At 40.1% G+C, this 115,343-nt stretch carries 92 protein-coding genes and 5 pseudogenes (2 of these 97 cut by a window edge); 53 read left to right on the top strand and 44 right to left on the bottom strand.

Features of this window, described 5'->3' with window-relative positions; genetic code table 11:
* Positions 1–300, top strand: partial view of a hypothetical protein gene (locus MSHOH_RS07935; RefSeq protein ID WP_048138737.1) — the 3' end only. The gene continues 1,215 nt to the left of window position 1, outside the view; only the last 300 of its 1,515 coding nucleotides appear in the window; its start codon lies off the left edge, out of view; the stop codon is at positions 298–300.
* A gap of 612 nt (positions 301–912) precedes the next feature.
* The gene (locus MSHOH_RS07940) at positions 913–2,439 is read left to right on the top strand and encodes a hypothetical protein (RefSeq protein ID WP_048138739.1); all 1,527 of its coding nucleotides are present in this window, start codon (positions 913–915) and stop codon (positions 2,437–2,439) included.
* Between the two features lie 342 nt (positions 2,440–2,781).
* On the opposite strand, the gene MSHOH_RS07945 is transcribed toward MSHOH_RS07940, so the two are convergent.
* The 5 genes from MSHOH_RS07945 to MSHOH_RS07965 all read right to left on the bottom strand — a co-directional run bounded on the left by MSHOH_RS07945 (position 2,782) and on the right by MSHOH_RS07965 (position 9,145).
* Positions 2,782–4,083: a phenylacetate--CoA ligase family protein gene (locus MSHOH_RS07945; RefSeq protein ID WP_048138741.1), complete on the bottom strand. Its 1,302-nt coding sequence runs from the start codon at positions 4,081–4,083 to the stop codon at positions 2,782–2,784.
* Between the two features lie 450 nt (positions 4,084–4,533).
* The gene (locus MSHOH_RS07950; RefSeq protein WP_158024088.1) at positions 4,534–5,325 is read right to left on the bottom strand and encodes a hypothetical protein; all 792 of its coding nucleotides are present in this window, start codon (positions 5,323–5,325) and stop codon (positions 4,534–4,536) included.
* A 296-nt stretch (positions 5,326–5,621) separates the two neighbouring features.
* Complete coding sequence (locus MSHOH_RS22055) at positions 5,622–6,746, bottom strand: restriction endonuclease (protein WP_052730765.1); 1,125 nt, start codon at positions 6,744–6,746, stop codon at positions 5,622–5,624.
* A 279-nt stretch (positions 6,747–7,025) separates the two neighbouring features.
* Entirely contained in the window at positions 7,026–8,243 is a 1,218-nt protein-coding gene (gene cas1, locus MSHOH_RS07960; protein ID WP_048138743.1) for a CRISPR-associated endonuclease Cas1, read from the bottom strand.
* Positions 8,240–9,145, bottom strand: coding sequence for a hypothetical protein (locus tag MSHOH_RS07965; RefSeq protein WP_048138745.1), 906 nt, complete (start codon positions 9,143–9,145; stop codon positions 8,240–8,242). The genes cas1 (MSHOH_RS07960) and MSHOH_RS07965 overlap by 4 nt, the downstream gene beginning before the upstream one ends.
* A 105-nt stretch (positions 9,146–9,250) precedes the next feature.
* Between MSHOH_RS07965 and MSHOH_RS24610 the strand changes: the two genes are divergently transcribed.
* The 9 genes from MSHOH_RS24610 to MSHOH_RS07990 all read left to right on the top strand — a co-directional run bounded on the left by MSHOH_RS24610 (position 9,251) and on the right by MSHOH_RS07990 (position 18,370).
* A complete protein-coding gene (locus tag MSHOH_RS24610) occupies positions 9,251–9,391 on the top strand; it encodes a hypothetical protein (protein ID WP_204245403.1) in 141 nt (46 codons plus the stop codon).
* Positions 9,388–10,026, top strand: coding sequence for a hypothetical protein (locus MSHOH_RS07970; RefSeq protein WP_048138747.1), 639 nt, complete (start codon positions 9,388–9,390; stop codon positions 10,024–10,026). Before MSHOH_RS24610 ends, MSHOH_RS07970 begins: the two co-directional genes overlap by 4 nt.
* Positions 10,027–10,065: 39 nt before the next feature.
* Entirely contained in the window at positions 10,066–10,371 is a 306-nt protein-coding gene (locus tag MSHOH_RS07975) for an HNH endonuclease signature motif containing protein (RefSeq protein WP_239451268.1), read from the top strand.
* Positions 10,364–13,063 carry a DNA polymerase gene (locus MSHOH_RS07980; protein ID WP_048138750.1) on the top strand — a complete coding sequence of 900 codons (2,700 nt, stop codon included), beginning with the start codon at positions 10,364–10,366 and terminating at the stop codon, positions 13,061–13,063. The genes MSHOH_RS07975 and MSHOH_RS07980 overlap by 8 nt, the downstream gene beginning before the upstream one ends.
* Positions 13,064–13,453: 390 nt before the next feature.
* Positions 13,454–14,089, top strand: coding sequence for a hypothetical protein (locus MSHOH_RS07985; protein WP_162197616.1), 636 nt, complete (start codon positions 13,454–13,456; stop codon positions 14,087–14,089).
* Between the two features lie 35 nt (positions 14,090–14,124).
* The gene (locus MSHOH_RS23600; protein WP_158024089.1) at positions 14,125–14,265 is read left to right on the top strand and encodes a hypothetical protein; all 141 of its coding nucleotides are present in this window, start codon (positions 14,125–14,127) and stop codon (positions 14,263–14,265) included.
* Entirely contained in the window at positions 14,237–14,386 is a 150-nt protein-coding gene (locus tag MSHOH_RS23605) for a hypothetical protein (protein ID WP_158024090.1), read from the top strand. The genes MSHOH_RS23600 and MSHOH_RS23605 overlap by 29 nt, the downstream gene beginning before the upstream one ends.
* 173 nt (positions 14,387–14,559) lie before the next feature.
* Positions 14,560–14,685: a hypothetical protein gene (locus tag MSHOH_RS25590; protein ID WP_275425563.1), complete on the top strand. Its 126-nt coding sequence runs from the start codon at positions 14,560–14,562 to the stop codon at positions 14,683–14,685.
* A gap of 739 nt (positions 14,686–15,424) precedes the next feature.
* Positions 15,425–18,370, top strand: coding sequence for an HD domain-containing protein (locus tag MSHOH_RS07990; protein WP_048138754.1), 2,946 nt, complete (start codon positions 15,425–15,427; stop codon positions 18,368–18,370).
* A gap of 243 nt (positions 18,371–18,613) precedes the next feature.
* Here MSHOH_RS07990 and cas1 (MSHOH_RS07995) read toward each other — a convergent pair whose 3' ends face one another.
* Positions 18,614–19,207 (bottom strand): CRISPR-associated endonuclease Cas1, encoded by a 594-nt coding sequence (gene cas1 / locus MSHOH_RS07995; RefSeq protein WP_158024091.1) that lies wholly within the window; start codon positions 19,205–19,207, stop codon positions 18,614–18,616.
* 545 nt (positions 19,208–19,752) lie between these two features.
* Between cas1 (MSHOH_RS07995) and MSHOH_RS08000 the strand changes: the two genes are divergently transcribed.
* On the top strand, positions 19,753–20,205 hold the full coding sequence (locus MSHOH_RS08000; protein WP_239451269.1) for a PKD domain-containing protein: 453 nt from the start codon (positions 19,753–19,755) through the stop codon (positions 20,203–20,205).
* 1,022 nt (positions 20,206–21,227) lie between these two features.
* Here MSHOH_RS08000 and MSHOH_RS08005 read toward each other — a convergent pair.
* The 5 genes from MSHOH_RS08005 to ilvE all read right to left on the bottom strand — a co-directional run bounded on the left by MSHOH_RS08005 (position 21,228) and on the right by ilvE (position 26,846).
* Complete coding sequence (locus MSHOH_RS08005; protein ID WP_048138755.1) at positions 21,228–21,485, bottom strand: pro-sigmaK processing inhibitor BofA family protein; 258 nt, start codon at positions 21,483–21,485, stop codon at positions 21,228–21,230.
* 162 nt (positions 21,486–21,647) lie between these two features.
* Positions 21,648–22,415, bottom strand: a complete 768-nt coding sequence (locus tag MSHOH_RS08010; RefSeq protein ID WP_048138757.1) for a hypothetical protein — start codon at positions 22,413–22,415, stop codon at positions 21,648–21,650.
* 513 nt (positions 22,416–22,928) lie between these two features.
* Complete coding sequence (locus tag MSHOH_RS08015) at positions 22,929–24,047, bottom strand: hypothetical protein (RefSeq protein WP_158024092.1); 1,119 nt, start codon at positions 24,045–24,047, stop codon at positions 22,929–22,931.
* 496 nt (positions 24,048–24,543) lie between these two features.
* The gene (locus MSHOH_RS08020; RefSeq protein WP_048143283.1) at positions 24,544–25,296 is read right to left on the bottom strand and encodes a C39 family peptidase; all 753 of its coding nucleotides are present in this window, start codon (positions 25,294–25,296) and stop codon (positions 24,544–24,546) included.
* A 698-nt stretch (positions 25,297–25,994) separates the two neighbouring features.
* Positions 25,995–26,846 carry a branched-chain-amino-acid transaminase gene (gene ilvE / locus MSHOH_RS08025; protein ID WP_048138761.1) on the bottom strand — a complete coding sequence of 284 codons (852 nt, stop codon included), beginning with the start codon at positions 26,844–26,846 and terminating at the stop codon, positions 25,995–25,997.
* A 601-nt stretch (positions 26,847–27,447) separates the two neighbouring features.
* Here ilvE and MSHOH_RS08030 point away from each other — a divergent pair.
* Positions 27,448–27,690: a hypothetical protein gene (locus tag MSHOH_RS08030; RefSeq protein WP_048138763.1), complete on the top strand. Its 243-nt coding sequence runs from the start codon at positions 27,448–27,450 to the stop codon at positions 27,688–27,690.
* A 49-nt stretch (positions 27,691–27,739) separates the two neighbouring features.
* Here MSHOH_RS08030 and MSHOH_RS22060 read toward each other — a convergent pair whose 3' ends face one another.
* The 5 genes and pseudogenes from MSHOH_RS22060 to MSHOH_RS25840 form a co-directional block, all read right to left on the bottom strand.
* The gene (locus MSHOH_RS22060) at positions 27,740–30,613 is read right to left on the bottom strand and encodes a PAS domain S-box protein (RefSeq protein ID WP_052730766.1); all 2,874 of its coding nucleotides are present in this window, start codon (positions 30,611–30,613) and stop codon (positions 27,740–27,742) included.
* Between the two features lie 1,180 nt (positions 30,614–31,793).
* Positions 31,794–32,858: an FAD-dependent monooxygenase gene (locus tag MSHOH_RS08040; protein ID WP_052730767.1), complete on the bottom strand. Its 1,065-nt coding sequence runs from the start codon at positions 32,856–32,858 to the stop codon at positions 31,794–31,796.
* 266 nt (positions 32,859–33,124) lie between these two features.
* The gene (locus tag MSHOH_RS08045) at positions 33,125–33,988 is read right to left on the bottom strand and encodes an alpha/beta fold hydrolase (RefSeq protein ID WP_048138765.1); all 864 of its coding nucleotides are present in this window, start codon (positions 33,986–33,988) and stop codon (positions 33,125–33,127) included.
* Between the two features lie 297 nt (positions 33,989–34,285).
* Positions 34,286–35,905 carry a PAS domain-containing sensor histidine kinase gene (locus MSHOH_RS24615; protein WP_338037939.1) on the bottom strand — a complete coding sequence of 540 codons (1,620 nt, stop codon included), beginning with the start codon at positions 35,903–35,905 and terminating at the stop codon, positions 34,286–34,288.
* Positions 35,882–36,592: pseudogene (locus tag MSHOH_RS25840) on the bottom strand (PocR ligand-binding domain-containing protein); the annotation flags it as partial. The gene MSHOH_RS24615 and the pseudogene MSHOH_RS25840, both read right to left, overlap by 24 nt.
* 1,431 nt (positions 36,593–38,023) lie before the next feature.
* On the opposite strand from MSHOH_RS25840, the gene MSHOH_RS22075 reads away from it, so the two are divergent.
* Positions 38,024–38,758, top strand: coding sequence for an Abi-alpha family protein (locus tag MSHOH_RS22075; RefSeq protein WP_052730769.1), 735 nt, complete (start codon positions 38,024–38,026; stop codon positions 38,756–38,758).
* A gap of 119 nt (positions 38,759–38,877) precedes the next feature.
* Here MSHOH_RS22075 and MSHOH_RS24275 read toward each other — a convergent pair whose 3' ends face one another.
* From MSHOH_RS24275 to MSHOH_RS08070, 3 genes are read right to left on the bottom strand one after another with little or no spacing between them, the layout of a single operon-like run.
* Complete coding sequence (locus MSHOH_RS24275; protein WP_162197617.1) at positions 38,878–39,141, bottom strand: hypothetical protein; 264 nt, start codon at positions 39,139–39,141, stop codon at positions 38,878–38,880.
* A gap of 46 nt (positions 39,142–39,187) precedes the next feature.
* Positions 39,188–39,661 (bottom strand): transposase, encoded by a 474-nt coding sequence (locus tag MSHOH_RS08065; RefSeq protein ID WP_082089272.1) that lies wholly within the window; start codon positions 39,659–39,661, stop codon positions 39,188–39,190.
* Positions 39,634–39,993: a transposase gene (locus tag MSHOH_RS08070; RefSeq protein WP_048138771.1), complete on the bottom strand. Its 360-nt coding sequence runs from the start codon at positions 39,991–39,993 to the stop codon at positions 39,634–39,636. The genes MSHOH_RS08065 and MSHOH_RS08070 overlap by 28 nt, the downstream gene beginning before the upstream one ends.
* Before the next feature lie 607 nt (positions 39,994–40,600).
* Between MSHOH_RS08070 and MSHOH_RS08080 the strand changes: the two genes are divergently transcribed.
* On the top strand, positions 40,601–41,284 hold the full coding sequence (locus MSHOH_RS08080) for a hypothetical protein (RefSeq protein ID WP_048138775.1): 684 nt from the start codon (positions 40,601–40,603) through the stop codon (positions 41,282–41,284).
* 162 nt (positions 41,285–41,446) lie between these two features.
* On the opposite strand, the gene MSHOH_RS08085 is transcribed toward MSHOH_RS08080, so the two are convergent.
* The gene (locus MSHOH_RS08085) at positions 41,447–41,995 is read right to left on the bottom strand and encodes a tyrosine-type recombinase/integrase (RefSeq protein WP_048138777.1); all 549 of its coding nucleotides are present in this window, start codon (positions 41,993–41,995) and stop codon (positions 41,447–41,449) included.
* 184 nt (positions 41,996–42,179) lie between these two features.
* Positions 42,180–42,356 (bottom strand): hypothetical protein, encoded by a 177-nt coding sequence (locus MSHOH_RS24280; RefSeq protein WP_162197618.1) that lies wholly within the window; start codon positions 42,354–42,356, stop codon positions 42,180–42,182.
* A gap of 247 nt (positions 42,357–42,603) precedes the next feature.
* Between MSHOH_RS24280 and MSHOH_RS08090 the strand changes: the two genes are divergently transcribed.
* The 3 genes from MSHOH_RS08090 to MSHOH_RS08100 all read left to right on the top strand — a co-directional run bounded on the left by MSHOH_RS08090 (position 42,604) and on the right by MSHOH_RS08100 (position 44,476).
* Positions 42,604–42,894, top strand: coding sequence for a DUF3795 domain-containing protein (locus MSHOH_RS08090; protein WP_239451270.1), 291 nt, complete (start codon positions 42,604–42,606; stop codon positions 42,892–42,894).
* Between the two features lie 368 nt (positions 42,895–43,262).
* Entirely contained in the window at positions 43,263–43,895 is a 633-nt protein-coding gene (locus tag MSHOH_RS08095; RefSeq protein WP_048138782.1) for a methyltransferase family protein, read from the top strand.
* 98 nt (positions 43,896–43,993) lie between these two features.
* Positions 43,994–44,476 (top strand): serine protease family protein, encoded by a 483-nt coding sequence (locus MSHOH_RS08100; protein ID WP_048138784.1) that lies wholly within the window; start codon positions 43,994–43,996, stop codon positions 44,474–44,476.
* Between the two features lie 55 nt (positions 44,477–44,531).
* Here MSHOH_RS08100 and MSHOH_RS08105 read toward each other — a convergent pair whose 3' ends face one another.
* Positions 44,532–45,605, bottom strand: coding sequence for a lysylphosphatidylglycerol synthase transmembrane domain-containing protein (locus tag MSHOH_RS08105; protein WP_048138786.1), 1,074 nt, complete (start codon positions 45,603–45,605; stop codon positions 44,532–44,534).
* A 601-nt stretch (positions 45,606–46,206) separates the two neighbouring features.
* Positions 46,207–48,164: pseudogene (locus tag MSHOH_RS26125) on the bottom strand (PocR ligand-binding domain-containing protein).
* 915 nt (positions 48,165–49,079) lie between these two features.
* Here MSHOH_RS26125 and MSHOH_RS08115 point away from each other — a divergent pair.
* The 3 genes from MSHOH_RS08115 to MSHOH_RS08125 all read left to right on the top strand — a co-directional run bounded on the left by MSHOH_RS08115 (position 49,080) and on the right by MSHOH_RS08125 (position 52,080).
* A complete protein-coding gene (locus MSHOH_RS08115) occupies positions 49,080–50,042 on the top strand; it encodes a putative manganese transporter (protein WP_048138788.1) in 963 nt (320 codons plus the stop codon).
* Positions 50,043–50,327: 285 nt separating this feature from the next.
* Positions 50,328–50,600, top strand: coding sequence for a DUF1294 domain-containing protein (locus MSHOH_RS08120; protein WP_048138790.1), 273 nt, complete (start codon positions 50,328–50,330; stop codon positions 50,598–50,600).
* A 373-nt stretch (positions 50,601–50,973) separates the two neighbouring features.
* On the top strand, positions 50,974–52,080 hold the full coding sequence (locus tag MSHOH_RS08125; protein WP_048138792.1) for an inositol-3-phosphate synthase: 1,107 nt from the start codon (positions 50,974–50,976) through the stop codon (positions 52,078–52,080).
* A gap of 63 nt (positions 52,081–52,143) precedes the next feature.
* Here the strand turns inward: MSHOH_RS08125 and MSHOH_RS08130 are convergent, their stop codons facing one another.
* The 3 genes from MSHOH_RS08130 to MSHOH_RS08140 form a co-directional block, all read right to left on the bottom strand.
* On the bottom strand, positions 52,144–52,425 hold the full coding sequence (locus tag MSHOH_RS08130) for a ferritin family protein (RefSeq protein ID WP_048138795.1): 282 nt from the start codon (positions 52,423–52,425) through the stop codon (positions 52,144–52,146).
* 171 nt (positions 52,426–52,596) lie between these two features.
* A complete protein-coding gene (locus MSHOH_RS08135; protein WP_048143287.1) occupies positions 52,597–53,736 on the bottom strand; it encodes a PQQ-dependent sugar dehydrogenase in 1,140 nt (379 codons plus the stop codon).
* 30 nt (positions 53,737–53,766) lie between these two features.
* The gene (locus MSHOH_RS08140; protein ID WP_338037940.1) at positions 53,767–54,348 is read right to left on the bottom strand and encodes a hypothetical protein; all 582 of its coding nucleotides are present in this window, start codon (positions 54,346–54,348) and stop codon (positions 53,767–53,769) included.
* A 341-nt stretch (positions 54,349–54,689) separates the two neighbouring features.
* On the opposite strand from MSHOH_RS08140, the gene MSHOH_RS22690 reads away from it, so the two are divergent.
* The 3 genes from MSHOH_RS22690 to MSHOH_RS08160 all read left to right on the top strand — a co-directional run bounded on the left by MSHOH_RS22690 (position 54,690) and on the right by MSHOH_RS08160 (position 57,694).
* A complete protein-coding gene (locus tag MSHOH_RS22690; protein ID WP_082089276.1) occupies positions 54,690–55,328 on the top strand; it encodes a hypothetical protein in 639 nt (212 codons plus the stop codon).
* Between the two features lie 159 nt (positions 55,329–55,487).
* Positions 55,488–56,597 (top strand): DNA polymerase IV, encoded by a 1,110-nt coding sequence (gene dinB, locus MSHOH_RS08155; protein ID WP_048138801.1) that lies wholly within the window; start codon positions 55,488–55,490, stop codon positions 56,595–56,597.
* Between the two features lie 53 nt (positions 56,598–56,650).
* Positions 56,651–57,694: an AI-2E family transporter gene (locus MSHOH_RS08160; RefSeq protein WP_048138803.1), complete on the top strand. Its 1,044-nt coding sequence runs from the start codon at positions 56,651–56,653 to the stop codon at positions 57,692–57,694.
* 98 nt (positions 57,695–57,792) lie between these two features.
* Here the strand turns inward: MSHOH_RS08160 and MSHOH_RS08165 are convergent, their stop codons facing one another.
* On the bottom strand, positions 57,793–59,988 hold the full coding sequence (locus tag MSHOH_RS08165) for a sensor histidine kinase (RefSeq protein WP_048138805.1): 2,196 nt from the start codon (positions 59,986–59,988) through the stop codon (positions 57,793–57,795).
* Positions 59,989–60,125: 137 nt separating this feature from the next.
* On the bottom strand, positions 60,126–61,142 hold the full coding sequence (locus tag MSHOH_RS08170; protein ID WP_048138807.1) for a substrate-binding domain-containing protein: 1,017 nt from the start codon (positions 61,140–61,142) through the stop codon (positions 60,126–60,128).
* A 373-nt stretch (positions 61,143–61,515) separates the two neighbouring features.
* On the opposite strand from MSHOH_RS08170, the gene MSHOH_RS08175 reads away from it, so the two are divergent.
* Positions 61,516–62,427 carry an MBL fold metallo-hydrolase gene (locus MSHOH_RS08175; protein WP_048138810.1) on the top strand — a complete coding sequence of 304 codons (912 nt, stop codon included), beginning with the start codon at positions 61,516–61,518 and terminating at the stop codon, positions 62,425–62,427.
* Between the two features lie 107 nt (positions 62,428–62,534).
* Here MSHOH_RS08175 and MSHOH_RS08180 read toward each other — a convergent pair whose 3' ends face one another.
* A complete protein-coding gene (locus tag MSHOH_RS08180) occupies positions 62,535–63,344 on the bottom strand; it encodes a helix-turn-helix transcriptional regulator (RefSeq protein WP_048138812.1) in 810 nt (269 codons plus the stop codon).
* Between the two features lie 660 nt (positions 63,345–64,004).
* A complete protein-coding gene (locus MSHOH_RS08185; RefSeq protein ID WP_048138813.1) occupies positions 64,005–64,877 on the bottom strand; it encodes a PAS domain-containing protein in 873 nt (290 codons plus the stop codon).
* Between the two features lie 285 nt (positions 64,878–65,162).
* Here MSHOH_RS08185 and MSHOH_RS08190 point away from each other — a divergent pair, with 285 nt between their 5' ends.
* From MSHOH_RS08190 to MSHOH_RS08220, 6 genes and pseudogenes are all read left to right on the top strand, one after another.
* Positions 65,163–65,441: a DUF2769 domain-containing protein gene (locus tag MSHOH_RS08190; protein ID WP_275425578.1), complete on the top strand. Its 279-nt coding sequence runs from the start codon at positions 65,163–65,165 to the stop codon at positions 65,439–65,441.
* Positions 65,442–65,905: 464 nt separating this feature from the next.
* The gene (gene mtbC / locus MSHOH_RS08195; RefSeq protein ID WP_048138814.1) at positions 65,906–66,556 is read left to right on the top strand and encodes a dimethylamine corrinoid protein MtbC; all 651 of its coding nucleotides are present in this window, start codon (positions 65,906–65,908) and stop codon (positions 66,554–66,556) included.
* 6 nt (positions 66,557–66,562) lie between these two features.
* A pseudogene (gene mtbB / locus MSHOH_RS08200) lies at positions 66,563–67,966 on the top strand ([dimethylamine--corrinoid protein] Co-methyltransferase).
* 327 nt (positions 67,967–68,293) lie between these two features.
* Positions 68,294–69,739 carry an APC family permease gene (locus MSHOH_RS08210; RefSeq protein ID WP_048138817.1) on the top strand — a complete coding sequence of 482 codons (1,446 nt, stop codon included), beginning with the start codon at positions 68,294–68,296 and terminating at the stop codon, positions 69,737–69,739.
* A 255-nt stretch (positions 69,740–69,994) separates the two neighbouring features.
* The gene (locus tag MSHOH_RS08215; RefSeq protein WP_048138818.1) at positions 69,995–72,502 is read left to right on the top strand and encodes a histidine kinase dimerization/phosphoacceptor domain -containing protein; all 2,508 of its coding nucleotides are present in this window, start codon (positions 69,995–69,997) and stop codon (positions 72,500–72,502) included.
* A gap of 130 nt (positions 72,503–72,632) precedes the next feature.
* Positions 72,633–73,814, top strand: a complete 1,182-nt coding sequence (locus MSHOH_RS08220; RefSeq protein WP_052730773.1) for a PGF-CTERM sorting domain-containing protein — start codon at positions 72,633–72,635, stop codon at positions 73,812–73,814.
* 670 nt (positions 73,815–74,484) lie between these two features.
* Here the strand turns inward: MSHOH_RS08220 and MSHOH_RS25075 are convergent.
* Positions 74,485–75,129 (bottom strand): hypothetical protein, encoded by a 645-nt coding sequence (locus MSHOH_RS25075; RefSeq protein ID WP_239451273.1) that lies wholly within the window; start codon positions 75,127–75,129, stop codon positions 74,485–74,487.
* Positions 75,130–75,537: 408 nt separating this feature from the next.
* Here MSHOH_RS25075 and MSHOH_RS08235 point away from each other — a divergent pair.
* Positions 75,538–76,717, top strand: a pseudogene (locus MSHOH_RS08235) (IS256 family transposase).
* Positions 76,718–76,837: 120 nt separating this feature from the next.
* On the opposite strand, the gene MSHOH_RS08240 reads toward MSHOH_RS08235, so the two are convergent.
* Positions 76,838–77,254, bottom strand: a complete 417-nt coding sequence (locus tag MSHOH_RS08240; protein WP_048138826.1) for a nuclear transport factor 2 family protein — start codon at positions 77,252–77,254, stop codon at positions 76,838–76,840.
* Positions 77,255–78,155: 901 nt separating this feature from the next.
* Between MSHOH_RS08240 and gatE the strand changes: the two genes are divergently transcribed.
* From gatE to MSHOH_RS08260, 4 genes are all read left to right on the top strand, one after another.
* Positions 78,156–80,057: a Glu-tRNA(Gln) amidotransferase subunit GatE gene (gene gatE / locus MSHOH_RS08245; RefSeq protein ID WP_048138828.1), complete on the top strand. Its 1,902-nt coding sequence runs from the start codon at positions 78,156–78,158 to the stop codon at positions 80,055–80,057.
* 672 nt (positions 80,058–80,729) lie between these two features.
* Positions 80,730–81,113, top strand: coding sequence for a response regulator (locus MSHOH_RS08250; protein ID WP_048138830.1), 384 nt, complete (start codon positions 80,730–80,732; stop codon positions 81,111–81,113).
* Positions 81,114–81,352: 239 nt separating this feature from the next.
* Complete coding sequence (locus MSHOH_RS08255; protein WP_048138832.1) at positions 81,353–82,831, top strand: aldehyde dehydrogenase family protein; 1,479 nt, start codon at positions 81,353–81,355, stop codon at positions 82,829–82,831.
* 95 nt (positions 82,832–82,926) lie between these two features.
* Complete coding sequence (locus MSHOH_RS08260; RefSeq protein ID WP_239451274.1) at positions 82,927–84,264, top strand: aminotransferase class III-fold pyridoxal phosphate-dependent enzyme; 1,338 nt, start codon at positions 82,927–82,929, stop codon at positions 84,262–84,264.
* A gap of 119 nt (positions 84,265–84,383) precedes the next feature.
* Here MSHOH_RS08260 and MSHOH_RS25080 read toward each other — a convergent pair whose 3' ends face one another.
* Positions 84,384–84,767, bottom strand: coding sequence for a transcriptional regulator FilR1 domain-containing protein (locus MSHOH_RS25080; protein ID WP_239451275.1), 384 nt, complete (start codon positions 84,765–84,767; stop codon positions 84,384–84,386).
* Between the two features lie 334 nt (positions 84,768–85,101).
* Positions 85,102–85,248, bottom strand: a complete 147-nt coding sequence (locus MSHOH_RS25085; protein ID WP_239451276.1) for a hypothetical protein — start codon at positions 85,246–85,248, stop codon at positions 85,102–85,104.
* A 49-nt stretch (positions 85,249–85,297) separates the two neighbouring features.
* Between MSHOH_RS25085 and MSHOH_RS08270 the strand changes: the two genes are divergently transcribed.
* Positions 85,298–85,657, top strand: a complete 360-nt coding sequence (locus tag MSHOH_RS08270; RefSeq protein ID WP_048136859.1) for a transposase — start codon at positions 85,298–85,300, stop codon at positions 85,655–85,657.
* A gap of 5 nt (positions 85,658–85,662) precedes the next feature.
* Positions 85,663–86,103, top strand: coding sequence for an IS5/IS1182 family transposase (locus MSHOH_RS08275; protein ID WP_052730774.1), 441 nt, complete (start codon positions 85,663–85,665; stop codon positions 86,101–86,103).
* On the opposite strand, the gene MSHOH_RS08280 is transcribed toward MSHOH_RS08275, so the two are convergent.
* From MSHOH_RS08280 to carA, 4 genes are all read right to left on the bottom strand, one after another.
* A complete protein-coding gene (locus MSHOH_RS08280) occupies positions 86,078–86,533 on the bottom strand; it encodes a HEAT repeat domain-containing protein (RefSeq protein WP_048138837.1) in 456 nt (151 codons plus the stop codon). The two genes, MSHOH_RS08275 and MSHOH_RS08280, sit on opposite strands and share 26 nt — an antisense overlap.
* A gap of 340 nt (positions 86,534–86,873) precedes the next feature.
* Positions 86,874–88,058, bottom strand: coding sequence for an argininosuccinate synthase (locus MSHOH_RS08285; protein WP_048138839.1), 1,185 nt, complete (start codon positions 88,056–88,058; stop codon positions 86,874–86,876).
* A 408-nt stretch (positions 88,059–88,466) separates the two neighbouring features.
* A complete protein-coding gene (carB, locus tag MSHOH_RS08290) occupies positions 88,467–91,745 on the bottom strand; it encodes a carbamoyl-phosphate synthase large subunit (protein ID WP_048138841.1) in 3,279 nt (1,092 codons plus the stop codon).
* Positions 91,745–92,851: a glutamine-hydrolyzing carbamoyl-phosphate synthase small subunit gene (carA, locus tag MSHOH_RS08295; protein ID WP_048138843.1), complete on the bottom strand. Its 1,107-nt coding sequence runs from the start codon at positions 92,849–92,851 to the stop codon at positions 91,745–91,747. Before carA ends, carB begins: the two co-directional genes overlap by 1 nt.
* A gap of 223 nt (positions 92,852–93,074) precedes the next feature.
* Here carA and MSHOH_RS24285 point away from each other — a divergent pair, with 223 nt between their 5' ends.
* Both MSHOH_RS24285 and MSHOH_RS25090 read left to right on the top strand, forming a co-directional pair.
* Positions 93,075–93,218 (top strand): hypothetical protein, encoded by a 144-nt coding sequence (locus MSHOH_RS24285; protein ID WP_162197585.1) that lies wholly within the window; start codon positions 93,075–93,077, stop codon positions 93,216–93,218.
* Complete coding sequence (locus MSHOH_RS25090; protein ID WP_239451277.1) at positions 93,187–93,474, top strand: hypothetical protein; 288 nt, start codon at positions 93,187–93,189, stop codon at positions 93,472–93,474. The genes MSHOH_RS24285 and MSHOH_RS25090 overlap by 32 nt, the downstream gene beginning before the upstream one ends.
* A gap of 4 nt (positions 93,475–93,478) precedes the next feature.
* Here the strand turns inward: MSHOH_RS25090 and MSHOH_RS08305 are convergent, their stop codons facing one another.
* On the bottom strand, positions 93,479–93,919 hold the full coding sequence (locus tag MSHOH_RS08305) for a hypothetical protein (protein ID WP_048138847.1): 441 nt from the start codon (positions 93,917–93,919) through the stop codon (positions 93,479–93,481).
* 223 nt (positions 93,920–94,142) lie between these two features.
* Between MSHOH_RS08305 and mtaA the strand changes: the two genes are divergently transcribed.
* From mtaA to MSHOH_RS08325, 4 genes are all read left to right on the top strand, one after another.
* Positions 94,143–95,177: a methylcobamide:CoM methyltransferase MtaA gene (gene mtaA, locus MSHOH_RS08310; RefSeq protein ID WP_048138849.1), complete on the top strand. Its 1,035-nt coding sequence runs from the start codon at positions 94,143–94,145 to the stop codon at positions 95,175–95,177.
* 251 nt (positions 95,178–95,428) lie between these two features.
* A complete protein-coding gene (locus MSHOH_RS08315) occupies positions 95,429–96,274 on the top strand; it encodes a tetratricopeptide repeat protein (RefSeq protein ID WP_048138850.1) in 846 nt (281 codons plus the stop codon).
* Positions 96,275–96,853: 579 nt separating this feature from the next.
* Positions 96,854–97,366, top strand: a complete 513-nt coding sequence (locus tag MSHOH_RS08320; protein WP_239451278.1) for a hypothetical protein — start codon at positions 96,854–96,856, stop codon at positions 97,364–97,366.
* 399 nt (positions 97,367–97,765) lie between these two features.
* Positions 97,766–99,229: a cobyric acid synthase gene (locus MSHOH_RS08325; protein ID WP_048143292.1), complete on the top strand. Its 1,464-nt coding sequence runs from the start codon at positions 97,766–97,768 to the stop codon at positions 99,227–99,229.
* A 92-nt stretch (positions 99,230–99,321) separates the two neighbouring features.
* On the opposite strand, the pseudogene tnpA reads toward MSHOH_RS08325, so the two are convergent.
* Positions 99,322–99,784, bottom strand: a pseudogene (gene tnpA, locus MSHOH_RS08330) (IS200/IS605 family transposase).
* A gap of 1,193 nt (positions 99,785–100,977) precedes the next feature.
* Between tnpA and MSHOH_RS22700 the strand changes: the two are divergent.
* The 6 genes from MSHOH_RS22700 to MSHOH_RS08360 all read left to right on the top strand — a co-directional run bounded on the left by MSHOH_RS22700 (position 100,978) and on the right by MSHOH_RS08360 (position 104,776).
* Positions 100,978–101,133, top strand: a complete 156-nt coding sequence (locus MSHOH_RS22700; RefSeq protein ID WP_239451279.1) for a DUF1328 domain-containing protein — start codon at positions 100,978–100,980, stop codon at positions 101,131–101,133.
* Between the two features lie 482 nt (positions 101,134–101,615).
* Entirely contained in the window at positions 101,616–102,251 is a 636-nt protein-coding gene (locus MSHOH_RS08335; RefSeq protein ID WP_048138852.1) for a hypothetical protein, read from the top strand.
* 349 nt (positions 102,252–102,600) lie between these two features.
* Positions 102,601–102,849 carry a hypothetical protein gene (locus tag MSHOH_RS23620; RefSeq protein WP_158024093.1) on the top strand — a complete coding sequence of 83 codons (249 nt, stop codon included), beginning with the start codon at positions 102,601–102,603 and terminating at the stop codon, positions 102,847–102,849.
* A 356-nt stretch (positions 102,850–103,205) separates the two neighbouring features.
* Positions 103,206–103,496, top strand: a complete 291-nt coding sequence (locus MSHOH_RS08345; protein WP_048138856.1) for a hypothetical protein — start codon at positions 103,206–103,208, stop codon at positions 103,494–103,496.
* 726 nt (positions 103,497–104,222) lie between these two features.
* Positions 104,223–104,444: a hypothetical protein gene (locus MSHOH_RS08355; protein WP_048138860.1), complete on the top strand. Its 222-nt coding sequence runs from the start codon at positions 104,223–104,225 to the stop codon at positions 104,442–104,444.
* 8 nt (positions 104,445–104,452) lie between these two features.
* Positions 104,453–104,776 carry a YbjQ family protein gene (locus tag MSHOH_RS08360; RefSeq protein ID WP_048138861.1) on the top strand — a complete coding sequence of 108 codons (324 nt, stop codon included), beginning with the start codon at positions 104,453–104,455 and terminating at the stop codon, positions 104,774–104,776.
* A 274-nt stretch (positions 104,777–105,050) separates the two neighbouring features.
* On the opposite strand, the gene MSHOH_RS08365 is transcribed toward MSHOH_RS08360, so the two are convergent.
* On the bottom strand, positions 105,051–106,571 hold the full coding sequence (locus tag MSHOH_RS08365; protein ID WP_048138863.1) for a glutamine synthetase family protein: 1,521 nt from the start codon (positions 106,569–106,571) through the stop codon (positions 105,051–105,053).
* Positions 106,572–107,008: 437 nt separating this feature from the next.
* Between MSHOH_RS08365 and MSHOH_RS08370 the strand changes: the two genes are divergently transcribed.
* The gene (locus MSHOH_RS08370) at positions 107,009–108,190 is read left to right on the top strand and encodes an FprA family A-type flavoprotein (protein ID WP_048138865.1); all 1,182 of its coding nucleotides are present in this window, start codon (positions 107,009–107,011) and stop codon (positions 108,188–108,190) included.
* 566 nt (positions 108,191–108,756) lie between these two features.
* Here MSHOH_RS08370 and MSHOH_RS08380 read toward each other — a convergent pair.
* Positions 108,757–109,194, bottom strand: coding sequence for a hypothetical protein (locus tag MSHOH_RS08380; RefSeq protein ID WP_048138870.1), 438 nt, complete (start codon positions 109,192–109,194; stop codon positions 108,757–108,759).
* 297 nt (positions 109,195–109,491) lie between these two features.
* On the opposite strand from MSHOH_RS08380, the gene MSHOH_RS08385 reads away from it, so the two are divergent.
* Together MSHOH_RS08385 and MSHOH_RS08390 are read left to right on the top strand one after the other, a co-directional pair.
* Complete coding sequence (locus MSHOH_RS08385) at positions 109,492–110,778, top strand: APC family permease (protein ID WP_048138872.1); 1,287 nt, start codon at positions 109,492–109,494, stop codon at positions 110,776–110,778.
* A gap of 646 nt (positions 110,779–111,424) precedes the next feature.
* A complete protein-coding gene (locus MSHOH_RS08390; protein ID WP_048143293.1) occupies positions 111,425–112,597 on the top strand; it encodes a type III PLP-dependent enzyme in 1,173 nt (390 codons plus the stop codon).
* A gap of 144 nt (positions 112,598–112,741) precedes the next feature.
* On the opposite strand, the gene MSHOH_RS25595 is transcribed toward MSHOH_RS08390, so the two are convergent.
* The gene (locus MSHOH_RS25595) at positions 112,742–112,864 is read right to left on the bottom strand and encodes a hypothetical protein (RefSeq protein WP_275425564.1); all 123 of its coding nucleotides are present in this window, start codon (positions 112,862–112,864) and stop codon (positions 112,742–112,744) included.
* A 1,506-nt stretch (positions 112,865–114,370) separates the two neighbouring features.
* Positions 114,371–115,343 carry the 3' portion of a cytochrome-c peroxidase gene (locus tag MSHOH_RS08395; RefSeq protein WP_239451280.1) on the bottom strand. 116 nt of this gene lie beyond the right edge of the window, so 973 of the gene's 1,089 nt are visible here — the last part of the coding sequence; its start codon lies beyond the right edge, outside the window — the gene reads right to left on this strand; the stop codon is at positions 114,371–114,373.

Consider the following 115,343-nt stretch of genomic DNA (forward strand, 5'->3'; position numbering starts at 1 on the left):
GTTAGAGCAATCACAGACGCAGATTTCAACGGATCTGCTGAGGAATACCTACCTGACAATCCCAATGCGAAATATCTGTATGTTTATAAGCTCGCCAGGAACTGCAGTGAGGATGATCAATACTGCTACGAAGTTCCTTATGGTCAGGGAGTTCATGGTATAGAACTGGATCAACCGCTTTTCATTGGCTGGAGAGCCTACCTGGAAAATACTACAAAAACCGGGCCATCTTACTCAGAGATCCTGTACGACCGGGCTATAAAGTTTGATCCAATGAATTCTGGTAACATGAGCTCCTAATTTTAAGCAAGTTCAAGCTCTGGTTGAGTGTGTTACTCCAACACATTCCTTATTTTTTGGCTATACACCAGATCGTGTTTTATTATACTTTCCTGCTATTTAGAAAGGTTAAATTGAGTAATTTTCAGGTTTAACTGGTTTTTAGTGCTCTTCTAACAAAATCAGGAAATCAATCTTTTTTGCAGCTTTTACGGAAAGACCGCTCTCCTTCGTCGAGCGTTGAGTTTCCCTGGTTCTTAGAAATCAATATTTACAACTGGCTATGAAATATAATACAGAAAACGGGACTTTAAATTTTTGTTAAATTTTTTATGCACTTCTGTGGCATTATTTTAAAGAATTAGGAATAGGTCAAAACAGGACAGGAGTAAGGAATCGTTTGCACAATCAACAGATCAACTATCCAAATTTAGTTAACGTTCCACCAAGGTTTCTAATACATTTAATTATAATTATAGTATTAATTGCAAAGAATTGCATTTTATTTTTATGAAGTATCAAAAGTATATAATCTTAGAAAGAATTAAAGAGATACTCTTTTTAAGTTCAACCTTTCTTTTTTAAGTGTAATTTTTTGCGAGAATAACTATAGCTGACAGGGAGACATGGTGCATGAAAAATTATCTAGTAGTTATATTACTTGGCGTTTTGTTCTCGATATTTACAGGAACTGCACTTGCACAGGATATGGAAACAAATGACACAGAGGCAAATATCACAGAGGCGAACGATACAGAAGCTTTTCGACAGGCTTTAGAGCAGGACGGATTCACCGTACAGGAAGGTGACTTGGGATTTTTTGATACAATTAGATTATTAGAGGAAGGAGTATTGCCTTCTGCGTATGGAAACAATCCAACCACTAAATATCTGATATATTTTGTTCCGCCAGCACCTGGCTATGAGGTAGATGAACGGATTTCTGGATTAACGAGTATTCTTGGAATAGGTGGGAACACAACCCCCTTCTGGAACCTTGGTCCTGATGAAGCTGTTGTTTTCGTGGGAAGAACACCTCCGGAATGCAGGTACTTCAGTTACGATAATTACTTAATACACAGGACAGTTGGGAACGAGAGGAGATGGCTCTTTGCTAACTTTGCCGATCCGATTAATAACCTGGTTATTAAAACTGAAGGGACTCCAGATGGTCAGCTTGGAAATCCTTTCGATCAAAGAACGGTAATAATCATTACTGCTGACAGAGGCATTGACCAGCGCATTCGGGATGCTGCTCAGTCTGCAGGATATTCGAACAATACAATTAACACGCAGGTGCTGCCCTCGGTCATACTGAACATGGGCCTGGATAATGATTCCGATACATTTGCCTCATTTATCCGCCCGGCTCTGTTCAATGACGCGCAGGCTGGTGAGAATTACATCAATAATACACCTGCAACTGTTTTCAGGATTACTCCCAACAACACTACTGAGCTTGACCCGTATGATTATCCGGAGTTAAGGGTTCGTGGAACCGGACAAACGGAGTTTGACCTGACGGATGATCTCGAAGAGCTGAGGATTGCCATTATCAACAAATATAATGGGTCAAATGCAACGGAGCTTCCAATCAGTATGTGGGCTTCGGTAGGGACTGATGCTATCCAGAGAGGTATAAATGTCCTGGGTCCCAATAACGATGCAGCCTATCTCTGGACAGCAAACCAGACTATCTCTTCGCCAACACCTCCTTTCTTTGACACGTCGCAGTACTATCCTTTCCTGCGAGACCCGGCAATTACTCTGGGCAATGATTCCGACGAATTCATAATTGTCTATGGGGTCAATCATGTAGCTACAGGAAAGGCGACGTACTCGAATTTCGCAATATACGGAGCAGATACATGGAATGGAGTTAGAGCGATCTCTGATGCGGATTTCAGTGGGTCTGCTGAGGAATATCTTCCTGATAATCCAAACGCGAAATACCTGTATGTCTATAAGCTAGCCAGGAACTGCACAGAAGATGATCAATATTGCTATGAAGTTCCTTATGGTCAGGGAGCTCGTGGCATAGAGCTGGATCAGCCGCTTTTTATTGGCTTCAGGATTTACCTGGAGAATACAACAAAAACCGGACCAGCCTACTCGGAGATAGTGTACGACCGGGCTATAAAGTTCGACCCTCAGGATTAAGGCAAAAAAAAGAATCAAGGTAAAAGGAACTGAATATTAAAAATTAAAGCTTAAGGCAAATTAAAGCTCTGGCTGAACGTGTTTGCAGATAACACGTTCATTTTTTTAGTATGCAACGTCAGAGCTGTATCTATCTTCTTTTTTGTCTGCAAAGCCGCTCTCCTTCGTCGAGCGTGACGTTGCTTGGGGTTCTAATAAGCAATATGTTCAGCACGGCTGTCGTTTTGAAAATAAGAAATTGGAATTAGTTTAGGACGCAAAAAAGTAAGAGAAATCAGAGAACAAAAATTCCCTGATCACTTCAGTACTAAACAGTAATTTTTCTAAAAGGCTGAGCAAAGCTCAGATCTCCGGCCGCCTGTCGATAACCCTCTTTGCCTTTCCTGCGGTCCTTTCGATGCTGCCTTTCTCCAGCAGTTCTACGTTTGTGCGGATATTGAGGACGGATTTGAGTTCGTGCTGGACGTGGTTTTGGACGGCTTTGAGGTCTTTGAGGTCGCCGGTAAAGGCGTTTTCTTCGAGTTCGACTTCGATTGTGAGTTCGTCAAGCATGTGTTTGTTGCGGTCAAGGATAAGCTGGAAGTGTTCTCCGACCTGCGGGATTCGGGAGATTACGTCCTGGATCTGGGAAGGGAAGACATTGATGCCTCTTACTATGAGCATATCATCGGCTCTGCCGAGGAGGCGTGAAATCCTTGTGGTTGTCCTGCCGCAGTCGCATTCGGACTCAAGGAGTTTTGTCATGTCGCCTGTGCGATATCTTATATTGCAGAAGCCCTCTTTGCTGAGGGAAGTTAAGACGAGTTCTCCCTTTTCGCCTTCCGAGACCTGTTCTCCGTTTTCGTCAAGGACTTCTACAAGGAAGTTATCACTCCAGATATGGAGACCATTCTGTTCCTGACATTCAAAGCCGACTCCTGGCCCGAACATTTCGGATAAGCCGTAGCAGTCATATGCTTTGAGGTTGAGCCTTTTCTCGAGCTGCTTGCGGGTGTTCTCCGACCAGGGTTCGCCGCCGAAAATGGCTGCTTTTAAGGAGAGCTTGTCTATGAGGTCGAGCTCTTCTGCGGTTTCTGCGAGGTAGAAGGCATATGAAGGGGTGCAGTGAACCGCGGTTACCCCGAAGTCGATCATCATCTCAAGCTGCCTGGCAGTGTTTCCTGTTGCTGCAGGCACAATCATGGCTCCCATCCTTTCAACGCCATAATGGAAGCCGAGCCCGCCTGTAAAGAGGCCGTAGTTCATCGAGTTCTGGATAACATCGCCTTTTGAAAGCCCTATCATTGTAAGGCTGCGGGCAATCAGGTCAGACCATGTCTCTATGTCTTTTGCAGTATAACCGACAACCGTGGGCTTTCCACTGGTCCCGGAGGAGGCGTGGATCCTAACAATATCCTCTTTTTTTGCAGCAAAAAGGCCGAAAGGATAATTGTCCCGAAGGTCTGTTTTGCGTGTGAAAGGCAGTTTCCGGACATCCTCAAGGGTTTTGATGTCATCGGGGGTAACTCCTGCCTCTTTGAATTTCTGCCTGTAGAAAGGAACGTTATCATAGACCAGCTTTGCACTGTTTTGCAGGCGTTTAAGCTGAAGTCTTTTCAGTTCTTCGGGATTCATTGTTTCGTATTTCGGCTGCCAGTATTTCATTAAAAGGACCTTCTTCTAATTTGTAAAACCATTTTTTAGATTCGAATATTGCTATGAACTACCCTGTTCTTGCTATACCTACTCGTGCCATGCATCTGCATGTCATAATATGTTAAGTAATCTTATGAGTAATATAAAATGTTTGAAAAAATCCTTCTGTACTGTGACCCTTCCCACATATAAATATTGTTGAGTGAACCGCTTGGGGTGGGAAGGGGAGTAAATTTAGTGGGTTCGAATTATATTCATCGCACTAAAATAGAGGGTAATAGGTAACTCAAATTTTTTGTACGCCATTGCAAGAAATATGCACAACCGTTTTTTAGGATGTAGCCTTAACTCAAAAATACAAGTAACTTCTTTAATGCAAATTTAAATAAAAACTCAGGTTTTTAATATTTTTAGTCTGAATAATAGGTAATTGCATTTACTTTTTCCAAAAGGTTTCCGTCATTTTTGATCATTACAGTCTTTTTCAACTGAGATTACAGGATTAATTCTATCTGATACGATTATTCTTCTCAGGCTTCCATCTGGGTTCTTTAACCATCTAATAAGTCCCCCATCTAGAGTCCTTTGTACAGGTATATTTAGACAATTCATTTCTTCTGGTGATAACTCTTTAAGTGGTATTTCTGTGACGTTATATTGATTAGTTAATGCAAATTTAAGTGAATCAAACTGATTCTTAAGGGTATTTATGGAGTTTAATAACACGGTCGTATCATTGGATAGAACTTGATCATTTAGAAGTTTAGCAGGTTTGACACTCAATGAATGAATTAAAGAGTTTTCTAGATTATCTCTTAATTCATATGTGTTTTTTAGAGTATCTGCGATTAACTTGATTGATGAATTTATTTGATCAACTCTTAAACTTTCATTGTAATCAAGGCATCTTAACCCATCAATGTCAAAAATACGTGGGGTGATCAAGTCTTTTATAATCGTAACTGGTTTATTAAAAGATTGTCTTATTCCAAGTTCAAAAAGAACATTTGGATTTTGACCACTTAAATCACAGATAGCCATAGGTGAATTTAAGAGTCTTGTCAGTATATCTTTTACAATAAAATTTGTGTTTTTAATTTCGTCAGACCTTATAGGGGCAAAACCGGCTAGCGCGCATGCAGGTTTAATCAGATGATCATAGACTATTTTGAAATGTCCCTCTTCATAGGGTGACCTATCCGTTATCGGCATAATTACAAAACATTCTTTTATACTATCGGTGTCTCCCAAGGTATCGATTTTGGTACTCGCATCATTGCTTTTAGGTATACAAATCGCCTCATGAAATTAGTCAGTTAAAAACACCATTTAAAAAGTGTTATTATATCTTTTATACATTTGGTTAAGAGTCTAATATGCGAACATTGCCTTCTTAACTTTGATTTTAAGTAAACTATCTAGTTAGTTTATATTCTATAAATTTTGTAATTATTTTTGGAATAAGAACCTGAAAAAATTGATACATGGATTTTGTCATAAAAGCTATGATTAAAAAATAAGAAATATAGAAATAGTTAGGTTTGATTTTATTGAGACGCTTTACTGTCTACATTAAACAATTCTTTAAATTTCGTAGGATCAAAATTAATTATTTCTAACATTTCTTCTTCAAATAAAAACGATAATACATATTCACAAAAGAAATTATAAATGGAACGATATTCTTCGTTTTGATCTTGTATATTGTCTAGTTGACGATTAATCTTTTCCAATGTGCTTTCGATTACTTCTACAGAATAATGATTTTCAGATTCCTTTTCTTTCAATAATTCATTTTGGATAGATTCTCTGAGAGACTCAAGGTTTTTGATACTTTGGTCTAAAGTTGTTGTGTCTCCTAATCTGAAACAAGTTTTCAATACAATATCTGTAACATAAGTAGCTACTGATATGTTTTTATTCTTTTTTTCAGTTTCATAGCATTTAGACTTAAAATTTTCATAACTAACTTCATCAAGTAATAAATTTCTAAACGTTTCATTCATCGTGGTTGGCTTTCTAAACTTAGGTCTAATTATTGAGCTGTATGCATAGCCTAAAATTTTGTCCCTCTTCGTTGCCTCAATATTATCCATAATTTTAAAGAAAGAATCCAGCTTAAAAATATGTAAATCTTTAATATATAGTAGATGATTTGGATGCATAATGTTTATAAACGAAAAATCGTACCCAATGTTATATTTTTTTAATAACAGTGAATGTCCTTGCGTAACTTTCTCTAAATCTTTTTTTTCCCAATATTTAATTTTAAATGGAGGTCTGTTCTCACGAACATAATCATCTAGAGAATTCTTACATTGGTTAGATAAGAAATTTGAAGCTATGATTAGTACTCTATCAGGTCTTTTAGAAGTCGCCCAACTCAATACGCCTTGAATTTTTTCAGGTGGAACCCCTGTTTTATAATGTTTACATTCAACAAACCACTTTTCAATTATTAATTCCCCATCTACTACATCTTCAAGTACTCTTTCGCACTCAATATCCCTTCCTTGATCAGAAGGACTAGAAGCGTGCCCTGTTCCTTTTCTCCAATTTACATTTCTAAAGCCTAAGCATTCTAACAATTCAAAACAAAACTCTTCAAACTGAGTTGAATTTAAATGATCAAAAGAAAATTTATTTTCATAATTAATCTCTAATTGTTGCATAATTAGAATTAAGTGTCAAGAGTTAAATAACCTGTTAAAAGTTTTAGAAAGCTTCCTACCGAAATTTGAACTATAAAAAAACTGATTTTACAAAATATGTAAAATTAACCATATTTTACTACTCTTTTATGCCTTTTTTATACCATCTTTTACTATTTTCTGTAAAATTTACATTTTACCTGTAAAATTTACAGTCTTTCCTGATACTGTTTTACAATTTTACTGTAAAATTTACATTTTCTACTTTTTTTACATTTTACAGTAAAAATATACACATTTTTACTTTTGACTTGAAACCAACGCTTCCCACTTATTCACCCTTTCCAGAACATGAGCATTAAGAGTAAATGGCTTATCTGACTTGGCGTTCTGTTTCATATAATGTAAAGTGCCTTTGGAAAACCCTAATTTCTTCCAGTCAACATAAGAAATATTGAGTATCTTTTGTCTTATTTCATAGGAATCAATTCTCTCAATTTCATACTCAGGCTTAACAAAGTCCAGTTTCTCCTTTTTGCTAGTAAGATAATGGGTTAACTCTCTTACCTTCAAAAAGATAACATAACTCCAAGTGCTTTCTTTCCCCTGGTAACTTACCTTTTTGTTCAGCATATTGGAAAACTCATTAACAATTTTCCTTGCTCCTGTAGGTTTCAGCCTCAAATTGTAATTTTCTGTTCTTATGAAATCCTTACTTTCCATAGCTCCGCTTTCAACCAGGCTAATTACTGCCAGATCAACAAGGAACCTGAAAGGCTCCTGAAGGTCATAGGCTAAACTGTTCTTGCTTGGAGTCATTTCATGCAAAAACCCTACATGAGCATCCAGACCTACAGTGTTTATGGCTCTTAAACACTCAGCCTCAAGGAGAGAATAGCCATAATTGAGCATAGTGTTTACTATATCTCCTGAACCCATAGCTCTTCTGAACTGGTCTATCCTGTTACAGAAATCATATTCCTTTGGAACAGCTTTAGAGAACTCAATCCAGTATTTACCGGCTAAGGTTCCCTCTACTCCCAAAATTTCCCTGGTGCTCTTTACTTCTCTTAACTTTGTGAGTCCATCCGAAATATCAAATTTAATTTCAGGATATCTTTGGCTAAGGAAATCAAGCACGGCTTTAGATTTATCGAATTTAGCCTCAATAAACTTCTTTGCTATCTCAAGCCTTGCTTCCTTATCCTCAAAAGCATGATACTGAGAAAACTTTGTTCTTAGATTTGTACTTTCAGGAGGAAGCATTGTGGTTAAAAGTTTGCCGTTCCAGTCTAAGATAGAAACTTGGACATTATGCTTAATAAGCCATCTAATAGCCTCTAAGGTAAGGTTCCCACTCTTACCATAGATGATAATGCCGTCAATATCAATCCTTTTAGGAGAAAATACATATTCTTGAGGCTCTTCAGTAGTTGAAAATCTTCCTTCTTTAACATGGAGCCTGGCTCCATCAACATGCATATTTATGCCGTGTCCATTCAAAAGAAGAAGCTTCATTTGAAATCAACCTCTTTTTCTCCTTTTGTATATGGATTTTCATGTAACCCCAAATTAATTAGAGCATCAGTCCTGATATTGGAAACAAACTGTGAAGCGTTTTCTTTTCCTTCAATTGCTAACTCTTCCTCTAATTTGTATAGTTCCTCTCTGTGTTCCTCAATAAGATTGGCTGTATATTCTGTATTGTAAACATTTTCTATAGAAGAAAGATCTTTTAGGATTCTTGCATCTTCCATAAACCTATCAATTACGGCTTTATGCCCATAATGCCCAAGAAGATAGATAATGTGAGTTCTAAGGTTTACATGGGTTGAAACAGGAACAGGATATTTCTCTAGCAATTTTACTAACAGGTCAATTGTTTTTGTTTTATTGGTTGGCTCAATACCTTTTTTCAAAATATATCTGTCTAATAAAAGTAATAGCTTATCAGCAAGCTCATTATCTATAGTTCCTACATCAATGTTCTTATCAAACTGAGATACCACTAGATCCAATTGTTTTGGGGTTAAAACATAAGTTTGTTCATAACGGGCAATCTCTTTTAAAGCCATTTTTTGCTTTATGGACTCTTCTGAATCAAGCCTTTCTAAAATCTTATCCATATGCTCCGTTATTTTGGATATATTTTTCAAGGTCAGATAACTGGCGTTTTTATCAGTATCCTCTATTCCTAATTTCCCAAAATCAGAATATTCTAGGCGTATAATCATACCTTGTTTCTTTAGGTTGTCTAATTTACGGTTTATACTCTTGAGGCTGTACCCAAGTTCATTTTTATGCTTTTTCATCAGGTCTTCGATGAGTTGTTTCCTTCTTGCATATCCTTTTTGTGTAAGATACTGCTTTACCTCAGTTTCAAAGTCTCTTTGTGTCACAAATAATACTCTCTTTTTCATGTGTTTTACTCAAGTATATACAAAATATATGTCAAACTTATACTTAAAGTTATACTCAATTCTGTACATAAGTGTGATAGGGCGTATTATATGTTGTGATAAAAAGTGACTGAAAAAAATCGTGTTTTAATTACACTGTCTCCTTACCTTAAGGAGAAACTTAAACAGAAAGCAGAAGAATACGGATGCTCTCAGGCTGAAGTTATGAGAACAGCTTTTATCAGAATGATGGAGGCTGAAAGATGAGCCGACCAAGATTTTCCAAAGACTACAGGACTTATGGAGAATGGCTCAAGGCTCAGCCCAGGGATACAAAATATGCTAAGGAAATCATCAGGAAACACAAGTTTTTCCCTGATAAAAGCCTCAGCCAGCTTAGAAACCTAAAGATAGGGGATTTTGACCTTAGCCAGACAGCCTGGAAAACTCTTTCAGCCCAGGATAAGAGAGATAGAAACCTATCTCTCCAAATTTTAAGGGAAATGAGAAAAGGAGAAAATCTTTCTTCTATACTTGAAAAGATAGGCAAAAGGACAGAATTTGCAGTCAAGCATCTTGGAAAGAACCTGCATAAGTCAGAAGGAACCTGGAAGGTTACAAAAACAGACACTATCCAGGCTGAAATGCTGATTTACTCCACAGAAGGACAAAAAACGATTATTACAGCCAGTTCTAAGGATAGGTCTTTAATTGCAGAATATCATGCCAATGTTCAGAAGGCAATAAAAAACAATGATCCTTCAGTTCTTGCCAAATTTAAGGATATTCAAATAGTGGATGCTAAAGGCAAAGTCCACCACTTTGAAACCGACCTTGATAAGCTCTATGAGATCCTGGAAGCCCAGGAAGAGCCAGAGTTTTTGGAAATTTATCAGCACTGAGGAGGTGAAACTATAGACAAAGAAACCTATCAAAAAACTTTGAACAAACAGAAGAGAAAAGGAAAACCTTCTCTTTGCTGTATTGTCTGTGGGGAGGATGACCCAGAAGTTATTGAAATGCATCATGTCTATGGAAGGAGCAATTCAGATCAGGTTAAGCCTCTCTGCAAAAACTGCCATTCCAAGGTAACAAAGGAACAGAATAAATTTAACCCAAAAGCCAGATCTGGAAATGCCTCTTCTGAGCAAAAGAGAGCTTTTCAGATTGTATCTATTGGTGCCTTGCTTACAGAATTAGGAACTCAGCTAATTGATCTTGGAAATGAGATGGTGCAAAATGTCTAAAGTTGCAGTCAGGGGATATACTCAGAGGCTTGAGAAAAAAGGAGAGTATAGGAGCTTTAGGCGTTATGATACTCCTCTCAGGCATAACAGGGTACTGGTCTTTGATACTGAAACCACAACCGACCAGTATCAAAATTTTAAGATAGGATACTTCCAGATCTACCAGGATGGAGTTATTCAGCATGATGGTTTATTCTATGATCCATCTACCCTGAACGAAAGAGAAATAAAGACTCTGGAAGCCTATTCAAGAAAACATGACATAAGCCTGTATTCCCTGGGTAAGTTCATAGACAATGTGTTTTATCCTGAAGTCTTTGAGCTTAAAACCCTCTGCAATGGGTATAACTTGGCTTTTGACATAAGCAGGATAGCCAAAAAATCAGGAGATTCAAGGGTAAAGAATAGAGGGGGCTTTACTCTTACCCTCTCAGATGACCCTTTCAACCCTCCTATAATAGTCAAAAAGCTTGGATACTCTAACAGCTTCAAGTTTACCACTACTAAGCAGAACAAAGGAGAGAGCTACTTCTCAGGCTATTTCCTGGATACTCAAAGATTAGCTGAAGTTCTCCTTCAGTCAAACCATATTTCCCTTGAGAAAGCAGGAGAGAAGCTTAACACACCTGTTCAGAAGATGAAAGGGATTGAACATGGGAAGGTTACTGAAAAGTACATTGATTATCTAGTAAAGGATGTTGAAACTACCCAGGCTGTATATGAGAAGCTTGTTAAGGAGCTTGATGTTTATCAGATTCACATACCCATAACAAAGATCTTTAGTGAGGCTTCTATTGGAAAACATTCTCTTGAGCAAATGGGGATTAAGCCATTCTTGGAAATGAATCCAGATTTTCCAGATTCGATTATTGGAAACATGATGACTTCTTATTTTGGAGGAAGAACAGAATGTAAAATCAGGAAGGAGCCAATAAAGGTAACAGTTCTTGATTTTACAAGCATGTACCCTACAGTTACAATGTTAATGAACCTCTGGAAATACATCATAGCTGAAAGCCTGGAAATTCAGGACATAACCGAGGAGGTTAGGATATTTGTTTCAAAACTGAAGCTTTCAGACCTTCAGAAACCGGATACATGGAAAAAGCTTGTTGTTATGGTTAGGATTCAGCCAGATAATGACATTTTGCCTGTAAGGATGGATTACAAAGGAAATAATACAGGCTTTAACGTAGGAATCAATTATCTGAGTTCTAAGTCTGAGATGTGGTATTCTTTACCGGATGTTATAGGCTCATATCTCCTTACCGGCAAGGTTCCAAAGATTATAGAAGCCGTGAAATTTGTTCCTAAAGGAGTACAGAAGAACTTAAGGAAATCCAGGGTTCTTGGAATTGATATTGATCCATTAAAGGATAATGTTGTTCAGGTTCTTGTAGAAGAGAGGCAGAGGATTAAGCAGGAATTGAAAAACACAGAGAGAAATGATCCTGAATATCAGCATTTATCAAGCAGAGCCCAGGCTATCAAGATTCTTGTAAATGCTCTGAGTTATGGAATCTTTATTGAGCTTAATCCCGAAGATAAGAAAAGCGAGTTTCAGGTTTATGGGCTTGAAAACTTTGTTACTAAGGAAAACAGGTTCGAGAAGTCAGGAAAGTATTTTCATCCTCTCCTAGCTGTTATGATTACGTCAGGAGCCAGGCTTTTCTTAACAATGGCTGAAGCCAGATTAAAAGAGCTTGGGGCAATTCACGCTTATATGGATACTGATTCTGTGTTTGTACCTCCTGATAAGGCTCAGGAGCTTGTAGAGTTCTTTCAGCCTCTTAACCCCTATAACATTGATATTCCATTGCTTAAACCTGAGAAAAAAGATCTCTGGTTTTATGGAATTGCTTCTAAAAGGTATGCTCTGTACTATTATGAAGATAGAAAAATCAGGTTCATGGAAGATGAAAGATCTTATAAGCTTCATGGGCTTGGACATTTAACAAACCCTTTCCCTAACTCAGTTGAAGATTGGCAGGGTGAAATCTGGCAGGATATTCTTAAACTGCATTATGGGCTGATTACTGAAAGGGATATTGGAGAGAAGTATTCAAACCTTTATGCAATTTCCAAGCTTACTGTCAGCACTTCCAATGTATTGAACAGGTTTAAGAAACTGAATGATGGGAAGCCTTGGAAAGAGCAAATTAAGCCTTTTAACTTCTTTCTTGTAGGGTTCCAGGCAATTGAAGAAAATGAGAAGGCTGTTAAGCCTCTGGCTCCATTTACCAAAGATTATCAGAAGATTGTCTATGAGCCATTTATTGATTATGAAAAAGGAGAAGTTAAGGAAGGATCTCAGTATTTCAAACCATTGAGCAGAACAATTTTGCAGTATATTGAGCATCTTGAAAACAAGTTTGATGGAGATATAGGAGTTTTAAAGAGGAAATATATTCAGGCTGATGGTCTTGTTTACATTGGGAAAGAAGCAAATAATATTGAGGATCAGCCTTTAGATGTTACTGGGGCTCAAGGTTTTATTAATGAGGAAGAGACAATAAACTTTATTTTGACTCTGATCCCTGAAAAAGCCCGAAAAATAGGTATTAAGCACCGGAGTGAACTAAAATATCTGAAAGAAAAAGCAAGAGAGAGAAAGCTAAATTTTAATACTACCAATATGCAAAAAATTCTGAAATATTATAGCTCTCAAGGATTGAATACTGAAGCTAAATAGTAACCCCGTCTTCCTAGATAAAATTAGAACCTCCATAGTAGTAAAACTCAGAAACATCAGCGTTTTCCACTAAGATTAAAGACGGTTATTGTGGTTTTCATTAGAATGCCTAAATTTCCCTATCTGACGTATTAAGTAAACTAAGATTGCCTCTTTCCTAACTTATTAGTTCAGTGATCTAAACTCATTATCTTTTTTGGAAATTACTCCTCGTTTAAGTATGTTTTAACATTGAAAATAGGCTTTATACGTCTTTTTGACACACACGAGTTTATCATTAAATTACATAAAAAAAATACAATTTCGTTAATTTATTTAGTAAGTTATATATAGTAGCTATATGAACCTTAGTTTAAAACAAAGAATTAAAGAGATTTAAACATGCAGGATATGCCAAAAAACGAACCTGAGTTTAAAGAAGATATTTTGCAAATAATACTCAATGAGTCAAGAGACCTGAGAAACCAGCAACTTGAACATTTATTTCAAACTTCAGAAAACATATGGGGCAGTTTGAATTTGTTACTGGTTCTCTTGGGAATTTACGCTTCTGTATTTCTTTTTTTATGTGATTTTAATAATGTACATCTTATGTCAAACAAAATAATTACTTGTCCTTTAATTATTAGTGTGTTGTTTATATTATTCGCTATAGTTAGGGCTATAATTGGAATTTTTCCAACTAATAAATTTAGAGTTCCTACTCCAAATGCAATCTATGAATTACTTGCTGAAGAGAAAGAAATAATATTGGAAAAATTTACTCAAACATACTTATTAGGGTATGGAAGTATCATAATTAGTGCTGAAGAGCGTAATTCTCTTAGAAAAGAGATAATTATGGTAGCATTAGCCTCAATCGTTGAGTTTATATTTTTCGTTTCAGCTTTAATTTTGAAAAATCTAACTATAATGTTTGTTACAATATCCATAATTTTTGTTATATTATTTGTGGTGTTTATGATAGGTTTTATAGAAAGTGAGGGCAAAAGAATAGAAATGCTACAGGAAGATATGAATTCATGAATTAATTTGTTTGTTTATAAGAAGGAGGTTTGAACTTGGTTAGAGAAACTAAAAATTTGGATAAGGAAAATAAAAATAGAGAAATACCGAAACTTCCGGAAGAAGAACCTATAAGAAGCATATGGATACAGAAAGGTGGTTCTAATAATGACAGGAAAAATAACAAGGAAAAGTGAAATGTATGAAATAAAAGAAAAGCCAAAACTACCAGAGAAGGAACCTTTAAAAATGAAAGATATTCAATTATCTGAGAACCCAAAAAAAGAACTAAAAAAAAGTCCAAAGAAAAACTCATAAAAAGCACATCAGTTCAAAAAACAAATTATAATAACGCCAAAAGATGAGATAAAAGAAAAGCCAAAAATTACCATAAAAGTCTTTAAAAATAGTAACCCAAATGAGAATAAAGTGTTGACATAGGCACAATCTATCAGATATACAGAAATTGAAAGAGATATAGAGGTAATATCTTGAGTGACACGAAAGCCCCAAAAAAGACTACTCCTAAATTGCCAGACAAAGAGCCTATAAAAACAGTAAATTTACAAGCAAACAGGAAAGTAACAAAAAAATCCACTGGTAACGTTAAAAGATAATTTCCTATCATTCGGATTTCTATAAATTATCAAACAAACTCACCCAAACAATGTAAAAATATTCCTAATTAGTGATTGTCTCTGAAAAAACTCACATGATATTCTTCGAATAACATGCCCAAACAATGAAAATACTTGAAAGCACTTTCATGCTAAATAGATTTTTCAGAAGTCTTGCAGAGATATAGAATAAATTTAATTTTTTATTAATAAAGGTTATAGAAATCTATTTTTTGGTTAAAGCAATTTTATGAAAAAATGGTACTGCAATTATCTTACAGTTGCGTACAAAAAATTCGAGTTACCTATATCCCCGCACTAAAATAGAGGGAATATATACAACGCTAAAAAAGTGTACGCTATTGAAAAATATCTACATCGCCGTTTTCTAAAAAGTTATCCTTAATAAAAATTAATTAATTTCTATAATATTTGTTCAAAAGAGTTGACTCATTTTAATTCATCGTTCAGTTGTCTTTTAAGTTTATTATCAAAGAAAATAGTTCAAAATTTTTATTAGTCAAAGGTTCTGCACATTCCCCTGGGCAAGATAAAAATCCAAAGTTTTATTTGACTATAGTATGCTTTTTTAAAGGTGTTTTAGTTTAAATGCTAAGGTGTTAATTTTCATGAAATCATAAATCTAAAGGAGTTACTAGATTAAACTCTAGTTGAAATTAAAAGCAAAAAATGTTATGAGCTACTTAAAAAAGTTTGCAAGCAGCAAAGGAGCAGATAAATGTCTGAAGATGCGATTCTGAGGTTACACCAAACAGGTCTATTTAATAAGCTTCTTGAGAAAGAGAATGAAGAGAAAAAAAGTACTTCAATAGAAGATCATGAAATCTCACAAAATATAATTTCAGTTGTTCGCAAAGCTGCTCCTTTGTTAGAAAGAATTCCAATAAACATGCCTGAATTCACATTACATAACGCTAATCATAGTATACATGTAATTAAAAATATAGAAGATTTAATACCTCCAGAGACTCTTGAACAATTAAACGCTGTTGAAATTTCCATACTTATTTACGCTGCGTATCTTCACGACATAGGAATGATCTCTTCTTCTGATGAGCGGAAGCAGATTGTTAAAACTAATGAATTTAAGAAGCTTTTAAACTCAAATGAAGAATTATATGAAAAGCTTGAGAAAGCGAAAAACAATGGCGATTATCAAGCAGTACTTGAAATTGAAAACAAAGCATTTACTGATTTTCTTCGAAAAAATCACGTTGAACATGCACACAAAATAATCAAAGAATATGAATTGGACTCTGAAATCTCATGGAAAGGCACTTCATACTATAAATGGGTAAAGGCAGTATGCGACAGTCATGGACTTCCAGTAAAAGAGCTAAAGAAGAATGATAATTGGCCAATTGATGTTTTAGTACGAAATAAGCCAGTGAATGTTCAGTATTTATCTCTTATATTACGACTAGCTGATATATTGGATCTCGATTCCGAAAGAACACCAAAGCGTTTATTCTATCATATAAATCCAAAGGATAAAATCAGCATTCAAGAGTGGGAAAAACATCTTTCCATTACTGGATTTCGGATTGGACCTGAAGAAATCAAAGTTGAAGCTGAATGTAAAAGTCCAAACTGCGAACGTGTACTTAGAAAATTTATAAAAGATATTGATAAAGAACTCGAAGAAAGCAATTATTTGATTTCGAGTTATAGAGCTGATTTCGCTAAATATAGATTAAATCTTTCTGAGTCAGTTAATGTACGAATCCATTCTATTGGTTATGAATACCGTGATTTCCGTTTCGAACTTGATTATCGTCGAGTCCTCGACTTACTGATGGGAGAAGGACTATATGGAAATCCGGTTGTAGCACTTAGAGAGCTTCTACAAAACTCTGTAGATGCTGTACGTTATAGAGAATCTCTAGAGAAAAGAGAAGGAAATGGTTATCGCCCTAGCATAGAAGTCTCTTTGACAAATGACGAATTAATTGTTGAAGATAATGGCATCGGAATGGATGAGGAGATATTTAAAAATTATTTCATGAAAGTTGGTAGAAGTTATTATCAAAGCTCAGATTTTCGTGAAAAAAATGTGGACATAGATCCTGTAAGCGAATTTGGAATCGGTATTTTATCAGTTTTTATGGTTGCCGATAAGTTTACCGTTGAGAGTAGAAGAAAAACTTTTGAAGATGAGCTCAATCCATACATATCAATATATTTTGAAATCCCAACAGCTTATGACTATTTTGTAAAACGGCAATCTAAACGTTCTAAGTATGGAACGAAAATAATTTTGAACTTAAAATCTGATCATCCATTTTCTCCCTCATCACTAATTGAAAAAATATCAGAAATTGCTCCTTTTATTGAATATCAAATAAAGGTTAAAACAAATGATGAAACAAAAATCTATGAACCTCTTTTACCAGGTGAAATATATGGAGATACCTCTAACATAAAAACTTATTATGACATTACTTTTAATGAATTGGATAAATCTGAGGGGATAGAAGGTACAATGAAAGTTGTAAGGACTTCTAGAGAAAGAAAACATCTGATCGCTCAACGGGGTTTCTCAATTCCTCTTGACAAACTATTACCCCCTTGGTTATCCAATAGTCTCCTGATGTCAATAAATATTTCAGGTCAAACAAAATTATCACTATCTCCAAACAGATCAAATATAATTGAAGATGAAAAATACCATGAGTTAATTGAAAAAATACAATTGAGATTATTAGATGAACTCGAAAATAGCTTGAAGACATATAGAGATTCGAATACATTTGAAAAATATATTAAATATGTTGATGAATTAATAGATGACAATTTTTTTAGTACTTATAGACATGATCCGCCTTTTGGATCCGATTATGAGGAAGATAAGAGAATAGAATTAATGACAAAAATCATCCTCAATAACGTTCCTTTTCTAACGATTTCACGTGACGGAACACGTGCTTATAAATTAGTTAAAGACTTTAATAAGTTTTCAACAATAGTAGTAACTTCAGAAATTTGGCCTGAAGAAATCCAAAACGAAAATGTTTTCGAAGAAATAAAACGTCTAATCGACCTAGATGTAATTGTTTTACTAGGTAGAGATCAGAATAGCATGAGGAAATACTACATGTTATGTGAAATTTTAGAGAATCCTTCTGACATCTATATTACATCTATACCTGGAGTCGTCGTCAAAACTTTTGTAAGTAACGATGATTTAAAAATGTATAGTATTAACTATAATATGTTCACATTTAAGATGTATAGTAAAACTGGAACCAAAGAACCGCTATTTGTTCATGATCCAGAAGATAATATTGATTCTGAAACAGTGATTTTTAATGCTAATCATCGATTATTGTATAGATTTTTTGATGGATGGGATCCAAGAGATGAAAATTGTCTTGAAGCGTTAAATTATCTGGGTAAACTCTTTTCCGATTTATTAATTAATATGGAGGCTGTAGCATTTTCAGCTTATAACACACGAGGGATCAGATATAAGGAGGATATAAATTGCTCGTATATTGGAATACTCAAACATTATCCAGAAATATTTGAGTATTTCTGTAATGCAGTAGAGGAGTTTTGGAAAAATGCCCAAGATGTGGGAGCTATTTCTCATGGTGAGGAGTTTCCTGGTTTTAATGTGGATGACCTACCTTGGTTTTGGAACTATTGCAATGAGCAAACATGACATTGTATCCAAGAATTTGACGTTGAATTTATAGAGAAATTGGCATGTCCCATTTTAAATGAGTTAATGTCTTTATTATTAGTTCTTCAACCTTCTCCAATTTTGAACCATTTTACTGAATTTTACTAAGGGATGTAAAATTAATTAGATTTACAACTCTTTTATAGCCTCTCCTTAAGCCGTTTTACTATTTTACTGTAAATTTTACATTTTTTACATTTTACAGTAAAAACATACACATTTTTACTTTTGACCTGAAACCAATGCCTCCCACTTATTTACTCTTTCCAGAACATGTGCATTAAGAGTAAACGGTTTATCTGACTTGGCGTTCTGCTTCATATAATGCAAAGTACCTTTAGAAAACCCTAATTTCTTCCAGTCAACATAAGAAATGTTGAGGATCTTTTGTCTTATGGCATAAGAATCAATTCTCTCTATCTCATATTCAGGCTTAACAAAATCCAGTTTTTCCTTTTTGCTTGTGAGATAATGGGCTAATTCTCTAACCTTAAGGAAGATAACATAACTCCAAGTGCTTTCCTTTCCCTGGTAACTTACTTTTTTATTCAGCATATTGGAAAACTCATTAACAATTTTCCTTGCTCCTGTAGGTTTCAGTCTCAAATTGTAATTTTCTGTTCTTATGAAATCCTTACTTTCCATAGCTCCATTTTCAACCAAGCTGATAACTGCCAGATCCACAAGGAACCTGAAAGGCTCCTGAAGGTCATAGGCTAAGCTGTTCTTGCTTGGTGTCATTTCATGCAAAAACCCTACATGAGCATCCAGACCTATAACTCGAGTTATATGCAAAATCAAATTGTGGGCGGCCACTCACCCTAAAGAATGTGGTATTCTTCAGGTCGCCCGCTCGGTTAGTCTGGTACTTATAATTTGTTAATTCTCCTATGCTTAGATTTCTTTAATTTATATGTTGAACGTCTGTTTTTGGTATTACCCGTGCCTCCTTAATGTAATGCTTGGTTGCGTCAACAGTAACAAAACCATACTTTACAAAGAAGCTATAGTTTAGAGATTTAAATGAAAAAAGAAGCGAAAGTTCACTTCTGCCCCGACTTAAATGACCGGGTATTCGTGACCCTCCGCACTTCCCGTAATAATATAGAAATTTCTTAAGATCCAGTATTATATTCCCATACTCCTTATTTTTTAGGTTGTAACACTGAGAACAGTATTATATGAATTTATAATGTTATCATGTTTTAATCAAAAAAATAAAGCTTTATCAAGCTTTAAACTCAAATTCGGATTTTTATTTAATCTTCTGAAAATAAGTATGTTTATATAGTAATTTATCCTGTAGTTTTTGAGTAAATTTATTCTGTAATTTTTGATTATGGGTGTTCCCGGATCAAAATATGGAAAAAACAGGAGAAAATAACATGAAAAGTAATGGAAAGTTTATATGGAAAATAACACTGTCTGTTTTCACCATATTAATGATGTTGACTTTATTGTCTACAGCAGCCTCTGCATCAGTTACTATATACAAAACTCCCCTTGGTGCAGGAACTCCTCCAGCAACAGAACGCCTATCCGGCGGGGGTAATTCCATTGATTATACGGCTGTAGCCGCTTCGAGTACTGATCCGAGAATAGTACAATTCAAGGATCTATCTAAAGGTACAGAGACATATATCAGATGGGACTTTGGAGATGGAACCTATCTCGAGGGAACAAAAATTACTCCACAACTAAAAAATCCGGTACACAAGTATGCAAAAACTGGTTATTATATTAGTTGTCTGACTATCAAATGCAGTGGTTATAATGGAAAGTTGTGGGTTCATAAGACTCTTGTTATTAAATAAATTTGAGGAAGTTAAAAGTTGACTTGGTTAAAAGTTGACTTATAACTTTTAATTTTTATAACGTCTGTTCTTATACGGTTTCTGTAGTCTCTGTAGTAATTACCACAAAAAATATCCCAATTTTGGTCATTATGCTTGGTTTTTTGTAAATTGAAAATCAAATGACTTAGTTTAAAATTTTTATTATTTAGCTTAAAGCTATCTTAAAAAAACGATATCATTGACTTTTTAGATTAGCTTCAAGATGCATTTTAGGGATAATGTGCTGCATCACACTTCCACAATTATCTCAGAAACCTCTCGATATCCCAGATCTGGAACATTGGGGAAAATCTGTCGAACTATTAGAAAGGGATATATTTGGTACATCTGCTACGAGCGATATTCCTGGACATTGTAAGTGGCTTCCAGGCATATGTGCGTGAAAAGAATCGGACTATAATCGGACTATATAATGTCTTTACTTAGCCACAAAAAAGAAGTAAGTTCAATTAGAGTCTATTTTTCTATGTTTGAACATAACACGAGAGTACACTCTGTACCGGTGTAGAACATAACACAATTTTCCGTCATTTCAAGCAGATTGACACGCTGGTAATACATCTTCTCAGATAATTTATACTTATCTGCCCATAGGGTATTCAATAAGAACGAATATACACTGGCAGGGTCCTTATGGTTGACATAATAGGCTTGTACTGCATCGAAATATTCTTTTGATTGTATTCTTTGCACTGTTAGTCCCTATCTTTCATTAGACTGTTTTAATAAATAACTTTGGGCAAGATAAATATTACGGTGAATATTGCAGCAGTCCTTCGGTAGGTAAAGACCTTCTTGCCTGCTACGACTTATATAGAGCCTCTACACTCAATTAAAAACAGCTTACTTGCTCTTTAGCCGAAAATAATACAGACTTTATAGCTATATATGACGCCAGCCTTGACTCACAGGCACCTTTACAGGCAATTTCACATCCAAAAGTAATTGAACTGAGAAACAAATAGCTTAGAATTTTGTCTTTATACAAAAGCTATTCCAAGATAGTTCAATATGATAATTAAAAGTGCTCCGAAGATGCCTCCAATTGCGCAAATCAAGACAGTCAATAATGTTATTGCGATTTCAAGCCCAAATAAAAACTTTGCTGCAGCTAGGACTAGAATTCCAAGTACAGCATTCATGGCAAGTTGAGTACCGTTCTTAAGTATTACATATAATACAACAGCTATTATAATTGCCAGAACTAGCGTTGAGATCTCTATAACTGCAAATGCCATAATTTCTAGTTAGAAATTCAATTCATTTATATCTATCATTGATTTTTAGCTTTACTTTTTTGGCATATCGAATTATTAAAGCCTCAATTCCATGAGTTCTTTGCGTCTGGTTTAAACAACGCTGGTGTTGCCCCTTAACGATAACCGATGAATTGTTTCAAGTTAAAACTCAAAATTAGGCTCTCTATTAATAGAGTTCAACAATCTCTTTGTAGATTCAATCTGTTCATCGTTTCCATCCACTACAAGCCAGATAGCGCCCTCAGCTCCACTTACTCCACCACCTGCAACAAGTTGTGCACTTGCACCAGTAAGAAGTGAAATTGCTTCGATTTCAGTGACAATTTCACCAGCTACAGGTAGTAAACGGGGCCCATGCGAGCCTGGAGCATTTAATTTCCGTGCTAAATCATTTAAATCATCGTAAACACGTTTTTCAAGTCCTGCAGGAAGTATCAGTCTGACACGTCGGCCTACAACTGCCTGAATCGATGCAACAGTAGTTCCGCCATGCAGATCTCCAATGTAAATGCCTGCCTGTCCTTTTGGAAGGTTCAACGCATTAACACCCTTTAAAATCACGTCTCCTTCCTTCAAATCATCCACAACGTTAAAAATAGTTTCTCCCTGCTTCCAGATACCATCCTTAATTACTATATCTCCTGGAAAACCAGTTTCATCTTTAATACGCCCGGAACTGGTCACAGGACTGCCAGGAGGAAGGACAACACCCCTGAAAAATCTTTTTCTTGAAAAATTTTCTGCTTGACCTATAAAAGACAATATTTCTTCAGCCACGTAACCGTTTGTAGTTCCAGCAATTATAACAGTGGTTCCAGATGCAAGAGATTCATTTACTGCTGGATGCTTCACCAGAGCTTTTGCTATTAATCTTTTCCCTGCAGCTGGGGTTATTAAAAACTGTTCCATTTATTTCCATCTCCAATCATTGACTCAGTTCCAAAATATAGTAGTAAAAATAATGTAATCTAGTGGTAAAAATAAAGTAACATCCTTACGCAAAATTTATAATTTTTACAGTTTTGTAATGATGTTATGGTACAATGGAAACTATAATCTTACTCTTAAATCAAAATTACGCTGGTACACCTCGCTACAAGGAGGCTGTCCTACAATTATTGGCAGTAATAAAGAAGTGCTAAAAAGAAAGCAAATAAGACCCTTTAAATCAAAAAAGAAGGAATTCTTTTATTACTTAAGGTAATTGTCGGACAGCCCGCAAGCAACGGGGCCCACGCCAGATCCTTCTTTTGTTTGTATCATTGAAGCTTGTATAGTATCAACAGAAGAAGCAAAAATAACAGCAAGAAGCCAAAAGTAATTGTTTTGTTGCCCCTAAATATCAAAAATATATTCCAATGCGGTTAAAATTTTATCACTTTGCATGAGAAAAAGGAAAAAGGAAAATACTAAAATACCTCATTAATTTAGTCCTATTTGAGTATTATTAATTACATTGGTAACTACATTGACTACCGTAATTATATATACAGTTGAGTTATTATTTTTCCATTCCAGTCCGGGTACATTGTTCATATTTTCAGCCATTTCTTTTACTTTGTCTATATTCTCAGATATCTCTGTCATATTATCCATTTTTTGATCCAGTTTTTTTATTTCTTCTATGTCTTCAGATATATCTGTAATATTATCCGGAATTTCAGGCATCTCAGTCATATTATCCGTGTTTTTGATTAAAATCATGTTTCCAATCACGTTGCATTTCATTGGTTCGGCCATTGTACTCATGTTTCCGACCATTGTTGTCACATTGATCATGTCTTCAGCCGTTCCAGCCGTATTACCAATGTTCTTGATTTTAATCATTTTTTTAGTCATATTACCTGTTATGATCCCAGTCATATTTCCCTTCATGAGCACAGTCATGTTGCTCGTGTTCTCTGTCATGTTAGCCATATTTTCTGTCATATTGCACGTTATGTTTCCGGTCATATTTCCCTTCATGAGCACAGTCATGTTGCTCGTGTTCTCTGTCATGTTAGCCATATTTTCTGTCATATTGCACGTTATGTTTCCGGTCATATTTCCCTTCATGAGCACAGTCATGTAGTCTATTTTTCCTTCCATTCCCGTCATATTGACAACTTTTCCGTCTATCTCAGCTTTGTCCGTTTTTCCGACTATAACCACTTTTCCAGGCATATCATCTATTTTCCCTATCATTACCATGCTTTCAGTTCTGTTGACCACGTCTTCGATTATAGTTAACTCTCCGGTTACGTTACATGTCATGAGTTTGGTCACATTTTCCGTTTTTCCGGTAGCGTTTGCAGTTTGGGTTTCGATAAGGTTTCTAATTCTATTTTTAGTCCGGTTATCAGTCATGTTTTCAGTCATATTGCCCGATGTACCGACTACAAATGCGTTTCCGGTCACGTTACACATGACTGTTTTATCTATATCTTCAGTCGCGACCATATACATATTATTCGAATTCTCAGTCGTGGTAGTTTGTGCCTGTACGGGTACAGCAGACAAAGCTATGTATATCGCTAGTAGAGAAACCATTACTTTCCTCATTACTTTCCCCCCGGTATTCGAATTTACGCATTGAATGAGTAGATATGCCAAATAAATTAAAATCAGTTTTATAATCTCCATGGAATTATTTTCTTCCTATTTTATAATTAGTTAATCATAATTAACTGAAATCCTACTTCCCGAATTAAAATTCATTTTTTCATAATTTTTTCTGATATCTATCCCTGATTAAACATGAATTTATTGAACTTCTATGAGATAGTTTAAAACGACTAGATGCGACATCTACATCAGGATAAAGAATCTTGTTTCAGCCAGGTACACGGCTCCTTAGAAAAGCCATTATTTTGTTTGTATCATTGAAGCCCATACAGCACCCTTTATCTGCCTGTCATCCTGAATATCTCTCTTAATCCCAACGATATTAAATACAGATATGGCTTTAATTGGAGCCGATGAGCCGGGAAAAAGTCGTCCCTCCTCGGGTTTTAAATTTCTCCCGGCTCAGAAGTGTTCAGCACACTGGCGCCTGAATTTAGCCCACATGTATGAATTCGGGATTTTCTGCAGGCTTGTCTCCATAGATAAAGATTCCCATATGAGTAACTTTTCTCTTTTTGTCTTCTGTAGGAGACTTATAATTGAAATCGTGCCAGCGCTCTATGAACTCGTCATGTGGAACATACCCTCTGCTGCCAAGTATCCAGGGGTCTTCAAGGTATACATTTTTGCTGTCCACGCCTATGACTACCATGTAGTGTCCGTTCTCATTCATTTCCCAGGTTTGGTTCTCCTCCTTCCAGGCCTGACCCTCAACTATTACCGGAACACCCTCCTCGATGGATTTTTTCAAATCATCCAGTGTCAGGTTCTCCCTAACCTCGGCTCTGAACCCCATTTTCTCTGCTCCCTTCACCATATTATCGGGGTAAGTGCCCTTGTGGGGAGTCTCCCCAAGGGTAGTGTTGAGAAGCTCAATAAGCTGGCCCTCTCCCTGATCTTCACCGCCCCAGTAACTCATTACAGCCTGAAAGCATGCAGCTCCGCACGAATAGTTGGTACACTGGCGCACATCAGGTACCTGTAACAATATAGTTGTGCCATTTTCAGGAACTACATCCTGAACTTTTTCCTCACAGACGCCTTTTACCGTTCCTTCAGCCGTTCCTTCAGCCGTTCCTTCAGCCGTTCCTTCAGCCATTCCTGCAGCTGTCAATAATACCAAACCAGCGAGGCTCAGAAAAAATGATGCTCTTCTTATATCCAGACTCTTAATAGCTATTTTCATAGACTGTGCCCCACCATATTCAAATTTAGAGAAAGAAGCCAGGCTTTTACCGAAGAACATAAAGCAGGCCTCTTCCTCTTAATATCTTAGTATTTATATATATTATGTGAAAAACTAAGTATTGAACACATGAGAAAAAAGAGTCAGAAACAGAATAGCTGATTAGATGCCCTGAAAGATGATAATAGGGAGGCTGAGATAACTGTCAAAGAAGCAGAAACTATTTTATTACAGTTTGAGATGATTATATTCCAATTTCTTAGTATCAAGTTTCTCCATTTTAATAACAAGCTTTGGACAGATAGCATCCTATAGGAATGTTAAGCTTATGAGGAGTATTTTGAGAGGTGGCCAGGCCATATTGGTGCAGATACCAATACCTGCAGAGTTGAAACCGAACTCGATGGTACCTCCTGAGGACAAACAAAGTTGTTCTATCCCATCAGCCCGCTTTATCCAAAGAAGGTGTACCGGGGTATTTTCACCCCAATCTAAATTCTGGCCTATTAAAGTGGTTCCGTTTTGATGGCTTTACCGATAGCTGAGAACGCTGTGCATAGACTAGGAGGCCGGTCTGTAGCCCTCTAACTTTACTGATAGCTACTTACGCTATTATCCAGCACACCTTGATTTGTCATACCTTCACTTTTTTAACTGTTTATATAAATATCGAATATTTTTGGGTCCATCTTTCTTTATTACATGTATACTGCCTCATGGAAGAGTTCTGCTAGTTTTTGCGTCCATTTACCAGACCTACCACTGCCGATTACACGACCGTCGATTTTTGTGACCGGAATTAACTCCGCTCCTGTTCCAGTCAGGAAACATTCGTCTGCGTTGTAAAGATCATACTGCGTTAAATGGATTTCTCGGACAGTCATTCCGGCGTTTTCGGCAATTTCCATCACAAAATTACGGGTTATTCCTTCAAGGGCACAGTCTGTCAGGCAGGGTGTATAAAGAACCCCATTCGACACTGTAAAGATGTTGTCTGCAGTGCACTCCGCTACATAGCCTTCTCGAGTCAGCATTATCGCTTCCATGCATCCTACTTGTGCCGCCTCGATCTTCGCAAGGGCATTGTTCAAATAATTGAGAGATTTGATCCGAACATCAAAGCAATCTGGGCTTATCCGCCTGAGACTGGATGTGATAACCGAGATTCCTTCTGTGTAATACTTTTCGGGATAAAGCTGAATATCCCCTACAATGATAATTACTGAAGCCTTTTTGCAGAGGAACGGGTTTACTCCAAGATCCCCTTCACCCCGTGAAATCACCAGTCGAATATAGCCATTCTCTTTCTGGTTACGCTTCACAGCATCCTCAACATCCTTTTTTAATTCATCTGGAGTTAATGGAATTTCGAGCATCAGGGCCTTTGCACTTTTATAAAGTCTGTCCAGGTGTTCTTTTAGCTTGAATATTTTCCCGGAATAAATCCTAATTCCTTCGAAAACTCCATCTCCATAAAGAAAGCCGTGATCAAACACAGATACCTTAGCATCTTCCTTTTCGTAATACTCTCCATTGATGTAGATTTGCATTCACAACATCTCATTTGGATAAACATAGTGTAGTTTTAAATATTTTTCTCTAAGTCTGATCATTTCTTCGATATTCTACGATTCCTGTATCTATTATTCCGAAAAAACAAGCATATTTTCCTTATTTGAGAAAAATATATAGAAATTCTTATGCTTCTGATTTCTCACTAACTCTCGGATACTACCCATGATTTCTCCCACTTTGATATTAATCTGAAGTATATTATCACATATAAAATATGAACATAAGTTATATACACATAAACATTCGTATAACAATAGGGAGTCGGAAGTTACCTCCCTACAAGACTAAGGAAATTTTCAATAGTAAACTCATGGCTTTGCCATGAGTAAGTTGTGACACGTACAATAGTATATGGTTCCTGCTCCTGTGAAACTTACATTACACAATATATTGTAATTGTTCCTTATTATTTAGTTAAATTTTTCATGATTAGTTTCCAGTGTAACGAATGGCTGCGTTTCCGTGAACCAAATCCAGATCTAACCTGGTCTCACAGAAGCACGGAAAAAAACTCAGAAATGACATTAAAGGGTATTCTACAATTAAACATCAACCAAATGATAGAAGGTCTCTTATATGGTTAATTCTCAAACAGCCGGTGAGATACAAAAGGAATTAGCAGACATAACGTCTCTAGCTTCTGAAATCGAGAAGGTTCCAACGTTTGGAGTAGATGTTTGGATCATGAAAGACGTCCACAGAAAATGCCAAAAAATTATAGCAAAATGCGATCGAATATCCATGTTAATCGGAACTGGGTCAGGTGAGATGAGTACAGGCACCGGAACAGGATATGGTGGTACAGGACCAGGATATTAACTTCTGGCTATGTGGGTATATGTGGCCTATCCTATCTCAACTAATATTTTTACAGATTCTCTTTTTCTTCTACGCTGAAGCTTATTGTAAATTCAGTACCTTTATCCCTTTTAAGTTCGATTTCACCGTCTAACTGATCTACTAAAATATTCACAAGCTGCAGACCAAGAGTTTCTGTATTTTCAAAATCAATGTTTTCAGGAATGCCAACTCCATTGTCTGAAATAGTCAGAACGTACTCTGTATTTCCATCTTTTATATCTTCTTTTCTGTGGAGTATTATTTGGATTTCTCCTCCATCTCTGCCTGAAAATGCATACTTGAAGGAATTACTGACAATCTCATTAACAATCATTCCTAATGGGACTGCTGTATCCATGTCAAAGAAAATGCTCTCTTCAAGATCCAAGTTTAAACTGACATTGGTATTCTCAAGCCTGCAAGTATGGAAAAGACTGTCAGCAAGTCTCTGCAGGTATAGCGAAAAGTTCAATTTATCTATTCCTCTACCTTCGTGCAGTTCCTCATGAATCAAGGCAATAGACATTACTCTATCCTGACTTTCCCTAAAAGCTTCCAAAACTTCATGATTCTTGATATCTTTTCTACTTTTGAACTTTTCAGCTTGAAGATCAAGAAGGGAAGAGATTACCTGTAGATTATTTTTGATTCTGTGGTGGACTTCCTGTTTACGGGCAATTTCAATTTTTGCAAGGGCTTCTTCTGCTTTTTTGCGATCGGTGATGTCCAAGGCCGATACAGTGCCTCCAATAACATTGCCAGTGTCGTTATAAAGTGGTTCGATGATAGTATCATACGTGTGTACACCATCGCTGCGGCTGAACGAGATCTCCTCATGGATGCCTTTGCCACTTTTCAACACCTGCCTCTTGAGGGCTGTAAACCGTCGCATTTCATCAGAGTTCTCCAGCTCATCACCGCGTTTACCAATTAGTAAAGAAGCATCAAAGTCTGGATGAGGGTTATATATCCACGTGTATCTCAAATTGGAATTGAATTGGGACAACACGAATTTTGTATTCTTTACAGAAATGCGGAAGCGTTCCTCACTCTCTTTCAACAAGTTGTAAGCTTCTTCAAGTTCTGCTGTGCGTTCTTTAACTTTTATTTCTAAGGAAGAATATGCTTCTTTCAGTGCCTCCTCGGCGCGTTTTCGCTCGGTGATGTCCATAAATATGACTCCGAAGCGTGGAGGTTTTATTGGAAAGGCGTAGACCTCGAAGTATCTGTTGAGTGCTTTTGAATAATTCTCAAAGTGGGCCGGTTCACCGGTGAGCACTACACTATTATATTTTTCAAGCCAGTATGGGTCGGCGACAGCAAACAAATCGTTTCTCAGCTTGCCTATCACATCTGCCCGCTCCAACCCTATAAGCCATTCAAATGCCGGGTTTACGTCTATAAACTTCAAGTCCACTGGTAATTGTTCACCGTCGTAAACGACCTCTTGTACGGCGAACCCTTCAGACATCGAATTAAATAGAGTTCGGAAGCTCTCCTCGCTCTCCCGAAGTGCCTCTTCCATGTGTTTACGTTCTGTGATATCCCTGATAATAGCGACTGCTCGAGGCTCTCCATTTATATCTGTGAAAAGGGCAGTATTTAACTCTCCAATGAATCTAGTTCCATCCTTACGTCTGTAAGTGAGCTGTACTTTTGCTGATCCAGAGCGTGTACGTTTGTCTAACAAGGAGGATAGCGCAGGATCTTCGGGGTCAAACATCGCATCGCGCCCCTTACCTATCAGTTCTTTTTCCGACCATCCAAGCAGTCGACAGGCAGCTGGATTAGCTGACAGAATTTTTCCATTACCTCTAGGATCAGTCAGAATAATCGCATCCAGGCTGTGGTCAAAGAGAAGACGACACCGCTTTTCACTTTCACTCATTGCTTCATAAGCCTCTTTGAGTTCTTCAGTTTGAGCTTGCAACTCTTCAGACTGTAGTTGTAATTCTTCATTAACCGCCTGTAATTTCTCAGATTTAATCTGAAGCTCCTCATGAGCTTCGTGTAATGTATTTTCAGCTTTCTTTCGCTCGGTAATATCTCTTACATAGCCTGCCAACCCGATTATTTTGCCTTCTTTATTACTCCAAGGCTCATAAGTACTTATGAAATGTTGAGATCCAGCAGACCCATTAAGTGTCATTTCCAGAGTGCGCCCGATACCCGACTCAAGAATTTGCTGCTTGATAGCGTGCAGTTCTCGTCCAGATTCAGGTATTTCTCCTATATCACCTAATTCGATATCGGTATGCCCAAGATACTGATCTATGCTTAAACCTTCTATTGGTTTGGGTACCCATACATAGCGTAGGCCTGAGTCTTGCAGGAAAATACTATCAGGAGAATTATCTACGATAAACTGTAGCCGTTCTTTAATTTCATTAAGCGTTTCTTCAGCCTGTTTATACTTTGTCGTCTCACGTAATGATAAGACCAGGCCAGTCACATTTCCGTCTGAATTCTTAACTGGCACTAGGCTCCAATCCCAATAGGTGACTCCACGTTCAGGCTGATCAGGATAAACAAACGGCTTGTCTTTGAAGAATACGCCTTTGCCGGTATCCCTGACTTTCCGGAAAATAGCCTCATTTTCCTCGTGGGGATATAATACAAAATGATTCTTGCCAACCAGTTCTTCCGGTTTCATATGGCACGATTCGGCATAGGCGGGGTTGACCCACACAAAGTTGAATTGGGGATCAAAAAAGGCCAGCATAAAGTCGGTGGTCTGCATTACGCTTTCAAGCAAGTTTCGATCACGGCTAAGCGTCTCATCAGCCTTCTTGCATTCAAGAATCTCAGCACGCAAATCTTTATTGGCCTTTTCCAACTCAGCTATTCTTCTTTGCATCTGGAGATCCGTTTCATCCTTATTCGGAAGGTCAGAAGCAGTCATAATTCCTCAACATGGCTTTAAAACAGGGCATTGATATTTCCCAGTAATTTTTATCTCCCAGTAATTTTTATCTTATCCCGTTGTCTGCTAGAATTGACATAAGTGTGACTCTGGGCAAATCCCTAATACCTATTAATTGATAAATATTTATCTAATGATATTTATGATATCGGCAATATATAGTTTTTAAGAATTGAAGTGAAGAAGTTATTTGGGAAAAGTAATATTTTATCTATTACAGATAAAAAGACCTAAATAGTTCAAATAGAAGCTTTTTTATTTAGGCGAAAAGCGTATTGCATAAAGAAGGAAGTATAGAAGACAATTTTTGCCTCTTTTGCATTTACTTTTACGAACAACCCCACACCAAAAATTCTTTAAAAAGCCAATAGACGACTTTATCAACTATTAATTCACTAGCCAATCTTAAGCCAAATTTTTTCTCATAAACACTCGAATCAGGTTAGTGCATAAGAGCCGGATTTTTAACATAACCTTTGAAGCATACAAGGTTATTACAGGTAATGTTCTAAAGCCCTGAGAAAACTTATTTTATAGAAGATAATCAAAGTTTCCTTAATCAAAGTTTCCTTAATCAAAGTTTCCTTAATCAAAGTTTCCTTAATCAAAGTTTCCTTAATCAAAGTTTCCTGGCAAATCCCTCTGCAAATAAAGAGGTAGTCACTGCCAAATTCTTCTAGTCTCTAACAATTACATAGAAATTCTACATCGGTTAAAATCAGCTTCCTTTTATTTTTCTTCACAGGGCACTCTACAGCATAAGCATTGAATCAGGTGTCTTTATAATCAATCTCACAGTCAAACAATGCTTTTAATGGTTATCCATTAACTTTCTCATGTTCTTATATTGGTAGGCAAATTCCTCATTTATCCCTCAAAAACGCAAACGATCAAAACTAATTAAGATATATAACCTCTTCGTTACTCAGAGGTTATATCATATACTCTACCACAGCAGGAGAAAGCATTACCGACAGCATCAGCGACTTTGATATTGCAGCCTTGGATTGAAGAACAAGGGAAGTGACAAAAGCGATTTACGTTTATTTTGTGGGCGTATTTACAGGTGAATCTAAGAGGCTGTCTTTCAAATAGGCTCGATATTTTTACTGTGTGGGAGTACGAACAAACTTTTACACACCACATTTATATTTGGTTGTCATGCTTCGCCATCAAAATTTTGCGTTACATTATTCCAAAAATAAGGATAAAAACATTCAATAAATTTCCACTGTCTTTTCATGTACTTTATCTCATTTGACAGATTACTATTATAATTCAGTTCGATTTCTGCACAATCGGTTAACTCTAACGACTTTTGTTTTATACACGCATTTGATAAGCAAAGTCCACTTGTCAATGCTATTGAAATACCTTCACCGAATGGATTTAAAAGTCCCGCAACTTCACCTGCAAAAAAAACTCTTCTATTTCTTAAAACTATAGGAAAATCAGGTATAACTAATGGTATATACCAGGCTTCATCTTTGATTTCTTTGATTATTTCAAAATTAATTTCTTTTTTTAGAAAGGAAATAAATTGGTTGTGAAAATATTTTGATTTGGCTAATGTTTTTGCTATCGTACCTACAACAATGTGGTTATTTTTGGTGTTTATCCATGAATCATATTCTGAGAAATCCTTTGAAATATAAGCATAAAACTTTGATCTATCAATAGAAGCCCTTGCATTGTAGTATTTTTGATATGTAACCAACTTATTTTGCTTTGGTGTATTTGTCATTATCCTTGAAGTTCCGCTGGCTCCATCACATGCAATTACAATTTTAGAGTTAATTTTGTAGACACTATCGGCTTTTATTGTTAATGTAACTCCATTTTCATTCTCATCCAATTTTACAACCCTTGAATGATCTATAAGATCTGCTCCTGCCTTAATTGCATGTTGTACTAGCCAATAATCAAATTTATCTCTTAAAATGTTTAAACCTTTATCTGGAAAGTCTTGTGGCACCATATATTCATCAATAATATTAATTCCATTAGTCTCGTAGGGAGTGCATTTGACATCATCAGGAATATTATCAAAATATTTCTCAAGTACATCTACCGACTTTTTTATCAGGATTCCAGAACAGGATTTATTGCGTGGTAAATCCTGTGCTTCTACAATAAGCACCTTAAAGTGATTAGCAAGGTTATATGCACTCATACTGCCAGCAGGACCGGCACCGATGATTGTAATGTCATATTGTTTATCCAAACTCTAATTCTCCTTAAACCAGAACCTGGTGCAAATTCAATGCATGGCTTAGATTTTGGTCGTGCATTAGTAGCTGGTTAATATTTTGTCTTTGAGTATTTTTGCTTAATTGCATCTGTTGTCAGAAATCACTCTGTCAGTAGATTTTTTCTCTGCAAACTTTATATAAGGAAAGTGCAACTTAAAGTAATTCAACCCTCCTGCCGGGGCCCCTATTGATCTCACTTTCTAGTTCAGAAAAGGTGTCCGTGCACCCTCAATTGCCTTCAAGTTATGTTGTTCTCCTCTCCACCTTTATTATTCGGCCTTACGCCTTGAAAAAACGCGAGCAAATCCTCATTGACCCGGTCTTTGAGTGTCGTGCACATGCCATGCGGCGCGCCCTTATAAATCTTCAGCGTGGAGTCCTTAATAAGCTTGGACGAGAGTAGGGCCGAGGCACCAATCGGCACAATCTGATCGTCGTCACCATGCAGGATCAGCGTCGGAACATCGAATTTTTTAAGGTTCTCCGTTAGGTCTGTTTCGGAGAAAGCCTTGATGCAAAAGTATGCGGCCGGAAATCCAGCCATCATTCCTTGGAGCCAGAATGATTCACGCACGCCTTCCGAGATTTTGGCGCCCGGCCTGTTATAACCATAGAAGGGTAGGCTGAGATCCTTCCAGAACTGCGAACGGTCGGCTTGGACAGCCTCACGCAACTTGTCAAACTCCTCGATCGGTGTGCCTGCCGGGTTTGTCTCTGTTTTCAACATCAGTGGTGGGATCGCACCGATCAGTACGGTCTTAGCTACACGTTTCGTGCCGTGACGGCCAATGTAGCGAGCAACTTCACCGCCGCCTGTGGAGTGACCAACGTGAATCACGTTTTTCAGGTCAAGCGCTTCGACAAGCGTCGCGAGGTCGTCCGCGTAGGTGTCCATGTCATTGCCATTCCAGGGCTGGCTCGAGCGCCCGTGACCCCGGCGGTCATGGGCTATGCATCGATATCCCCGGGAAGCTAGAAAGAACATCTGGTCTTCAAAAGCATCCGCGCTCAACGGCCAGCCATGGCTGAAGACCACCGGCTGTCCACTGCCCCAGTCCTTGTAATAGATCTGTGTGCCGTCCTCTGTCGTGATCGTTGTCATAGGACGATGTCCGTTATCAAATCATATATAATTTTAAGAATAACTTCTTCTTAATATTAATAGTCTTTAAAAAAAATTCGCTTTTATACGTAGCTTCTATACATATATGCACGGTTTAGGTATATGCCTTAGGGATATATGTTAAAAACAGCAAATATCTTCGCAAATTATATTTTTTGCTGACGGCGAAGAATAACTGATAACATAATAAATTTAATAAATTTAATCCATTGATATTGATTTTCAACTTATTTACAAAAATGATTCAATCTAAAAATCGAATCTATTAAGAGGTACTTACTGCCTAATGTAAGTTCCGCTTATTGGAATTACGAACGCAAAGGTACTTCCCTTATCGGAATTACTTCTGAACCAGACATACCCACCATGCAAATAGACAATCTGCTTAACCAATGAAAGTCCTAGTCCTGTTCCCTGGAATTTTTTGGAGAAAAAATTGTCTACCTGGCTAAATGGTTTGAAGAGTTTATTCTGATCTTCGAGTTTAATACCTATCCCTGTATCTTCAACTGTTATTTCCACCATATCTCCCTTTTTTCTTGCCCTTATCTTTACAAGACCATTTTCATAGGAGAACTTAATAGCGTTATCCACAAGGTTATACATGATCTGAGCAAACCTGGATTCGTCCGCACGGATCCTTTTAAGTTCTCTCTCGACATCTACTTCAATTTTAATATTTTTTCGATCTGCAATTGGAGACAGCAGATTTTGTATCATCTTAAGCTTAGCAGCAAGTTCAAAGTCTTTATAATCAAGCTCGAGTTTTCCGGCTTCGATTTTAGAAAGATCCAAAAGATCATTGATCAAATTAAGGAGATGCTTTCCGCTTCGAGAAATATTTTCTGTAGCTCTTAATTGTCTTTCCGTAAGTTTTCCATATGCCTGCTCATACAACATATCAGAAAATCCTATTATTGAGTTAAGTGGGGTTCTCAGTTCGTGGCTCATATTTGCAAGGAATTCACTCTTGGCACGGTTTGCAACTTCTGCAATTCGTTTTTCTTGCAAAAGTTTTTCTGCTATCTTCTTTTCCGTAATATCTCTAGCAATAATAGAAATAGCCACAAGTTCTCCATATATGTCAAAAACCGGAGAATAAGTTAATGAAATATTTATGATTGTACCATCCTTTTTTAATCGCAAAGTCTCATAGTGTTGAATTCTTTCTCCCTGTTTAATCTTTTCAACTAACTGCTTTATTTCTCCTTTAATAATATCCGGTTCAAGTATTGATGTATATTTTCCCAGGACTTCTCCAGCCAAATAACCATAAGCCTGCTCCGCCCCCTTATTCCAGCTGGTAATAATACCATCAAGAGACTCAGTTGTAATTATATCGTTCGATGATTCTACAACATTCGCTAATCTCTTAATTTTCTCCTCAGCTTTCTTACGTTCTGTAATATCTATGAATGCAGATACTGATCCTCGTAGATTTCCCTGCTCGTCACGTAAGGGTCTGGCGTTGCCTAATACATGCCGTATACCGCCGTCAGCAGATACAATATCTAGCTCGCAGTCCTTTATCTCTATACCTGCAGCCGCCATCTGCGACGGCATTTTTTCAGGCGGGATTTCCCTTCCGTCCTTGAATAACTTAAACATCTCTGGCCGCTCTCCTTCAGGAGCTGACTTGGAAAAGTTTGTACCCACAGGAACCCCTAGCCATTTATAGGAGAGGCGGTTACCAGTTAGCTGACGAACCTGAGGATCGTGCGCTATACATACGGAAACAGGAACGGAATCCAATACTGCTGCCAGTTCATCCGAACGAGCTCGCTCACGTTTCTCACTCTCAAGCAGCGCATCTACTAGTGTATCGCGTTCAGCCAGCGATTTAGATAGCTTGATATTGCTGTAACTTAGCTGCGAAATCACGTTAGCAAACGTCATGAGAAATGACATGCCTGTGTTCACAGCCTTCCTACTCAACCGTGGAACTTTTTCAAGCGCTGCCATATATTCCTTTTCATCGAAGCCGTATTTTCTGGCCTGGGATCGGAAAAGCTTATAGTCAACAGGCTCATCCTCAAAAAAGAACTGCCCTCCGAAGATATAGCCGACATGCTAGTCACCCACCATGATGGGAGTTACTACGTCCCACATGTTGTTCTTACATTTATACATTTTAAACTCTCCAGGGGTAATTCCCGAGGATAGGTTTATGTTGCTTTCTACGCAGTGCTTGCAGGTTTCGGGATGAACTCTGTGGAATCTGGTGCAGATATCCTGCCACCCTACACCTGCCAGAACACTCCCTTTGAGATCGTTTAAGCCTATGGGAATATGAGTAAGTTTATAAAAATCATCCATTAAGGGCTGGATAGTTTGGACATCAATAATCTCAGCCAGATCCAGAAGGTCTATTTTTTGAGAAGGTGAAAGGTCATTTTCTAACTTCAGCCTGACGCACTGCTCATTCCGGCTAGATGCCTCCTCAGCCCTTTTGGACCTGGTAATATTTCGGTTCGGTACCATATTATCGGCACGCAAGTCTTGATTGATTTCTTCCAGTTCAGCTATCCGTTTTTTCATCTGGATCTTTATTTCATCCCTATCCGGAAGATTAAAATGAGTCATAATTTCCTCAGTCTTGCTTTAAAGCAGGCATCTAATATTCACATTAAATATATTTTTATCTCGCCCTTTATTGATTAAATTATCCTGTAAAATAATCTCAAAACCCGTTTATTGAAGACTATTTTAAGTAAAAAATACAGACAATTATATATAAAAAAGCAAAAAAAATTGATCAAAACTTGTTTGTCTCGGGAAAAGAGAACTTATTTGGTAAATAGTTCTGGTATAAAGTAACACCACTTAAAAGCAAGGTACGTATGATATAATCTTCAGCTCTCCCAGAGCCTCACATTTTGTTAAAAGCAGCTTCCTTACCTCTTTTTATCCTGAAAATTAGCCAAAAAGTAATTTTTTTGTAAAATCCCGCAGGTGTTAGGAAACATCTGTTCTGCTTTGTACATAGTATCTTTTTTCAACCAACCATATCCAAACTTAAAATCTGGCGCTTTGACATACTCATGTTAAATTTTTATACCATGTTGGAATTTTAGAACAAATATTCAATTCCATGACAATATTTACAACCAAATTGTAACTAACTAACAAAGTAAGACTTCAAAGACAATAAAAGTGACTACAAATATAGGAACTAATTCATGGGTAGAAGACGAAGCTGAATTTTCTGTTCAGAACTGAAGAAGAAAACAATGGAGAAATCAATAATTCGAGCAATAGTAATTCTGAATCTGATAACAAGGGTAAACTAGGTAATACTACCTCTACTCCAGGATTCGGATTATTAGGTGGCCTGACATGTCTGTATGGTGGTTGGAAGCTCAGGAAGAGGTAATGTAGAGCTTGGATAACTCGACCTCTGGCGCCTGGTAATCTATTACCTACTGAGTTTAATCCAATTTTATGCAATCAATAGTGAGATTGTATCTTTTTTTCAGTCCAATATAGTTTCAAAAATGAAAGCTGGATGATAGAAAATGTGATTATCTCTGACTATTGGAAATAATAAAAAGCATGGAATTGTTCTAATCTTAGTGTTTTCTTTGTTAATTTTATGCTCTTTAACATTATCCAATTCTTCTCAAGATGATGTTAAACTAGCAATACAGTGTACAGTAAGTAGGCAACCGGACGATTTTGGTATAATATCCTACTGTAAGAATTCGAACATTGTTCACGTAAAGATGTAAATTTTCAGGATCTTTTTGATAATTGATTTTGGATATTTTAGTTCGTTCATTTGTATTTCATCATGAAAATAAATATGCAAAGAAAACATATAAAATTATTCATTTCTTTGCATCTATTTATAGAAAAGTCAGACTTAGGGGGAAAATAGGAAAAAATGCATAGATTTTCTATATAAATCCTGTGCATCTAAACGAGAGAAAAAGAAGGAAAAAATAATCTCTGGAAATATATGGCATATCATAACAAAAAGAAAAGTGCATTAATGGTTAATGCTTTGTGGTCACTATGTATGAATCTGATGAATGGGCGAAAACTGGGTCAGAAGCTGCAAAAGTTGTTACCACTTTAGTAGGAGCGGTAGAAAAGGCAGGAAGTTATTTTGCAAGGTATCTAGACGAACCACTTACACAATTTTCTGGAATAACCACTGACGAACTAAAATCAATTCGTCAGCAGCTCCAATTAAAGCACAAAACAAGAGAATTAGACAAAATTATTGAAATCCTCGATCAAAGAGGAATAAAAGTCACGAGATCTATTTCTAAAAGACTCTTGATACCAATGTTAGAGCAAGCTACTTTGGAGGAAGAAGATGAGCTAAAAGCTATCTGGTGTAAACTAATAGCAAATAGTTTAGATCCAGCTTTTGGTGTGAAAATAAGATATGCTTTTATTGATATTCTTAAGAGCCTAACATCCTTAGATGCTAAAATACTAAAATACATTTATGATACCGTAATGATTACAGTTACGCAAGAACAAACAAACATAGCTGAAGTCAATCTCAATGAGTATACAATAAGTATTGATAAAATCATAAAAGATGTTCCTGCTCCAGATTCAGAAATTAAGTTAAGTCTATATAATTTAAAGAGAGTCCAATGTGTGTGGGATGGGGATTTCATAGATAGAAAATCAGGAATATTACCAGGTAAAGGAATAGTAGTTAGAGAAAATCGAGATAAAAATTACACACTTACACTATTGGGATCTGCTTTAATAGAGGCGTGTATGAAGTGATTCCTTATCGATATAACCTTAATTCTAGAAGTAGCTTGTAAAGAGTCTCTTCTATGGAATGCCCTAAAACCTTAATATCCGAAGCTATACCTTTTAAATGTATTTTTTTTGAGAATATTTTATTTTAATAAATAAGCTATAACTATAGATAAAATTAAAAATATTGTTGAAATTATAATGTCATCTTTCTTTCTTTCCAAAAAGGATGTTTCAAATTTTATATTTTGAAGAGATATTGGGAACTGTTTTTTTAACTTCTTCTTATTTTTTGAAAGTTGAACATAACGTGTTATAGAACGTGTGATATAGTAAAAAGTCATGGAAAGAGACAGGAAAAACACAAATATAGAAATGTCATTGTTTATACCTGATTCTGCACTCATTATAATCAATATAATGGGTAAATAAATAATACTTATAGTAATGAGCCTATCCCAAAACTTCATTTAATCTAATTATTGCTGCTACCATTACAACTCCTAGATATGATTCCTCTTTTATTTCATATCTTGGAAATACTTTCTTACATGACTCTATCCAGCTAAAGAACCTTTCTACTATACTTTTCTTTTTGTATTCTTTCTGATCTACCTTTATTGGTCTTCCTATCTTCTTTTTCTTCCGATTTCTTTTATTTACTGATATATTGGACTTTATTCCTCTTTTCCTGTTATATTTTCTAATTTTAGTTGTATCATACATTCCATCAGCTGTTACTTTTGAAAGCCTGTTAACAGGCCTTCCTACAGGTCTCTTAATTTTGAAATTATTAAGTGTAGGTATATAAAGTGTTGAATCATTCTCATTTGCGGGAACAACAATTATAGAGAGGGGTAGACCCTGTAAATCTACTAAAACGCTTAATTTTATTCCTTTTACTTTTTTATGACCGTCGTAGCCGATATTCCCCCTTTTTTAGCCGGAATATCTTTCGTATCAGTAAAACAATGAGAGAGATCTATTTTCTTCAAATCATAACCTTTGTTTAAAAGTTCATTAAAGATTTCCTGATAAATTCCATGTTCACAGAGGTAGAGGTGGAATCTATGAACGGTTGATTTAGAACCATAGCGGCGAGGAACATCTTTCCATGTACAACCTGTCATAACAACGTACAAAATACCATTCATTAACTTCCTCATATTTGCACGTGGTCTTCCTGTATGTGGTTTCTGAGGAGGAAGATAAGGCTCTATTGATTCCCATAGAACGTCATCGATTTCATGGAATGACATAAAGGTAGATTTATAATTTCAACATAATATTACTTTTGGGATAGGCTCAATAAGTGAACTTTTTATTTTTTCAATTTCTTTCTGCATGTCATCTTCGGTATCACTCTTATATTTCAAAAGTTGTATAAAATATCGAACTAAACGTATGAAAAGGTGAATAGACGGAACAAAAGATAGTAAAAATAATAATATAAAGACGGTGTTCTCAATTATATTTAATATCGAACCAATTATAACTAATATAATAGGTATACAGAGAATACCTATATTGATAAGTCTATCTTTTACTAATTCAATATTTTCCTGAGACTCCTTTTTGTTTGAAAATATTAAGTTCCATAAATCTAATGTCATTCATTTCAGAATTTCTTAATGATGTTTAAATCTTTTGTTTTAAATCCGTTATTTATTAAGAGCGTCTAATACGGAGAGTCCGACAAAATATATTATGTCGTTTTGTGTTCAGATTTGTATAAAAATATCAATAATTTGTATTATCGTAGACTTCATGTGCCTTTTCTACGCGAAACGAGAATTGAAAAAGCCTTTATTCAATCTTTTTCGATAACTATTTAAACTAGTTAACAAAAAATAATTGTGAGCCGTTATGATTCCTTTGAATGGTTTTTGGTCTGATGTTTTATCTGGAACTATTGTTATATTTCTAGGACTAGCAATAACATACATTGCCTCGTACTTATATAAAATAATTGTTGAAAAAAAACCAGCTAAATTAGAGATTAAATTAGTGGTTTGTGTTATTTTTGTAATCGTAGTTGCGTTTGCAGGTATCTACGCCTCTATGACTGACAAGCCAGAGGGACCTACAGAGGGATCTACAGGACCTACAGAGGGATCTACAGGACCTACAGAAGTTAGTTATAATGAATGGAATGGAAAAATAATTCCTGATATAGGAGGAACTTCTAACACAGGAGGAACTTCTGATACAGGAGTTTGTTATTATGATTGGAAAGGAACAGTTCTAGATAACCTTACTGGTACTTACAATCCAGATTATACTTATTTTATGGTGACTTTATATGTCAAAAACGATGCAAGTCAACCAGTGTCTACAAATGCTTGGTATTGGAAACTTGTAGTAGATGGGGTAGAATACTCCCGTGATATGAATTCATTCGGTTCGACATACCAGACACCAGTAGAAATACAAAATGGCGGAGAAAAAGAAACTCGGATTATATATTGCCTAAATAGCATACCATCTGAAGCTGAAGTAATATATAAAAGACCCAGTACTCCAATTATGGAAAGAATAAAGCATTACTGAATTTGTTTCTGCTCAAAAGAATAAATATTTAAAATTAATCTAGAAGTAAACCTTAAAAACTCTAATTGAAAATTCTACTGAGTGTATATACTCTAAATAAAAAAAGAAAGAATGAGATGTTTTTTAATTTCCGAAAAAAAGATTCACTCGATAGAATTCCTTTCAAGTGAATCTTTTTCCCTTCTTAATACGTTTTTTTAAATTTTGAATTTCAACCCTTTCAACGGTTGCCTTTGCTGTTTCCCTTGCTAATACTTCATTTTCTGATTTTAATTTAATGAATTCGGGAGATTCGGAAATATCAATTTCTTTTTGGATCGTAAGGTATGGGATGTAATTTTCATACTTTTCTCGAAGTGCTTTTGGATCAGCACGAAAATAAGCATCTCTTGTACTGTCTATCTTATGTCCCATCATAAAATCGGTCGTGAAAATATCACAACCATTAGCAAGCAATGTGGAATTGAAGAATTTCCTTAAATTGTGTGATCTTACTAAGTTTCTTTCACCATAAGGGCTTGACATTCTTGCTCTTTCATTTAGTTCTCTATATATTTTCTGTATTGTGTGAGTATCAAGTTTTCTTAATTCTTCTGCTTCTCGAACATTTGTTTTTCGAATTTCGATATATTGTGATGGTACTGCCCTACAGATGAATATATATCCTGTTGCTTTCCCTCTTTTGTCATATTCTACTCTTTGTTTGAGCAATTGATTTTGTCGATATTGGTCTTTGTTTTCAGATATCCTGTTTCTATATTCTATGTATTTCCAAATTGCTCTTGAAGCTTCGGGAGTCAGGAAAGTATAAAATTCGTAATCGACTTTTTTCCTAATCAGGTGTAAAGTTGTTATTTCGGTTTCTTCATCGTAACTTTGCTGGCATCTCTGTTTTTTAATTGTGGACTTGATTTTTTGTATATCTAGGCAGTATAGGTAACTGAATATTATAAAAAATAAAAAAGCTTCTTACACCTGTCATTCTGCTTCTTATGGTAAGTGGTGCTATACCAGATTTTTCTAAATCTTCCCTAAACTCCCTTAGCTCATCAAAGATTCTTCTTTCCCTCATTAGCTAGCCGGATCTTGGATCTTATATCTTCTTCAGCTTCAATTAATATTTGCTCAGGTGTTTTGTCTAAAAATTCCGTATAGACTCTCATAGCATCAGTATATACATTTTTTGTATTTTTTGACGAGCCGGAAAGCTATTTTTTTATAGTTTGGTTGCACACAATCTCATTACGGAGTATTTTACCACCTTCTAACTTTCTAACTTTCTTATATTTCAATATAACTCCGAAGGAGTGTATGTATTATTGAATGAAGCTCTGCTCATTGCTCCCTGTGGAATGAACTGTTGCATTTGCATGGCTTACTTGAGGAAGAGAAATAAATGCCCGGGCTGTAGAACTGATGCTAACAAACCTGTTTCTCGAGTCATATGCAAAATAAAAACATGTGAAATTTTAACAAAAAATAAATTAACATTTTGTTTTGAATGCGAAAATTTTCCCTGCAAAAATTTAAAACATCTGGATAAAAGGTACCGTACCAAATACAATATGAGTATGACTGAAAACCTTGAAAATATTAAAAAACTTGGATAGAAGAATTTCTAAGAAATGAAAAAATAAGATGGACATGCACCGAATGCGGCGGCACAATCTGTGTTCATAAAGGCAATTGTTATAACTGCGGGAAAAAAATTTGAATTCAAAATTTTACCTATGGAGGTTTGACAAACTCTAATTTATCAAATATTATCTTCCGCATCAATTATTGTCTACATCAATTATTGTCTACATCAATTATTGTCTACATCAATTATTGTCTACATCAATTATTGTCTACATCAATTATTGTCTACATAATTGCCTGCAATTCCCTGAACTTCTAATACTTTTGAGGCATTATAAGTAAACTTTTCATACTGGTGCGGGAATATAAGCTATATAAATAAGGGGGACTGCTGGAATTGGCTTCTTCCAAAGTTACTGCTGTTTTTTCTCTGTTTGCATTTGCGGTTATTCACAGCCTGACTGCGAGCCTGCCCTTCAAACGCCTGGTCATGAGAGTAGCTGGTCCCAAAGCAGAAACGCTCTATCTGCCGGCATACAGCCTTATTGCAGGGCTGACGATACTGCCGCTTGTCTATCAGCTTTACAAAAACCCGGGGCGGATTCTCTACAAAGTACCTTCACCATGGCGCTGGCTCATGGTCGGGGGACAGTTAATTGCCGGAACTCTTTCCCTCATGGCTTTTCGGGACGCCCCACATAGGTTCAAAATACGCTCCCAGCTCTCCGGCCCGCAGGCTTCCGAAGCAGATTCCCTGAGGATCAAGGGCGTTTACCGGTGGGTAAGGGATCCCTTCCTGCTCTCGGGGGTGATCATGATCTGGCTCACTCCCTTTATGACCGTCAATCTGCTTATCGTATACATTTTGACTACCATATACTTTTATATGGGGTCTCTTCACTGGGAGAAAAGGTTGGTGGTACAGTTTGGTGACGAATACAGAGAATACCGGAAACGGGTTAACAGGATAATTCCAGGATTAAGGAGAAGGGTTAAAGAATCTGATCAATCTCTGGCTAATATAACGTAAATATAATAATGCTAAATATAATTAAAACCCAATTTAACGTAAACCCCGGAAACACCATAAACCATGTCCGGGCGAAACCGGCAGGTTGATGAAAGCTCATGATAAAGGCAGGCAGTTCTTTTTTTCACAATGGAAAACGCGGTACTATCGGCGCTGTAATCTCGCTCAAAGGAGTGCTTTATATGGTTACGGTTTCTCATATCTTTCGGGGTGAAGGAGACCGCCTGACAGTTAATGGAATGAGACTCTTTGTTACGCGAATTTTGAAAGATCACAATTTAGCCCTTATAGAGCTTCCTCCTGACAGCGAGGTTGAAATCACGGAATTTGGCAGCCCTGCCGAACTTGAGCTGGCTAAACTTATCAATGACACCCGTACTATCCATTATTGCAGGGTAGTTAATTCAGGAGCTTCACTGCTTTTCCTGGGCTTCCAGTGTCATGATATGCCGGAGCCGGGGGACAGCGGCTCTCCTATCGTGCAGGGAGGGAAGGTAATAGGTCTTATGTCCTCGACAACACTGGATACCTGCATGGGAATGGCGGTTTCATCTAAAATTCTCGGCAGCCTGGAAGTATAGGAATGCTAAGATGCTGAAAATTAATTTCGTTTTCGATTTCACGTCATATTTTATCTTAACGTGATTCCTTCTGCAGGTAAAAAGCAACTGGAAAACCGATCAGAGTAGGGATCCAGAAAGAAAACATCCTGTAACTAAGTATAACCACAACTGCAATCGGTCCTGGTACTCCAAGACCTGTATAGAGAGCTGCCATAGTGCTCTCTACAATCCCTACCCCTCCTGGGATTAGAAAAGTCATCTTTCCGAAAAGCAGGGGAAGTCCGTACCCCACAAGCAGGATTGAAGGCTTTATCGGGTGTCCTGCAGCTATGAAGAATAAGTAAAGAGTTAGCATATCAAGACTTATGGAAAAAGCTGCTGCCAGGGCTGGACGCTGCCACCCTCCTTTATGCAGAACATCAAGAGCTGCAAAGAGCCGGCTTACAAAGTTCTCGATAGGCACAGGATTATAGGGCTTGTTCCGGATTCTGGCAAAGAAAGCTGCTATTTTCCCGGCTCCTGCATTAAATCTGGTCCTGTGTTTTCTTCCCCAGCTTACTGCCAGAGTACCAAGACTCAGCAGAGTGAGGATCAGGAGAAATGCGTAGAATTGCACGGAAGAAAGTTCATGAACCAGAAGCAGGTGTACTGTTCCTGCTGTTGCGAGTAAAATCAGAACTGCATTGTTAAACATTGTAGGCAGTGTACCTGCAAGCCCTGAAGCCTCTTTGCTTACGCCAGCTTTCCTTACCCAGCTGTAGGTAGCTGCAGCATTTCCTAAAGTGCCTCCTGCCAGCATTCCCATACTCGATGCAGCAAGAGTGATGGCAGCTCCTTTTAAGATTGGGATATGCTGGTTTGCTATTGACAGAACCGAATTAATAAGATAGCTGTATCCGATGTAACTTATAATCTCTGCAAGGCCAGCGAGCAGTACAGCCCATAAAGTCATTGTCCTGATTACCTGAAGGGACCCTTCAAAAGAAGTAATTTGCGGAAGAATCAGATGAACCGCGAGTCCCAGGAAAACAAGAGTTAGAAGGTGACGTCCGGCTTTCAGGATCAGAGGTTGAGACGATAAAAGGCTCCAATAGTTATTGCTTTTATTTTCCAGATTCTGTAAACCTTCCTGTCCGTTTATACCCATTTTTAATCCTCTAAAACTAACATCACCTTTATTTTGTATTTTCTCACACCTCTTAATATATAAAAGAAATGACTCCTGGAATAAAGTTAATTTTATTCAAAATATAATCAGTTCTATAAATGCATATATTATAGCATTTAACGCAGCACTCTGCATTTGGTCTAAAGGATAATTATCGCAATGGTGAAGATATCTTCGATGTAACAAAAAACAATACACAAGCTTTTATGGACAGCAATAGATGGGAAGGCTTATCGACAACTTAGCTACGCTACGGTTTACGCAGTAGTCAAAGCAGTAGCTAGGAAGGCAGGATACCTTACCTCTTTTATCCTAAAGATAATTCTGGCATCACATAGTACTCGATAGCACCAGCATTGAAAGCAACCATCTTTACAGGCAGTCTCACGTTCAAACATCGTTTTTGAGGTTAAACGATTACCTCTTAATCTTCTTGTTTCAGTAGACAAATTTCTCTTCTAATCTGTAAAAACACTAACGACCAAAACTAATTAAGACATATAAACTATGAATTACGAAGAGGTTACTTCATATACCCTGCGACAGCAATAGAGAACTTATGCTTTCATCAGTTCTCTTTTTATTCTGCACCGAAGCTAATTACAAATTCAGCACCATTATCCCTTTTAAGCTCGACCTGACCGTCTAACTGTTCTACCAGAATATTTACAAGCTGCAGACCAAGAGTCTCGGTATTCTCCAGATTTGTTTCTTTTGGAATACCAATCCCATTATCTGAAATAATTAGGGTATATCTTTTACCCATCTCGAAAAGCTCCCCTCTGGTATCCACCTCACTGATAGCTTCTTCACTAAAGAGTTTAATCTGAATCTCTCCTGCTCTTTTGTCTGGAAATGCATACTTTAAGGAATTGGAAACAAGCTCGTTAACAATCATTCCTAACGGGACAGCAATATCCATATCAAAGAAGATGTTTTCTTCAACATCCAAATTTAAGCTGGTATCGAGACTGCCAAGTTTATAAGTCTGGAAAAGGTTTTCAACAAGCCTTTTCAGATATGGTGAGAAGTTTAGCTTATCGGTTCCTCTGCCTTCGTGCAGCTCTTTGTGGATAAAGGCAATTGACATTACTCTGTCCTGACTCTCCCTGAAAGCGTCAAGAACTTCAAACTCCTCAGCAGACCCTCTACTTCTGAACTTTTCAGCCTGCAGGTCAAGAAGGGAAGAGATCACTTGGAGATTATTTTTGATTCTATGATGGATTTCTTTTTTTCTGGCTTCTTCGGCTTTTGCCAGTAATTTTTCCGCATTGACTTGCTCAGTAATGTCTCTGCCAATAGCTGAGATAGCCATCAGCTTTCTAGAAGCATCAAAAACCGGAGAATAAGTTATTGACACATTTGTTATTGTACCATCCTTTTTTAGCCGTAGAGTTCTGTAATGCTGGACCTTTTCTCCCTGTTTTACTTGCTCAATTATCTTTTTTATTTCTCCTTTAACACTTTCTGGTTCAAAGATTGAGACATTTTTCCCCAGAATTTCTTCAGCCGAATAACCGTAAATATGCTCTGCTGTCTTATTCCAGCTAGTAATATTACCATCGAGAGACTCTGTTACAATAGCATCATTTGACGATTCCGCAGCATCCGCTAATATCCTAATTTTCTCTTCTGCTTTCTTACGTTCGGTGATATCCTGAACTATTCCTCTCATCAGAACAGGAACATTTTCGTCGTTACAAATCACTTCTCCGTATGCATGAACTATGAGCTCTTTTCCGTCAGCTGAGATTACTCTGTGATCAATGCTGTATGGCTCTTCTCCTTTAAGAGCCTCTTTAACAGCATCATTTACATGGTCTCGGTCCTCAGGATGTATAGGTTTAAAGTTAAAGCGAGGGTTATTTCAGATTCTTGAGGATTAAGCCCAAAAATACGGTGATTATCATCAGACCATGTTAATTTGTTTTTACGGACATTCAGACGCTAGCTTCCGATATTTCCCACGGCCTGGGCACGGTCTAAGTCTTCTCTGTTCTTCTCCAGCTTATCCACCAGAGTATCGCGTTCCTCCAGCAACTGGGCTAACTTGATGTTACTGTGGCCTAGCTGTGAGAGCATATTGGCAAGTTTCATGAAGAAAGACATGCTGTTTTCAACAGTTTCTCTGCTCAGCCGTGGAACTTTTTCTAAAGCTGCTATGTATTCCTCTTCATTAAAGCCATATTTTCTGGCCTGGGATAGGAAGAGCTCATAGTCCAGAGGCTCGTCGTCAAAAAAGAACTGACCTGAGAAGATGTTGCCGATATGCTTTCCGTCAACAATGATGGGGGTTACTATGTCCCACATGTTGTTTTTGCACCTGTAGAGCTTAAACTCTCCAGGAGGAACGCCTGCGGACAGCTTTGTATCACTTTCTACGCAGTGCCTGCAGGTTTAGGGATGAACCCTATGGAACTCGGTGCAGATCTCCTGCCATCCAACACTTATCAGAACGTTGCCTTTGAGATCAAGTAAGGCCATGGTAATGTGAGCAAATTTGTAAAAGTCATCCATGATGGACTGGACTGCCTGAATTCTCCAGTTTCAGCCTGACGCGCTGCTCATTCTAACGCGCCTCCTCAACCCTTTTATGCCTGGTGATATCCCGGTTCAGCACCATATTCTCGGCACGCAAGTCTTGATTAGCCTTTTCCAATTCAGTGATCCGTTTTTGCATCTGGATCTCCAGTTCATTCCTATCTGGAAGATTAAAAGTACCCATAACTCTCCGGTCCCTCTTTTAAAGCAGGAAATGGTATTTGTTAGATATTCTTTTGTCTGATCCTTGTGTTTAACAGAATTTAATATAAACGTGATCCCAAGCAGACTTCTAATAAACAGATCTCTAATATCTTGTGGTAAGTTAATTATTTATTTATTTATTATTTATAAAATTATAGAATAATTTTATATTACATACCAGAAGCCATGTGGATACAATTTTCAACTCACACAAAACATCTACACCTGGTTAAAAACAGCTACCTTACCAAAGGAGAAATAGATCTGGATAACAACTCATCTGGTAATTGGTATAAGACCATCAAAAAGTAAGGATTCCCATAGAACAACATTCAGGCAGTTCAGGCTTACCATCACCATTAATATCTGCGCACCGAATCGTCTTGTAGTATTCTGGACAGGGCCAGTCCTCCTTATCATCCAACAAGTCAAGTGCATTAGGAAGTTCATTCACAAAACTTAGTTTTATCAGTCCTAAATATGGGGTTTAGAGAGTTGATTCATGAGGTACGACAAAAGCTCCTAAGTATTTCTTGTTCTGATCGGGAACTGGTTTAGTGGGAGGTCAGATCTAGGCTTAGAGAGTTTAAACTTTAAGGTTTCCAACAGCTTGAGGGAGAGGAGATTTGGGATTTAGAGGCTTCTTTTGGTAATAACGTTCAAGAAGCCCGAATAAATGGGAAAAATAGCTCAGATAGAGGTCATTAGATGGAAGTGAATTATTTGTTTGATATTTTCCTGGAATCTTTAACAGACAGCGCAAAAATGATTCCGCTACTTCTTATCAGTTACGTTGGAATTGAGTTAGTTGAATACAAATATGCAAATAAGATCAGGGGAATGGTACAAAAAGCTGGAGCAGCTGGACCTGCTATAGGGGCGTTGACAGGCAGTTTCCCTCAGTGTGGCATGTCCGTTGTAGCTTCGGTGCTATACTCACAAAGGTTGGTCACTACTGGCACTTTACTTGCTGTTTATCTGTCTACTTCAGATGAGGCAATTCCAGTAATTCTTTCTCAACCAGAAAGCATTAAAATCATTGTGCCTTTGCTCATAACAAAGATTATTATCGCTCTAATCGGTGGATATACTGTTGACTTTGTTTTTAGAAAATCAAATAAAGAGACCTTAGTCCATATCAAGGCATATGCAGAAGGTTCCGATAATAAACATCATAATCATGAAATAATACTTGAAAAAAAAGCTTGCTGCGGTCACAGCACAAGCCCTTCCTCAGTAGAATTTAATCATAAAGAGATTATTCTTCATCCAATAGTTCATACAGCCAAGGTCTTTATTTTTATTTTTAGCTTTTCGTTTGCAATAAGTTTTGCTATTGCTCAAATGGGTGAAGAAGCATTCAAAAACCTGTTCTTAGGAAGTAGTGTTTTCCAACCGTTTTTAGTGGCTTTATTCGGACTTATTCCAAATTGTGCTGCCTCTGTCGCGATAACGATGTTATATCTCAAAGGTGCTATTACTTATGGTTCAACAATCGCCGGACTCTGCACCAGTGTGGGTCTAGGATTACTGGTCTTATTTAAAGAGGAAAAAGGCAAGAAGAATGTATTGATTATACTGCTTCTACTATTTGGGATAAGTGTCTTAGCCGGATATATCATCCAATACATTTTTATTGAGTTCATCCCAAAACTCAAATTGTTTCTCTGAATTCCTTATTCCTAATTTTTCCTGAAAATAGTACCGGCTTTACAGGGTATTCGAGGTGCCATTAACTCTGATACTGAAGTCTCTGGACCATGGACATTTTACAGCAATTTCACATCCAGACATTATTTTGAAGTCAATCGACAACTTCATCAACTACTTATGTTAGTTGTAGATTTTGTGAGCTATCTTTTCAAGCAAGTTAATCAAACCAGATTAATCAACCTAAAATAATGAGTTCAATATAATTTAGAATGCTTTAATTATTATTAAGGAGAATTCTTTCCCATGACAGACACTACTTACTTTCTTTTCCCCATTGTTTATGCTGCCCTTAACGCAGCTTCATTTGCCCTTTACGGGCTGGACAAATACAAAGCAAGAAAAGAAAAGTGGCGCATTTCGGAAAAAAGCCTGCTGATGATCTCCCTCTTTGGACCGATAGGAGCATGGCTCGGAATGACGCAGTTCAGGCATAAAACCCAGAAACCCATATTCAGGTACCTTGTGCCGGCATTTGTAGGAATTCATATTCTGCTGGTGCTCTGGATAAACCTGTAAGGAAGGCTATATCAACCTGTAATGCTTCTTATACAGGGCTCTCTTCTTATACCCAGATTAGATTAAAGTTTTCTGTTAAGAGACTAAATTGATTATAATAGGTATAAGAGCAGGATAACAGCTAGAATAGGTTAAACCGCATAAAAACCGGATATACAGTGTCACATTAACTCTTTTTTTTGTAAAACCTTTTTTATAGTATTTTCTTCATAAGATATGAAGCATTACAGTTTTCATTCCTTATCCTGGATAGGGGTATACTCTGGAGATTGGCTTTGGGAACTGCAAATAAATGGGAATCGGGGAACAAAAATATATCTCATACTATTAAAAATATATCTCATACTATTTTGAGCTTATTTGGGGGACTCCAATGGCAGGTAAAGACAGGATAAAAATTGCCATTGCAGGAGTTGGGAACTGTGCAAGTTCACTTCTGCAGGGGATTGAGTATTACAGAAATAAAGAGAATGCAGATACTATTGGTCTTATGCATCTGGACCTTGGGGGATATTTACCGTCTGATATTGAGGTGGCAGCAGCTTTTGATATTGATAAAAGAAAAATTGGAAAGGACGTGTCAGAAGCGATATTTTCTCTTCCGAACTGCACAACTGCTTTCTGTCCCGATGTGCCGAAAACAGGCATTGAGGTAAAAATGGGAAGAGTTCTGGACGGCTGTTCCGAACACCTTATCAATTACCCGGAAGACTGCAGGTTTTCTCCTGTGGAAGGGGAGGGTTCGACAAAAGAGGAGATTATAAACACCCTGCAGAATTCTGGAGTCGAGATTCTTGTAAACTACATGCCTGTAGGTTCCGAAGAGGCTGCCCGTTTTTATGCTGAATGTGCCCTTGAAGCAGGCTGTGCCTTTATCAACAGTATGCCTGTTTTTATTGCGAGCGACCCTGAATGGGCGAAACGCTTTGAAGAAAAGAAACTCCCTATTATAGGGGACGACATCAAATCCCAGCTCGGAGCGACCATAGTTCACAGGACTCTTGCCGACCTTTTCAAAAAACGCGGAGTAAAAGTGGAAAGGACTTACCAGCTGAACACAGGTGGGAATACGGATTTCCTTAATATGCTCAACAGGAACAGGCTCAAATCCAAAAAAATCTCAAAAACCGAAGCAGTTCAGTCCGTACTTGCCGAAAGGCTTGATAATGAAAGTATTCACGTGGGTCCAAGCGACTATATTCCCTGGCAAAAGGACAACAAGGTTTGCTTCCTGAGGATGGAAGGAAAACTCTTCGGGGATGTGCCCATGAACCTCGAACTTAGGCTGTCGGTAGAAGACTCACCTAACTCTGCAGGTGTTGTAATCGATGCCATTCGATGCTGCAAACTGGCACTTGACAGGGGTAAAGGAGGAATTCTTTATCAGCCGTCTGCGTATTTTATGAAACACCCTCCAAAGCAGTATCCGGATGACGAAGCATACCGCATGATTGAAGAGTTTATTGCAGAAAATCGGTAAATGAAAAAGAAAAAAGTAGGGTTCGAAGCTAAAATCAGAGGCTCTATTCATTATCCTGGCTGTTTATTTGGACAGCTCCTCTGCCTCTTTCCCTCCTGCTTCAAGCTCCTGTTTTTGCTGGGTATCGAACCGGAGTAAAAGCGCCTGAAACTCCCCAATATGTGTTTTTTCTTCTTTTGCCACATCCATCAAGACATCTCTTATGTTCTCGTTTTCAGTAAGGGCAGCCATCTGTTCGTAAAGGTTTATAGCATCAAGCTCGGCAATAATTCCGGCTCTGAGAATTTCCTTATCCAGGTCTTCTTCAGCTACGTTCTTAAGATTTATCGGAATTTTAGATAACAATTATTCACCCCCTGTTTATCGTATATGAAGATATAATCATAAATATTTTTACCAAATACGGGAAATTCTTTAATTATTCTGGCTCCTTTAACATGTTTTTAAAATGCCGGTTTTTAATACGTTTATTTTTAAGATATCAGTCTTTACATGCCGATTTTTAGATATTTTTATTCAGCTGTAACTGATCCTGTAGATCGCATTATTACTATCATCTGACACAAGCAAAGCTCCGTCAGGCATTACAAGGACGTCCACAGGTCTCCCCCAGTCTGCAAATCCCTGGAGCCAGCCGTAGGCAAAGGGTTCATAACTTACAGGAGTTCCGTTCTCCAGCCTGACAAGTGTAACCCGGTAACCTATAGGGATTTTCCTGTTCCATGAGCCGTGCTCGGCAATGAAGATCTGGTTCCTGTATTCTTCTGGGAACATTGTACCTGTGTAAAAGGTCATCCCAAGGGCAGCCACATGAGGGCCCAGTTCAACCTCAGGCGGTGTGAATTCGGAACAGTTCCGCAGTTCTCCGAATTCCGGGTCAGGGATATCCTCTCCATGACAGTAGGGAAAACCGAAGTTCATCCCCGGTTCAGGTGCCCTGTTCAGTTCATCCGGAGGCAAATCGTCCCCAAGCCAGTCCCTGCCATTGTCAGTAAACCATAGCTCTTCGGTTTCAGGATGCCAGGCAAAACCAACTGTGTTCCTTATTCCTCTTGCGAAAATCTCGAGCTGGCTCCCGTCAGGCTCCATTTGCATAATGGTTCCGTAGCGCTCATCTTCAGGATTACAAATATTACACGGCATTCCCACAGGCACGTACAGTTTTCCATCGGGGCCGAACTTGATATACTTCCATCCGTGCGAACGGTCGGAAGGGAAATTATCGTTGACCACGACCGGTTCCGGCGGATTTTCAAGCCTTGCTTCAATATCGTCGTAGCGGATCACCCTTGAAATCTCGGCTACATACAGGGAACCGTTCCTGAATGCCACCCCATTAGGCATATTCAAGCCTTCGGCAAGCACAATTACATCATCAGCTTTATTGTCTCTATCCTTGTCAAGTACAGCATAGACTCTTCCCTCACCCCGGCTTCCGACAAAAAGCGTCCCATTTGGACTGAGAGCCATAGATCTTGCACCTTCAACATTTTCGGCATAATAATCAATAGAAAAACCCGGCGGAAGCTCGATACAGGCAAGACCTGTCCCGTTTTCCCCACAGTCATCAATGGGTACGGTCCTCAGGACGACATAAGCTGAAAAAATAAGAACAGCAAGAGCAAAAAAGCCAAGTATTATCCTTGTTCCTTTCATTTCTCCCTCCAATTCATTTCTCCCTTCATTTCACTTGAAACTTCTGTTGTTTGAGAGTACTGGTTTGAGAGTCATTGCAGCTTTGAGAAGTTCTTTTTCGGTTTCAGGGCTGGAGTGACCCTGCCCTTTCCAGCGGATAATACCTTCCTGATCGAGTAAAAAAATGTAGGCAAGGTTAGTATTTTCCATTCCGAGGGTTTTCTGGTAACCTGAATAATCGCCATAGAAAGTGACAACCCTACCGTGTTTTTCTGCAGGTATTCCTCCTCTCATTCCGGAATCAATCATCCCGGAGAAAATTTTCCAGCCCGCATTTATCATAGGAACTTCGTAAACTGCAAACCTGCCGTCTTTTCCAAACTCCTGCTCAAAAGGCTGAACCCAGGAATTGATCATACTCTGTGTACTTCTCATAAAAGCAATACAGACGAGCACTACCTTTCCTTTCACCTCTTCCGGAAGAGTTAAAACCCTGCCTGAGAGCGATTTTGATTTGATTTCAGGAAAAGGCTGTCCGATTATCCCTGTTTCTGCTTTCGAACTGCCATGCTCTGCTTTGATGAAATCCCCCCACTTTAAGCTAAAATGAAGATTTAAATCAGCATCAAGGATTTAGATTACTACCCACGTATAATATTTGCTGTTTTATAGAAATGCCTTTGCAGGAAATTTCTTACAACAACTCTCTTTGCCCGTATAACGAAACCTGGAGCATGCGAATATTTACATCAAGGGGGTCTATCATATTATCTGTATTATTCGGAATACTGGGGTATGTATTCATTTACATCAGGGGGGCGGCAAGCTGCAGCATTCTATCTAGTAGAGGATCTGTAGCATGGATTAGAAAAGATCTGTAGCATGGATCTAGCCAAGAATCAACTGCCATTACTTATTATCCGACTATAACTGCCCTTCTCACACCCGCCGGATTTTATTACGGGGATGAGTTAATGAAAATAAATATCGCTCTGGCTTTGACATCAGCTGTCTTTCTGATGGCCTGGATTACAGGCTTTGTATCTGTCATATTCAGCTCCATGTCCGTAACAACACCGGATCCTGTAATGTCCGATTTACTGGCATCCGGCTTACTTTTCATCGCCATCATCGAGTTGCTGAGCATTATCTCTTTTTCCGGTTCCATGCTTTTTCTGCTGAAAGCCAGAAAAATACTGTCCCGATGGTATCTGGCAGTTCCTATGTGTATTTTCCTGTCTTTGTTAGTTATAACTAATTTTCTCGTCTATTTTAACGGAAAACCGTTTCTTAGCGAGCCCATAAGTACGGCAGAAACTCTATGGATTGCATTACTGGCTTTACTGTCTCCCTGCTCTGTATTGTTTTTCTTATCCTCATATGGACAGGACAGTTCAACGAAAGTGTACATTGTGGTTTCATCTGCAGCGAGTCTTTTTTCGATATTCTTTCTTTTTCTCACACTCATAGAGATTTCCAGATGGGCAAGTATTGAAGCAGTAGTACTGCCTCTGATTTTTTACTGGACTATCCTGATGCCGGCTATAGGAGTGTGCTTTTTATCGAATGCTACAATGTACAGGGAAAACGATAATTCAGAGGAAGAACCCTGAATGGAGCCTTCATAGAGTCTTCCTGGAAGGATTAGATACGCCTACAGTCCAGGATAAGAATAAGACTTTATGAGCTGGAAAGATTCATTTTCAGATCCCTGAATTAATACTTTCACCCGACTTCCTCAAGCCTTTTTTATGTGTTTTATCCTATCTTGCTTGATGCTTGCCCCCTATCCTAAAAAGAACACCTCTGAAAGGCGAATTATCTTCCATGCAGATATGGACAGCTTTTTTGCATCCGTCGAGATCAGGGAGAAGCCGGAACTGAAAGGGTTGCCTTTAATTGTGGGCTCTGATCCCCAAGAAGGTTCAGGAAGAGGAGTTGTAAGTACCTGTTCATACGAGGCAAGAAAATATGGAGTCCACTCGGCAATGCCGATTTCGCAGGCTTACAGGCTCTGTCCTCATGCCGTATTTTTGCCTGTGAACATGAAGCTCTATGCAGGAGTTTCGGCAGGTGTAATGGAGCTTTTGCGGGGGTTTGCAGATAAGTTCCAGCAGGTGAGTGTGGATGAAGCCTATCTTATACCAGGGCCTGAGATCAGGAATTTTGAAGAAGCTGCCCTCTATGCTCTCAGGATCAAGGATGAGGTAAAGAGGCAGCAGAGAATCACCTGCTCCGTGGGGGTTGGACCGAACAAGCTTGTATCAAAAATTGCTTCAGGCTTTCAGAAACCTGACGGGCTCACTGTTGTCAGGCCTGAAGATGTTCGGGAATTTCTCTTTCCGCTTCCGGTCTCTAAAATTCCCGGAGTAGGAGAAAAGACAGAGGAAATCCTTAACGAAATGGGGATACACAGGGTAGAAGAGCTTGCAAACTGTGATATCCAGTTACTTTCGGAAAGGTTTGGAAAAATGGGGTTCAGGCTGAAACAGCTGGCAAATGGGCTCGACTTTGAAGAGGTCGTAGAAAAAGAAAGCATAAAATCAATAAGCAGACATGGAACTTTTGCAGAAGATACAAGTGACCCTGTGAAGATCTCCGGGTCTCTGGATCTCCTTATAGAAAGTGTACACAGCTCTCTCCTGAAGCACAGTTTCCTTTTTAAAACCATAACCCTTACAGTCCGGTTTGAGGATTTTTCCACCTATACCCGATCAAAGACTCTTCCTATCTGGACTTCGGACATCTTTGTAATCAAAAGGACAGCGATGCAGCTTTTATCGGAATTCATAGGCAGGCGAAAGTTCAGGCTTGTAGGCGTAGAGGTTACGAAACTCAGGGAAAGAGATGAAAGGCAGACTTTGATTACGGATTTTCCTTAAGAAGGAACTATTATGCTTATATAATTTTATAATAAAAGACCAGATTGTATCTGATGGAAAGGCAGGTTAGACCGGCACTGGCTCTTCTTCTCATCATCGTCCTCAGTATGGTTATTATTTATGCAGTTCTTCCTTACATAAACTATTTTTTTGGAAGTTTTATTCTCTTTGTTATTTTCAAGCCTCTTTACTATTTTTTTCTGAAAAAAACCCGATTTAACAGGCAGATCTCGGCATTTTTGGTAATGATAATTTCCATATTTCTTATACTGATCCCCCTCTATTTTCTTTTGAGCATGGTCATCACCGAAATCCAGCTAATCTTAACGGATCAGGAAGCTATTATGGCCTCTATCCAGTCCGGAAGCCAGATCTTTAGCAGTATTCTCTCAAGGTTTGATATCTCTGACGGTACCTTTCAGGCAAACCTGGAAGAGAGAACAATGTACCTGTTCTTGGAAGCCATAAATTATCTGAGCGTGCTTATCCTGGGTTCTATTCAAAACATAAGTAGGCCTGTCATTGGTTTTCTTCTAATGTACTTTCTTTTCTATTATCTTTTAACAGGAGAGGATTCGGATTTTATGCACAGCGTCTTTGTGGCAATCCCTTTCAATACAAAGAACACGATTATCCTCCGGAATGAGTTCAGGAACATTGTCCGCACAACTCTTATTGCCAGCGGTGCGATTGCTATTATCGAAGGCGGGATCCTGATCATCTCCTTTATTATTTTTGGAATACAGGGAGCTTTCCTCTGGGGAACCATTGCGGCAGTCCTGTCTTTCCTGCCCGTAGTCGGAACGCCTTTGATATGGGTCCCTGCAACAATCATTCAGGTGCTCCAGCAGGATTATACTGCAGCAGTAGGCATCTTTGTGACAGGTATTTTCCTGAATATAACCGACAATAGCTTTCTCAGGCCCGTTATCCAGAAAAAAGTAGGAGAAATCCATCCTTTTCAGTCTCTGCTCGGGATCGTTATAGGAGTCTCACTCTTCGGACTTGTAGGAATTATTATCGGTCCCCTTCTCCTGGCTTACTTTTACCTCATGGTAAAGATGTTTTCGGAAGAATATCTTCCGGAAAAAGATTGAGCCCCAGGTACAGGAAGCGAGGGGAAATTTGTAGTCCTCGGAGCCTTCAAGGAAACAAACACCTGTTAGCATGTGTAACAAGACCTGCGTTCATGCTTTCAAAGTCTCTTTTGTTCCCGATCGTGACCTATAAGGGGAATCATACAGATAAATTCGCTGCCTATCCCGGGCTGGCTGAAGACGTGGATTTCCCCGTCCATTAGTTTCACCATCTGGTCCACAAGGGCAAGCCCGAGTCCAGTACCTTCATGTTTTCTGGTGGAGAAAGAGTCCACCTGCACAAACGGATGGAAAATTCTCATAAGATCCTCTTCGGTAATTCCAATTCCCGTGTCCTTAACGGAGAGCTGGAGCATGTCTTCAGTTTTTCTTGCACTCACCCTGACCCGGCCGCTTTCCTCTGTGAACTTGATCGCATTACTTACCAGGTTATAGAGAATTTGTACAAATTTCCCCTCATCAGAATAGATGGTTGTAATTCCCTCTTCTATTTCGAACTCTACCTTTATTTTCTTCTTTGAAAAAACCGGGAAAAGAATGTTTCTGACTTCGTCAAATTTTTCCTTAACGGAGAATTCCATGCATTTGAACTCCATTTTCCCTGCTTCGATTTTCGAGAGGTCTAGAATCTCGTTTATTAACCTGAGGAGATGTTTTCCGCTGGTAGAAATGTTGTCTATGAACTTCCTCTGCTTTTCATTGAGGGGGCCAAAACTCTCCTCTCTCAGGAGGTCTGCAAAACCGATTACGGAATTGAGGGGAGTCCGGAGTTCGTGACTCATGTTCGATAGGAACTCACTCTTGCTTCGGTTTGCATTTTCGGCCAGGATTTTTGCCTGGAGCATTTTTTCTTCGGACTTCTTGACTTCCGTAATGTCCAGTATCGACTCTACGGCTCCGATAAGCTTTCCTTCTTTGTCCCTCACCGAACCTATAGTTACGGACCAGGTCTCCCCTGCCCAGCTGTCTTTATCTCTTACATTGATCTCAAAGGACTGGTTTTTTCCGTTTTTCAGGGCTTTTCTAACAAATGGGGCCAGAAGAGAGCTTTTATCGCCCCAGAGCTCGTGGTGTGTCTGGCCTGTAATCGCCTCAGCATTCTCTCCGAAATATTCGCCTACTTTGCTGTTTGTCCAGACAATCCTTAGATCGGAGTCAAGGTAAATGAGCACTTCCCTCAGGGAGTTCAGAAGGGCATGCTTTTCACCTTCCCTGTGCATAACCTCTTTCTGGGAAAACTCCAAGTCCTGAAGCATGCTGTTTATTCCCTTGGAAAGCCGGATAAACTCGTCTCCTCCCTTGATTTCAAGCCTTTTTGAAAGGTTGTTTTCTTTCCTTATGTCAGTAACGAAGCTTTCAATTTCTGTGAGGTTGGAGATTATGAGACGTTTGAGCAGATAATTTGTTGCAATTGCCACGATTATGCACGCTAGGCAGAAGATGATAATGAAGAAAATCAGGTTGCGCTTTCCCTGGGCATAAAGGGTCCTTGGGGAATTTACCTTTATCAGGATTCCGGGCTCTTCTTCAAAGTCTTTTATAATGACATAGCCTGCAATCCATTTTTCGTCTATTATCTCTATGCTGTGCTGTTCGTATACCTCAATGTCCGGGTCCTGAAAAAGAAGCCTGTCTTCAAAGTAAGAAGTGGACCCGGGTTCAAAATCCCTGATATCTCCCAGAGTGATCCGGATTCCCGGAATGCTCGTAATCTTATTCAAAAGGGCATTATCGACATACCTGCCCATAATAAGGGTTCCCATAACCGGCCCGGAGTCCTTACTCGTAAGTATGGGCCTGGAACTGACAATAAGGGGGCCGTTTTCTGTCCGGACCAGCCCGTTTTTCTGATCTCCTGGATGTCGGGCAAGCAGGCTCTTGTCTTCGTTGACCATCTTCAGGAGCTCAGAGGGCATTTGAAGCGGTTCTCCTGTTTCCGGGTCTATGGCTTTTTCATAAACAATTTCTTCTGAATTACTTACATAGAGCACAAGATTGATCCCGGCTTCGGAAAAGATCTCATCCGTAAGATAGGAATTTATATATGCCGGGTTTCCGCTTTCCATAAACTCGAAGGTTTTATCCCAGGAAGCCCATTCGTGGTTAAGAGAAGATATTCTTGAAATTTCACTCGCGAAGCTGCTTTCTACGAGCTCAAGCTTTTCATTGATATCCTGCTCTTCAAGGTCCAGGTAGCCTGACAGCAGGATAGTCCTGGAGGCGGCTCCGGAAATAGCAATGAGGAAGGCAAAGATAAGGCAAATTATGATTAAGGTTTTGTCACTAACATTCATACTTACAGCTCAAAAATTCTCGCATGCAACTTAAAAATTCAAAGCTGATTTTTCCCTAAGGAAAAGCTGTCCGCCCTAAGGACAGCTCTTGATTCATAAAAATGGTTTTTCAGAAAATAACGCTTGAAACTCACCTCTCAGCTGATTTCCGTGATCGCGAAGTATCCGCATTCCTTGAAAAAAATAACGGCATCTGGAGACCTGGCAAAATCGATAAATCCCTGCTCTAAAGGGTCGGGTTTACCTTTGGTAAGATAGTTCAGGGGTCTGGTGAGGGTAGAATTTTCGGATGGAAACGGCTTTGCAGTTCCCGCAAGAGCAGCCCTTATGTTGCTAGCTTTTATCTCTGCACTCCCATAAGACTCTATTCCGGCAATGGAAACCTTCTGGCTTCTTTCCGCAAAACCGAAATCAACAAAAGCAATGGAATTAGATGTATTTTCAACGGCTGCAAGTACGCCTTTATTTCCCAGCCTGCCTTCAGCCCCGCAGTCGTCCAGGTTCTTCCCAAGTCCGAGGTAGCTGGCAAAGATTTCTTCGGTGCCGCTTTCATCTGATCTCTGGAAAACCTGAAAACTGCTGCCTGCCTGGTTTACGCGGATTTCCCCGCTTTTTTCGTCGAGAACAAGATTCACTTTGCCGTCGGAATCGTTAAAGACCTTGATGAGCTCATTTTTGTCAGTAAAATTACCCTCTATCCCGTTCAGAATCACTATAACAGCACTCCAGCCTATTATGTGAGTCTGGAGGTCGGGATATTTCAGAAGTTCTTCATCCGTTACGGTTCTTGAAGTCGAGCCTATATTTACTATTCCCATGCCAGCTGAAGATATCCCTGCACCTGAACCTCCTCCGGCTACGGTCACCATGCAGTTTTCGTGGGTCTCCATGAAAGCTTCAGCCAGGAGATCCGATATCTGTTTTACCGTGGTACTGCCCGAAATTGTAAGTTCGGAAAGGGAGGAAAGGTCGGTATCTGGAGCTTCCGTAAAATCGGTTTCCTCAACTGGCTGAAAGACGAATAAAGAATCTTCAATCATCCCAATGGCTGCAAATGCCGCAATAACCACAATCAGAAGAGCTATTATAGCTACAGAAAAAGATCCTGCTTTCAGGTGGACAGGACGCCTTCCGGGAGAGCTATTGGGGTTCATACTTTTACTCCGTTCTATAAAGAATCTCAAAGAAAACGGGTTTCATTTTTTCTTGGAAATCAATTTTTTTAGCTTTAAAGAGAGATTCTTTTTAATAATTTTCATAAATACAATTGTGAGCATAATTCCGTTTACATATCTGATTAGAGTTTTTTCGCACAGATATATAGAGCGGTTCTCGTACATATTAGAGACATTTTTGTATGTATTATGCTACTCTATCTATATTGTTTTAGAGACTTCTTCCTATATAACTTTAACACAAGCAGTATATATTTATTTATTAAGTAAAGATCATATTATACATAACTTAACAGGTTTTTGTTTCAAAATCCAGAAAAACAATTTCTAGTCTGAACACTAATAAGAACTCATGGAAATTGATATACTGGGGTGCGAGTCCTTTGGAGCGAGGTCTCTTGCCTGCGCTGTAAAAACCGGAGAGAAAAAAATTCTGATCGATCCGGGAGTTGCCCTTGCTCGCCTGCGTTACGGTTTGCTTCCGCATCCTTTAGAGGTTGCAGCCGCTCTCAGGATCAGGAAGAAAATTCTTGCTGAATTTAAAGGCACAACAGACATAGTAATCAGCCACTACCATGGGGACCACATGCCCATGAAAGCCGAAGACCCTTATCAATTGCCAGTAGAAGCTCTTCCTCCTCTGAAGGGGGTCAGGTTCTGGTGCAAAGGTCCGGGAAGAATTTCAGGATTATCCGCACGCAGGAGAGAAGAGTTTTCTCGTTTTTTGGGGTATTCTCTTCCTGCTTCCGAAGGCATTAGTTCAAACGGCATAAGTTTTTCGGCTCCTGTTCCGCATGGGACGAGAGATAAAGGGTTTGGCACGGTAATGATGTCTCGGATCTCTGAAGGAGATGAGGTATTTGTCCACAGTTCTGACATCCAGCTTCTGGACAGGGAAGCTGTTCTGGAGATACTTGCCTGGAAGCCTACAGTCGTTTTTGCTTCAGGGCCCCCGCTCTATCTCTCCCACCATGTTCCCGAAGCTTCAAAAGATGCTTTCGAAAATGCTCTTCTCCTTGCCGAAAATGTTGATACCCTTATCCTGGACCATCACCTCCTCAGGTCTCTTGAAGGCTACAGGTGGTTAAAGGAGCTTGCAGGAAAGGTTGAAAATACAGTCCTGTGCGCTGCAGAATACATGAAGAAAAAGCCGGAACTGCTTGAGGCGCAGAGAAAAATTCTGTATGAAAAACTGCCTGTTCCCCCAGGCTGGCACGAAGCTTATGCAAAGGGTGAAATCGGGCTCGATGAGTATCTTCTATAGGCTCTGTAAATGTCACTTATAAACTTATAAACTTTGAAAAAAATATTTTATAATCCTGTAAACCTCTTATAGAGCTATAAGAAACTTCTTGGGTTTTTAAAGTCTTTTTACGGGGTATTTATGTAAATGTCAATGTTTTCAATCTGCTCCGAGTTCTGTTCGTAATAGTCATAGAGTTCTTTGCCCCATGAAAGAGCACCGGGCTCAAAACATATCACAAACTTTCGGTCAAAGATGCCCTCTTTTGGAAAAAGAGCTATTCCCATGAAATTGTCTGCCGCCACAATGGTAGGATTCTTTTCACAGTCTTTGCAGACCATAAGTCTGGTGTTTTCCATTTCAAGAAACTGCCTGGTTTGTTCTCTGTACTCTTCTTCAACCCACCTTTTAAGGATTGACTCGGGAAGGATTAGAGATACCGATGTACCCTTCTGTGCAAGTCCGAGATAAAAGGAAGGAAAAAGAGGATGGAAGTAAGAAATGAGAGTCTCGAACCTTTTAGATTTTTCAGCATTTTTTACGTATTCAGGAATCATTTCAAACATATGTTCTATCTGAGGCTCGACTGTCATGCAGTGTCCAAGTTCCCCTATGCGGCGAAGAAGAAAGGGCGGAATTTTACTTACATCTCTGTCAGCCCAGTAATCTACGTTTTCTTCAAGTACGGAAAGAGTATCCAGCAGAGGTTTCATTTTTTCGGCTATAATTTTTCCTATCTCACTGAGCCTGTAGACATCCTTATCCTGGACTACAAGGTGTTTTTCCTTTAGCATTTTTATCTGAGGCTGGACTGAGGTTGCACTTGCTTTAAGTGTTTTTTTAATTGTATTGATGTCTCTTGGTCCCTCAAGCAAAAGAAGAAGTGTATTCTTTCTTTTTTCGGACAGGAAAATCAGGTCAAGTAGAGAGTCTTCCATGTTATGCACCTGAACTGGAAACAGCCTTTTCTGGCTGTACTTTTACATTGCGTTTTAACTGAAAATATCAACTTAAAGTCTGATCATCAGGTCTCTAGCCAGTTATGAGATCAGGTATTGTAGATTTATGGTATTGCAGATAGCATTGTAGATCTATTATAATATTACAGATCTATTATAGTACCGTTATTGTATCCTAAACTTATTATTACCAAAGCCTGTTGTACTGAGTGTATACGAGTACAGTACTGAGTGTATACGAGTACAGTACTGAGTGTATACGAGTACAAAGTATACACTCGAATATTTTATAATACCTTTATTATTTATAACTATATTTTTCTTCTATCTTATACATATCGTTCGTTTAAGTAGCTTTTTTTCTTACAATTTGTCTTTGTTCTGATATGCTTTTCAGGTAGCAAGAGGATTCTCTCCGATAAAAAGATTTGTTTATAAAAAACAAAAGAATTCAAAAGTTAAAAGTTAAAAAAGGATCTATTTTTGAAGATTGGAAAAAGCCTATCCTTTGATCCGGATCAAATTTCCTGTCCTGGTGAAAAAGTGAGTACTGGAACTGCAGCAGGTCTACATAGCTATATTTTAAAATGAATCGCATAGCTATATTTTAAAATAGATCCTGCAGGGTATAGTTGTTTTTCAGGTTCTGAGCTTTCCGGTTATATCCTCGACAATGCCCTGGAAATTGGTTACCTGCCCTTCAGGGTTTCGCTGAATAAAGGTTTTTTCTTCCACCCACCTAACCTCTCCGGTCTGTGTCAGGATGCGGTACTGGCGGTTGAATTCTTTTCCGCCTTCTTCGCAGTTTTCCTCAAGTTCGAGTTCCACAAGAAGAAGGTCTTCAGGATGAATGATCTTTCCATAGAGAACTCTTCCAGAAATGAAATCTTCCGGAGCATACCCGAACTGCCGGACACTTTCTGATACATAAAGTGTAGGCCAGTATTTTTCTGCTTTCCAGAGAAAAACTACCATAGAACTGTTGTTAATCACTGTCTCAAGTGCTCTCTGCCGCTCAAGCAAGGCTTTTTGCTTTTCCATGAGGGCTTTCTGGCTCTCAAGGGCATCGCGCAGTGCTCTTTCATTTTTTATCTCGGAAGTAACATCCCTGACTATACCCTGGAAATTAACCACGTTTCCTCTCTCATCGCGCTGAATAAAGGTCTTTTCTTCTACCCAGCGGATCTCTCCCTTACCTGTAATGACCCTGTATCTATTGACAAAATCATCTTTTCCGATTTCGCAGCACCTGGTGAGTTCTTTTCTTACCCTGTCTATATCTTCCGAATGAACGATATTCGCATACATTATCCTGCCTGTAAGGAAGTCCTCTGCACTGTACCCAAGCTGGGTTACGTTTTCGGAGACATATTTTGCAGGCCAGTCCTCTTCCGTTGTCCAGAGAAAAGCCATTACAGGGCTGTTATTTATCACGGTCTCCAGAATTCGCTGTCTTTCGAGTGCTTCATCAAGAATCATTTCGTCGCTTTCAGCTACCTGATTGAATCCCATAGTATCCCTTATCCTCCAGAGCCTTTTAAGATTTCAGAAAACTTATGGCGAAGGTGAAAATGTATTTATAAAATCCTCAAGCAATATACAATATATTTTGACGTCTTATAAATTAATTCTTTTTTTTACAGGGGGAATTTTCTGGACTCTGAGATTTCAGCAAAAGAGATTGAAAATACCGAAGCGGCAGAAGCAGAAGAATTCTCAGGGGATAAATGCGATATTATCCGGAGAGCCAGAGAAGAATACGGAAGGTATTTTGGGATCTGCAGTTCATACCATCACCTGAAAGCCTGTCTCTGCAAGCATTGTTCTGCTTATCCGGGAGGTACGGGGATGTTTTGTGCTCGAGGAGGTGTGATCGTGGGAGAGGGGAGAAAAGAAGACTGCCTCTGTGAAAGATGTGAGCTTTTTAAAAAGTTCCGGCTTGAAGGCGACTATTTCTGTCAGCTTAAAGAAGAAAAGGATATTTCTGAAAGAAGCCCGGTTCCTCAGAATATCTGTACAGACTTTCAGACAAGTGCCGGGAAAATAAGGGTCTGTGTACTGGATAAGCAGAAATAAAGGAACATGCCTCCGGGAAATAAACAGGCAAAGATTCATTAAAGGCAAGCTTTTAAAAAATATTTTAAAGAACACTTTTTAAAGGAGAGTTTTCAAAGAGTGGATCTTTAAAAGGTCGAGTTGCTTTTCAATTTCTAAACACTTTTCCCTGTTTTATCCTTTGTTTTTACTCCTGCTTCATCATTTTCACTCCTGTTTCTTTTTTTCGTCCCTGTTTTTATTGATATTAAATATTTTAACGAGATTGAAAAAACTCGTCCTTTGATCCCTGACTGGAGAGCCTGTCCTTTTCCTTTTAGCCTTTACAATGCATCATGAGAGTTTCAATTCCATACAATTAAGAAAAAACACCACAGGCTGGGCTATATAATTTTACATGTATAATATGTATAATCAGAAATCAGGCTTCAGTAGCGATATTTCGAATGCTGAGGAGAAAGTTTGACAAAGATCGGAGGTTAAAAATGGCAACCAGAGAAGAACTTACCCAGGAGCTTTCGGACGCGGTAATCTCCTGTAAAAAAGATGCGGTACTCGCTGCAGTTGAAAAAGCAAAGCAGGTTATGGAACCTGCAGAAATAATCGAAAAAGGGCTTGCTGCCGGCATGAACCAGGTAGGAATTCTTTTTGAGAGAGGGAAACTTTTTCTGCCTCATGTAATGATGGCTGCCGATGCCATGACAGCAGGAGTCAAAGTCCTTGAAGCTGATCTCCCTGCCGGGAGCGAAACCAAGAAGCTCGGAGTAATTGTAAATGGAACCGTCGAGGGAGATGTGCACGACATAGGCAAGTCAATTGTATCTACAATGCTCCAGTCTGCCGGTTTTGAAGTCCACGATATAGGTAGGGACGTCCCTATAAAAGATTTTGTTAAAAAAGCAAAAGAAGTCAATGCGAACATGATAGGGCTTTCTGCACTTATGACCACCACGCTTCCGGGGCAGAGAGAGGTTATCGAACTTCTCAAAGAAGAAGGGCTGCGCAACCGTATCAAGGTCATGGTGGGTGGTGCCCCTGCAACCCAGGCATGGGCTGACAAAATAGGCGCGGACTGTTATGCAGAAAACGCAAGTGAAGCTGTTGCAAAAGCAAAAGAACTGCTGGTAGGGAAGTGAAAAGAAATGGCAACCGAATATGCTTTGAGAATGGGGGACGGCAAACGCGTCTTCCTTACAAAAGAAAAAATCATAGAAGAACTGGGTGCCGGAACTGCAAACGCTGCAGATCTGGGAGAAATTCCTGATCTTACTGCTGATGAAATTGATAAGCTTGCAGAAATTCTCATGATGCCCGGAAAAGCCGTAAGCGTTGAACACGGCATGGAAGTGCCGGTTACTCATGATATAGGCACTATCCGGCTTGACGGTGACCAGGGGAACAGCGGCGTAGGGATTCCTTCAAGCCGGCTTGTCGGCTGCATGATGCACGAAAGAGCCTTTGGTGCAGACACAATGGAACTCGGGCACATCGACTACAGTTTCAAGCCGGTAAAGCCCGTAGTTTCAAACGAGTGCCAGGCAATGGAAGTCTGCCAGCAGAATATGATCATCCCTCTCTTTTATGGCGCAATGCCGAACATGGGACTTTATTATACTCCTGACGGACCTTTCGAAAACCCCGGAGACCTGATGAAGGCTTTCAAAATCCAGGAAGCCTGGGATTCCATGGAGCACGCAGCCGAACACCTTACAAGGGATACGGTCTGGATCATGCAGAAGCTTTTTGCCTCAGGCGCAGACGGCGTTAACTTCGATACGACTGCCGCTGCAGGAGACGGAGACTTCTATGGGACTCTTCACGCGATAGAAGCTCTCAGAAAAGAATTCCCTGACATGTATATTGAAGCAGGAATGGCAGGCGAGATGGTGCTCGGGATGCATGGGAACCTGCAGTATGACGGAGTCACTCTTGCCGGACTCTGGCCTCACCAGCAGGCTCCGCTTGTAGCAAAAGCAGGAGCAAATGTCTTCGGGCCTGTTGTCAACACAAACACGAGCAAGACTTCTCCCTGGAACCTTGCACGTGCAGTGACGTTCATAAAAGAAGCCGTAAAGGTTTCTCCCCTTCCCTGCCATGTTGATATGGGAATGGGTGTTGGCGGAATCCCCATGCTTGAGACTCCTCCGATTGATGCCGTTACAAGGGCGAGCAAGGCAATGGTCGAGGTTGCCGGAGTAGACGGTATATAGATCGGGGTCGGCGACCCGCTGGGTATGCCGATTTCTCACATAATGGCTTCCGGTATGACAGGAATGAGAGCAGCAGGCGACCTTGTTGCAAGGATGCAGTTCTCAAAGAATATGCGCATTGGAGAAGCAAAGAAGTACGTAGCAAAGAAACTAAATGTCGAAACTAGGGACCTTGCAGATGAGCATGTTATGCGTGAACTCCGTGAAGAACTCGATATTGGTGTAATCACCTCAGTTCCGGGTGCAGCCAAAGGCATTGCCGCAAAAATGAACATCGAGAAGCTTCTCGATATAAAGATTAATTCCTGCGAACTCTTCAGGAAACAGACCCGATAAGGAGACTGGAGACTGAAGGGTAACATAGACTGAATAGTAAACAAATTTGCACAAAAAATTGCCATAAAATAATTGCCATAAAATAAGAAGAGAATCATGAGCCTTGACTTCCCTTGAATTCTTCAGGAAGCAGGGGGAGATTTTTCCCGGAGTTGCTACAGGCAGAGTGAACTGATGCAGAATGGAGCGGTCTCCCTTCGTGGCTCCTGAATATCTTTCGAATCTCTTCCCATTTCTTCTGCTTGCACATTCTGCAGGCATATTTATGCTGCAGGAGCTGTGCGAATCTTCAGGCTCTGCCAACATATAATCAATGGAGTGTGTGAAATGAGTGACGAAAAAAGTGAATCAGGAGGGCTTCAGCGGACAATTGACTGGAAACAGGGGCTTGCAATTGCCCTTGGTGTTCCTGTGCTGATCCTTCCGTCTATCGGCTACTTTGCAAGCTATGTCTGGGCTTTTGCGATCATTGTGTGGGCACTTTCTGTCTTCCAGGGTTTCATGCAGAATTTTGCTTACGGGGAGCTTGCAACAATGTTTCCCAGGGCTTCCGGATTGCCAGGGTATGCACAGAGCGTTTTCGGGGCAAAGGACGGAAATAAACGGTATGACAGGAGCAAACTGCTTGGAGGATTCAGTGCCTGGAGTTACTGGTTTGCCTGGAACCCGGTGCTTGCTATCTTTTCTATCCTTATAGGAAGCTATCTCAAGGGGCTTATCCCTGCATTTGCCGGAGTTCCTGACCTGGCTCTTTATCTTGCATCCGGAGCAATCGTGTTTTTGTTCCTGATCCTTGTGAACTACCGCGGGCTTTCAGGAGGAGCAACGCTCGGATATATCCTTGCAGTGCTTTCGCTCGCCCCGCTTATAATTATCTCTCTTGCACCATTTGCAACCGGGCACTTTGAGCTGAGTAATATCACAGGTGCCTGGCTTCCGACTGACTGGAGCTGGGATATAGAGCACATCCTTATTCTGTTCGGGCTTATGGCAATGGCTCAATGGAGTGCCTGTGCCTGGGAAACCGCAGCTATCTACGGGCCTGAGTATAAACAGCCGAAATCGGATGTGCCCAAAGCCCTCTTCATCTGCGGGGCAATCTGCCTTGTGACATTCATCCTTGTTCAGGCAGCCGCTACCGGAACCCTGGGTGTAGAAGGGATCCTTGCCGAGCCGTTCTCGCCAATGCTTCCTGTGGCTCAGATGACCCTGGGTTCTATTGGAGGATCTCTTACCATCCTCATGCTGATCGCGGCAATGATTCTTATCATCCAGACTGCTTTCCTGGGAGCCTCAAGGGCTATGTATTCCATGGCTGAAGAAGGAAATCTACCAAAATTCTTTGGAAAGATGAACCCGCACGGAACTCCGGTCAATGCAATGATTGTCATTGCACTCTTCAACATGGGTTTTATCTTCCTGGGAACACCTGCAGCTATCCTGGCAGCTTCTGCTATAGGGTATGTCTGTGCCAACGGGATTAGCCTTTTCGCATATGTAAAAGCAAAATTCGATCCCCGTTTCTCAACGCTTGAAAGACCCTTCAAAGCACCTGGGGGCTGGCAGTATGTTGCCGCCTTCTTCGGGTTCTTTAACTTGCCTCTGTGTCTCATTGGAATTATTTATCTTAATAGCCTTGAGGTAGGCTGGACTTCCACAATAGTCGGTTTCGTGGTGCTTGCCCTTTACATCCCACTCTGGTTCCATTCTCAAAACGAGAATCCGACAAGGGCGGAAAAAGAAATACCGGTGTTGGGAGAAACAGTAACATAAGCTTAAACCGGGGTGCAGGAACTTCTCCTGCACTTTTTCCTTTTGTTTTATCTTATCTTTATGTTTCCTGAAGATGCTTACGTTTTCTGGAGACGTTTTTTAGGAGTTTTTAAATATTTTAAGTGCCCATAAAAATTTAACTATTAAATGCCCAATTGTGCCTGTTTTTTTAAGAGTATAATGGCGCGGAAAAGAAGTTCTTTTTTCCCTTTTTCGGCAGTTAAAAACGAGAGGAAATACCAGTGAGGATTAAAAATGCTTAGAGATACCCCATTAAGAACAAAGATGATTGTTTACACCGTGCTTGGGGTTTTTCTAATACTTACGGCTTCTACAGCTGTGATTATTTCCACGGTCACGACTCAGGAAGAAAAACTGGCATATCAGCAGTCAGTTGAGATGGCCTCCAATTATGCAAACCAGTTCGATGCGGATATGAAAGCCAACCTTGCCATTGCAAGGACGATCTCCACAACCATGGAAAGTTACGAATCCGCAGACCGGGATGAAGCCCTTCTTATTCTGGAAAATGTGCTCCGAGAGAATCCTCATCTCCTGGGGACTTATGTGGCTTTTGAGCCTGATGCATTTGACGGTAAAGATATCGAGTATGTAAATGCGCCTGCTCATGATGAAACCGGCAGGTTTGTTCCTTACTGGAATAAAATGAACGGAACTGCTTCAGTTGCACCTCTGCTTCATTATGATACCTCTGACTACTATCAGCTTCCAAAGGCTACGAGAGAGGACTTGCTTACCGAACCCTACTTTTATGAAGGGGTTTTCATGGTGAGTTATGTTTCCCCGATCATCAAAGATGGAGAATTTGTAGGGATTGGAGGGGTAGACGTTTCCCTGGACTATGTGGATGAGGTAGTAAGCGAAGTCAGGACTTTTGATACCGGGTATGCTTTTATGGTGAGCAACACCGGTGTTCTTCTCTCACATCCTACTCATAAGGACTGGATCGGAAAAAAGAACCTTTCTGGTTTTGGAGGGGAAGAACTCGGAAAAGCCTCTCTTGATATTAAAAACGGAGTCAGCGGACACCTTGAAACAACGGATCCTACCACAGGAAAAACTGTTATTCTTTTTTACGAACCCGTTGAAACCGGGGATTTTTCTTTCGTGCTGGTCGTCCCTAAAGAAGAAATGCTTGCCGGAGTAACTGATTTGAGGGACAGGCTTCTTATTATCTCTGCGATCTCAATCCTGTTCATGGCTGCCCTTGCTTATATGATTGCAAGATCCGTAACAAAGCCGATTAACAGAATTGTGAAAGATTTTAAAAGCATTGCCGAAGACGCGGTTAAAGGAGAGCTCGGGGTAAGGGCTGACACGAATGTGGAAATTGATTTTCGTGAGATTCCTAAAGGTCTGAATGAGATTCTTAATGCTGTGGTTATCCCTATCCGGGAAACCATGAGGGTAACCAATGCCCTTGCAAAAGGGGAGTTAAAAGAGAGGGTTAAGGTAGATGTGCAGGGAGAGTTCAGGGAGCTTGAGGATACACTTGATAAGTTTTCAGAGACTATTAACATGATTATCGACGATTCGAATGCTGTCCTGATCGCCTTTCAGCATAATAATTTCAAGAGACCCATCCGGGTACAGGGTCAGGGAGATTTTAAGCTCCTTACCGATGGAATTGAAGAAACTCGCCTTGTGCTCGACAGGGTTACAACTCAGAGAAGAGAGGCAGAAAGAGCCCTTATTGAATATGCAAGGAAGCTTGAGAACTCAAACAAGCTAAAAGAAGAGCTTGAGCGCATAATTAACAGCAGCCCTGTTATTGTCTTTTTGTGGAAGTATGAAGAAGGATGGCCAATAGAGTTTGTCTCGGAAAACGTTACAAGACTCGGGTATGAGGTAGAGGACTTTACTTCAAGAGGAATGCTTTACGGAGATATAGTCTATCCTGAAGACCTGGAAAAAGTAGAGTTCGAACTTGCAAGGAATGTGGAGTCCGGGTCTGAGGATTACAGTTCGGAGTATCGGATCCTTACAAGGTCAGGAGAGGTCCGCTGGGTTGATGAAAGGACTTTTATCCAGAGGGATGAAAAAGGCGGAGTCCATTTGCGGGGAATCATCCTTGACATAACCGAGCACAAAAAAGCCGAAGAAGCCCTTTTGCAGATGGAAGAGATCCGTAAAAAAGAGATTCACCACAGGATCAAAAACAACCTTCAGGTAATCTCAACCCTGCTCTATCTTGAGTCCGGAAATTTCAATGATGAAAAGGTAATCGAGGCTTTCAGGGACAGCCAGCACAGGGTCAAGTCCATGGCTCTGGTTCACGAAAAGCTCTACCAGTCCGAAGACATGATAAGTGTGGACTTTGCAGATTATATTCAGAACCTTGCAAATTACCTTTTCGGGGCTTATTCCGTAGGTGATAGAAACATCAGCCTGAAACTTGATGTTGATAATGTCTTCCTTGGTATGGATACGGCTGTCCCTCTGGGCATTATTATCAACGAACTCGTTTCAAATGCCCTTAAGCATGCCTTTTCAGAAAGGGAAAGCGGAGAAATTTGCATCTGCCTCAAAAAGGAAGAGAATGGAAATTGTTTCTCTCTCATTGTCAGGGATAATGGTAGAGGCTTCCCTGAAGAAATCGATTTCAGAGAAACCGACTCCCTGGGCTTGCAGCTTGTGATTACCCTTGTGGATCAGATTGAGGGAAGCGTCGAGCTCGGTACGGATGAGGGGACTGAGTTCAGGATAAGATTCAGGGAATTGAGATACAGGCAGAAGATATGAGTGTTGCTATTATAGTCATCTCTACAATTAACTGCACTTTCGAACGTTATTTAAGGTTATTGTTCTTGTTTATATGTGTAAATATTTCCTGGCGTGACTATAAATGAAAAAAACAAAGACGGAGGAATAAATGATAAATAAAGAAAAACTGTTTACAATAGCCTTTGCTTTTGTGTTCTTAATTTCCTTTACATCTGCAGAGTCGGCGGCTTCTACACAGCGCGTAGATTGTCAACTTACCCTCACGGAAACTCCAATTGTCATAAATGAATCATATCAGATAAACCCTTCCATCTATGGTGACAGGATAGTGTGGCAGGATAATCGCAATGGAAACTTCGATATCTACATGTACAACCTTTCCACTTCCAAGGAAACTCAGATCACCACCAATGAATCGTATAATAGCGATCCTGATATCTATAATGATAAGATAGTGTGGCATGATGACCGCAATGGAAACTTCGATATCTACATGTACAACCTATCCACCTCAAAGGAAATCCAGATAACTACCAATAAATCCGACCAGGCTTACCCTGCTATCTACGAGGACAAAATCGTGTGGCAGGATCGTCGCAATGGAGATGAAAAATGGGATATCTACATGTACGATCTATCCACTTCCAAGGAAGTCCAGATAACTACCAATAAATCAGATCAGGCAGACCCTGCTATCTACGGGGACAAAATAGTGTGGATGGATAGTCGCTCTGGGTTCGATATCTACATGTACAATATTTCCACTTCCACTGAAACTAAGATTACTACCAATGAATCATATCAGGAAGATCCTGCTATTTACGGGGACAGGATAGTGTGGCGAAATATATTCCCGGAAAATGGAGACACGGATATTTACATGTACGATCTTTCCACTTTTACGGAAACTAAGATCACAAACGATGGAGCAGTACAGAGCAGACCTGCTATCTATGGAGACAGGATCGTGTGGGAGGACTTCCGCAATCCTTCTGAAGGCAACAGTACCTTTTATATCCCGATCAAACCCGATATCTACATGTACGACCTCTCCACTTCCAGGGAAACCCAGATCACCACCAATGCACAGCAGGAAATGCCTGTTATCTACGGGGACAGGATTGTGTGGACAGATTATCGCAAAGGTGAACAAAACCCCGATATATACATGTGCACTATTTCAGGGGAGGGATCGGAAGCCGGAGTCTCAAGGGAGGGATCGGAAGCCGGACAGGAAAATGAACAGAATGAAAGCCTGAGAACGCCTGGTTTTGAAGTGATTTTCGGCGTGGCCGGCGTGCTTGCAGTATTTCTGTATAAAAAAAAGTAAAAAGCCATAAACGAAAATAAAAAACTTGAGTCGTGGGGCGAGTCAATGATCAAATCTGAAAAAACGAGCACATCCCTTGTGTTTGGGAAAAATGTAGAGAGATTCTTTGCTTATGGTTATCAATAACTCACCCTCACGACCCAGCGGCTAATCTGGCAGAAACTGCTCTCAAAATAAGCAGATTGTTGAAGTTATATCAGGATGAAGGAAGTAAAATTAAAAGGAAGTAAAATTAAAAGGAAGTAAAATTAAAAGGAAGTAAAATTAAAAGGAAGTAAAATTAAAAGGAAGTAAAATTAAAAGGAAGTTACAGGTATCAGTGTATCCTGTTCCTGATAATACACTATACTTACCTGTTTTCTTGACATAATGTCCAGCATCTGGATCGGAAAGGTTTCCGGTCTCTTTATTCTTTAAACCACTGCAATTACACTCAAAAAATCTTCGATCCCAAACCCAAATTTTATCGCCAATAAGGTTAAGATTTCTACATTCTTGTATCAGTAGTCCTCCATATCTGCCCAGATAAGGATAAATCATTTTAGGTTTCGCCGATACGATGAAAGAGTAATCTTTCCTCTGCTTTTGATTTTTAATTCCTGCCTTAAAGCTTGATTCTGGTTGTAATCTCTGATAAATGATTCAAGATTAGAGTATCCAAGTTTGCATCTTATACTTCTAACTTGAAAATGTTATTGAAAGACAATTCTTCAAGTTGAGAGGTATATCCCATTGAAACCTGAAGGCTATTGAAATAAGAATCAAGCGAAGGATTTAATTCAAAAATGTTCCTCAAATATCCTCTAAATTTTTTAAGATTTTGAAAAGCGAGTATTTGATTCCAGGGAAGGACATTTTCCATATAGTCCTTACTATTCACAATTAAAGGTTTAACCCTGTAAGGGATATTGATTTTCCGTTTAAGGACAGTTATCATGGCTTCAAAGAAATCTGAAAGTACTCTTTGAGATGTAGATATGACACAACGTCTACTGTTTTCCGCTTTTTTCTTATTCTTTTTTTCACTCTTCAGGAACATGATTTTAAATTTTGAATTTTTAGACAGAAAATGATCCTTGAAAATGGCTGAGCATATTGATTTTTCAAAAAAGTTTCCTATAAAATTTGTAAGCGTTGACTGGTTAACGTGAATAGTAAGAATTCTTGAATCATCCTTTTTGTCTTTGAATTTCCTTCCAAATATCTTTTCATATTTTTTCTTGCCTTCAACACTCTTTAAGCTTACAATTATTGTTTTTGTAATCTCTAAAAAGTCACTCAATTGAAGCAAAAAAATACTTATACCCCTTACCAACAATTTTTATCATGGATTATACCTTTTTAAGGTTTATTTTTGGATTGGTAACTTAAAATAGACTTAATTAGGTATAATCCTTATTATTTACTTTGAAATTAGATTTTTAAGATAAATAAGTAATATTTTTACGAAATAATCTCTTTTAATTTTTCTTTGGAAAAAAGAAGTAATTCAAAGGTAAATGGTAAAACCTCAAATGTTTGTAGTTTTTAATACTGCTTTGAAGAAGTTAAATAAGTAATCCTGAAACTTAGTTATTTTTTGAAGTAAAATTCTTACTCTGTCAAGTCTCTGGAGGCGAAAGAATTTTTCCAGCTACTGTTTAATATATAAATGCCCATCCCCCGTTAACTTGACAGAACTTCAAATGCTTTGGCAGTGTACCGAAAGTTCTGTAAAATATGATTGACTCTATATCCTTTTCCTTTCACCACAAAAAAAACAGGATGCAGAGTCAATGGTTAATGTCGTCTCATTTATAAAAGATTATCTTTTCGATCAGGAAGATGGAATTCGCCAGTTAATTACCTGGTTTTTAAACCTTGTAATGGAGGAGGAAGCCCTCCTCCAATCTGGTGCAAAACGTCATGAGAGGACTGATTCTCGCAAAGCTAGTAGAAACGGTTACAAACCCCGTACTCTCCTGACCAAGTATGGAGAACTTGAATTATTAAAACCTCAGTTCCGTGAGTTTCCCTTTGAAACAGAGGTTTTTGAGAAGTATTCAAGAGTTGAAAAGGCCATTTTAGCTGCCGTGAGTGAATCTTATCTCCAAGGTGTTTCCACCCGAAGGGTGGATAAGATCATGACTGCTTTAGGAGTAGAGGGAATCTCAGCCTCTTCTGTTTCCAGGATTACTAAAGAACTTGATCAAAAGGTTGAAGAGTTCTTATCAAAGCCAATAGAACACGAAATTCCTTATCTGTTTATCGATGCGACTTATCTCAAAGTGAGAGATGGACTTCACTATGAAAATAAAGCTCTTTTCATAGTTGCCGGAGTCAGGGACGACGGTTATCGTGAGATTCTTGGAGCAAGATTAGCAGACAGTGAAGACTCTCTATTCTGGCAAGATCTATTCGAAGACCTTAAAGTAAGAGGGTTAAGAGGTGTCAAGTTAATTGTTTCTGATGGTCATAAAGGAATACAAAAAGCAGTTAGAGAGTCCTTTGTTGGATCAAGCTGGCAAATGTGTCATGTCCATCTGATAAGACAAGCCCTAAAAAAGGTTCCAAAAAAGAAGCAAAAAGAAGTAGCAGATAAAATAAAAGAAGCATTGGTAGACCGTCAGAAGTTACAGGAATTGATTAGAGAACTGGATAAAATGGGATATAAAAGCGCAGCTGATACACTTGAAAGTTTCCAGTATGATGTAATGAATTATATGCAGTTCCCGGAAAATCATTGGAGAAGAATAAGGACAACAAATATCATGGAGAGAACTAACAAGGAGATAAAAAGAAGAACTAAGGTAGTAGGGGCATTCCCGAGTCAGGAATCAGTATTGAGACTACAAGTCTCAATACTGATTGATATTAATGAAGAGTGGATTACAGGAAATAAGTATTTAATAATGGAACAGTAATCAAAAAAGAAGAGGAAAAAGGTATAGAGAATTTTACAGAAATTCAGGCACACTGCCTGAGATCCGAGCAAAAAAGATAAAAATAGGATTTAAATAAATTTTTATTATCTCAAAAAGAATTCAGTCAAAAAATTGACTTTGATCCGGGAAAGAGAAGTGTCCCTGTACTATGAGCCATTTGTCACCGCGTTTCTCAAAGACCTTTGTGACCCTTGACGGAAATTTCATCATTTTCCCATCAATTTTTGCCTTGAAAACGGCATCTATGGATGCCCAGGCTACATTGCCGGCTGCTGAAATAGAAGTCCAGTCGTACTCAAGGGCAGGTTCCTCGATTTGAGACCAATCACGCTCAAACTGAGCCTTAATTGCTTCCGGACCTATACATTTCTCTTCTGCACCAGTGCCATACATAACGACATCGACATCAGGGGCAATAAGAGACATTGCGCTTTTCAGGTCGCGTTTTGCATAACTCTCTGCAAATTTATCCAGAACAGCTTTAACTGCTTTTTCTGTAACACTGTCTGCTTTCATTATATCTTCCTTAAAATTATTAGTTGATGAAGAATAACAGTGAAAAGATTTAAATGTTATTCTTTGGTAAGTTTTTGGATCTATTTTTATAATAAATTTCAAGACATAGGATCTTTTTCGGATCTAAAAGCAGTGAAAAAAGGCTCTTCTGCGTTAATTAGAAAGTATCATCATTCTCATATTGCAAATGAATTTTTATATATCTTTGTTGAAAGACAAATGAAATTTTTTGTGTTGAATGCAAATATCGATCTTACCTAACAAACGGATACTTTAGTTGGTCATACCCCGAACAGCTGAACAGATACTTTTCTTATGCTCAAGAAAGAAAAATTCCTTTTTATGTGGTATTGGGCTTTGGGGGAAGTCCGAATTTTCCTTCAGATGTATTTTGCGTACCACTTGAGGAAGCTAAAGAACCACAAATTCACATAAGTAAGCTCCACAAATATCACCATAGTCCAGCGCAGGCTCTTATCTGGGAAAATGGAACTTTGAAATGACTTTTTTCAGGAAATCTTCACTAAAAGCAATATGTTTACTTGTTTATTAATCAGTAAAAAGAGCCATTAATTACTTTACTCTTATATACAGAGATACCTTTATACATTCTACCGCACCTTTTACATTCAGTTTCTTATCGATATTACCAATAACTGCCAGCGCAGCACCTAAAAAAGCTAAGAAAGGAACCAAGCGCAGAAAGAGGGTTAAAAAGAAGAGAAAAAAATAGCGAGCCGATGGACTTAAAAGTAAAAGGAGAGCAAAGGAGCTAGACTTGAAGGAAAAGTTAAGAAAAGCAAAGCCAAAGGAAAGCTGAAGGGAAATTAAAGAATCTTGATGGAAAATTAGAGAGATTTAAAAAGGATTAAGGCGCTTCCTGCTTAGATCGGGTGAAAACATGGAAAAATACGATTACAGTGAACTTGGGCTGAAAGCCGGGCTTGAAATTCACCAGCAGTTGGATTCGAAGGAGAAGCTTTTCTGCAGGTGTCCGACTCTGATAAGGGATATCGTAGACTCGGATTGTGAATTTTTCAGATATCTAAGGGCTACGGAAAGTGAGATGGGAGAGAAAGACAGGGCTGCGGTGGAGCAGACCAAAATTAGAAGGAAGTATATCTACAAAGCTTATGATACAACATGCCTTGTCGAAAATGATGAAGAGCCTCCAAGGGAACTCAATAAGGAAGCCCTGGATATTTCCCTCGGGGTTGCCAAGCTTTTTAAAATGAAACCTGTCGACCAGATGCATGTAATGAGAAAGATCGTTGTGGACGGGTCAAATACAAGCGGCTTTCAGAGAACTGCATTTCTTGCAAGCGACGGGTACATTGAGACTTCGGAAGGGCGTTGCGGGATTGACAGTCTCTGTGTGGAGGAAGAAGCTGCCCAGAAAATAGAAGAAATAGGGGATTCAATCGTTTATTCTCTTGACAGGTTAGGAATCCCGCTTGTTGAAATTGCAACCGCGCCTGATATCAAATCCCCCAGGCATGCCCGTGAAGTTGCGGAATATATAGGAATGATCCTCAGGTCTACAGGGAAGGTTAAGAGAGGTCTTGGAACGATCAGGCAGGATGTCAATATCTCAATTGCCAGAGGTGCAAGAGTTGAAATCAAAGGAGTGCAGGCCCTCGACCTCATAGAAGATATTGTCCGCAGGGAAGTTGAACGGCAGTTGAACTTGCTCTTCATCAGACAGGAACTTCTTGAAAGAAATGCCTTCGTTTGCGAAGAAATCTATGACGTAACAGGGCTTTTCATGGATACCAAGTCCAAAGTCCTGCAGAAAGGCGTAAAAAAAGGTGTGATCCTTGCTGCCCTCCTCAGGAAATTTAACGGGCTCGTAGGCAAAGAAGTCCAGCCAGGAAGAAGGCTCGGGACTGAGTTTTCGGACAGAGCAAAAACTGCAGGTGTTGGAGGGATTTTCCACACAGACGAACTTCCGAATTACGGGATAACTGAGAAGGAAGTCCAGGCTGTCAGGGACGCTATCGGTGCAGGTCCTAGAGATGCCGTTATCATGGTTGCAGATGAACCAGAAAAAGCCAGGCTTGCAATTGAAGCGGTAATTAACAGGGCAAAAGAAGCCATTGAGGGAATCCCTGAAGAAACCCGAAAAGCTCTTCCTGACGGAAACACTGCTTATATGCGCCCCCTCCCGGGTGCAGCAAGGATGTACCCAGAAACCGATGTTCCCCAGATAGAAATCTCACAGAAATACTTTGATTCTATAGAGACTCCGGAGCTACTTACGGAAAGGGCAAAGCGGTTTGCTGCCCAGAGCGGCCTGAATAAAGAGCTTGCTGAAAAGATAGCTTATTCGAAGTATCTTCCTCTTTTCGAGACTTTGCTGGAAACCTACAGTAAGGATGCAAACATTAACTCAACCCTTATTGCGAGAACCCTTGTAGGAATCGTACCTGAGATAAGGAGAAACGGGGTTGAAACGGACAAACTTACAGACGAACACTTCAGAGGACTTTTTGCAGCCATATCAAATCAGGAAATTGCAAAAGAAGCTATCCAGGATCTTTTAACTGCTCTTGCAAAAGAGCCTGAATTGACAGTTCAACAGGCAATTTCCAAGCTCGGACTGAGTGCTTTCGATCCTGAAGAAGTTGAAAACTTCATTAAAAAGATGGTCAGGGAAAAAGGAGATTTCATCAAAGATAAAGGGCCTGCTGCCCTCGGTCCTCTCATGGGTATTGTCATGAAAGAGTATAGAGGAACAGTTGACGGAAAAATCCTGAGCCATATGCTGAAAAAAGAGATAGATAACTTTATCAATCAGGGGTAATCCCTGATTTTTTTGTAGTTTTCTTTTCTATTTGTTACGTTTCCTGTAAATTCTTTTCATTCTATAACTTTTCCAGTTATTTTTTTAATCTCTACTTTCTTAATCTCTACTTTCTTAATCTCTACTATTTCACTTAATTTCCTTTCCTTTTCCTTTAATCCCTGGTTCTTTCTACTTCTTGATTCAAGTTTTTCAGTTAATTTTTTCTTGTTTTTTCGTTCCTACTTTTTCTATTTTAATTTTTTCTCACTTCTTCTAATTTTTTTCAAGACAAGGAAATTCTCTTTGCTGAAAGGCAATAAAACAGTTATAAAAACCTGGCAGCTTATAGAAAAAGCTATTTTCGTAAGTTAACTTTTTATATTAACTGAAAGATCTTCTTACTTATCACATAAAAATTCAGTTGACAAGTATGCTCTAACGGTACTTCAAAACCATACAATATCAGAAGACTTAATTCCTGTCTTCCGGGGTTGAGCTTGCAAAAGGGGGATATGAGTATGATACTATACCTTAGCTCGGCATATTTCAGTTTCTCTTAGAAATACTAAAAACGCAACTGAACTACAAAGTCTCTTACTATAGCAGAGGAGCCGAAAGTTCCCAGTTAGAGTTCCCGGTTACACTATGTAACCATAACCTTATTAATATAATCTTACGGAGAAAACCCCCATGAAAGTATTGCTTGTAGACGACGATCCGGTATTTCTGGAGCTATCAAAGACATTCTTAGAAGTGTTCCACGACATAAACTCCGATACAGTGGAATCTGCAGGACAGGCTCTCGAGAAGTTAGACGAACTTTCTTATGACGTTGTGGTCTCGGATTATGACATGCCTTACATGGATGGCATTTCATTTTTGAGAACTATCCGTGATAAGAGAATCGATATCCCTTTTATCCTGTTTACGGGATTAGGTAAAGAAGAAGTCATGAGCCGGGCAATTGAAAACGGTGTGGATTCTTTTGTTCAAAAAAGAGGAGATCCTAAAGCCCAGTACTCCGAGCTTTCACAGCAGATCTCTCGGATCGTTAATAATAAATCAGGTTATTGAGATTACAAACTAGACAAGTTAATAACTTAAATCAGTCACCTTTAATATCACTCTCTTAATTAACAATTTTTTAATTATTTTCACATATAATCAAATTTTATTTTTAATTTCTTGTATTATTAATATAAATTTTTAATATAAGTAACAGTAGAAAAGCCTGAAATTATTTACGTCCAGCCAAAACTGTTTTCTGGATATCTTTATGTGGTATTATACACATTGTTCTTAGAGGGGTCTTTGTGGTTCAGGAGTATAAGTTACTGATAGGTGGGGAGTCGAGAGACTCGTCAACCGGAAAAACTTTTGATGATATCAATCCGGCTACTCTTGAAAATCTTGCCACGGTACAGGTAGCAGGAGCCGAGGATGTGGACAGGGCAGTTGAGGCTGCAGAGAAAGGGTTCAGAGTCTGGAGCGACATTCCGGCTCCGAGAAGGGCTGATGTCCTCTTCAGGGCGGCTCGCATTCTGCAGGAGAGAAAAGAAGAGCTTGCCGTACTCATGACTGAAGAGATGGGGAAAGTTCTGCCTGAGGCCAGAGGAGATGTACAGGAAGCAATAGATATTACAACTTATGCCGCAGGGGAAGGCAGAAGGATGTTTGGGGAGACCACAACTTCCGAACTCAAAGATAAGTTCTGTATGACCGTACTCAGGCCAATAGGGGTTGTTGGCATGATAACACCCTGGAACTTTCCTATTGCAATTCCCAGCTGGAAGATAATGCCAGCTCTTATAGCAGGGAATGCGATCGTGTTCAAGCCTGCAAGTGACACCCCCATGCTTGCGATAAAACTCGTGGAAATCCTTATGGAAGCAGGCCTGCCTCCCGGAGTTGTAAGTATTGTGCCCGGACCTGGAGGAAGCGTTGGAAAATCCATAGTCCAGCATCCCCGAATAAGAGCAATTTCCTTTACAGGAAGCCTTGATACCGGGAAATGGATCATGGAAGAGTGCGCAAAAACCATGAAAAGGGTCTCTCTGGAACTGGGAGGTAAAAATCCGGTAATTGTTATGGACGATGCCGACCTTGAGCTTGCTCTTGAAGGTGTACTGTGGGGAGCTTTCGGGACAACAGGCCAGCGCTGCACAGCTACTAGCAGGCTTATTCTTCACGAAAAAGTAAAGGACGAATTCATAGCAAGGCTGCTTGCAAAAACAAAATCTCTACGGATAGGGAACGGGCTTCTTCCTGAAACGGATGTAGGGCCTGTCATCAATAAATCCCAGCTTGAAAAAATAGAAAAGTATGTCAGGATAGGGAAAGAAGAAGGTGCAACTCTCCTGCTCGGAGGAAGCAGGGTAGATCCCGGGCTTCCTGGTTATTTTTTCGAACCTACCATCTTCACGGATGTCATGCCTGAGATGAAAATTGCACAGGAAGAAATCTTCGGTCCTGTGCTCAGCATAATTACGGTTTCGGGGCTTGATGAAGCAATAGAGGTTGCCAACAATACAAAATACGGGCTCTCATCGGCAATTTATACTGAAAATGTTGGAACTGCTTTCAGGGCAGTTGAAAAATTAGAAGCAGGAGTCACATATGTCAATGCCCCTACAATAGGTGCAGAAGTCCATCTTCCTTTCGGGGGCATAAAAGGGACCGGAAACGGTTTCAGGGAAGCTGGAACAGAGGCAATTAAAGAATTCACCGAAGTAAAAGCCGTGTATATAGATTATAGCGGCAGGCTGCAAAGAGCCCAGATAGATACGGTATAAAGTTTGGGAAGAGGGAAGGCATTCTGGATTATAGTGAACCGATAAAATTTGAAAAACGGGATAACTATGACAAAACGGGAAGAAAAGAGGACACAATGAGGAAACTGGAAACAGAAATTGACTTTTTCGAACAGGAAGTAGGGCTGCTTGATGTTGTTGGCCCAAAAGCCAGGGAGATAATTGGCCAGGACTGCAATATGGTATCTTCATGCGTATCCCGCCCCTATCCTCTGGTTGTTGACAGAGCAAAAGGCTCAGTAGTCAAGGACATAGACGGAAAAGAGTACATCGATTTCGTTGCAGGGATTGCTGTTATGAATGCAGGCTATTCAAACCCTGAGGTTAAAGCCGCTATCTCTGCCCAGCTGGATAAAATGGTCCACTGCGGATACGGGGACTTTTTCGCCGAACCCCCTCTGAAACTTGCAAAAAAACTCCGGGAACTTTCGGGCTATTCAAAAGTTTTTTACTGCAACAGCGGGACCGAAGCTGTGGAAGCTGCAATGAAACTTGCTTCATGGAAGACAAAGCGCCAGAACTTTATTGCTTTCTATAACGCTTTTCACGGCCGGACCCTTGGCGCTCTTTCTCTGACATGTTCCAAAATCCGGCAAAAGGAGCATTTCCCTGTCATCCGTACAGTGCATACTGACTATGCCTACTGTTATCGCTGTCCCATGAAACTTGAATATCCCTCCTGCGGGGTCGAATGTGCAAAGCAGATAGAAAACCTGATTTTCAGGAGAGAATTAAGTCCGGAAGATACTGCTGCAGTCTTTATTGAACCGATCCAGGGAGAAGGAGGCTATATAGTCCCGCCTCCGGAGTTCCATAAAGAGGTAAGGAAAATTTGCACGGATAATGACGTCCTCCTTGCAGCCGATGAAGTCCAGACAGGCTGTTTCCGGACAGGCCCCTTCCTTGCCATGGAAAATTTTGAGGTAAGGGCTGACATTACCTGCCTTGCAAAAGCCCTTGGCGCAGGCCTCCCTATTGGTGCAATGCTTGCAGACAGCGCCCTTATGGACTGGCCTCCCGGAGTTCACTCAAACACCTTCGGAGGAAATCTCCTTTCATCAGCTGCAGCCCTTGCTTCCCTTGAATTCCTTGAAAAGGAAAATATGGAAAACCATGTCAGGGAGATGGGAGCTCATATCCGGCAGCGTCTCAGGGAGCTTCAGGAAAATTTCCCCTGCATAGGAGATGTCCGCGGTATTGGCCTCATGACAGGTGCGGAAATCGTGAAATCGGATAAATCCATAGATCCTGCCCGAAGGGACAGGATAATCAGGGAAGCCTTTAAAGAAGGAATCCTGCTCCTCCCCTGCGGAGACTCCGTAATCCGCTTCTCTCCGCCCCTCGTTATGACCGATGAAGAAGCCGATCTCGGGCTCGATAAATTCGAAAAAGCATTGAAAAGGGCGGCAAGATAAAGACGGTGAAACAAGGGCGGTAAGGTAAAAAAAGAAAAAGCTTAAGATTTTTCGAAAAAATCCCGTAACTCCCTTGAAGAAAGCCCGATAAGCCAGTCAGAGAGAAAAAAATGATAAACTCATAGATAGGTTATGGAGGGAGTCTTACAATATCCAAAAAGCCTCTCTCCCCACTTAACAGCCATCGGGTCAGAACTGAACAAACCTGTACTGATGTCGTACTCAATGCCACTTTTTTTGTGCAGGCTCAAAGCTAGGCGTTTATCCGTAACAATGAGCCCAACTTTAATATCTTCGTTCATAAGCATTAATTTAAAATTCTTATAATTTTTCAGTGCGGCTAGTTTTTCTATGTAAGGTGATTGCTTCAATTTTTCTGCAATATGAATGGAAACTATAAGCTCAACAGTGATTCCTTCTTTCACCCTTTCAGAGATAGAATCAGCATATCCTTCGGTTACCACGGACGATATACCGTATATATGATCTGCTTCTTTAATCATTTTTAACTGGTTATTGTAGACATTAAGGACTTTAACACCTCTATCTTTGAGGATTTCAGACTCATAAGACATCCGATTTCTTTTAGCAAGGGATCGGGAATTCTCTCAATATAATGCGTAGACCAGAAATATCTGAATTTATTGATTGTACCGATTGTTACAAAAGAGTCGGCTATTCCTGAAGCCACAATTTTTCCTGCTGGTGTCAGGAAATACTCACGTCCTTTTGTTTCTATCAGACGATCTGCTTCGAGTCTCCTGAGCTTCGGAATTATTGCCTGAGACGTGCTTCCGGTATTTTCACGCAGCTGGGAAAGTTTTCTGCTGTCCCCATTTAAGATAGAAGTATCTCTGTTAGAAGTCTTGACCTGTATATTGCCTGAACATCATCTTCCATTTCTTTATATAATTCGAAATGATTCATTCCTGTTGCCGCATCTACGGATTTTTTTCTTACTTTCTTATTAAATTGTTTTAACACAGAGCCTATCCCAAAAGTAATATTATGCTGAAATTATAAATATAGTTATATGTCATTCCATGAAATCGATGACGTTCTATGGGAATCAATAGAGCCTTATCTTCCTCCTCAGAAACCACATACAGGAAGACCACGTGCAAATATGAGGAAGTTAATGAATGGTATTTTGTACGTTGTTATGACAGGTTGTACATGGAAAGATGTTCCTCGCCGCTATGGTTCTAAATCAACCGTTCATAGATTCCACCTCTACCTCTGTGAACATGGAATTTATCAGGAAATCTTTAATGAACTTTTAAACAAAGGTTATGATTTGAAGAAAATAGATCTCTCTCATTGTTTTACTGATACAAAGGATATTCCGACTAAAAAAGGGGGAATATCGGCTACGACGGTCATAAAAAAGTAAAAGGAATAAAATTAAGCGTTTTAGTAGACTTACAGGGTCTACCTCTCTCTATAATTGTTGTTCCCGCAAATGAGAATGATTCAACACTTTATATACCTACACTTAAAAATTTCAAGATAAAAAGACCTGTAGGAAGGCCTGTTAACAGGCCTTCAAAAGTAACAGCTGATGGAATGTATGATACAGCTAAAATTAGAAAATATAACAGAAAAAGAGGAATAAAGTCCAATATACCAGTAAATAAAAGAAATAGGAAGAAAAAGAAGATAGGAAGACCAATAAAGGTAGATCAGAAAGAATACAAAATGAAAAGTATAGTAGAAAGGTTCTTTAGCTGGATAGAGTCATGTAAGAAAGTATTTCCAAGATATGAAATAAAAGAGGAATCATATCTAGGAGTCGTAATGGTAGCAGCAGTAATTAGATTAAATGAAGTTTTGGGATAGGCTCAGGGACAAATAAGAAAATCGATCCGAGAGAGCTAGCAGCACCTCCTTGCATGATATCATTTTCGTCAGCTATTAATCTGATTATATCTTTCCAGAATTTGTTCTTGTCAGGAATTTGTGAGAAGATTGAAATTATTGTATATGCAGCACCCCATCTGACACTAACGTCTTTGTCTGTAACAAGTCTATGAAGATCTTCTAAAGCTTTATTTTTATCTGGAATACTCGGAAAGCACGAGCTAATGAAAACAGTTGAGCTCCACCTGACATCGGGATCGATATCAAAAGTTAAACTATGAACTTCATCCCAGGCTTTTTCCTTGTCCGAAATCAAGTGAAAAGTATTGATTAGATGTTTCAACGATTCTATACGTTCTTCAGGATCGCCACTAAACATTTTACTATGGATGTCCTCCTGATTAACCAACAATTTACACCAGAAGTTCCTAAACTCTAAAACTTAAAAAACTTGCTATATTTTTTCTTCATTTCCGTTCTTTTTAAGTTAAGTAGTGAGTTTATTAGAATTTTTAAATTTATCACTTCAATTTTCATGCATTCGTTATGGAAAGGCCGGTCTCCTTCGTCGACCGGTGAGAGTCCAGGGTATAAAATGTGGGAATCTTAAAAACGTTATCTTATTATAAGAAAAATCAGAAAGGCTTGCTTCCAAGCAAACAATAACAAAATAGAAAAAAACGGTTTAGAATATTAAATTGAAAAAGAGTAGTCTATTCCTCTAAAAGGAACAGACAAAACTCACAATTTTATTTTTCCATTACTTTCCTGTACATCCTCGCCTGGAACCCATGATACTTCGCAAACCCTTCTGCATCCTTCTGATCAATAGTCTGGCTGTCAAACGAAACGAGATCCTCAGAATAAAGTGCATTTGGCGAGCTGCGGGCAAGGATAGTAAGTGCGCCTTTGTAGAGCTTCACTTTCACTGTACCTGTAACCCTTTCCTGGGACTTGTCGATAAAGGCGTTGAGGTCGGCAAACAGGGGGTCGTCCACAAGGCCTGCGTATGCCATTTCGGACCACTGCTCTTCAACGATCTTCTTGAACTTCAGTTCCCCGCGGGTCAGGACGAGTTTCTCGAGGTCGGCGTGGGCTGCGAGGAGTACGGTTGCAGCCGGGTGCTCGTAGTTCTCACGGGCTTTTAAGCCGAGCACGCGGTCTTCGATCATATCTGTCCTGCCGACGCCGTTCTCGCCTGCAATTTCGTTCATCTTCTTGACAAGGGCATAGCCGCCGAGCTTTTCGCCGTCAATGGCTACAGGGACTCCGGCTTCAAAGGCGATGTCAATGATCCTGGGCTCGTTCGGGGCTTCTTCCGGGGACTTTGTCCACTCGTAGATCTCTTCCGGCGGGACAAAAGAGGGGTCTTCAAGCCTTCCGCCTTCGATGCTGCGGCTCCAGATGTTTTCGTCAACGCTCCAGGGCTTGGACTTTGTAGCTTCGACAGGGATTCCGTGCTCTTTTGCGTAATTGATTTCCCATTCGCGGGTCAGGTTCATCTCACGCATAGGGGCGATAACGTCCATATCGGTCTGGCGAAAAACGGCTTCGAAACGGAGCTGGTCGTTGCCTTTCCCGGTACAGCCGTGGGCAAGGGCTACTGCGCCTTCTTTTTTGGCGGCTTCGACTACTTTTTTAGCGATCAGGGGGCGAGCTACGGATGTGCCCATGACGTAGCCTTCGTAGTTACCGTTGGCTTTTATCAGGGGGAAGATGTAGTCTTTTACGAACTCTTCCTTTGCATCGATCGTGTAGTGTTTGTTGCTGATCTTCTGGGCTTTTGCATCAGCTTTCTTAATCTCTTCTTCGGGCTGGCCGACGTCCACCGAGATTGTAATTACTTCGTCGTAGCCGTACTTTTCCTTGAGGATGGGGATGCACACTGAGGTGTCAAGCCCGCCGGAATATGCAAGTGCAACTTTCTTTACCATGCTTTTACTACCCCTTGTAACGGATTTATTAGTCAAATGAGAGTGATACATGAAATAAATATCTATAAAGTAAATAGAAAGCACAATCTGAAGTAAGTATTTTTGAAGTAAGTATTTTTGAAGTAAGTATTGTTTGAGGTAAGTATTATTTGAAGTGAGCATTTTTGAAGTAAGTATTTAAGGATAGCAGAGAAGCCATCCTTTTGAGTTCAGGAATTCCGGGCAAAATGCGGTTAGAGTTTTTGCTCAGATTCCTGCTCAGAGCTTTTGCCCGGAGTTTTCCGGTTCAGATAGGTTTCTGGTTCAGATTTTAGCTTGGAATTCGGGTTCAGAGTTATGGTTCAAAATTGGTTCAAAACTCTGATTCGGGTTCCTGTCAGGAATTCAGGTTTAGAGTTTCTCTAAAACTCAGTCCTGTTTTGAGTTTACTTCGGAATACTCACTTTTACCTGTCTTTACCAGATCGATCTTGCTTTCCTGCTCCATCTCTTTGTGGTACTCGTTGATGGATTTGATTGTAAGGTCCTGTCCTTTCTTCATGGTCTCAATAGCATCAGCCGCTGCAACTGCTGCCTGGATCGTGGTGATGTAGGGGACCTTGAAGTCGACAGCTGCACGCCTTATCCTGTAGCCGTCCCTGCGTGACATCTTGCTTGTGGGAGTGTTAATAATGAGGTCGACTTCGTCCCTGCGCATCATATCGATAACGTTCGGGCTTCCGTCGTGCACCTTCTTAACCGTGTCCATGAAGATACCGTGCTGTGCAAGGTAGTTCACGGTTCCCTTTGTACCCATGAGTTCAAGGCCTGCTGCCTGCAATTTCCTGGCGGCTTCCACAAGTTCGGGCTTGTCAACATTCCTGATTGACAGGAAGACCTTGCCTGTAAGGGGCAGGAGGTTGTCAGCTGCAAGTTCTGCCTTATAGTATGCCCTTCCGAAGTCGTAATCAACACCCATGACCTCTCCCGTACTCTTCATTTCGGGTCCGAGGACAGGGTCTGCTCCGGGAAGCTTGTCAAAGGGCAGGAGGACTTCTTTGATCGAAACATGTTTTGGCTTTGGCTCGTCCGTATAGCCAAGCTCCTTTAAGCTGTGCCCTGCAATCACTTTGGCTGCGATCTTTGCAAGAGGGAGGCCGACAGCTTTTGAGACGAAAGGAATTGTCCTGCTTGAACGCGGGTTTGCTTCGAGCACAAAGACCTTTCCGCCTTTTTCTGCCATCTGGATGTTAATCAGCCCTTTGACCCTCAGGCCGAGTGCAATCTTACGGGTATAGTCCCTTACCTGGTCAAGAACTTCAGGGGAGAGCGACTGAGGCGGAATTACACAGGCTGAGTCTCCTGAGTGGACGCCGGCTTCTTCAATGTGCTCCATGATTGCACCGATAAGCACATCTTTCCGGTCGCAGACCGCATCCACATCGATTTCGCAGGCTCCTTCAAGGAAGTCGTCAATAAGGATTGGGTGTTCGGGAGAAACCCTTACTGCCTCTTTCATGTAGCGTTCGAGGTCAATTTCATCATAAACAATTTCCATTGCCCTGCCGCCGAGTACATAGGAAGGGCGCACAAGTACAGGGAACCCGATTCTCTGTGCAACCTCAATTGCTTCCTGCTGTGAAGTTGCATACCCTCCTTCAGGCTGGGGGACGCCGAGTTTCTGCATAAGGAGGTAGAACTTTTCCCTATCTTCTGCAAGATCCATGTCTTCGGGATCAGTGCCCATAATCACGGTATCAAGGTCTGTCCTGCGCTTTAACTCCTTTTTCAGGGGAAGTGCAAGGTTGACCGAGGTCTGCCCTCCGAACTGCACAAGAACACCATCAGGCCTCTCACGTTCGATTACGTTCATCACGTACTCCATTGTGAGGGGTTCAAAAAAGAGCTTGTCCGATGTGTCAAAGTCAGTTGACACGGTTTCAGGGTTATTGTTAATGATATGTGTCTCTATGCCCTCTTCCCTGAGTGCGGTTACTGCATGGACGGTACAGTAGTCGAACTCAATACCCTGCCCTATCCTGATAGGCCCTGCACCGAGGATGAGGATTTTCTTCCTGTCTGTAGAGTTTGTCTCGCAGGTATCTTCGTAAGTAGAATAGTAATAAGGAGTTGCTGCCTGGAACTCGGCTGCACAGGTGTCCACCATCTTGAAGGTGGCAAGAATTCCTGCTTCGTGCCTGAGGTCACTTATCTGCTCCCTTGTTTTACCGGTCAGTTCTGCAATGCGGCTGTCAGGGAAGCCCATCCTCTTTATTTCACGCAGGAACTCAGGGGTCAGTTCTTCTGTCCTGATGCGCTTTTCCATCTCAACGATCTTCTTTATCTTTGAGATGAAGAAGGGGTTGATGCTTGTGAGTTCGGAAATTTCCTTTACAGACATCCCCCTCTCAAGCGCATGGAAGATAACAAAAAGGCGTTCGCTTGTGGGGGTCTTGAGAAGTGTTTTAATCTCGGGTTCGTCCCAGCGTTTTATCCCTAGCTGGTTATCGATATCGAGAGACTTAAAAGCCTTCAGGAGAGACTCTTCAATTGTCCTGCCTATTGCCATGATTTCTCCCGTGCTTTTCATGGCTGTGGTCAGGGTTTTGTCTGCAGTGGTAAACTTGTCAAAAGGCCACCTGGGGATCTTTGTAATCACGTAGTCAAGAGCTGGTTCAAAAGAGGCAGGTGTGCTCTTGGTAACATTATTTATAATTTCGTCAAGGGTCATCCCGATTGCAATCTTTGCAGTTACGCGGGCTATCGGGTAACCTGTTGCTTTGGATGCAAGGGCTGAAGACCTGGAAACCCTCGGGTTTACCTCAACAATGCGGTAGTCGCCTTCTTTTAAGGCGTACTGGATGTTACACCCACCCTCTATCTTGAGGGCGCGAATGATCTTAATAGAGGCGCTCCTGAGCATCTGGTGCTCTGCGTCTGAAAGGGTCTGAGATGGGGCAACGACTGCCGATTCTCCTGTGTGCACGCCCATAGGGTCTATGTTTTCCATGTTACAGATCACAATGCAGGTGTCATTTGCATCCCTCATGACCTCGTACTCAACCTCTGCCCACCCGAGTACGCTTTCTTCTATGAGTACCTGGTTGATGCGACTGCGCCTGAGCCCGCGTTCCGTGATCTCAAGGAGTTCTTCTTTTGTGCGGGCAATTCCTCCGCCAGCCCCACCAAGGGTGTAAGCCGGACGGATAATAAGGGGGAGGCCGAGTTCTCCAACAACCTCTTCGGCTTCTTTTAAGGAATGGACTGCCCTGCTCAAAGGCACCTTTTCCCCTATCCTGAGCATGGTTTCCTTGAAGAGTTCCCTATCTTCCGTATTTTTGATGGCTTCAACAGGGGTTCCAAGGATCTGGACACCGTATTTTTCAAAAACGCCCATTTCTGCAAGTTCGCTGGTAATGTTAAGACCTGTCTGGCCTCCAATGCCTGCAATTATCCCGTCAGGACGTTCTTTTTCAATGATTTTTTCAATAATCCTTGCATCGAGGGGCTCGATATAGACCGAATCAGCCATTTCTGGGTCGGTCATAATGGTTGCAGGGTTTGAGTTTACAAGCACAACCTGCACACCTTCTTCTTTTAAGGACCTGCATGCCTGGCTTCCTGAGAAGTCAAACTCGGCAGCCTGTCCGATTGTGATCGGTCCCGAACCTATAAGCAAAACCTTTTTTATGTCTTCACGTTTCGGCATCAGAGATCCCCTCCGAGGACCTTTACGACCTTGCCGAAGAACGTTTCCTCGGTATCAAGAGGACCTGCCTGGGCTTCAGGGTGGAACTGCACGCTGAAGATATCAAGGTCTTTGTGGGAAACTCCTTCAACTGTCCTGTCGTTTGCGTTCAGGTACTTCACATAGAGCCCTGTTCCTTCAAGGGAATCCGCATCGACAGCATATCCGTGGTTCTGGGAGCTTATGAAAATCCTGTTTTCAATAAGGTCCTTTACAGGCTGGTTTCCTCCCCTGTGCCCGAATTTAAGTTTGTAAGTCCTTGCTCCCATTGCAAGGGAAATAATCTGGTGCCCAAAGCAGATTCCTGCAACCGGAATCGTGCCTGCAAAAGCCTTTACCGCATTAATTGCATCAATTGCCTTTTCCGGGTCTCCTGGACCGTTTGAGATAAAGAGCATGTCAGGCTCGTAGCCTGCAATTTCTTTTGGTTTTGTGGTTGCAGGGACCAGGGTAAGGTCAATTCCCCTTTTATGCAGGTTGTTTATGATGTTCCTCTTTATGCCGAGGTCAACCACAACTGCATGTTTGGGTTTGTCGCTTCCCTTCCAGGCGCCCTCCGCTCCGGGTATGAAGCGGGGTTCTTTGCAGGTTACGCGTGCAATAAGTTCCTCGTCCGTTACCTGCGGAAAATTCCTTGCCACATCAACGGCTTCTTCCCCGTCGTCACTGCCAGTGATCAGAGCCGCACGCATGGTCCCGCGCTCCCTTGCCCCAATCGTGAGCATACGGGTGTCCACGCCTTCGATTCCTGGTTTTCCTTCATCCTCTAAAAATCTGTGGATAGAACGGGTGGATTTGTAGTGATAGGGTTTTTTGCAGGCTTCCCTGACAACAAGCCCTTCAGCATGGATGTTGTCGGACTGGAACCTCTCTCCGCTGACACCGTAGTTCCCTATCAAAGGGTTAGTAAACATCAAAATCTGGCCCTTATAGGAAGGGTCAGTCAGAGCCTCCTCATATCCTGTGAATTGAGTGGTAAAAACAAGTTCGCCGCAAGCTGTGCCTTCGGCACCAAAACCGGTGCCCTTAATAACTGTTCCGTCTTCTAATCCTAGTACTGCTTTCATCATCTGAACCTGCGAGTAAATGTCATAAGACATGTATAAGTGTTGCGATGACTATCCTGATTCTCAGGGTTTTTGCTATTTTTTCAGTCTTTTAATATATAAATTTATCAATTAAATCATTCCTTCAGGCAGAGCTACTCTTCAAACTGTACAGAAAATGCTATCCCTATAAATCCGGCTCTCAGTTTAATACTGGTTTCAATACATAAACCCGGGTATTTATATGGGTAAAAATTTAAAACTTGAAGTACGGAACATTACCAAAGTATTTGGAAAGAATCACCAGGGAGTTGCAGGAGAAATCCTGATAGACGGACAAAATATCACACACGTGAGTGAGGAAGAGCTGCGAGCACTCGCAGGGTAAAGCTCGGGATGGTGTTCCAGAACTTTGCTCCTCTACCCACAGGACCGTACTCAACAACATGGCATACGGGCTTGAAATCCAGGAAATTCCCGAAGAAAAGCCAAATCTTTACGGCATCCTTACCCGCTTCCAGTGGACCCATGACAACATCCAGGCTGTCATGATGGACATTGAAAACGGCATGACCCCCCAAAGAGGCCACAGCAAAGTGGGTCGAAAACAACCCGGAAAAAGTCAACAATTGATTGCAAAATAAAGTCTTAATTGGTCCAGAAAAGCTGCCAGGAAATTAAGGCAATGAGAAAATGACTGATGTAGATCAGAGGAATTTTTATTTTCCCAAAGACAATCCAGGGATAATAGTTTACGAAGGTGGGATTCCATTCGGACAGGCTGACAACAGGGTTTACCACAAACCATGCGAAGTCCTCAATGATCAACCCGCTGAAATAAGCACTTACGAGTATCCCGAATAGCCTGGAGTCCCAGCCCACAATAGCAAGCGGGAGCATCAGAAGCAGAGGCCACATTATGAAGAAAAGGAAGAAATGATATGCTGTAAGGGATACATTTTTGCAGAAAGTTATCTTCCAGCCGAGTTTACCCCTGTTCCCGGCTTCCCTGCCCTCCACATACGCTTCCCAGAACGCATTTGCGATCATTGCAGCCCATATGACTGCAAAAACAAGATAAACGTTCACAAACAGAAATATTTAGTTCATTATATTTAATTCGTCCTCCCATAGAGAAAAATAAATTGTTGAGAAGAAAGGACCGCGATGCCCGAAAAACAAATTGAAAAAAGGTTTTCGGGAGTAACTGGAGAAGGTAATTATTTGTCATGGCGGTAAAACTGATTTATCATAAGTGTAGTAAAAGTAGTAGCCGGCAAAAATAAAGCAAAAGCACTAAGGGATCATTTTCATGGAAAAACCTAATTTCAGGACAGAACTACTCAAAACCCTCGAAGGCAAAACCCCTGCTCGGATACCTGCTGGCACTTTCACAACCGCACCCGTACTCGAGCTTATGGACTTGAGCGGGGCAGCAAGACCCGAAGCTGACAGCCAGCCTGAGAAAATGGCAGTACTGGCGTTTTCTCAGTACGTCAATGCTTCTTTTGAAACCCTCAGGTATCCTTTTGATATGGTAGTGCTCGCAGAAGCCCTTGGTTGTACTGTCGATCCAGGCACGAAGGTGAAACTCCCTGCTGTGCTTAGGGGTTCCATTGAAATCTCCCCCTCAGTCCCGGAACTGCCTGAAGACTTCCTTGAGAGGGGCAGGATACCCGCTGTCCTGCAAGCTACGGAAATCCTCCGGGAAAAAGCCGGCTCGCACCTCCCACTCATTGCAGGGATGGAAGGTCCTGCAGACCTTGCAGCCTCCCTTTGCGGAATCACCCGTTTCCTGAAATGGACAATCAAAAGACCGCATATCGTAAGCAGACTTATTGACCTCTGCACCGATGCCTGCATAATGTATGCCAGGGAGTGCCTGAAAAGAGGAGCCGATGTGGTCGTTTTTGCAGATGCCGTTTCTTCCCCTGATATGATTTCTCCCGATACGTTCAGGTCCCTTGTAAAACCAGGTCTTGAACGAGTCCCGAAAGCCCTTTCAGGCGGCAAAAGTGTACTTCACATCTGCGGGGCTGCTGATAGTATTATATATGACATTGCAGCATGCGAGTTTGACGGACTCAGCCTTGAAGAAGGAACAAAAGACCTGAAAACCGCCGCTAGGATTGCTCACGAATCAGGTGTTACGTTAATCGGCAATATCTCAACTTCTGAAACCCTCTTCAGAGGCAGGCCGGAAGATGTAAAAAAAGAAGCTTTCATTTGTCTGGAAAGTGGTATTGACGTTCTTGCCCCTGGCTGCGGGCTTGCGCCTGAAACTCCTCTTCGAAACCTGAAGGCTCTGGTGGAAGCAAGGAATGAGTTTTGCGGGAGAAAACAATGAATTCGGTTACTTGAATATCTTTTTTAGCCATCCTGATCAGTTATCCAGATCAGTTATCTAGACATATTTCAGTCTTCCGAACTTCTTTTGTTCTCGAACATTATAGTAACATTAGTATATTATAAAACAACATTTCTTTATCAGAATAGTTTTTCCAGATTTGAAGTAAACAACTTCAGAATAAGAGTTATGGCACTTTGTACTCTGAAAACGCAAGTTTTGATTATTCTTATTGGATATGGGGCAAAAAAATGGCAAAAATGACAAACGCACTCAAAGACCTTGACAGACTGGCAGGGGAAAGCTACAGCAAAGCCAGGATTTTTTTCCAGACAGGCAAATATGATGAGGCTCTTATCGCCTACGGAAAAGCTGAAGAAGCCTGGAAAAAAATAGCAGAGCTGCTTTTTGAAAAAGGGAAAGAAAAACGTGGAAAAGAGTTCCTTGAAAAGTCTCAGGAAGCCCGGTCCTGCACAGGAATGGCTCTATTTAAGCTTGGAAAATATACAGAAGCTCTGAAGATTGTTGATGCAGTTCTTGAGTTTAAGCCTGACAGTTCCACCGAATGGTCCAACAGAGGTTTTGTTCTCTCTGCTCTAGACAGGAATGAAGATGCTCTCGAAGCCTACGAAAAAGCTCTCTCCCTCGACCCCGAGTCCCCTAAAATCCTGACAAGCAAAGGAATAGTTTATTTCAGGATGGGGATTCCGGAAAAAGCCCTGGAAACTTTTGATAAAGCTCTTGCAGCCGAGCCAAAACAGGCTTCTGACTGGGCATGCAAACTCCCAAGGTTCAGCTTCTTTTCCCGAAACAAAGCTCCCGTCATGAAGCCTGATAACGCTGAAACCTGGTACTGGAAAGGCAACATTTTTCTGGAACTTGGGGAAAAAGAAAAGGCTCTTGAAGCCTATAAAACGGCTCTTGAAAGCGATCCTGAACATCTGGACTCTCTTCTTTTCGGCGGCGATCTTCTCTGTGAGTTTTCAGAATATAAAGAGGCTTTCAAATGCTATGTGCGGGCTCTTAACCTCAGCCCTGGAAACGAAGCTGCAAAGCAGGGAAAAGAGTTCTGTGAGACAAAAATTAACGAGCAGTAATGAGTAAATTGCTTTTTTGACAGATCTCCAAGACATTCTGAAACGGATATCCAGATTAAATTTTTCACATTTCTCTTCTGCACCTCTAGGGCTGGAACCGGGCACCAGTAGTGAAAGAAAGTAGCACATGATCAGTACACCCTCAAATGATGTCAACTACTATGGAAAAAATACACCCGGCTGAAAAATACTTTCTTTAATCTGCGAACTGTTTTTTAATCCAAAAATATTATAAAAGTCTCTGCCAGTTTGTCTGGGATCTATTCACAAAACAAGAACGAGAAAACCGAAGAAGTTCGAAAATTAGCAAAATAATCAAAGAGACATGAAAAAAAGTATTTTCATTGTATGTTTTTTCCTATATTGTTCGGATCTTATTCTTATTTTTAGCTTTTTTTCCCTTATTTTTTTCTTTTTTGTCTGCAGGGCCGCTCTCCTTCGTCCATCTATTTTATAGTTTTTTTAAGTTAGTCCTCTTGAGTGAAACGGAGCGTAGCGAAAAGGACCTCGGGCGAGGCGCAAATCGGGAAGTACGGTTTAACAGGCCAGGAAGTACCCTCGTATAATTGATATACCATCGTGACAATCCTTAAAGCTATGAATAGCAGCAAATCCGAAGATTCCGTTTTAGCTTCGCATTCTTCTGACCGGGCAGCTCGTGAAAACTGTGAAAAGCCACCTGCCAGGCAGCTAACTCCTACTTATGAATCAGCCGTTTTTTCAAGCCCTGCCCTTGACCAGTTCAGGGGACTTTTACCTGACTTCAATAACCGCTTATCTCCTGAGCGAGATCTGGGGCTTTCTTCTCTTTGGCCTTCCCGACTGAGCCCGGAATCCCTTCCGAGACTTGTTTCGGACTCTGATCTTGGACTTGCATCCGGTGCCCTTTCCAGCCCTCTTACAGGGCTCAAAACCGAAAAGCCTGAAATGCCTGCCGGAACCGGGCTTGAAATTAAGCCTGACCTTCCAGGAAGGATTCTTGCAGGAGATAAAATAGGCTCGCTCACACCTGGCGGTGATCTTTCTATTGGGCTTGTTAAGAGCAGGTTAATCAATCTCAGGCCAGCTGAGGATGAAACAAAGGAGAAATGAAGGGCAGGAAGTAAGAAAAACAGTTTTTTTAATTATTAACCAGAGCAGTTAACCGGACAGTGAAACTGCTCTTACTTATCTCTTTTCTTGAAACTTGCCAGGAGGGTTTTACTGCTCAACCCGGGTCTATGGACCGAATAAAAAAAGTAGTCATTTTTTATTGGTTACGGAAAATGGAAAAGTTATTAAAATTAACTAAACAAAACCTGCAATGAATCCGAAAGTATTTATTCTTTAGTTGAAGTATAAGATGACAATTATTAAATCTAAACAAGTTTACTTGAGTTATATTCGTAAGACCAAAATCTCACTGCTGATTTTGGCAAAATTGTTGCTTAAAACCGCCACTTACACTTGAATTATATAAAAACTCCTGTTCAAGCAGAAGGTATGGTAAAAATGGAGAAGAAAAGCCTCTTGATCCTGGGAACCGCCTCTCATGTTGGGAAAAGTTCAGTCGTGACTGCCATATGCAGGATCCTGTCCAGAAGCTACAGGGTTGCTCCTTTTAAGGCCCAGAACATGAGCCTGAACTCATGGATCACAAAGGACGGAAAGGAAATAGGAATTGCACAGGCAATCCAGGCAAAAGCCGCAGGTACAGAACCTACTGCAGATATGAATCCTGTCCTCCTGAAGCCAAAAGGGGATTGTGTTTCCCAGGTAATCCTGCTGGGTGAACCCTATGCTGACAAGAGCGCAGGCCAGTATTACGATTCCATTGAAGAGATGCATGCAGTCCTTAAAGGAGCTCTGGAAAGGCTCTGGAAAGAACACGACATTATCGTTATGGAAGGAGCCGGAGGGGCTGCAGAGATCAACCTCTATGAAAGGGATATTGTAAATGTAGGTACTGCCAGACTCACTCAGGCCCCGATAATTCTTGTAGGCGATATTGAAAGGGGAGGCGTGTTTGCAAGCCTTTACGGCACGGTTGCCCTTCTGCCTGAAGATGTGAGAAAAAACGTCAAAGGATTCATAATCAACAAGTTCAGGGGTGACATCGAAATCCTGAGACCTGGACTCAAGCAGCTTGAAGAAAAAACCGGGATACCTGTACTTGGAGTCCTTCCTCATTTCAAGCTCCGCATTCCCTCAGAGGACTCGGTATCACTCGGGGATAAAGAAGGAGAGGGCTCAAAAGCGGAAAAAGAAATCGAAATTGCAGTAATCCGCCTTCCCAGAATCTCAAACTTCACGGATTTCGAACCCCTTGAGGGACTCGTGAAAGTCCGGTACGTAGACATTGACGAGGATCTCGGAAGCCCTGATGCGATCATGATTCCCGGCACGAAGAACACGGTAAATGACCTTCTCGACCTCAGGGCAAGCAGGATGGATAAAAAAATCCAGGCATTCAAAGGAAAAATCCCTATCTTCGGGATCTGCGGCGGCTATCAGATGCTTGGCAGGACTATTTTTGACTCCGGAGTGGAGAATGGAGTCGAAGCTGAGTTTGAGGGTCTCGGGCTTCTGGATATAGGGACAAGGTTCGGAGATTATAAAAAGAGGACGGTTCAGGTAACAAAGAAAGTTAAAGGACACGGTCCTATCCTGAAACCCATAGACGGTGAAGAGATAAAAGGTTATGAGATCCACATGGGAGTTACTGATTCAAACCGCACCGTTTTCGGAGACGATGGAGCCATTGATGAGAACGGCCTCGTAATTGGCACGTACCTTCATGGGCTCTTTGATAACAGGAATGTAAGAAATGCCCTTGTTCAGTATCTCTATGAGAAGAAGGGGTTAGAATACATGCCTGAAGAGATCATAAGTGAAAATGATGCCTATGAAGAACTCGCAAATGTGGTTGAGCAAAATATCGATATTGAAAAGCTCTACGAGATTGCAGGAGTCTGAGTAAATACCAGGCCGAAAATCAAATTGCGGGCGGCCACCCCACCCTAAAGGATGGGGTATGCTTCGGGCCGCCCGCCCGGTTGTTCTGGTAATTAGAAATCATCAAGTCTTCTTTGCTTGGATCTCATGAACCTATGCAATCGAGACTCTTCACTCGGTTTTCCTTGCGATTCTTTAATGTAATGCTTAATTGTATCAGCAGTTACGTTTCCAACGGATCGATAGAACTTTCCACTTGACCATAGATTTCCACCCCAATATCGTTTTTTAAGATCAGGATGAAGCTTGAATAAGCTGTAAGAACTACCTCCTTTCAAATACTGAATTACCTCTGACAGAGAATTACTTGGATGAAATTCAAGAAACAAATGAACATGATCATCTACTACTTCCATTGCATGTATTTTGTAGCCATTTTTAGCACAAATTATACTGAGAATCAACTCGCAATCCTTTTTAATTCTCTTATTGTAGAATATATTGTATCGACTTAGGCACCAACACGATGTGGTAAGTAATCTGACCATAGCCATGGCTAAAACTGCGTAATTCCAACTTATATCACATCCTAGCCAAAGGTGGCTGGCACCACCTCTGGTTATGGTGCCAAAAAAACCTTATTTTACAAAAAAAGTGAGGATTTAGATAATTAAAGTGAAAAAACGAAGAGGCGAGGGTTCACTTCATCCCCGACCTGAAGGACGGGGTATTCGTGACCCTCTGCGCTCCATTAGTAATAAAATATTAGAAAAGTGATTATAGACATTAAAACATTTTACATCGACTTATTTTTTGTTTCTAAACAATTTTTGACATAATTAATTTAAAATAAATTACGTTACTAGTATATTATGGAGTTAGGAAGTCTAAATGGGAAGTGGGAGTAGGTAACTACAACCACCAAAAGAAATACCTGGATGTCGCTGATCTTTCTTCGAATCGACTATGTTCGGGGGAGCATGATATTCGAAGAGACTGTATTGGGGGATACAGTAAAAAACAGCGACTCTGGGTTTCTTCTTACGCTACTATTTTATTTCTGTCGATAATTTTACAGGCTCATTGAGCCTGTCTTCCTCCCACTCAGTTAAATTTCTAGTATGCAAGCCTCTAAACTCAAAGCCATCAGACTGCAATGTCCTTTCTCGTATCTATTCCGGGGCTACTCCCGGAACAGAATAATCCTCATTCCTTTCTTTTTTCCGGAGCTTCGCGTGCTCCGCAGCCCGTCTGCTGAAAAAGGGAGTTCTATCTTTTTGTTCGATTCCCGGAGTATAAATAAAATATTGGAAAAGTGATTATAGGCGTTAAATCTTTTTGTATTAAGTTATTTTTTGTTTAAAAACAATTTTTGATATAATTTATTTAATATAATTTGTTCTTTTAGTATATTATGGAGTTAGGAAGTAAAACTGTGTTTGTTCTCTACTCCAATAAGAACTATCTAGGGCACTATCTTCTTCCACCAAGTCGAAGAGACTGTATTAGAAAAAAAGAAAAATACAGCGCTTCTAGGCTTCTTATATTTTTATACTTTTGTACAAGGGGAGGATTAAACATGGACAAAGAAATAAAGATAGAATAATACTCAAATGCTTCATGGTCATATATTTGAGATTTGGGAATTTATAACTGAAGAACAAAAAAACTTTTTATTATTTTCTGATGTCTTCCAATCTTGAGCATGACAAATAGTTAAGCACTAGTTACTTGTTTATTAAATAAACGGGGGAATAAATATAGTTGATTTGATAGGACTTGCTGTAGTACTTTTAGTATTAGCGTTAGTTGCGTATATACTGGGTGCACGAGGAATCGCCGGTTTCTCAATGGAAATTGCAAAGTGGCTCATTATAATTTTTCTGATACTTGCTGTTATATCGTTTTTATATGGACGCTTTTGACAATAAGCAAAAGAAGGTGTTATGTGCAATTAAATTCCTCATTCTAAATACCTTTTCTTTTTTATTATTCTTCGGCTAATTCTATCATATTACATTTTTCTATACTCCCTGTTGAAATAGTATGTTTCAATGTAAGATACCTCGCCCACCTGAGATATGCACTCAGGCGAGTTTAACCCTCTAACCACCTCTTTTTTTGTAATCATTTGCAGCCCTTCTGAGCAATTCTCCTTCTATCCCATACAACCCTGCTCAAAGTCCTGACCTCTCAGCCAGCCCACTACAAAGTGCCATCACAGTTCTAATCCCGGCATAATTATCCGGGGCTTTCACCTGGAGCAGAACATCCTGCATTCATTCCTTTCTTTTTTCCGGGTGCTCCGCAAAATCCCGGTACGGCTGTAAAATCAAAACCGGATGACTGCGTGCATGGTAGAAAAATCGGGAAAAGGCTTTTAGCTGATGCGCGATGATGTCCAATTATGCACAATTACGATGATTACCTTGACCCATATACCCACGAATCATATGGCATCCAGCCTGAACAGCCTGCCAGTAACAGCCCACAGAAAAAAGCCGGAATGGGCAAAACAGCGGTAAGCCTCATTCGCGTAGCGGTCATTATGATTATAGGCGTGACCATCTTTGCAGCTGTACCCGATACAACATCCAGCATGGCTGCCGGTGGAGTCACAATTCATATCACAGAAAATCCCCTTGACGGTGACATTATAACGCTGGAGGATGATGTTTTTGAGTTCGATTTCGGGGATGGTGTTGCAAACGGTCATATCCCGGTACAGATTGCAGGCACTGCGCAGGGCATAGCTAACAATCTCAAATATGTATTAGTAGAACAGGATATCCCGCTAAATAAGAGTCCTCTGGAGTCTCAGTCTCCCGATTCTTTCAACATCCGCAACAGTTCTTCTTCCTCTTCGATTATCTTTCTAAAAAATTGTTTCCGCTCTTCGGTCACAGGAGCGCTTATTTCTTCCATACTCCGAGAATTAGGGAACATCGGCTTGTATACCATTTTGCAACCACCTACAGGCTCTATTGACAATCCGGCTATAATCCCTTCGTCCATCCAATACGGCTCTCCAGACAGCCTGTAACTCACTCCTTGGTTCTATTTTTGGGTGCTTCGCAGCAAATTACATAGATACTTTCTAAACTTATTGAGTTCTGCGAGAAAACGCAGGAATGTGAAAAATGGTAGAAAAAATAAACCCTGAAAAGGTACTTGCAGTTCTAACAGAAAACCCTAAGAGTCAGTCAGAAATAGCACGGGAATTGAACTGCTACCGGGGAACACCTCGCAGACATCTTCAGCGGTTGGAAGCATTCGACGCAGCCCGATTGACAGATAATGGATGTGTACGAACCGGTACGGCATATGTAGCGCAACAACTCGCAACAGGTGCTCCGCAGGATATGTCCGATGAGGATATCATCGCTAATGCTTTGAAGCATTGCGAGTGGCTTGATTCCGGTGAAAGCCTGCTTGACAGCGTGCAATGGGCGATTGCCGAGCACGGTAGCAGCCTATGTTATCACATTGACAACATGATCACGTGCCTTGATGACGAAGACGAAAAAAGCGTACATGTTTTGTGGTGGGCTACAAAGAGCTGCGAGAGTCTGCGGAGCATGCTGACCTGCACCTCAAAGCGATCAAGTACCTTCGAGCGTACAAAAAAGCGTTGGAACTGAAAAAAGGCGGTGAGTAATATGCAGATCATGAAGTTTCTGAACGAAGAACCTGTTGAGCTGTATGACTCCATCGAAGACCTACTTGCGGAGCACCCTGCATCCAAGCCTGTATTTCAATCCTCACCCGTAAGGGTGACTTGGTAATGAAGCTTACTCGCATTCCCATATCTATTCTCAGGTTATAAGAGAGTTCTGCCTTAGTAGCATATCCTGTTATTTTTACTTTGTCGCTTCATAACATTTGCTACTTCCGATAAACTTCCGTATAATCTGTATATAAATTCCTATAAGCTCACGATGGCAGACGATGCTGGATTTAGAAAAGTATATATAAAGCTCAGGATAGAGCCAAATTCATGGCGATAATATACATTGGGCAGAAACTCGGAAGTATTGACAGAATCCGGAAACATGTAGACATGCGCGTACCGCGTAGCGCCGGATGCGTCACATTTCTCAGGGACGGTTTGGTCGTGGAAGTGGTCAATACCAGCAGTATGCGTGAGACTGTGTATGAGCGGGTTTGCGGCTGGCGAAATGTGCATATCCATGCTCGGCTGGACTATGCGGATCAGGTGGAGATCTGCGAGGGTACTGTCGAAGGTGATGTACAGTATCCGAAAAATGAGACATATTGTGCGTATTGATGCCCAAACTTGGGTCTTACTCTTTTTATCACATTAAGGTGTAGCCGATACCGATTTGTACATATCCCGTCAGCAAGAATGAAAACCAATTAGTGTTGGCTTTGCGCGAGTTATTGCTCGGTTACATGGAAGAATAACAACAATTACACTGAGCAGGATAGTAAGAATAAGAATTTCATCAAAAAGTTTCCCAGCAGGTGTATCTGCTTCAAATATTATCGTATATAACGTGTTTCTCCAATCATTATCAGGTGGTCTATTTTGCGGGTTATCTTTAACTGAACCAGGCATTGTTAACATCCATCATGCATAAGAGTTTAATACGAAATCCAAGTTTCCGCAGATGTGGTCGTGGTACAGAATCTTTGAAAGCAGTTACATCAACCTATGTTTCAAAGAGTAATTAATATTTTTCTTGCAGAATCTAATATCACGGGTATTTAATATCATCACTAGCGCAGTAGCTAATACAATAACTAAAATTATAGTTTAATAATTTAAGTTTTTGACCTGTTCTCCAGTGTGGAATAGTTCGAGTTTTTCTTTACTTCTTCTGCTTTCGTTTTCATGAAGATTCTTCTATCAGCATAGCCCTTACAGGAAAAGTTGCCAGGATGAAACATGTCTATAAATATAAAGAAAGTGATATGTATCCTGTACTTATATAAAATCTCAATATATCTGGTTTCTGTGAGGATTTTCAGCTTTGTTTGAAGAGATGTTCTTATGAATAGTAGCACAGCACTGAAAAATCTTGGCATAGGACTGGCAGTAACCGGCTTTGTCTTGCTGCTAGGATATGGACTCTATAACTTTTTCGCTGTAGAGTCCGACCTGGTACTTAAAGTATCTATTGGAGCAATTGTAGCAGGTATACTACTGGTATTATTGACATTGATAAAAGAAAAGATGAGTGTTGAGGACAAGGGAACTGAAAGAAGATACTAGGTGAGAGTATGATAATCGCAACCACGGATACAATAGCAGGAAAAGAGATTATACACACCCTTGGAATGGCTCGCGGCAGTACCATTCAGGCCAAGCATATTGGTAAGGATATTATGTCAGGTTTGCGCAGCGTCGTAGGGGGAGAACTGACAGAATACTCGGAGATGCTTGAAGAGGCACGGGAGAAAGCAATCAACCGCATGGTTGAGGATGCAGAAAAAATGGGAGCTGATGCCGTGATAAATGTCAGGTTCATGACTTCCATGGTAATGGCAGGGGCAGCCGAGATACTTGCATACGGAACAGCTGTTAATATAAGGGACAAGGAATAATCAAAGAATAAGGAATAATTAAAGAATAGTGATTGAGCCAGGGAGTCTCACTGCTTTGCAGTTAACGATATCTTGACCTGTTTATCTCTTTCAATTTTACAATATCGTGGCGGTTTATCTGCTGCTCTGGTTTATATATTGTTTTTACTTCCTGCTCGTCTTTTGAGAAAGTTAAAAGGAGAAAGTTAGTTTTTGCAGGGCCCTGCTTTGTGACAGGCAGAGCCCTGACTTTTTCATGAAAAAAGGAATCCGGTTTGTTTGAAATCTTTAGATATCAGCAAACGTGTATGTATTTGTCCACAAGTTTCCTGATCTCTTCGTTCTTACCGTAGAGCCTCTCACTGAGCTGATTGTCGTCAAGGCCTTCAAGGTATTTTACGGTGTCATTGATCATACCATCTGTGAAGACATCATACTGAGTGAAGACGTCCCTGTACTTCTTCAGGGCTTGAGCGGACTCATAGCAGGAAGCAGGCAGGTGTTCAAGCTGAGCGAGCCTGTCCTTGTGCTCTTCCTTGAAAATGTTGACATCAATGTAGAGCTTCTTTGCAAGGTCAAGAGCGTTGTCCATTTCAAAGCCGTGGCGGATACCTACAGCAAATGCTGCAAGAAGGAGGTAAAGGTCAGCTGAGGGGTCTGCTGCACGGAATTCAAAGGTTGACTTGTAGCTGTGGCTCCTGAATTCTTCATTGTAGGTCGGGTTGGCTATTGCAATCATCTTGCTGGACTCTTCAGAGAACCATCCGAGTGGCACACGAATGAGTGCGGAGCGGTTCCTGTCTCCCCAGCAGATGTTGGTAGGAGCTTCCTGGTGAGGAACAAGGCGCAGGTAGGATGTTGGGATCCTGTTTCCAAAGGCAGTAATTCCTCCTGCAACGTCAAGAAGACCGGCCATTGCACGCTTTGCAGTGTCGCTGACGTCGCCGTTCTCCACCATAACACTCTTTCCATCCTTCAGGAGCTTCATGTGGACGTGCAGTCCGCTGCCTGCTTTTCCTACAGTGATCTTCGGGGCAAAGCTGACAACTACGCCGTACTGGTCGGCAAGCATCCTGAGCATCCATTTTGCAATAATCAGACGGTCTGCACTGTTCTCAAGTGTGTCGGTCTCGAACTCAATCTCGTTCTGCTCGTAGTAGTACTTGTCATCTGTGAAGTTTCCGACTTCGGAGTGCCCGTACTTAATTTTTCCTCCAGCTTCGGAGATGTACATCATTGCTTCTTTCCTTAACTGGTCGAATTTGGTGAAAGGATTGGACTCGTGGTACCCTCTCTGGTCAACAGCCGGGAAACCCATGTTGACTTCATCTTTGTTGGCAATAATGTAGTATTCGAGTTCGCCCATTGCCTGAAGTTCGTAGCCTGTCTTCTCGGTCAGGACCTGAGAAGCCTTTTTCATGACAGTCTCGGAAGAGCTTTTGAGTGGGCTTCCGTCCTTGTCAAAGTAAGAACAGAGAATGTCAAGCGTTGGGATTTCTTCAAAAGGATTTACAAAGGCAGTCCTGTATTTGGGGAGGACGTAGAGGTCGCTTGTATCTGCCTCGATGTAGGAGAAAAGACTTGATCCATCTACTCTTTCGCCAGCGGAAAGTACGTTGTCAAGGTGTTCTTCGTCTCTGATCACGAAGGTAAGGGCTTTAAGCCTTCCATCTCCGCCAACATAGCGGAAGTTGAGCATCTTAATCCCGTTTTCCTTGATGAACTTTATAATGTCTTCTTTGGTGAATTCATTTGCTGGTTTATTGAGATACTGTACCAGTTTATTTGGATTCAGTTCTATAGATGATGTTTTCATAAATATCCCTTCTTTATGGTTGTATATTCGAGTATCAAAGCCTCAATTCAATACTGAATATTTTCAGGCTCTCATGTTCCCACATTAGTCGTAAATTTGTGAATTACAGCCTGCTAGGAAGAAGATAACTTACTGCTGTCTATATAAGCTTTTCTTTTCTTCCTATGTTTAGGAGGAGCGATATTCAAAAAAAAGATACCAGTAGACGGTATGCTCTCATTATCCGTACACATATTTTTTTAGAAACTGACCTGATACATATACCTGATACATATCTTGGACGAGCACAGCTAATACATATATCGGAAGAATACATATAGACTCATTATAAAAGCTGTCGGGTGAGAGTGAGAATCAGGGTTTTCAATTTCCTGTTTTGCTTCATCTCTACCGACATTTTGCTTCATTTCTATCGACATTTGAAAGGGGATAAAGATATGGAAAATTATAATATTCCAGAAATAGCCCGGAAAGTATTCTGGGTTGGGGCAAAGGACTGGAATCGCAGGATGTTTGATGCTTTGATTCCTCTACCCCAGGGAACAAGCTATAACGCTTACCTTGTGGAAGGAGAAGAGAAAACAGCCCTCATCGATACCGTGAATCCCGGCTTTGAAGAGGAATTTGAACAAAAGATAAACCTTGTTTCCGACCTGAGAAAGCTGGACTACCTGATCATGAACCATGCCGAACCTGACCATGCCAGCGCTATCCGTTATATTATGGACAGGGCACCGAATTCTGTGCTTATCACGACTGAGAGAGGGGTGAAACTGGCAAGTCTCTATCATGAGCTGCCGGAAGGCCGGGTAAAAGTTGTTGCCGAAGGAGATAGCCTTGATCTGGGAGGAAAAACTCTCCGCTTTATAGAAGCGCCCTGGCTGCACTGGCCAGAAACTATGTTCACATACCTGCCAGAAGAAAAAGTCCTTTTTCCATGCGACTTTTTTGGAGCTCATACTGCCCAGGGAGTTTATGACGAGGACCTGGAAGACCTTATTCCCCTGGCAAAACGCTACTATGGAGAAATCATGATGCCTTTCGGGAAAATGGGTGCAAAAGCTCTTGAAAAAATAAAGGATCTTGATATTGAGATTATTGCTCCAAGCCACGGGCCTATTTATAAAAACCCGAAGCGGATACTTGAGCCCTATGCAAAATGGACTGCGGGAGAAACCGAAAATAAAGCCCTTATTGTTTATGTGAGCATGTGGGGTTCTACAAAGGAAATGGTCAATACAATTGCAGAGACTCTGCTAAAAGAAGGCGTCGACGTTAGAGTATATGACCTTGCAGTCTCAGACATAGGGGATATTGCCAGAGAGCTCGTTGATTCACGAGCCATTATCCTTGGGGCTCCGACAGTTCTTGCAGGCATGCATCCACTTGCCCTGTATGGCACCTACCTGGTAAAAGCGCTCAAGCCTCCGGCAAAGTATGGAGTTGTGCTCGGGTCATTTGGCTGGGGAGGGGGCGCATTGAGGCAGGCAGGAGATATCCTGACTCCTTCGAATATGGAGGTTGTAGGGACTCTTCAGGTTAAAGGCAAGGCAAAGGACGAAGATTTAAAGAAAATTGAAGAGATTGGCAGACAACTTGCCCAAAAAATGAAGACATAATTCCTGTGTAAACTCGAGCCTGTACCATGGTTTGTGCCTGGCTTGTGTCTGAGCCTGTGCATAAACCATTGTATTTTTTATAAACCTTACTTCGTAAAATATATATTGAAAATCGTTTTTGAATATCGGGTTTGTTGAATCGTACTCGGATTTGTTGAGTTATCAGCCATGCCGGGCAAGTTCTTCACTTAATTTTTTAAACAGCAGTTCCAAGCCTTCGTAAACAGTGACTCCTAAAACTGTCCCCCATAAGGCATAAGGTTTTCAATCCCTGACCACCCCTGCATAACTGCAGGTAAACTGACACTTAAAAAAGCCATCAGTTGAGCTGTTTGAACCCTTAAGGGGTTTAAAGTAATTCCTGTCAGGTCTCCTTTTGACTTTACTTTTCGGGATTTAAAAACCCTGGGGATAAAGAGGAGAGCAGCAGTAAGTACAAAAAATAACAGCCCTGTGCCCTGAAACTTATTTTTTCTCCTTCGCTTCCTGAGAAAGAGATAAACTGAGCTGAGAGTAATAAAAGTATAAACAAGACTCAAAAGTATAAAACAAGACTCCTGCAAAAGCTAGCTGGCTGCGCTTTGGTTCGGGAGGAATGCATCCAGAACAAAAGCCAGAAAGGCCAGGATAGAATAAATCCAGCCTCCGTGAAACAGAAGCCAGCCTGAAAGCAGGAGTATGGCAAAAGAATCCAGAGTTCTGGCGGGCAGTCCTGTGCTTCTGTTTACGATACGGAGAAGCATGAGCTCAAGAAGAAGGGTGAGCAGGAGAGGAGATGGGAAAAATATAAACCCTATGCCGCTAAAAAAAGCCGCAACAAAGGCCGAAAGTTCATTGTCAGGATCTATTTCCCTTGCAAAAGCCCAGGCAAGAAACACCGAAGCTCCTGCCATCAACCCCGCATAAGAAGCCGGAAAGATACCTCTTCCTGAAACAAGCTGGAAACCCATCGTCCCAGAAAGGAATAGCAGGGTAATTACTACAATTATCCGGTTTGAATCCACAAATCATTCAGGAATGCTGTTTCCTGCAGGATACGGCATTTGAAGTTCAGATCGTTGGTGGGGGAAATTATTTGGCGAAGTATTTTATAATAATTTTATAATAACTAGACATGGGAAAAATATTGTGTGAGAAATTTATGATACAAATCTAATCGTAGTTTTCTAATTATAGCTAACCATAATATTCTAGTTATAACCTTTCAATTACTTTCAATTACAGCCTTTTCAGGCTACAGAAGGTTTTTTTATTAAGGTTATTTTATTTTCCTGGCATCAGTTGAGGGCAGATGGTATACTATGGAAAAGAGACCCGAACTAAAAAGAGAACTGAGTTTGGTAGAGATTACATTAACCGGAATTGGTAGTATTCTCGGAGCCGGTATTTACGTACTTTTGGGAACGGCTGCGGGGCTTGCAGGCAATCTTGTCTGGTTTTCTTTTTTGTTTGCAGGGATTACTGCCGCATTTTCCGCTTTCAGTTATATGGAACTCTCTTCTATGTATCCGCGGGCAGGGGCAGAGTATGAGTTTGTAAAAAGGGCTTTTGGAGAGCGTGTGGGGCTATTTGTGGGTCTGCTTGTTGTTTACTTTGTGATAATAACCAGTTCTGCAGTTGCCATTGGCTTTGGAAGGTATTTCAGCAACCTTTTCGGAGGGGAGAGTCTGATAGTAGCAGTGGGCCTGTTTATTGTCCTGAGCCTCATCATGGTTTACGGGGTCAAAGAATCGGCACGGGTTGCTATTCTCATTACCCTGATCGAATTTTCCGGACTTCTTATAGTCATGTATGTGGGACTTCCTTACCTTGGAACGGTAAATTATCTTGAGGCTCCGGACCTTGCAGGAGTTTTTGAGGCTTCTGCCCTTATTATTTTTGCATTTCTCGGCTTTGAAGATATAGTAAGGCTTTCCCAGGAGACAAAAGATGCAGAGAAAGCAACTCCCAGAGCTCTGCTCATTGCCATATCCGTTACTGTTTTCCTCTACATCTGCGTGGCTATATCTGCTGTTAGTGTACTTGATTTTCAGGCTCTTGGAGTTTCTGAGGTCCCGCTTGCTGATGTTGTAGCTGTTGCATTCGGAAACGATGCTTTTATTCTCATGTCCTGGATTGCCATGTTTTCCACAATGAACACCGTACTCGTAGTCATGCTCGGAGGGTCGCGGATTGTCTACGGGATGGCGGATTCAGGTTCGCTTCCCAAGTTCCTCTCGCGCGTACACCCTCGTTTCCAGACTCCCTGGACTGCAATTTTCGGAATTGCACTGGTTTCAAGCATTTTTGTCCTGATAGGCGACATAATAGTGGTAGCCAACATTGCTAACTTCATGATTTTTCTCGTCTTTTTTATGGTCAATATCTCCTTGATAAAGCTCCGTTATACCGATCCCGGAAGAAAACGCCCTTTCAAAATCCCTTTAAGCATAGGAAGTTTGCCACTGTTCCCTTCTCTTGGAGCATTATCCGCTGTTTTTCTTCTTTCCCAGATCAGCCTGGAGGTCATGGCTTATGGTTTTTTCCTTATAGCAATAGGATTAGTTATAGTGCTGCTCAGAACCAGAAAAAAGCCCTCGAGAGTTTGAAGAGTTAATTCTTCTGGAAAGTTTGATTCCCACTTTATTTTCTTGCGGTTAATTCTGCATATTGATCAAAAATGATTGTAAAGTTAGCCAGAACCTGAGCAAATAAGCAAAATTTTAAATGTGCATTTATCTGCCTTTTTTGCCTTATACAGCTTCAATATCACCCAAATTAATGTTTATTCCTTCAAAATCGGTTTTCCTGTTATTTTCTTTCGTAAAGCCCTTTTTTCGAGTTTAAACCGCACCTATATTTTTTAAGGACAGATCAGCGTTTCTGGAAAGGTTTATAGTAATATATTGACTTTAAATGCTTTTAATGGAATAAAAAAGCATATATGTAGTTTTAATTAAGGAAAAAAGCATAATTAGACTTTTTTTCAAAATATGACGATTTATATTGAATATTTTTGGATTTTAGCTATTTTTGAGTCTTGATATTCAACAAGAATTAGTTTTATATACCTAAAACCCTATTTGATTCGTTTTATTTCAGGGATTATCTATATTATTGATTACAAATTCCCTAACTAAAATAAATCCATAATGTACTAAAAATTTATAAACAGAACTGCCTAACTATAAACCGTAACTATTGTTAGTTTTGGTTATAAATTCAGGTAAAATCAGGTTAAAAAAGGGAGTAGATATGAGAAAAGAGCCTTATGAGTTCCCGCTTGAAGACTACCTCTCAAGAGAGGAGTTTAACAGAATTAAAAAATTCTCACGGGATAAAGAAACACCGTTTTTGATCGTTGATCTTCAGAAGATAGAACGAAGCTACGACGAACTGGTAGAGCACATGCCTTTTGCAAAAATTCACTATGCTGTTAAGGCCAATCCCATGGATAAGGTAGTGCTTGCCCTGAAGAAAAAAGGTTCCAATTTTGACGTGGCAACTATCTACGAGCTTGACCAGTTGCTAAGACTCGGAGTGGAACCTGAGAGGATAAGTTACGGAAATACAATCAAAAAAGAAAAAGATATAGCTTATGCATATGAAAACGGAGTAAGGCTCTTTGTTACTGATTCTGAAAGTGATTTGAAGAAATTGGCAAGAAAAGCTCCAGGTTCCAGAGTCTTTTTCAGGATTCTTACAGAAAGTGACGGCGCGGACTGGCCGCTTTCCAGAAAATTCGGCTCCCATCCTGACCTGATATACAAACTGATTTTAAAAGCCGAAAAGCTAGGGCTTGAACCTTACGGCCTTTCTTTCCACGTCGGTTCCCAGCAAAGGGATATCGGACAGTGGGACAATGCAATCTCCAAGTGCAAATACCTTTTTGAAGCAGTGGCCGAAAAAGGGATTCAGCTGAAAATGATTAACCTCGGTGGAGGCTTTCCTGCAAAATATCAGGCTCAGGCTCATGATCTTGAGACTTATGCTCGAGAAATCCGCCGCTTTTTACATGACGACTTCGGAGAAGAGCTTCCTGAAATCCTTATCGAGCCCGGGCGGTCTCTGGTCGCCGATGCTGGCATAATCGTAAGTGAAGTCGTTATGATCTCCAAAAAGGCCAGGTTCAACCAGTACAAATGGGTCTATCTCGACATAGGAAAATTCGGCGGCCTTATCGAAACTCTTGACGAATGCATTAAATATCCGATCTTCTGTGACAAAAAAGGCTGTGCTGAAGAGGTTATACTCGCAGGTCCGACCTGCGACAGCATGGATATCCTTTACGAGCATCATAAGTATTCTTTTCCCCACACGATGAGAGAAGGCAACCGCGTATATATATTCACAACCGGAGCCTATACTCAAAGTTATAGTTCCATTTGTTTTAACGGCTTTCCACCTCTCAAGTCCTATATTATCTAAAGGGCATTTGCCCTTTCTATTTTTTTCCATTTTTCTGATTTTAGAACAGTCTGTACTTTTACTTCATCGCTTGTGAGGGCACATGCTCTTCTTTTAATCCCTTCTCACTTCTCTCAAGAGCAATAATTACAAAGTTCCTGACCCTCAAAACCCTATCGTTAGCGATGCAACTAAAACAGGATAATAGTAAAAGCACTCTTTTTTATTCTCTTTTTCTTCCTTGTAGCTATCTTCAGGTCTCTTTTTTGTTTCAGATAGTTTTCTCATATTTAGGTTGAAATTTTCAATGTTATTAAAAATTTCAATAAAACAAAATAATATAGTCAATTAGAAAATTAAAATTAAAGAATGTTTTTTGGGTCGATTATGATATATATTACCGAGCTCTTATAAAAGAAGTAGATTGAGGGTAATAGGGTTTCCTCTCAATCTAAGGGTTGGATCGCAGGTAGGGACCTCGAGAATAGGGACTCGAACCCTACCATCTACTTCTAAACTAACAGTTGGGTTTTAAATTCAATTTCGAATTATATTTCTTAAATATAGCTACTTCCAAATTAATTTTGAGGAAGACTTGCTCTTTTTTATAATGTCTTTATTTTAAATAAACCTTATGACCGTTCCTTAATTCCTAAATTCCTGAATTTATTATTTATGTGCTCGCAATTTATAAGTGACAAATGTATGCATATTTTTATCAGGTTTTTAAACTGCCTTTAATTATGCTTACTATGTCCATTATATCTATTTGCTTGAGAAATTAACTCCCTTTTTTGTTTGATGAAGGCAGAAATTTCCACACTCAAATAGTTAACTATTTTGTAGAGATAAAATATACTGATAGTCAAATAGAACACAATATCCTTAAAATAAATAACATACTGATAAAAAAGAATATCGCGTTAAGTTAAAAAAGAATGCTGTATTAAGCAAAGCACATAATTAAAACTAAAGTTAAGCATGAAATTTTAGAGAAAAACATGTGTTTATTACTGAAGGGGAAATCTTTGCTTGCTTTGTAAGATATTAAAAATTTACTTATGATTAAAATTTTTAATAAACCCAAAAAAATATGCAATCACTATTTTTTTAGATCGATTATGATATATATGTCCACATGATTATAAAATGAATGTAGATTGAGAGTAATAGGGTTTCCTCTCAATCTAGGGTTGGATCGCAGGTAGGGATCCCGAGAATAGGGACTCGGCCCCTACCATCTGTTTCTGAGTCAAATTGCCATCTTTTTAACAGCGGGTTATAGTGGCTAATATATTCGCCTACTCCACAATTCTTCTTTAATTATTTTTTAAAGATTTCCCTACATTTTAAGAATATCTGTAAGAGTGAACAAGCCTATACTGTCCCTATTTTTATCGGATTAGTAATATAATAAAAATAGTTTTTAAAATATGGAAGAGAAATAGTATGAAAGAATGTGCTGGACACTAAAAACGTTCGGTAACCGCTCTGAATATTGATACTTGCTCAGTATAACAAGCGATATAGATATTGTGAACGCAACTGGTATAACATCTCTTATCCTCTCTGATATTCATTTACTTTTATACCAGTTTTCTGGATTAAAGAAAAAAACTTATGATTAGACTCGCCAGGATAACTCTTGCCTGGGAGACGATATTACATCCGCATAATTGCTCGAGCCTAATCATTTTCCTTTAACTTATTTCCTTTAACTTATTTCCTTTAGACTTATTTCCTTTTATTTCCTAAAGGCCCACACATCTGTTATTTAATGCATCTTTTTGCTAATCATTCGTCATCTAGCGTTAGCAAGAAAGCTACAATTGCTTTTTCTTCGGTCTCGTTAAGCTCGAGGTCTCCAAGTTCGCCTGTATTAACGTTTGCTGCAACTTCGGGAGCAGGCCATCCCTCTGATTCTATATCCCTTGTATTATAGAAGTGTACAAGATCTTCGAGATTGGTGAAGTAGCCATTGTGTGTATAAGGGGCTGTCTTTCCAATGTTCCGGAGAGTAGGGACTTTCATTTTTCCCTCTTCCTTTTCCGGCTCAACTATTTCAGCGCGGCCGCTGCCTCCCAATCCGAGGTCTATGTATGCACTCTTCAGAGGATTAAACGCTTTTGGCAGGCCATAAAATGGGTTATCCGAATTTTTGGGTACTCCCAGGTTATCATAAGTGAAGTCTGTAAATACCGGTTTACTTCCACTACTTGGATGGCAGTTTGAACATAGGGCTTTTCCATCAAACAACTCGAGCCCCAGTTGCTCTTCTTCTGATAAGGTGTACTCACCTGCAAGGAATTTATCATATCTTGAAGTGAACCTGTTCACTTCTGCAGAACTCTCATAAGCTGCTATCGCTTCAGCTGTATAATCATAAGCTCTGTCAACATTATCCAGGGTGTCCGGGCCATAGACTTCTTTAAAAAGATTTGCATAGTCCGAAATCCGGATACTCTGGACTACGGTTACTTTATTCGGATTATGCATTTCCAGAGGGTTCAGAAATGGGCCTTTTGCCTGCTCGACCAAATTGTCTGCTCTGCCATCCCAGAACTGACCTCCGTGATAGATTATCTGGTCATCATAGGTATAGCTAAATTCAGGACTATATGATGCATATGCAACGCTTGGCGAGTTGCGGTTTCCAAACATCTTTGGCAGCACACCCTGAGAAACGGGGAGGTTTTGATGAGGTTCGGCAAAACCAGAATCAGGATTGTGGCAACTTGCACAGGACTGCCCTTTAGGTGTTGACAGG

The sequence above is a fragment of the Methanosarcina horonobensis HB-1 = JCM 15518 genome, assembly GCF_000970285.1.
GTDB classification, from domain to species: domain Archaea; phylum Halobacteriota; class Methanosarcinia; order Methanosarcinales; family Methanosarcinaceae; genus Methanosarcina; species Methanosarcina horonobensis.

Excerpts from the sequence above, each read along its gene's own strand:
- MSHOH_RS07970 (WP_048138747.1), top strand. The coding sequence starts at position 9,388 with ATGAGCCGACCAAGATTTTCCAAAGACTACAGGACTTATGGAGAATGG.
- MSHOH_RS08215 (WP_048138818.1), top strand. The coding sequence starts at position 69,995 with ATGCTTAGAGATACCCCATTAAGAACAAAGATGATTGTTTACACCGTG.
- carB (WP_048138841.1), bottom strand. The coding sequence starts at position 91,745 with ATGCCGAAACGTGAAGACATAAAAAAGGTTTTGCTTATAGGTTCGGGA.
- MSHOH_RS08100 (WP_048138784.1), top strand. The coding sequence starts at position 43,994 with ATGATAAAGGCAGGCAGTTCTTTTTTTCACAATGGAAAACGCGGTACT.
- MSHOH_RS08370 (WP_048138865.1), top strand. The coding sequence starts at position 107,009 with ATGGAAAATTATAATATTCCAGAAATAGCCCGGAAAGTATTCTGGGTT.
- MSHOH_RS08180 (WP_048138812.1), bottom strand. The coding sequence starts at position 63,344 with ATGGAAGACTCTCTACTTGACCTGATTTTCCTGTCCGAAAAAAGAAAG.
- MSHOH_RS24275 (WP_162197617.1), bottom strand. The coding sequence starts at position 39,141 with ATGAGTGCAGAATCAGGTATAAACAATGACATTTCTATATTTGTGTTT.
- MSHOH_RS23605 (WP_158024090.1), top strand. The coding sequence starts at position 14,237 with ATGACAGGAAAAATAACAAGGAAAAGTGAAATGTATGAAATAAAAGAA.
- MSHOH_RS08160 (WP_048138803.1), top strand. The coding sequence starts at position 56,651 with ATGGAAAGGCAGGTTAGACCGGCACTGGCTCTTCTTCTCATCATCGTC.
- MSHOH_RS07965 (WP_048138745.1), bottom strand. The coding sequence starts at position 9,145 with ATGAAAAAGAGAGTATTATTTGTGACACAAAGAGACTTTGAAACTGAG.
- mtaA (WP_048138849.1), top strand. The coding sequence starts at position 94,143 with ATGGAAAAACCTAATTTCAGGACAGAACTACTCAAAACCCTCGAAGGC.
- MSHOH_RS08185 (WP_048138813.1), bottom strand. The coding sequence starts at position 64,877 with ATGGGATTCAATCAGGTAGCTGAAAGCGACGAAATGATTCTTGATGAA.
- MSHOH_RS07940 (WP_048138739.1), top strand. The coding sequence starts at position 913 with ATGAAAAATTATCTAGTAGTTATATTACTTGGCGTTTTGTTCTCGATA.
- MSHOH_RS07985 (WP_162197616.1), top strand. The coding sequence starts at position 13,454 with ATGCCAAAAAACGAACCTGAGTTTAAAGAAGATATTTTGCAAATAATA.
- MSHOH_RS08315 (WP_048138850.1), top strand. The coding sequence starts at position 95,429 with ATGGCAAAAATGACAAACGCACTCAAAGACCTTGACAGACTGGCAGGG.
- MSHOH_RS08010 (WP_048138757.1), bottom strand. The coding sequence starts at position 22,415 with ATGGAACAGTTTTTAATAACCCCAGCTGCAGGGAAAAGATTAATAGCA.
- gatE (WP_048138828.1), top strand. The coding sequence starts at position 78,156 with ATGGAAAAATACGATTACAGTGAACTTGGGCTGAAAGCCGGGCTTGAA.
- MSHOH_RS08365 (WP_048138863.1), bottom strand. The coding sequence starts at position 106,571 with ATGAAAACATCATCTATAGAACTGAATCCAAATAAACTGGTACAGTAT.
- MSHOH_RS08250 (WP_048138830.1), top strand. The coding sequence starts at position 80,730 with ATGAAAGTATTGCTTGTAGACGACGATCCGGTATTTCTGGAGCTATCA.
- MSHOH_RS08270 (WP_048136859.1), top strand. The coding sequence starts at position 85,298 with ATGTCATTCCATGAAATCGATGACGTTCTATGGGAATCAATAGAGCCT.
- MSHOH_RS08335 (WP_048138852.1), top strand. The coding sequence starts at position 101,616 with ATGCACAATTACGATGATTACCTTGACCCATATACCCACGAATCATAT.
- MSHOH_RS08220 (WP_052730773.1), top strand. The coding sequence starts at position 72,633 with ATGATAAATAAAGAAAAACTGTTTACAATAGCCTTTGCTTTTGTGTTC.
- MSHOH_RS08000 (WP_239451269.1), top strand. The coding sequence starts at position 19,753 with ATGGAAAAAACAGGAGAAAATAACATGAAAAGTAATGGAAAGTTTATA.
- carA (WP_048138843.1), bottom strand. The coding sequence starts at position 92,851 with ATGAAAGCAGTACTAGGATTAGAAGACGGAACAGTTATTAAGGGCACC.
- cas1 (WP_048138743.1), bottom strand. The coding sequence starts at position 8,243 with ATGAAGCTTCTTCTTTTGAATGGACACGGCATAAATATGCATGTTGAT.
- MSHOH_RS22075 (WP_052730769.1), top strand. The coding sequence starts at position 38,024 with ATGTATGAATCTGATGAATGGGCGAAAACTGGGTCAGAAGCTGCAAAA.
- MSHOH_RS08345 (WP_048138856.1), top strand. The coding sequence starts at position 103,206 with ATGGCGATAATATACATTGGGCAGAAACTCGGAAGTATTGACAGAATC.
- MSHOH_RS08355 (WP_048138860.1), top strand. The coding sequence starts at position 104,223 with ATGAATAGTAGCACAGCACTGAAAAATCTTGGCATAGGACTGGCAGTA.
- MSHOH_RS08165 (WP_048138805.1), bottom strand. The coding sequence starts at position 59,988 with ATGAATGTTAGTGACAAAACCTTAATCATAATTTGCCTTATCTTTGCC.
- MSHOH_RS24615 (WP_338037939.1), bottom strand. The coding sequence starts at position 35,905 with ATGACGTTTGCTAACGTGATTTCGCAGCTAAGTTACAGCAATATCAAG.
- MSHOH_RS22690 (WP_082089276.1), top strand. The coding sequence starts at position 54,690 with ATGAAAATAAATATCGCTCTGGCTTTGACATCAGCTGTCTTTCTGATG.
- MSHOH_RS07980 (WP_048138750.1), top strand. The coding sequence starts at position 10,364 with ATGTCTAAAGTTGCAGTCAGGGGATATACTCAGAGGCTTGAGAAAAAA.
- MSHOH_RS25080 (WP_239451275.1), bottom strand. The coding sequence starts at position 84,767 with ATGATTAAAGAAGCAGATCATATATACGGTATATCGTCCGTGGTAACC.
- ilvE (WP_048138761.1), bottom strand. The coding sequence starts at position 26,846 with ATGCAAATCTACATCAATGGAGAGTATTACGAAAAGGAAGATGCTAAG.
- MSHOH_RS24285 (WP_162197585.1), top strand. The coding sequence starts at position 93,075 with ATGGGTAAAAATTTAAAACTTGAAGTACGGAACATTACCAAAGTATTT.
- MSHOH_RS25595 (WP_275425564.1), bottom strand. The coding sequence starts at position 112,864 with ATGAGAAAACTATCTGAAACAAAAAAGAGACCTGAAGATAGCTACAAG.
- MSHOH_RS08080 (WP_048138775.1), top strand. The coding sequence starts at position 40,601 with ATGATTCCTTTGAATGGTTTTTGGTCTGATGTTTTATCTGGAACTATT.
- MSHOH_RS08020 (WP_048143283.1), bottom strand. The coding sequence starts at position 25,296 with ATGAAAATAGCTATTAAGAGTCTGGATATAAGAAGAGCATCATTTTTT.
- MSHOH_RS08240 (WP_048138826.1), bottom strand. The coding sequence starts at position 77,254 with ATGAAAGCAGACAGTGTTACAGAAAAAGCAGTTAAAGCTGTTCTGGAT.
- MSHOH_RS08135 (WP_048143287.1), bottom strand. The coding sequence starts at position 53,736 with ATGAAAGGAACAAGGATAATACTTGGCTTTTTTGCTCTTGCTGTTCTT.
- mtbC (WP_048138814.1), top strand. The coding sequence starts at position 65,906 with ATGGCAACCAGAGAAGAACTTACCCAGGAGCTTTCGGACGCGGTAATC.
- MSHOH_RS08385 (WP_048138872.1), top strand. The coding sequence starts at position 109,492 with ATGGAAAAGAGACCCGAACTAAAAAGAGAACTGAGTTTGGTAGAGATT.
- MSHOH_RS08175 (WP_048138810.1), top strand. The coding sequence starts at position 61,516 with ATGGAAATTGATATACTGGGGTGCGAGTCCTTTGGAGCGAGGTCTCTT.
- MSHOH_RS08070 (WP_048138771.1), bottom strand. The coding sequence starts at position 39,993 with ATGTCATTCCATGAAATCGATGACGTTCTATGGGAATCAATAGAGCCT.
- MSHOH_RS08360 (WP_048138861.1), top strand. The coding sequence starts at position 104,453 with ATGATAATCGCAACCACGGATACAATAGCAGGAAAAGAGATTATACAC.
- MSHOH_RS08030 (WP_048138763.1), top strand. The coding sequence starts at position 27,448 with ATGGTTAATTCTCAAACAGCCGGTGAGATACAAAAGGAATTAGCAGAC.
- MSHOH_RS22055 (WP_052730765.1), bottom strand. The coding sequence starts at position 6,746 with ATGCAACAATTAGAGATTAATTATGAAAATAAATTTTCTTTTGATCAT.
- MSHOH_RS08325 (WP_048143292.1), top strand. The coding sequence starts at position 97,766 with ATGGAGAAGAAAAGCCTCTTGATCCTGGGAACCGCCTCTCATGTTGGG.
- MSHOH_RS08210 (WP_048138817.1), top strand. The coding sequence starts at position 68,294 with ATGAGTGACGAAAAAAGTGAATCAGGAGGGCTTCAGCGGACAATTGAC.
- MSHOH_RS08105 (WP_048138786.1), bottom strand. The coding sequence starts at position 45,605 with ATGGGTATAAACGGACAGGAAGGTTTACAGAATCTGGAAAATAAAAGC.
- MSHOH_RS08120 (WP_048138790.1), top strand. The coding sequence starts at position 50,328 with ATGACAGACACTACTTACTTTCTTTTCCCCATTGTTTATGCTGCCCTT.
- MSHOH_RS07990 (WP_048138754.1), top strand. The coding sequence starts at position 15,425 with ATGTCTGAAGATGCGATTCTGAGGTTACACCAAACAGGTCTATTTAAT.
- MSHOH_RS08390 (WP_048143293.1), top strand. The coding sequence starts at position 111,425 with ATGAGAAAAGAGCCTTATGAGTTCCCGCTTGAAGACTACCTCTCAAGA.
- MSHOH_RS24280 (WP_162197618.1), bottom strand. The coding sequence starts at position 42,356 with ATGAGGGAAAGAAGAATCTTTGATGAGCTAAGGGAGTTTAGGGAAGAT.
- MSHOH_RS22060 (WP_052730766.1), bottom strand. The coding sequence starts at position 30,613 with ATGACTGCTTCTGACCTTCCGAATAAGGATGAAACGGATCTCCAGATG.
- MSHOH_RS08005 (WP_048138755.1), bottom strand. The coding sequence starts at position 21,485 with ATGGCATTTGCAGTTATAGAGATCTCAACGCTAGTTCTGGCAATTATA.
- MSHOH_RS08045 (WP_048138765.1), bottom strand. The coding sequence starts at position 33,988 with ATGACAACGATCACGACAGAGGACGGCACACAGATCTATTACAAGGAC.
- MSHOH_RS08015 (WP_158024092.1), bottom strand. The coding sequence starts at position 24,047 with ATGAGGAAAGTAATGGTTTCTCTACTAGCGATATACATAGCTTTGTCT.
- MSHOH_RS08285 (WP_048138839.1), bottom strand. The coding sequence starts at position 88,058 with ATGGTAAAGAAAGTTGCACTTGCATATTCCGGCGGGCTTGACACCTCA.
- MSHOH_RS08170 (WP_048138807.1), bottom strand. The coding sequence starts at position 61,142 with ATGAACCCCAATAGCTCTCCCGGAAGGCGTCCTGTCCACCTGAAAGCA.
- MSHOH_RS08260 (WP_239451274.1), top strand. The coding sequence starts at position 82,927 with ATGAGGAAACTGGAAACAGAAATTGACTTTTTCGAACAGGAAGTAGGG.
- MSHOH_RS08115 (WP_048138788.1), top strand. The coding sequence starts at position 49,080 with ATGGAAGTGAATTATTTGTTTGATATTTTCCTGGAATCTTTAACAGAC.
- MSHOH_RS08125 (WP_048138792.1), top strand. The coding sequence starts at position 50,974 with ATGGCAGGTAAAGACAGGATAAAAATTGCCATTGCAGGAGTTGGGAAC.
- MSHOH_RS07945 (WP_048138741.1), bottom strand. The coding sequence starts at position 4,083 with ATGAAATACTGGCAGCCGAAATACGAAACAATGAATCCCGAAGAACTG.